A 115,343-nucleotide genomic window follows, 5' to 3' on the forward strand; every position below is an offset into this window, starting at 1 on the left:
AGCGCCGACGCCCAGGCAAACCCACCGCCAAAAGCTTCCAGTAATAATGTCTGGCCGCGTTGGATACGACCATCACGAACAGCTTCGTCAAGTGCTGTTGGCACTGTAGCAGCAGACGTATTGCCATAGCGGTCAAGGTTAATAACGACCTGATCCATTGACATGTCCAGTTTGCGGGCAACAGCTGAAATAATACGCAGGTTTGCCTGATGTGGTACCAGCCAGTCTATCTCAGACTTATCAAGATTATTTGCCGCCAGTGTCTGCTCTACAACCTCAGATAATTTGGTTACTGCAACTTTAAAGACGTCATTACCTTTCATTGAGCCCCATGACTGGTGGACAGATGCCTCGTTACCACGAATAGGATTGTCAACATAAAGTAATTCTGAGTACTTACCATCAGCCTGGATATGAGTAGATAAAATACCTGGTTGCTCAGAAGCTTCAAGCACCACAGCACCAGCCGCATCGCCAAATAAAATCACCATACTTCTGTCTTCAGGTGATACCAGGCGGGACAAGCAATCGGAGCCAATTACTAAAACGCGCTTGGCAATACCACTTTTTATATATTGATCGGCAACGCTCAGTGCGTAACAGAAGCCAGCACATGCCGCAGCGATATCAAATGCAGGAACTGCATGCATCTGGAGCTCACGCTGAATTTCACACGCCGCACTTGGCAAGGCGCGGGACGCACTGGTAGTGGCACAGATAATCATATCAATGCTATTTTTGTCGATATCTGCAGCTTCAAATGCTTTCAGAGCTGCCTGCGCTCCCATAGTCGCGACAGTTTCGTCGTCACCAATGATACGGCGCTCTCTAATGCCGGTTCGCTCGATAATCCATTCGTCGGTGGTTTCAACCATTGATTCAAGGTCTGCATTGCTGCGAACCTGAGATGGGAAATAACTCCCGGTACCTATAATGCGTGAATACATGCGGACCTACGCTTTATCAATTAATACGTGTTCCAACCGGCCTTTGATTTTAGCGGGTACCTGACGTTCTACTTCCCGTACCGCTTGCCGGATGGCACTGAGAAATGCTTCTTTAGTCGCATTTCCATGGCTTTTCACTACAATTCCGCGCAATCCTAACAGACTTGCACCATTATAGTGGTCGGGGTTCACGCCCAGATAAAGGTTTTTTATGAAAGGTTTGATTAACCAGCCGAATAATTGTGCAGTAACCTTGTCTTTAATGCTGGTTTCAAAGCGGCGCAGAATCAGCTTAGCGACACCCTCACAGGTTTTTAATGCCACGTTCCCAACAAAACCATCACAGACGATAACATCAGCTTTGCCTGTAAAAATGTCATTACCTTCGATATAGCCGATGTAGTTAATGTCGTTGCATTCTGATAGCAGCATTGATGCACGTTTAATCTGATCAGATCCTTTAATCTCTTCTTCACCCATATTCAAAAGCGCTACTTTGGGTTGACTGATACCAATCACCTCTTCAGCCATCACGGCGCCCATCACCGCAAACTGAAATAACGTATCAGCGTCGCAGTTAACTGTGGCACCTAAATCAAGCATGTAGACAGGGTTACTTTCAATCGCTGGTAATGCACTGATCAATGCCGGGCGGTCAACGCCATTGAGCATTTTCAGCACGAAATGCGCCATCGCAATTAAGGCACCGGTATTGCCAGCACTGACACAGGCCTGCACTTCGCCCTTTTCTACTAAGTCTAAAGCGACACGCATGGATGAATCGCGTTTTGAACGCAAAGCGACTGATGGCTTCTCTGCCATCGACACGACCTGGCTGCTATGACGGATACTAAGCTGAGGATGAGGAAAAACACCGTGCAGCTTCAACTGCTCGGTTAGTATGGCTTCATCGCCACACAGAATAAGATGTAAATCAGAATATTCGCACACTGCAGCAAGTGCAGCAGGAATAGTAGTATGGGGGCCGTGATCGCCCCCCATCATATCTAATGCAAGTGTCAGCTTAAGCGGCTGCACCCGATGCACTCAGACTTATTTTACTTTACGGCCTTTGTAGTAACCGTCGGCAGTAATGTGGTGACGACGGTGCGTTTCACCGGTAGTAGAATCAACTGACAGCGTTGGGCCAGTTAATGCATCGTGTGAACGACGCATATCGCGGCGTGCACGTGATTTTTTGTTTTGCTGAACAGCCATGGTATTTCTCCTAAACTCACTTTTTCTTTAATTCTGCCAGTACAGCGAAAGGATTGGGTTTTTCCGGTTCCGGACCAATATCACCAAAGCTCATCGATGATGCACTAACGGCACAAACCGCTTCGTCATGCATCGGGAACAAGGGTAAAGCCAGAATCAGCTCATCTTCCACTAACTGCCGTAAATTTATTTCGCCGTGCTCGTCTTTCTCGATCACGTCGTAACGCTCAGGAATTAACTCCAAAGCAGCGTCATCATCCGGTTTAACCGGAGTGTATGCAAAATTGCAGTCCAGCGACACTGTCATGGCTTCACCACAACGTTCGCAGGTTACACTCACTTCGCAAGAAGCGCCACCCTGTATAACAGTCAGGCCTTGCTGGTCAGTACCGCATTCAACTCGTACCGTTACCTCGCCCTGCTTATCAAGCAGACTTTCGGTTAACCGGGTTAAATTTACCAAAGGCATAATACCTTCGTAATCAGAGCGTTTTTGCGCTGCTTTAACCGGATCTATAGTAACGGGCATTTTTACTTTTTGCATAAGGCGCGCATCATATAGAAGCGCCCCCTTGCTGTCAAAGGGATCTGACAGATTTTTACCGTTTTTCTCGCGCATTTTTTTCATTCTGTTTATAGTGCTTCAGATTCTGAATACTAAGGCTATTTTTTGTCATGCGCGAAGCTTTATCACCACCTTTATACCTGGCATCCACCTCTGTCTATCGTCAACAACTGCTGAGCAAACTGACTACGGCATTTACCGCCGTAAAGCCAGAGGTCGATGAAACGCCGCTGCCGGCAGAAACCGCCAGTCAGCTGGTGCATCGGCTGGCATTAGCAAAAGCCAACAGTATTGCCAGCACTCTACAGTGCGGCCTGGTGATAGGTTCAGATCAGGTTGCTGTTTTTGCAAATGAAATTATCGGCAAACCGCACACGACAGAGAATGCCGTTAAGCAACTAACACGTTTTAGTGGCCATACCGTAACATTCCTAACAGGCTTGGCTCTGGTAAATGCTGAGACAGGCAGCGCCCAGGTTGTAGTAGAGCCTTTTGACGTCACGTTTCGCCATTTATCGGCTGCAGAGATTGACGCCTATATTGCTAAAGAGCAACCTCTCGACTGTGCCGGTAGCTTTAAAAGCGAAGGTTTAGGTATTACCTTATTTAGCAGTTTAAACGGTAATGACCCAAACAGTCTGATTGGTTTACCACTTATCCGTTTAAATGCGCTACTGCTGAACGAGGGCGTCAATGTTTTACTCTAACTCAGATTACCTGCACTTATAGTACGTGCAATAATTCCGGCATAGTGTCAATAATCGCCTTAGGTGCATACTGGCTTAATACCTCTCTGCCGTGCACACCATGTGTAACGCCAACTCTTGGCATGCTGATCGCCTGTGCCATTTTCATGTCATGGCTGGTATCCCCAACCATAACCGCCTGTTCCGGTGCCATGTCCAGTTCGCGCAGGATTTGTTGCAGCATATCAGGGTGAGGTTTAGACTGGGCTTCGTCGGCACAGCGGCTGGTATCGAAATACTTCTGCAGCCCGGTTTCAGCAAACATTCGCGCCAGACCTCTGCGCTGTTTTCCCGTCGCAACGGCCAGTTTAATGTTGCAGTCTTTTAACTGCTGCAACACCTGTTCTACGCCCATAAACAGAGGCGTTGGAGTAGTATCATGTAATACATAGTGATCGCGATAATGTGCAAACAACTGCTGACGCTTCGCCTTTTCTACACCCGGAAATAACATATCAAAAGCCGGGTCGAGACTTAAGCCAATGATCTGCTTAACGGCAAATTCAGTGGGTACCGCCAGCTCAGCTTTAAGCGCAGCTGCACGCATTGATGAGACAATGCGCCCGACCGAATCCATTACAGTGCCATCCCAATCAAATATCACTAACGACACATTGTTTTTTGCTACTGACACCATACTATTTTCTCGTTAATTTATTTAGTGCTTGCTCAAGAACGCTATCCAGCGGCGCTTCAACGCGCATAGTTGTTTCAGTATTCGGATGCATAAAACTTAAGGTTTTAGCATGCAAAAATAAGCGATTTAATCCTATTTGCTGCATCTGAGCGGTAAAGGTGTTATCACCATACTTGTCGTCGCAAGCAATTGGATGTCCTTTGCAAGCAGTATGCACGCGGATCTGATGTGTTCTGCCGGTTACAGGAAATGCTTCGACCAGCGTGCCTTGCTGATAACGCTGTAAGATCCGGAAGCGGGTTTCAGATGGCTTGCCTTCTGCTTCATCAACCCGCACCACCCTTTCACCTGATTGCAGCGTATTTTTCTTCAGCGGCTCAGTGACTTTTCGCACTTTATTATCCCAATCGCCGGCAACTAAAGCCCAATACTTTTTCTCTACGGTTTTATTACGTAGCTGCTCATGCAAATGGGTTAATACCGAGCGTTTTTTGGCAATAAGCAAACAGCCTGAGGTATCTCTGTCCAGACGATGCACCAGCTCCAGATGTTTAGCCAATGGCCGCAATGCGCGTAGCGCCTCGATTACGCCAAACTGCAAACCACTGCCGCCATGCACTGCCATACCGGATGGTTTATTCAGTACAATCAGATCGTTATCTTCAAATAAGATATGCTGTTCCAGCCCCTTTACCATCGATAGTTTAGTGGAAACCGCTTCCCCTTCAGCAGCTACGGTTAATGGCGGGATCCGTACAACGTCATCCTGTTGCAGCTTGTATTCAGGTTTGATGCGTTTTTTGTTCACTCGCACCTCACCTTTTCGTAAAACACGATAAATAACACTTTTTGGTACGCCTTTAAGCCGTGCCAACAGAAAATTATCTATACGCTGACCAATAAAATCAGGTTCTATTTCAATTATTTGCACCGGTAACTTGATTTCGTCGGTCATGGGTTTTGAATACTCTGCTAATATTAGATTTCAGTTGCTATCGGCTGCTTATTAGTGGGATAATCCCGGAGCTAATTCTGCCAAAACTGGCAATTAGGGCGCTCAAAGTGACGTAAGAGAATTTGTGCGGCAGCGTCTGGGGAACAGATCATACCGAAATCGTGGTGAAAACCAACGTTTTTATACCCCAGGCGTAAAACAAACGCCATTTGCCTGAGATAATGCTGCGTAATTTATTATCAACAGCGGCAAAACATGAATTCCGGTCAACCAGAGCAATAAAGATTATTGCTATAACGCAGCGCCGTAAGGCGGTGTGTTTCAGATCCAAAAACGAAAACAGCATACATTGGGCGGTGCCGGCAACAACGGCAAGCGCAGTGACAATTTGGTTTCTTCAGACATTTCCAGTCGTGAGACTGCACCTACTAGTGTTTGATTACGTCTGAACACGCAAGTGCCCTTTGGGCTGCGTTGTGGCTGCAAAATGCGAGTCACTAACGATGAAAAGAATGTTAATTAACGCCACGCAGGAAGAAGAAATCCGCGTTGCGCTGGTCGATGGCCAGAAATTATATGACCTGGATATTGAAAGCCCGGGTCATGAACAAAAGAAAGCCAACATCTACAAAGGTAAAATCACCCGGGTCGAGCCCAGCTTAGAAGCGGCCTTTGTCGATTATGGTGCCGAGCGCCACGGCTTTTTACCTCTGAAAGAAATTTCCCGCGAATACTTCCCTGCCGGTTACAGCTTTGACGGTCGTCCTAATATTAAAGAAGTCGTTAAAGAAGGTCAGGAAGTTATCATTCAGATTGATAAAGAAGAACGCGGCCAAAAAGGCGCAGCGTTAACCACCTTTATTAGTCTGGCTGGCTCTTATCTGGTATTAATGCCTAATAATCCGCGTGCAGGCGGTATTTCCCGTCGTATTGAAGGCGACGAGCGTCAGGAGCTGAAAGACTCACTGGGCCAGTTAGAGATGCCAGATGGTATGGGCTTAATTGTCCGTACGGCGGGTGTGGGTAAGTCATATGAAGAGCTGGATTACGATTTAAAAGCGCTGTTAAAGCATTGGTCTGCTATTACCGAAGAAGCACAGAAGCGCGCAGCCCCATTTTTAATCCATCAGGAAAGCAACGTCGTATTTCGTGCTATCCGCGACTATCTGCGCCGTGATGTCGGTGAGATCCTGATCGACAACCCACGCATCTTTGAAGAAGCCAAAGTCTATATTCAACAGTTCCGCCCGGACTTTGCGCACCGCGTTAAGTTATATCAGGGTGAAGTGCCACTGTTTATGCACTTCCAGATTGAAACCCAGATTGAATCAGCGTTTCGTCGTGAAGTGCGGCTGCCGTCAGGCGGTTCTATCGTTATCGACAGCACGGAAGCCCTGACCGCTATTGATATCAACTCATCAAAAGCGACCAAAGGCGGTGATATTGAAGAGACAGCCTTTAATACTAACCTGGAAGCTGCAGATGAAATTGCCCGTCAGTTACGTCTACGCGACCTGGGTGGCTTAATCGTTATCGACTTTATCGATATGACGCCGGTAAGGCATCAGCGCGAAGTAGAAAATCGTTTAAAAGATGCGGTAAAACACGATCGTGCCCGGGTGCAGATTGGCCGCATATCACGCTTTGGTCTGCTGGAAATGTCACGTCAGCGCCTGCGGCCGTCACTGGGTGAATCCGCAACGCATGTTTGCCCGCGCTGCCATGGCCGCGGCACTATCCGCAGCACCGAGTCATCAGCATTATCTATTCTGCGCTTGATCGAAGAAGAATCGATTAAAGATAACACCAGCCAGATCCATGCCCAGGTACCGGTATCTGTGGCAACGTATCTGATGAATGAAAAGCGTGACGCAGTGCGCCGCATTGAAACACGCCACGGTATCCGTGTGTATGTTATTCCAAACGAACACATGGAAACGCCTAACCACGAAGTTATCCGTATCCGTATCGACGAAGAAATTGACGATGTCAGTTACAACATGGTTAAGGCGCCGGAACTGACAGGCAACTTATATCAGCCGGTATCTGATGCAGTTAAAGAAAAGCCAGCCATTTCGGCAATAAACATTGCAGATGCCACCCCGCGCCCGGCAGCAAAAGCAGAAAAACCTGCAGAACAATCACCAGGGCTACTGTCAGCTATCGGCAATTGGTTTGGTAAGTTATTTGCTCCGACAGAAGAAAAGAGCGAAGTGAAGAAGCCGGCTAAAGCGCCAGAGCGCAGCCCACGCAATGGCAATCGCGAAAACAATCGTGATGCCGGTCGTGATAACAATCGTCGCCGCAACAAACAGCGCCGACGCAATGATGGCGAAGAGCGCAGTGCTCCTGTTGCCCAGGCAAAAGACGAGACAACGCATACCAAGCCAGAGCGTCCGCAAAAGCAACAGGAACAACGTGCACCACGTGTTCAGCAAGAGCAGAAAAAGCCAGCTGAAAAAGCACCTGTTGCCAAAGAGCACGATGAAAGCAGCGCACCCCAGCGTGTTGCTGAGCGCCGCCAGCGCCGTAATATGCGTAAGTCCGTGCGGATGGATAAACCTGTCGCTGCAGACAATACTGCTGCGGCCACGGTTAACAATGCCGCGCAGAAGCCTGCAGACGATGTTGCAGTAGTTGCACCAGCTGCTGCTAACCTTGTCGTAACGGATGCTGCAGCTGATGTTACGGTAACCGCAGCGCCGGTTGCAGCGACAGAAAACGTCGCTGTATCAGAAACGCTTGTCGTTACTGAGGCGACTGCAGAAACTGTGACAGAAACATCTGAGCAAGCTGCCGCTAATGCCGAACAGGAAGCCAGCGAGCCTCGCAGCCGTAATCGTCGCTCGCCACGTCACCTGCGCGCTGCCGGCCAGAAGCGTAAGAAAGATCAGGAGCAAAACGATACTGCAGAAGCAAGTGATATTGCTGCGGAAACTACCGATGCAGCTGATAATGTGCCAGCAGTCGCGCAAGAGCCTGCAACTGATGAACCTGCAGCTAACGCCGGCGAAAAAGCTGATGCACCCATTGTCGTAGCTGATGATAAAACTGCCGAAGTCGTTGAGCCGGCACAAACGAGCAGTGACGCTGAAGCAGCCGATGTCGATGCCGCGCCAGTACAGGCTGAAAGCGATAAGCCTAAACCACGTGCACGCCGTAAGCCTGCTGCGAAAAAGACACAAAGCAGCAACGCGGAAACTGGCACTGCGACTGCTGATACAGCTGCAGAAATAGCCGAAGTGCAGCCTTCTGTTGAGGTAGCTATCGCTCAACCTTCTGACGATACCGCTGATACAGTAAGAGCTGAACCTGCGCCAGTTGCAAAAACTGAAGCGCCAGCCCCGGCGGTTGCAGAAACGAAAGCTGCTGCAGCAAAACCAGCTGGCGGGCGCTATGCACAGATGGTTGTCGCGACAATGACTAAACCTGAAACAGCGGCAACAACAGTTGAAGACACACCTGCACCGGCTGCGATGCCAGCGGCAGAGCGCCCAACAGTTGCCAGCTCACAACGCCCTGCTGGTTCAGCATTCGCCCGTCAGGCAGTGTCTGCACCAATGACCAAACCTAAAGCAGATGAATAAGCTGCTTTAGGTTAAGTTGAAATAAAAAAGCCAGACAATAGTCTGGCTTTTTTATTGGTTTGGATTTATCAGAAATCGTATTTGGCACTGAACTGAATACGATTCAGATCGCCGTCAAGGCCAGACTCTACCTCGCGGTTGGCAAACTTGTATTCAATACCCACCATCAGCTTTTTAGATGCCTGGTACAACAAGTTAGCACTGTAACTCTGTGTTGTTTTCGTCACGCCTACACCGGTCAGCGCTGTATCATTATCTGCCATCAATGTTGAATACAGGAAAGTTGAGCGCCATTGATCATTCCACAAGTGGCGGTATGCAACAGAGAATGCAGTAACATCGATGGTCTCCAGGTTACCATTTGCATCCAGCACTGCACCGTTAACGGTATTTAAGCCGACATAGCGGCCAAGACCCTTACCGGTGTTAAACGTCACACGTAAATCATCTTTATTAGAGAAATCAACTTTGGTACTGACTGACAAGCCATACGACGTTACTTCATCGTCAAAGGTGCCATCATCAATCGCAATCTGGCGAACCAAACCAGCTACCTTCACAAAACCCCAATCAGTTTTCAGGCTATAGCTGGCTGTAAAGTCAGGCGTAGCGTTGTCGTCTGTGGTAATGCGGGCACCACCACCAAAAGGTGTCACCGTTGATTCGGGGTTCTCAACGGCAAACGCAAAATTGCCATGAGTGTAACGCACCTGCGCCTGACGGATAAAGATAGCTGCATCAGGGTTACCGACGAAGTCCAATGTGTCCGGTAATGAGGCGACATCCATAAAGTTTGACCAGGTCTGACCCAGAGTCCAGTTTTTGTACTTGATAAAGGCATGACGCATTACCGGGCTGTAACCATTAGTCGTGCGCTGGTCATTACCGTTGTTGCTGGTCATAAAGTCAAACTCGAGGTGGCCGGTAATTTTGCTGCCATCCTCAAGTTCAGTTGCCGTAGAAAAGAAGAAACGTGACTGGCGTGCATGCATGTCAAAACGCGTAGTACTATCGCCGCCGATCGGTGTTAACGAAGGCACGTAAAATTCCCGGCCAAGCGACGCCATATCGCCATCAGCATCGGTGACCATCGCATCGAGTTTTACGTAACCGCCGAAGGTAACATTAGTACCGCCGATATCAAACCCTGCAGCCTGCACACCGCCAGCAGCAAGTGCTATACAGGATGCCAGATAGGATACTGTTGTTATTTTTTTCATATGCCGTCTCTCCAACTTTGTTCTTTTAATGGTTATTTTGCGCATCAACTGTGGTTCACCGCTGCACTGACTGCAATTAGCCTTTAGTCGCAAATTGATTATTTATCAGCAGCATTACATTTGCTTTACCATTGCTAGCAGTACCAACCGACATTGGCTAGACTAAGGTCTAATTCCAATTGCCACGCGGCTTAGATAGAAAGACTGCAGTATAAAATCAAGCAGATCTCACAGGGGAAGTTATGTCACATCCATCAGTTTATCCGGTACCCGCCAGTGCAGCAAAACGCTCACTTCTGACTAACGAGCAGTATATGCAGATGTATCAGCAGTCTGTCAGCTCACCAGATACGTTCTGGGCGGAACATGGTAAACGTCTGCACTGGTTTACCGCTTTTAGCAAAGTTAAAAGCACCAGCTTCGAAAGCGGCAAAGTTGGTATCAACTGGTTTAGCGACGGCGTATTGAACGCCAGCTACAACTGTCTGGACCGCCACTTGCCGGAGCGGGCAGATCAGGTCGCTTACTACTGGGAAGGCGACTCTCCAGATGTGCAAAAAACTGTCACTTACGCTCAACTGCACCAGCAGGTCTGCCAGCTGGCCAATGGTATGAAGTCGCTGGGCATTAAAAAAGGTGACCGGGTAACAATATACTTGCCGATGATCCCGGAAGCGACTGTGGCACTGCTGGCGTGCGCCCGCATAGGTGCCGTGCACTCGGTCGTGTTTGCCGGCTTTTCACCGGACGCGCTTGGCAGCCGTATTGTAGATTGTGATTCAAAACTGGTGATTACAGCAGATCAGGCGCTGCGCGGTAGTCGCGTTACAAACCTAAAAGACAATACCGACATGGCGCTGGCACACCTTGGCGCTGATTCGCCGGTGCAGAACGTCATAGTTGTTAAGCATGTTGGCAAGAATGTCGACATGGATGCCGGTAAAGACGGCCGGGATGTCTGGTATCACGAATTGCTAGGTAAGCAAAGCAGCGACTGCCCGGCTGAGCCAATGAATGCAGAAGATCCATTATTTATTCTGTATACCTCTGGCTCTACCGGCAAACCTAAAGGTGTGTTGCATACCACCGGCGGTTATATGGTATGGGCTTCAATGACGCACCAATATGTATTTGATTACCATGACGGTGATATTTACTGGTGTGCAGCTGATATCGGCTGGGTTACCGGACATACCTACATTGTGTATGGTCCGCTGGCCAATGGCGCCAGCAGCGTGCTGTTCGAAGGTGTGCCAAATTATCCGAGTGTGAAGCGGATGGCTCAGATTGTTGACAAATATAAGGTCAACATTTTGTATACCGCACCTACGGCGATACGCGCATTAATGGCACACGGCGATGCACCGGTTGAAGGTTGCAATTTGTCATCACTACGCACGCTTGGTAGTGTCGGTGAGCCGATTAACCCCGAAGCATGGAACTGGTATCACGATAAATTCGGTAAAGGTAACTGCCCTATTGTTGATACCTGGTGGCAAACCGAGACCGGCGGTATTCTGATCACCCCATTACCGGGCTGCACTGAGCTAAAACCCGGTTCGGCTACACGCCCGTTCTTTGGTGTGCAACCGGCGATAGTGGATAACGAGGGCAAGGAGTTGCATGGCGAATGTGAAGGCAACCTTGTGATAAAAGATAGCTGGCCCGGCCAGATGCGCACAGTTTATGGCGACCACGAACGCTTTGAACAGACGTACTTCAGCACCTACCCTGGCCTGTACTTTACCGGCGATGGTGCCAAGCGCGATGCCGACGGGTACTACTGGCTGACAGGTCGGGTTGATGATGTGCTGAATATTTCGGGCCACCGCCTGGGTACTGCTGAAATTGAAAGCTGTCTGGTTGCACACGACGCAGTAGCCGAAGCGGCTGTCGTTGGCTACCCGCACGATATTAAAGGTCAGGGTATATATGTGTATGTCACGCCGCGCGTCGGCATAGAGCCCAGTGCCGAGCTAACCAAAGCGCTAAGGGATTGGGTGCGTGAAGAGATATCACCCATCGCAACACCGGATCTGATCCAATGGGCCCCGACTGGCTTGCCTAAAACCCGCTCTGGCAAAATTATGCGCAGGATCCTGCGTAAAATTGCGGCCAACGAGCACGATCAGTTAGGCGACATTTCGACGCTGGCCGATCCGTCAGTCGTAGAAACGCTGGTGAACAACCGGTTAAACCGGAAATAACCCCGGCCGTTCATGTTAACTTGACACACCTCTCCTGACAGCAGTATAAAGGCCGCACAAGCGGCCTTTATTATAATAATTACAACACTACCTCGCCGGAGATTAAGATGGCAAAACTGATCGTCGCAGACGACCACCCGTTGTTTCGCAATGCGCTGATAAATGCCATCAGTAGCACTTTTGCCACTAAAGCCACCATTGAAACAGACAGTTTCGACAGTACTTGTACAGCACTGGAAGAACACCCGGATACTGATCTGTTGTTGCTGGATCTGCATATGCCTGGTAACTGCGGTTTTCTCGGCCTTATTCAACTGCGTAAAAGCTTTCCTACACTACCAATAGTGGTTATTTCTGCCAGTGAAGAACTGGATGTGATCCGTCGGGTCATGGCATTTGGAGCCTCGGCCTATGTACCAAAATCCGCCAACCCCGCCGATATCAGTGCAGCGCTGAATTCGGTGATGGAAGGCGAATTATGGGTGCCGGCGGCGCTGAAAAAACTGGTGCTGGAACAGCATAGCTCAGAGTCAGAAGAAGATTTAGATCTGGCCGCCAAAGTAGCACAGCTCACGCATCAGCAATATAAGGTGCTGTACTATCTGACTGAAGGCTGGTTAAACAAGCAAATTGCCTATGATCTGCACATTTCCGAGGCCACGGTTAAAGCACACATAACGGCAATTTTTCGTAAACTGGGCGTTACCAACCGGACTCAGGTCGTCATCCAGGCCCAAAGGCTGACGCTGGAACCGCCAGTCAATAAAGCCATGGCGCAGCATTAGCAATAATACCTATCCGGCAGAGCGTTTGAGCATTTTTAAATGGTTCAGGCTTGCTCTTAACGCGGCAGGCTTTATTGGTTTAGCCAGAAACATCAAACCATACTGTTTGGCTTTCATTGCCAAACCTGCCTCTGGTGACGCTGAAACCAGAATGCCATTCACGCGGCCCCATTTAAGCTTTATTTTTTCATATAGCTGCAAGCCATTAAGATGTTGCCCAAGTTGGTAATCAATCAACAGTGCATCAGGCGCACTATGGTTAGAGGCATACTCCAACAGGCTTTCCTCATCGTAGAAACAAATAACATCTTCAATTTGCCATTGCTGTAGTAATACAGACAGTGCTGATAAATTCGCTGCATCATCATCAACACAAACAACTGAAAGCCCGAATACCGGCCGTTGCACTGTGCCACTGGGTAACGGTAGCTCCTGACGCTGCGGACGCGCAACCAGCGGCAGTTCAATACTGAACAAGCTGCCCCTGCCAGGCCAGGACGCAACGTTCAGCTTATGCCCAAGCAATTTTGCCATCCGGTTAACTACGCCCAAGCCAAGTCCTACGCCTTGCTGCCCTTTTGCAGTAGCGTCAATCCGGTAAAAGTCTTCAAATATACGTTGCAGATCAGGTTCTGCAATGCCTGGGCCACTATCCCAAACCTGGATCAATAGCTGGCTACCCCGTTTACGGGCACCAAGTAAGATACGTCCCTGTTTGGTATATTTTATGGCGTTGGATAACATATTCTGCAGTATGCGCCGCAAGTATGTCGGGTCAGTTTGCACCTGATAATCTGCTTCACGTACCACCAAACGCAGTCCCTTCTGCTTTGCCAGCAAACCAAATTCATCAGCTAACTGAGACAATAACTCTTTTAATGACACGGTCTGAACATCGGGCGACAGTTTGCCATCGTCAAGTTTTGCAATTTCCAGCAAGGTAGAAATAAGCTCTTCCGATGCTTTTAACGAGTTGTCCAATTGGCCAATAATATGCTGTTGCTGCTGGGTATCTTTACTGCCAGCCAGTGCGGCCGTGAAGAGCCGTGCAGCATTGAGTGGTTGCAAAATGTCATGGCTGGCAAGCGCCAGAAAACGGGTTTTTGACGCATTGGCCACTTCTGCTTCAGCTTTAGCCTGCAGCAGCTGCTGCTCAGTTTCACGGCGCCTTTTTACCTCTGATAACAGCTCATGGTTTATCTCAGAAATGGTTTGGGTGCGCTCGTGCACTCTGTCTTCTAAGTGCTGTTTGGCTTCAGCTAATCCCTGCACGGCACGGACATGGTCTGAAATATCAGTAAAACTGGTAACAAAGCCGCCGCCCGGGATCGGGTTGCCACGCATTTCAATAACCTTGCCATCAGGCCTTACCCGTTGAAATACATGAGCAGTACCATTTTGCATATGGCCGATACGTTTTTCGACATGCTCATCGGCGCTGCCAGGCCCGCATAAACCACGCTCAGCGTTGAAGCGGACAATATCAGCTATTGGCCGCCCTACCCGCACCATCGCTTCCGGGTAGTCAAACATCTCCAGGTAGGCGCGGTTCCAGGCAACCAGTTTTAACTCTCTGTCGACTACACTGACCCCCTGGCTTAAATGTTCAAGCGTAGAAAACAGAATTTTGCGCGAAAACTGAATGGCCTGAGTGGTATCGTCAAACAGTGTCACTACATCTTCGAAGCCAAGCTGACGCCCTTCCAGCACCGCATTGACCATGGCCGAAGCAGAAGAAGCGCCAATCACGCCAGCCAACTCACGCTCTACATGCTCCACCAAACCAATACTGGGTAAATCATCCAGCTGCAGACCAACTTGCTGCCGTTTACCATATTCCTGCAAACATTCGCTGGCGCGGTTAGCGCCGACAAAACGCTCTAACAGTATTTTCAAATCAGTATTACGGATACGAATACGCCGTGCTGGCGTGTCCTGATGATTGACAGGTAAATTAGGTTTAACAAAAGCAACGGCCTGCAGGCGGTCCTGCAAGCTGACCTGCGTCAGCAAAGAGCCAAAAATATAGAACAGCAGATTAAAACCTAACGAAAAAATCACGCCGTGGCTTAAGCTATCAAGTTCTGCACCAAATAACGCTGTTGGTACCAAAATCTGCCAGCCAAACAGCCCGGTTTGCATAATGTCACTGTTAATGGCGCCGGTGCTGACCAGCTGCGGTAACATCAGCGTATAAAACCACAGCACAAAACCAGTGCTCATCCCCAGATAAACGCCCCAGGCATTGCCACGGCGCCAGTACAAGCCACCAACTACCGCAGGTGCCAGTTGAATAATCAGCGCAAAAGCCAGCAAACCGGTTTCTGCCAGCTCATAATTGCGGGCAAAACCCCGGTAGTATAAGTAAGACAGCGCCATAACCAGAATGACCATGCTACGGCGCACCAGCAAAATAAGCAGGCTGTAATCATGTGGCAACCCCTGGCGTTTACTGCTTCTAAGCAAGCTTGGCATCACCACGTCATTACTTATCATTGTCGACAGTGCCAAAGTGGCAATAATAATCATGGACGTTGCGGCAGAGAAGCCACCAATAAACACCAGTACACTTAACGTATTCCAACCCGACTGGGCCGGGATAAGCAGGACAAAGCTATCGGCAGAGTTAAGCGCCTGTGGAAACAGCTGCATACCGCCAATGGCTATGGGGATCACCACTACCGTGACCAGAAACAAATACAGTGAAAACCAACGCCTTGCATGACGCAGATGATGGTGCGAGACATTCTCGACGAAAGCAACATGGAATTGGCGCGGCAGCAGAAATACAGCAACCATTGCCAATACGGTTTTGGTAATAAACTCCAGTATGCCAAAATCACTGTTCTGCTGCTGCGCCATGGCATGCTGGGCAAAACGCTGAAAAACGTCTGAGCTTTCGCCCAGCACAAACACATAAACTGCCAGGCCAAGTGTCATTAGCGCGAAGAGTTTAACTACCGACTCAAACGCAATAGCAACCATCACACCGCGGCTTTGCTCAGTAAGATGCAGCTTGCGCGTACCGAACAAAATTGCAAAGAATGCCATTGCCACGGCACTTAAAAAGGCGCTGTCTTGCCACCAGTTAGACGTTTCATCACTGAAGTCACCCCCTAACAACACTTGATAAGAACTGGATACCGCCTTTAACTGTAAAGCTATATAAGGCACTACCACCACCAAACATACTAAGGAAGCCAGCAACGCAATGTTTTTACGTTTGCCATAACGTGACGAGATAAAGTCAGCTACTGAGGTTACGTTTTGCTTTTTAGCGACATACAGCAATTTGAATAAAAATGGCTGGGCAAAGATAAACAGTAATGCCGGACCAAGATAGATAGGTATATAGTCCCACCCCTGGGTCACTGCAGTACCAACCGCACCGTAGTAGGTCCAGGATGTGCAGTAAACTGCCAGCGCCAGGCTGTAGATCAGCCCCCCATACTTTCGTATTAGTTTGTCATCGGCGTGCCTTTCACCCCAGTTGGCAATAAGAAACAAACCACCGACGTACAACAATGCCAATAAGGCAACTACCCAAGCGGCCACTGCGCTCTCCCGTTGTTATTATCTGGCTTACTTTTGGCCTAAGGCTAAGCGCAAGTCAATTATCCTGCCACCAGCTTCGACTAAAGTCGGGCTTTCACTTGTGTTAACTACTGCTAGATTAACTTTGCGAGATAAAAATAACAAAGGAAAGGAGTGTAATTATGACAGAGCACGATCGCAACGCGGCGGCTTACTGGTCAGCGAATCTTCGCCTGATCGTTGGCAGCCTCATCGTTTGGGCACTGGTATCTTATGGTGGGGGGATTTTACTGCGTCCTCTGCTATCGGGGATCAGTGTAGGCGGCACAGACCTTGGCTTCTGGTTCGCTCAACAGGGGTCCATTTTAACCTTTATCGCGTTAATCTTCTTCTATGCCTGGAGAATGAACAAACTCGATAAAGAATTTGACCTGCACGAGGAGTAAGCCCGTCATGAGTCAATTTGCAATTAATCTTATCTTCGTTGGCGGCTCGTTCGCGCTCTATATTGCTATTGCAATCTGGGCGCGCGCCGGGTCAACCAAAGAGTTTTATGTTGCCGGTGGTGGTGTAAACCCGGTAATGAACGGTATGGCTACCGCGGCTGACTGGATGTCTGCTGCGTCTTTTATTTCGATGGCGGGTTTAATTGCCGCCGGTGGTTATGCTAACTCAACCTACCTGATGGGCTGGACCGGCGGTTACGTGTTGCTTGCGATGTTACTGGCACCGTACCTGCGCAAATTTGGTAAATTTACGGTACCAGAGTTTATCGGAGACCGTTTTTACAGCAAAAATGCGCGCTTTGTTGCCGTTGCTTGTCTTATCATCGCCTCGGTTACTTATGTAATCGGCCAGATGACAGGTGCTGGTGTGGCTTTCTCCCGCTTTTTGGAAGTAGAAAGTGATACCGGGCTTATCATTGCAGGTGTTGTAGTCTTCCTGTATGCGGTAATGGGTGGTATGAAAGGTATTACCTATACTCAGGTCGCACAATACGTGGTACTGATTATTGCGTATACCATTCCTGCCGTATTTATTTCACTGCAGTTAACAGGTAACTTCCTGCCGCCACTGGGTCTGTTCTCAGACCACGTCGAATCCGGCATGCCGTTATTGCAGAAACTGGATATGATTGTCCGTGATCTGGGCTTTGTTGATTACACCGCCGATGTATCCAATAAACTGAATATGGTGCTGTTTACCCTGTCATTGATGATTGGTACTGCGGGTCTACCACACGTTATTATCCGCTTCTTTACCGTACCTAAGGTATCAGACGCGCGCTGGTCAGCCGGCTGGGCACTGGTCTTTATTGCGCTGTTGTATTTAACTGCACCTGCCGTTGCATCTATGGCACGGTTAAACCTGTTAACCACTATTTATCCAGCTGGCGAAACAGCCGATGCCATTGAGTATGCACAGCGCCCGGATTGGATTAAAAACTGGGAACAAACCGGCTTAATTATGTTTGAAGATAAAAACAATGATGGTCGGATTCAGCTGTATAACGACAAATCAGATAGCTTCAAACAAGTTGCACAAGAGCGTGGCTGGAATGGCAATGAGCTGACAGTAAACAACGATATTCTGGTACTGGCTAACCCTGAGATAGCTAATTTGCCAGGTTGGGTTATCGGTTTGATTGCAGCAGGTGGTTTAGCTGCCGCGTTATCAACAGCAGCAGGTTTATTGCTGGCGATATCTTCTGCGGTGAGCCATGACCTTATCAAAGGGTCAATTAATCCAGATATCAGTGAAAAAGGCGAACTGCTCGCTGCCCGTATATCTATGGCAGTTGCGATAGTCGTTGCCACCTGGCTGGGGATGAACCCACCCGGATTTGCTGCCCAGGTAGTAGCACTGGCGTTTGGTATCGCCGCAGCGTCAATTTTCCCGGCGCTGATGATGGGGATCTTCTCAAAACGGGTAAATAACAAAGGGGCTATTGCCGGTATGCTGGCAGGTTTATTATCTACTGTTATTTATATCTTCCTGTTCCTGGGCTGGTTCTTTATTCCAGGTACTAACACCTTTGAAAACGTGCAAGCAAACTGGCTATTTGGGATTTCTCCACTGTCATTTGGCGCCATAGGTGCAGTAATTAACTTTATTGTTGCCTTCGCGGTATCATCTGCCACTGAAGCCCCTCCTGCCCATATCCAGAATCTGGTTGAGAGTGTGCGTTATCCTAAAGGTGCTGGCGCTGCAACAGGCCACTAGTAACCTGAGATAAATTGCTTTATAAACAAAGCAATATGACAACAACAAAACGGGCTTTCCTGGTGAAAGCCCGTCCTTTTCAGGAAGACATTATGTTTTGGGAATTTGTAGCGACGGTATTTGCCGGACTGGGTGCCGCTGGCATCGCCCTGCTGTTACGTAAAGTCAGCCGGCAACGCGCGCCACGCTGGATCATCCCGGTATTTGCCGGTGCTGCGATGCTGGCATTTCAAGTGCATAGTGAATATAGCTGGTACCCGTATCAGGCTTCGCGACTACCTTCTGGTGTGGTGGTAGTGAAGACAGTAGAACAGCAGGCTGTATGGCGTCCCTGGAGTTATTTATACCCGCAAACATTAAGGTTTATTGCTGCAGATGTTGCTAATGCATCGGTTAATACACAAAACGCAGAACTAAAACTTGTCGATTTGTATTTCTTTGAACGCAGAGCCACTGCCAGACGCGTTCCTGTCGTGCTGCACTGCGGGCAGTTTGCCCGGGCTGACTTTAGCGAACAGCTACAGATCCCGCAAGCTGGTGCCAAACTAAGTGAGCAATGGCAGATGCTTAATAAAGATGACGCCCTGATCAGCGCAGTGTGTGCCAGTTAACACCTAAACCTGTTCGGCTTACCCGGAGCTAAGATGGAAGTCGCTGACGTTACTCAATTTCTGGCGCAGACTACACCGTTTGACCAGCTTAACAGCATGGAACTGGCGCAGCTGTCTGCTCATATCAAAGTATGTTACTGCCAGGCCCGGGAAAAAGTGTCAGTGCAGCCAGAACGTTTGATGATTATCCGTACCGGTATTTTTTCACTTTATAGCGATCAGCAACAGCTCCTGACCAAATTACAGTCAGGTGATTTTTATGGCTACCAACAGTTATTAACCGGCCTTACTGACAATGACACCCTGGTTTGTGATGAAGATGCTTTGCTGTATTACCTTAACGCTGAGGCTTTTCACCGCTGCCGCTACCAATATAAAAATATTGATATTTTCTTCCAACGTTTATTCAGCCGCCGCCTGCACCAGTATCAAGAACGCCAGCAAGGCCGTTTCACGTTAAAAATTAGTGATATAGTACAACAGCGTAAAGTTACCATCCGACCGGAACAAACAGTACAGGATGCCGCCCGGCAGATGTCAGATAGCCGCGTATCTTCATTGCTGGTAGAAGAGCAAGACAAACTGGTCGGCATTGTCACTGATAGAGATTTACGCCACCGGGTCCTTGCTCATGCCTTGACGGCCAGCACTCAAGTCGGCCAGATCATGACGCGCCAACCTCACGTAATTGATCGCCATGCCTTTTTATACGAAGCCGTACAGCAAATGAGCCAGTACAACATCCATCACTTGCCGGTAATGGAGCAAGGCGTCTGTTACGGCATGTTGAGTGCTACCGATATTATGCGGAGCCAGCAGGATCATCCGGTGTATCTGATTGGCGAAATACACCGCCAAGCGTCAATTGACGGCCTGGAGCGCTGCAGTCAGCAACTGCCGGCTTTAGCCATCACCTTGCATAAACAACAGGTACCTGCACATGAAGCCGGCCATGTCATTACCACTATTACCGATGCCCTTACGCAGCGTCTTATCTATCTGGCGCAGCAGCAACTGGGCGAAGCCCCATGTGTATTCAGCTGGCTGGCATTTGGCTCTCAGGCCCGAATGGACCAGAGCTTAAACGCTGATCAGGACAATGCTTTGCTGCTGGAGAAAGAGCCAAGCGGCGCAGTGGCAGATTACTTCTGTGCATTGGCAGATTTTGTCTGCCAGGGTTTAGCCCGCTGCGGTATCCCGCTGTGTCCGGGCAATATTATGGCAACCAACCCTGAGTTACGGCTGAGTTTGAAAGGTTGGTCCGGCCGTTTTGCACGCTGGATTGCGACCCCCACACCGGAAGCATTGCTCAAAGCCAGTATATTTTTTGATCTCAGAGTCATTGATGGCAGCAAAGGGCTTTTCAATGCCCTGCAACAGGATATCTTGCAACGTACATCAGAAGCGCCACTATTCTTGTATCATCTGGCACAGGCTGCACTGCAACGCACGGCCCCACTGGGGTTATTCAAGAATTTTATTCTGGAGCAGGACGGTAAACATAAGAAAGGTCTTGATTTGAAGAAACGTGGCATCAGTTTACTGACCGATCTTGCCAGAGTATATGCACTATCTGCAGGTATTAATGATGTTAATACCCGCAGGCGTTTACAACAGCTGGCAACACAAGGTGTCATTGACAGCAAAGACAGTCAGAATATTATCGATGCATTTGATCTGTTAGCCCAGTTGCGTTGGGAAAAACATTTGCAGGATCTGCAGCAAGGTCATGATGTGACGAACCTGCTCGACCCTATGGATGTCTCCGGCCTGGCACGGCACCAGTTAAAAGATGGCTTTGCCGTTATCAATGAAGCGCAAAGCCGTCTCAAACATCGTTTTTGCCGGGATATGTAATGATTTTCAATTGGTTATTGCGTAAACGTACGACATTAAGCGAAATTGTTACCCGGTTTAGCAGAACAGCTTTCCCCGCCTCTTCTACTCCGGTTCAACAGACAGACTTTTTAGCGCTGGATTTAGAGCTTACCGGCCTTAACCCACGCAAAGACCATATAGTCAGTATTGGTTGGGTACCGGTAAAAGCAGAAGAAATTGTGCTATCTGAGGCCCGGCACTACCTGATCTGCAGCCCCGTCAGTGTCGGACAAAGCGCGGTTTACCACGGTTTGCATGATCATCAACTGGCAAACGGTAAAGAGCTATCTCAGGTACTGACGGAGTTACTGACCGACTATGCCGGATTTGTATTTGTCGCCCATCACAGTCAGTTAGACGAGCAATTTCTTCGTATCGCTTGCGAACGTTGTTTCGGGAAAGCACCGCGTTTTAAGTTCATCGATACCATGAAAATGGAATGGCAGCGGTTGTTGCGCCAAGGAAAAGTAGTAAAACATGATGCGCTGAAATTACCCAGCTGCCTTAAACGGCATAATTTACCGGAAATGACAAATCATCATGCATTAGAAGATGCTTACAGCTGTGCATTATTGCTGTTAAGCCAATTGAAACTTGGCGGCAACAAAATGACGTTAAGTGATTTGTATTTGCTATCACGCTAAGTCATGCCTCACCCAAGTAACAACTTAATACTCACAGGCGCCATACCGCTGTAAAGTCGCCGACGCCAGCTGCCCCAATTCAGACTGCAGTGATTCAGATAAAGAGAGCGTTGGCAAATATGGTAACTCGTCGGCGTTTTCACCACTGATAATCTGGTAAAACAGCAATGCTGTCAGTAATGTTCCTGCAAGGGACGCATGGTTGCCATCGGAATACAAAGCTACTTGTGGCAAAGTCACTCGAGCATTGTCCCAGGCGGGCCCTAGCGGCGCGACACAAGCTGGCTCTTGCTCTGCAATACCAAGATGCAGTGCATATACCCGGCTTCCTTCGTCTGCATTCCCCTGTCTTGGATGTTCAGGAAACAAAATCGGTGTCGCATGGTAGGTTTTACTAAGAGCAGCCCAGTATTCAGTTGCCTCTGTCGGGTAAGAATACTGCCCTGAGGTTGAGTACTTCTGCCCTTGCAGAATAATGTAATTCCAATTTACAGACTGTATTGTGTTAACAGTCGTACTATCACTCAAACGCTCGTCAAGATAACTGCCGCCGGGCGCCACCTGCACCCTCATCGCTTTATTGCTACCTGTCTGCAGTAACATTTTCAACATCCCGGACAAGTTGTTTGCTCTGACATGACTGTTACCAACTAGCAGCACATTGTAACTGTCAGCATACCGGTTATCCGGGATCGCTAACTGAGGCTCTGCGGTTGGCAAAGAAACCACAGGTGCAGTGATGATATCCGTTTGTTTATCCGACGAATTACCGCCGCCGCAAGCCGTCATGGTAAAACATATAAACCCAAAGGTTACGCGTTTAAGATAGATGAACATAGCCAATATCTGCTAGATCCGCTCAAGCTGTTTGCTATTAATTGCAACCACCTTGCCGGCTTTGAGCGTAAGAGACACCAGGTATTCACCACCAATATCGGCTTGCAGACGATAAGACCAGGTTTCTATTGTTTCACCTTTGACCGGCTCACCAGTATCAACACCTAACGTATCTACATCTTTTGAAACAGGCTCTCCCGCCAGAGCAATGACATCAATACGTTTCATGCCACAGCGTAGTAACTTACCATCATCCAGCCGGAAACCACATGTCGTAGCCTGAATTGAAAATGTCAAAGCTGCCACTGTCATCAAAAACCATTTCATCGTAATACTTCCTGTACCTAAAGAGCACTGAGTATAATGATATGGCACTCAATAAAACAACATACACAAACTATATTTTCAATTAATTTACATTACAAGGGCGGCGTCATCTTGCCAGAGATTTCTGCATATACATTGCATTCTGGCCGCTATAACTGGCCAGTGCCTTTGCCGCTTCAGGGGAGCTGAGGTTAACGACAACAAAACCGTGCTTTTGCCAATAAGGTACCGAACCCTGCACGGCTACCAATGCCAGCCGGCTAAACCCCAACGCCACTGCATGTTGCTCAGCATAACCTAATAAACGGGAAGCCAAGCCAAGGCTTCTGGCATTCTGGCCTACGGCCATATCATGCAAATACAGCAGTTCAGCTTCTGTGTAACGCGGGAACTCGCTACCAAGCGCAGCAACCTGCTTATCGCGTGACGGGTAACTGAACAGGTATGCCAGTACCTCTTTGCTGTGATTTTCTGCCAACCAACAACTGTCAGGCTGTGACGCTAACCGTCTTTGAATAAGGCTTGCATCTTCAAACAACTCATCGTCGTAGCAGCTATCCTGAATTGCTACCACAGCGCTGAGATCCTTCTTGTTGATCAAACGAATATTTATCGACATCACTTACACTTACTTTATTTACGCTATCAAACAGCTAGCCAGATACAGGCTTAATAATCCGGCAAGGGTTGCCACCCGCCACAACACCTGCGGGTATATCTTTCGTCACCACGCTACCTGCAGCAATAACACTACCTTTGCCTATAGTGATACCTGGTAACAGTACAGCGCCACCACCTATCCAAACATCATCTGCTATTGTGATTGGCTTTGCCTGCTCAACTAAGCTATTACGCGCTTTAGCCTCTAGCGGGTGATTCACAGTGTAAATTTGCACTGCTGGCCCAAAGAACACATTGTTGCCGATGAATACCGGCGCAACATCCAATACCACGCAGTTAAAGTTAAAAAACACCTTGCTACCTGTTTTTATGTTGTAGCCATAATCGCAGTAAAATGGCGGCTCAACATAGAAATGCTTACCGGTGTTGGGTAACCATTGCTGCAACAGCGCCCTGCGCTGTGCTTCGTCATCTGGCAGGCTTTGGTTAAACTGGTGCTGCAACCTGCGCGCCGCCAGACGCTCAGCGCTGAGCTCTTGATCCAGCGGGTTATACCACTGGCCGGAGAGCATTTTTTCTTTTTCTGTTGGCATTGTAATATCTTCTGTTAGCCTGATAGCGGTATCAAAACAATATGATATCAAGAAACTTAATGCTTCGACTCTTTCTCTAACATAAGTTCCGGCTTAAAATCAGGCCAATACTGCCGCATAACATCCGCTACATCAGAAAAAGGCAGCTCCTCTGCCTTTAGTACCCGGCCATATTTACGGGCACTGGTATCAAGCTTGTTACCTTGTAAATCGGTTGAACCGTATTCCCGCCACCCCTGAGTTGTACCAGCCTGGACGGGGTTGGGTAACGGCTCATGATTAAGTGGCCCAGCCCAGCCCTGCGCGGCAATATGATTGTCAAACTGGTTATTAATCATCAATACATTGTCAATGTAGACGGGCCGGCCGGCACTTCGGGCAATAAAGGTACTGCCGGGCCGGATCCGGTTGCCCGTAGGCCCCGGGTAGCTGGTAAAACGGTTATTGATAAATATAAAGCCTGGCGCATCCTCACTAACAGTACGAGCCTGCAGGATGTAGCTGCCTTCGGCATACTCTGACTTTGGATCTTTTACTGAGTTACCCAACGAGCGGATCTCGTTCTGCTCAAACAGGCTAAGATAATTTTGTCCCCAGATAAAATCCACGTTTCCGGCAATCAGACTGCGGTAAAAGTAAGATGTGCCTTTTAGCATCAGCGTATCCTGTTCGCTGGTAAAGTGGCTATTAACCACCAGCAGTTTACCTGTACTGTTAAAATACAGGCTTTCGGCCTGGTTGCGCACGCCTTCCCGCCGTTGGTGCAAATTGGTAATGCTCAGCTTTTTCAGCACCAGCAGACCAACATCTTCAACCATAAAAAGGCTACGCCCACCACCGCTATGTCCGGCAAGTTTGCCATAGCCCAGCCCTAAACCACTGTTTAACGACTCATAATTGGTAAACGTGATTTGCGACTCATCTGCACCTTCGCCTTCGATGTTAAGCTGCTCGACACCATACAGATATAACGGCTCCTGATACACACCGGCAGCAATTTTTACACTCTGCACTTTGGTGCCAACCTGATCCATGACAAAATTCAGTGCGCCTTGAATGCTAAGGAAGTCACCACTGCCATCTTTTGCCACCCATATCTCTGGTTTTGCTTCAGGAAGCGGCTTTATCCGAAAGCGCCACCCTGCATCGTGGCCGATACCATTAAAGGTTTTTGTATCACGGGTAAACTGCAGCAAGCCGGCTGATACCTGAACCTGATAGGTTTTACCGGCTTCGAGCTTACCGCTGTGCGGTTTTATTAGCAGGGTTTTACCATCCTGCCAAATCATCGGACGACGGATAGAACGGTATTTATTGGCGCTGCTACTGCCAAACGCATCCATCTCTATACCGGCTTTGATTTCATCGACCAGTGTCTTTGTACCACCTGCTTGCAGCTGGTACAGCCGAACAGCACCATGTTCACTAAGGCTGAAATCCTGCGCGAGTGTAAGCCGAAGCAGCGTATCGGCACTTACGCTGCTCTCAGGAGTCGGCCACAGTGCAGCAATCTGGGAGCTGTCGGTTTTAGCAGGAAATGCCAACGCGGGCAGCACCTGTATATTGAGCTGCTTAAAGCGATGCGGCTGATGTTTGCTTTGTAATAACACTGCACCCTGCCCAGGCTGCAGATACTGCAGGGTAAATTGCTGCACACCTTGTTGCAGAGTAAATAACTCAGGTGTCAGATTAATTACTTCAATATCTGCAGCATCGCCAGCATCTACCTGCCAGGGAATAACGCTGCTCTCTTCGTACTGGTAGCCGGTCAACAGCTGATTCTCCAGCTGGTGCAGGTTGATATTCAGCTCAGCCGGTTTAGCGTGCCCCACCGCCAGGTAGTCCAATTCAAATGAACGGTTATAACTCCACACCCCTGCCGGTATTAACACAGTGCCGGCCGGAATAACAGCAGATGCAACTTCCTGCCCGTTCAGATAAAGTGATAATGCATCGCCGCGGCGCTGTATCCGCAGCAAATACCATTGACCATCGATATCGTCCTGCGCGCCCAGCACTAAAGGCATCGCGAGATCTGAAAGCACCTGAACTTGGCTTGCCTGCGTTTGCGAACCAGGCAAAATGGCCAGCTCAAGCTTTGATGTGAATACACTGCTGCCCACCTTAAAGCCAGCAGCAAAGTAGCGTTCTGACTGCTGATCTTTTAACGTCAGATACAGCGTTTCACGATCGGTTGTGCTGTTGGCGTATGGCCGTATAAGGGCTTCATAATAAAAATCATCCGTACTGAAGCCGTTTAACTGCTTGGAGTCTATCGTGAACAGATGACCACCGGTGCGCGCCGCTTTATAACCTAGTGTCTGGCGCTCAGGGTTCAATACTAAACGGCCATTGGCCATGCCCGGCGCAGCATTCTTTGCAGCCAGAAAATTCAGGCCCTGTGCATTGTGTTCAAATGACTGGCAAAACATCGCTTTGGGGTTGTCCGCACACTGATAGCGGGGAAAATAATGCGCTAATGCTGACGTTGCTGCAGAGGCAGGCAGCTGCGCGCCAAGTGCGCCTAATATAAGCCAGCTCAACGCGGCGCGGCCAATGATGTGTTGTAAAAAAGACTGTTGAAATACCATGAGTTCCCCAGTGTATAGCAATATTTAAAAAGCGTTGCAGGCGAAAATAAAGAGAACCACCCAGGTGTTTTTGTTATCGTTAGCGGTGTCAACAGCATCTGTTTTACAGCATATAACCCGCCATATGCTACCGGTGGCATATGGTTATAAACGATATCAATCCTATAATCAACGCTAAGTTAGGATTGCCTGGGATCTGTTGTAAATAAGTACAATAGTATCAAACGTCCCTGGCTGCTTAACTTGCGCACAGTGAACAAAGTGAAAATTACTCGCAACTAACGTAAGTGAGTCAAAACCAATAAAAAAGGCGCCTCAGCGCCTTTTCTCAATGCAACCAATATTACTTGGCGCGGCTACGGTACTCGTCGGTACGGGTATCGATTTCGATCTTGTCGCCTTCTTCAACGAAAGCTGGAACCATCAGCTCAAAACCAGTTTCGATTTTCGCTGGTTTCATCACTTTACCTGAGGTATCGCCTCGGGCAGCCGGTTCAGTATACGTTACCGTGCGAACAACGATAGTCGGCAGGTCAACAGAGATTGGACGCTCGCCGTAGAACACTACTGAACATTCCATACCGTCTACTAAGTACTTTAACGCACCTTCCATAGACTCAGCTTCGATTTCATACTGGTTATACTCCTGATCCATAAAGACATACATTGGATCAGCAAAGTAAGAATAAGTTACTTCTTTAGTTTCCAGCATTACCTGTTCGAACTTGTCGTCAGCGCGGTACACGGTTTCCATGCCCTGGCCGTTCAGCAGGTTTTTCATTTTCATTTTTACAACGGCCGCGTTACGGCCAGATTTGTTAAATTCTGCCTTCAGGATAACCATTGCGTCGTTGCCAACCATAATCACCTGGCCAGCACGCACTTCTTGAGCTGTCTTCATCATGACTGAAATATCTTCTCGTTTAGGAAAAATTGCGTCGCATTATAAATTTTTTTTCAACAAAGTGCACGAGGTTGCTGGCAAGATCTCCGTTTGCCGTCAACGCTACGCGCCAAAGGCGGTTATATTCGGCGATTTGCACCAGATTTGCACTAAATTTCTGCCAGCTTTTATCTAACAGACCATCGGTATTCCATTGTAACCAAAACTGCTGAACCGCTTCACACGTATCGACTGGCATCTGTGCGCAGTATCGCAACATAAAAGCGTTGAGCTTTTCCAGATGGGCTTGCTGCTGTTGGCGATAGATCTGCCATATAAAAGGTTTACCGGCCCAGTGAGCCCGGATAATGGAGTCTTCGCCACGAACAAAATTTATGTCACAAGCCCAGAGCAACTTGTCGTAATCGTCCTGTGGCATAAACGGTAGTATTTTTATCGTCAATGCATCAATGACCAGCTCGCGGCTGATGCTAAGCTGCGGGTAAAGCCCGCTTAGCTGGGTTGCTAATGCCCCCTCCGGCACCAGACACAATATAGTCTGCCCAGATTGCCGCCAGCAATTAACTAAGGTACTGAGTTGTGGGTGGTCATAGGCAAAAAGTGAAATTTTCTGCGCATAATAGCTGGGATCTTTGATATCAAGCTGCTGCCAGAACTGCTGTTGAGCAACAGTATCAGCAGAGAAACTTTGTGCATGCTGCTGCAGTGCAGTTTCTTGCAACAAACCGCCGGTTGCAGCGGTAAATCCCGGAAAAAAAAAGTATTTATCAAGCGGTAAGTGTGGTTGTGGCGATGGCAGACCATGACATCCCTCCACCCAGTCTTCAGCTGACAGATATTCCAGGTTCAACCATAAAGGTTTCACATCATGCTTTGCCATTTGCTGTTGGTACGGCATAGGAATACTGCAGGCCAGTGCTTCAATAACAACATCAGCAACGCTATATTCTGCCCAGCTCGTACGTGCTGACCAAAGCATAATGTTAACCCCTGCGACTGTTTGTTGCATTTCATCGACGTTGATCTGCGGGCAAATGCGCTGAAAGCTGGCTAAATCATCCACCCACAAACGCACATTTACGCCGTGCTCGCTGGCTAGCTGCCGGCTTAAACGCCAGCAAATACCAATATCACCAAAGTTATCGATAACAGCACAGAAAATATCCCAGCGGGATGACGATACAGACATAAAAGCGAGGTTCAGCCGAAAAATAAGGCGGCTATTATACCTTTTAACGCACGAAGGCCAAGATAGGCTGTCGCCAGTAGCATCAGCGTCACCAAAAGCGCCAGTAGGTAGTAAATTCCATACTGCAACCTCAGCTTCAATTTTTCGGCAAAGCCTGTTGCCACCTCTACACTTGGCAACTGCCGGCTAAACAGCGTAGCCCATAACCACAGTAGCAGGCAGGTAACGGCCAGCAACACAACACTTAGCTGCCACTGCTCTGCTACTGCCACTGGTGCAGCAAATAGCATCCAGCCGAAACTAAGTGTGGCGGCGACAAATATGATTAAAATAAGTGTTCTGAGCGGATAAAGCCGGTAAGCCCAGCGCTGATAAAACCTCAGCATTAGCCTTGCTCCAGAGCAGTCAACGCTGGCGGGTACAACGCCAGAATACCGCTGTTACCGTGCATGTCACCTATCAACCAGATTTGCTCAAACGGATGCTGTGCCGGCATATGCAGTTGCTGATAGTGGCTTAAAATATCGCGCCTGGTCCACAATGGGTTTGCATTGCGGATCACCAGCCAGACACGGTCTGTGTTATAGGTTTTCTCAGCTTTATTGCTGATAAGACGGTTTAGCGCTGTCAACAAACGGTGCTGCGGCGGTGTACGCAGTAATGACAGTAGTTCCTTATGAGTATTGTCCGTGAGCGCGCGGCCGAGAATATGCATTGCCTCTACTTCACTGCCATACAAATGTGCAATTTCGAGATCCAGCTTCTGCTCATCGTAGTAACATGACACATCAGGCCTGGCTGGCTCGTTGTGCCAGATATGCCGCATACTGATCCCGAAACGCTTTTCATACAACCGCATAAATAAACGGGCTGCTTCATGTTCCAGCGCTATTTTTTCTTCACTTGCGTTCATTATCACTGGCAAGCTGTTGTTTCAGCTGCTCATAGCCACCTTTGTTGGTAAGATTAGTGTACCCCTGCTGCTGTAATATCTCTAACGCCAAACCCGCCCGCCGGCCGCTTTTGCAGTAAAGCGCTATAGGCGCACTTTTATCCAGTTGCAGCTCGTTAATTGCCGCAGCAATTTCTGTATGCGGGATATTTATCGCGCCAGGCAAATGTCCGCTGGCAAATTCTTCCTGACTGCGTACATCCAGCCAGACGGTGTCTGAAGTTATTTCCTGTGCATTGCTATAGCAACACAACAACAATAACACACTAACAAAAAAGGCTTTCATTACTACCTCCGCTACTGACTGTCACCGCCCGCCATAAAATAAAACTGCCATACTTCCATCAGCACAGGCACTATCGACAGCACCAGTATAATGGCCATGGTGATATTAAAAATACGCTGAAACAGCGGCTGGGTCAGGATCTTACGCAGCGCCGAGCCGCATACCAGCCACAAACCGACACAGGGAAATGCCACCAGCAGAAAAGCAGCGCTAATCACACTGACTTCAATCCAGTAGATACCACCTACGCTGGTAAATGCTGCCACCGCACCGCTGGCCATTACCCAGGCTTTGCCATTTACCCACTGAAATAAAGCGGCTTGTATAAAGCTGAACGGTTTGCTTTTACCTTGAGCTATCGACTTGGGTTCAGCGACAGCAATATGCCACGCCAACCAGATAAGATAGGTAATCCCCAACACTTTGATAAGTTGATGTAAATTCGGGTAACGTTCAAATACGACGCCAAAGCCAAGTCCAACCAACAACACCATTAACGGAAAACCGAGGCAGATCCCTGCCAAATGAGGCAGGCTGGCACGAATACCGTAATTCATGCCGGAAGACATAATCATAACGTTGTTAGGACCGGGCGTAATCGTGGTCGAAAATGCAAAAAACAGTACAGCTAAAAACAAATCCATATAAGTCCCACTGCAAAGTATCCGTTGTCTACTGCTGATGATACCAAAGCTGTGGCTCATTAACAGGCGTTTCTGCGGGTAACAATGGGTTATGAAGGCGAATCATATTGCGCTCTTTTAGCCTAAGTTCACTCAGATGAGCAGAAAAAAACTGCTGGAACAGTTGCTCAAAACTACCATCTGCGATCGTTTTTCTCAGGCCAGTTTCCAGATCTTTAGCCAATTTCTTATTCGCAGGGTTAACAAAAAAGTAGCTTGCGGTTGGGTAATAAATCACCCAGTTACTCTCAATGACTATGTTTCGCGCAGCAAAAACCAGCGCTTCTTCGGCAATTTCCAGGGCATTGCGTGGTACGGCATCTACCCGCCCTTTTTCCAGCATCGAAAACAAGTTGTCGTAGTGCGTCGCCCCTATGACCGAGAAGCCATTCAGCGTCAGTATTTTGCTGTCTATCCAGTCATGCCCCTGGGCATACAGCAGTTTTTTAATCTGAGCCGCACTGACATTGCGAGCAAATTTAGTTTGCTGATCTTGTTTTATCAACATCACGCGATAGCCACTCAGGCCCTTAAAGATTGGGATCCGGATCGGCAGCAAATCCAGCTCCCGCTCTACTGACGTCATGGTCCACAATATATCCAATTCAGATTGCTCTTTCAGAAACATCATACTGCGGGATTTAGACATACGCTCAGCCGAGCTTTGCAACTGATATTCACGCCCGGAATGAGCCAACGCCAGCTCCAGCAGAGCTAACGGATAGACCGAACGATAATCCTCTACATCAGCCACCGCAGGATAACGAACTATTTCAGCGTGGCACACTATACCAAACAGACAAAAAAACAGCCAAAGCAAGGGTTTCACTTTGCATCACCCTATATCTATGCCATGTTATAACCAGCAGTATCAGCCCGTATCGCTGAAAATGGTTGTGTAAATAGTGATATTTACTTTATAAAAGAAGTACGGCAAAAATAAAAACGATACAAACCCAAGAATACGGAGAATAACATGAATAAAATTATAGGCTTGGCAGTATTGGTGGCAGGGGCAATTTTATTATATTTTGGCTATACCGAGTATAATTCAACGGCGTCTCAGGTAACCGAAATGGTTACGGGTAACCCAACTGATAATTCTATCTGGTTTCTGGTCGGTGGTGCCGTTGCTGTTATTGTCGGCCTTGGCATTTTGCTAAAGAAATAACAGAGCTAAAAAGTAAAAAGGCCGCGTAGCGGCCTTTTATCTATTCTGCAGATCAGTTTACTCTTCTTCTTTACCCCAGCTATCACGTAAGCCTACTGTGCGGTTAAACACCAGCTTAGCTGCGGTAGAATCACGATTATCCGCACAGTAATAACCCTCACGTTCAAACTGATACGCCTGCTCCGCCTTGGCATCTTTTAATGAAGGTTCAACCAGACCATGCTTAACGACCAGCGATTGCGGGTTTACTACATTTAGAAAATCTTCTTCTGCCGCAGGGTTGGCCACGCTGAATAACCGGTCATACACACGAAACTCCGCAGGCACGGCATGAGTCGCTTCTACCCAATGAATAACACCGCGCACTTTGCGGCCATCAGCCGGGTTCTCTCCAAGAGTTTCCGGTAAATATGAACATTTCAGTTCAACAATATTGCCATCAGCGTCTTTTACCATTTCATCAGCATGGATAACGTAGGCATTGCGTAAACGCACATCGCCGCCTAGCACCAAACGCTTATATTTCTTGTTCGCCTCTTCACGAAAATCAGCACGGTCAATGTACACCACAGCGCCAAACGGCAGTTTACGGCTGCCCATGGAGTCATCTTTCGGGTGATTCGGCGATTCCACCCACTCAATACCGTCTGCCGGGTAATTGGTAATGGTCACTTTAAGTGGGTCAAGCACTGCCATGGCACGCGGCGCAGCTGAATCTAAGTCTTCGCGGATACAGGCTTCCAGCGCACTCATTTCAATGACATTATCTTGCTTGGTGACACCGATGCGCTTGGCAAACTCACGGATGGCAGCCGGTGTATAGCCTCGACGGCGTAAACCAGCAATAGTTGGCATACGTGGATCATCCCAGCCTGATACCACAGTTTTCTCGACCAGGGTTTGCAGCTTACGCTTGCTCATCACGGCATATTCCAGATTTAAGCGTGAAAACTCAATCTGTTGCGGGTGACTAGCGATAGTGATGTTATCCAGGATCCAGTCATACAACCGGCGGTTATCCTGAAACTCCAGCGTACACAGCGAATGAGTAATACCCTCCAGGGCATCAGAGATACAATGCGTAAAGTCATACATCGGATAGATGCACCACTTGTCACCCGTTTGATGGTGATGGGCAAATTTTACCCGGTAAATCACCGGATCACGCATACACATAAAGCTGGACGCCATATCAATTTTGGCACGCAGCGAGCATTCGCCCTCTTTAAAACCACCGGCGCGCATTTTCTCGAACAGCGCCAGGTTTTCTGCCGGGCTGGTATCACGTGTCGGGCTGGCCTTACCCGGCTGAGTAAGGTTGCCCCGGTATTCACGCATTTGTTCGTTATTAAGAAAACAAACGTAGGCCAGTCCTTTATTTATCAGCTCAACCGCGTAACCGTAGAGCTGTTCAAAATAGTCAGACGAATAACGTACAGCACCATCCCACTGAAATCCTAACCAGTTAACATCACGCTGAATTGACTCAACAAACTCGACGTTTTCTTTTTCCGGGTTAGTATCATCAAAGCGCAGATTACATTTGCCGTGATAATCCTGCGCGATACCAAAATTAAGACAGATAGACTTGGCGTGACCGATATGCAAATAGCCGTTTGGCTCGGGCGGAAACCGGGTTTGTACCGCATTATGTTTGCCTGATGCTAAATCAGTATCTATTATTTGCCGGATAAAATTGCTGGGGCGATGTTCTGCGTCCGCCATAAAATATGTTGTCCTTCTTCTCACTGGAACTTCATTCAGATGCGGCATTATAGCAGCAGAAACAAGGCTGACTACTGCCAGTTCCTCACAATTGAAAAGATTTTACTGCGCACTTATTCAGAATTCATACTTCAGCGCAAAACGAAAGGTGCGGTCTATGGTGTCGTTGTCCAGTGCAAATACCATAGCGGCTTCCCACTTCAACTGTTGTGTGGGGCTGAACTTGTATACCCCCATAAAACCGGGCCCGGCGCCCTTGTAATTTTCACCGGAATATATCTCGACTGAAGGCTGTAATGCGGGTAGAAACCGGTAGCGGTATTGCAGACGAAACTCGGTTTCGAGCTCTGACGGCACGTTCTGCCCCCATTCGTATACCAATAACGCATTTACGGTCAGACTGGTATGTTCAAACTCTTTTTCAACTAATAAACCCGTAGTGAACTCGTTGCTATCGGTCTGCTGGTAATGCTCAACTTCAAACAATAAGCCCCAATCCCAACTGTACTGTCCCTGCTCAGTTAACATCCAGCGCAGCTCCGCTTCATAACTAGCCAGTGTATAGTCTTCCGGCATAACACGTTCAGCCAGCAAGTACAGCGAGAATGCCATATTGTTGCCCAATGAGAAGCCATAGCCGAATTTTTGCGCCAGCGCATTATTATCAGGATGGTCAGTCTGTCGCTGATATAGGGCGCGGTATTCAAATTCACGCTCAAGCGGCTGCACATAAGGGTGATACACCTTATCAACAACCCTGCCATCTGCCAGTGCAACTGAACTGAACACTAACAACAGCAGCATGACACCCAGCTGCACTTGTTTCATAGCTTGCCTCTTCGCCATTGCCACAACATTAATATCAATATAAAACTCATCAACCAGCTACCCAGTTGAACCATATCGGGGGTTGCCTCATAGCCGAACCACGCCTGAAAAAACACCCCAACCTCAGTATGCTCACTAACCAAAGCACTGCTGTCCCACAACGCCTCACCTGATGGCAGCATATCTATCTGCCCAAGCAGTGTTACCGTTTCAATGCCTTGCCTGGCACCAATCAGTGCCAGCATCATGCCTAAAATAAACTGACTAACCCGCTGCAATTCAGCCAGTAGCTGGTACCATATAACGGCAATACTGGCTCCAATACCAACACCCAGCACAGCGCCAAGCCAGAAGCTTTCAGTGCTGTTGTCAGTACCAATATTTGTCAGACCATAAAGCAACAAATTGATACCGCACAGCAGTGCCTGAGCACACAGAGCTAATACAGAAGCACTGTTCATCCTACCTGCCAACAAAATAAACAGTGCAATCAGCGTCGATAAATGCGCTGAAATAAACAGCCATTCAAGGCCTGTACCATCGGCCAGCTGTGTAATATCACCCAGCCAGGGCGGCAACACTATCAGCATGACTGCGGTTAAAAACGTACTTTGCCACAGCCAGCGGCGGCTATGATGCTGCAAACGCAACAAGGTGGCCAATAGCAGCAATACCGGCAGTAATTCTCTGATATAGACCAAAACGGTGTTAATCAACATGCTCTACCTGCCGTTGTATCCACTCGTTTTCGGGTAAGACGATTAACGTACCTTTGGCACTATCAGGGTGAAAATCGCCAAAAAAGCCATATTCCCCAGCCTGAAGCGGCCCCAGATACAGCACGGCCTCTGACTGCCCAAGCACTACTTTTTCTCTGTTCAGCGCAAAGCTCTCAAATTCTTCCGGTGTAGCGTCCTGATTCAGCAAACGTATTTTAATTTTCTGGCCTTGCGGCACATAAAGGTGACTTGGAGAAAACAGATGGTCTTTTATCACCAGAACAAACTCCTGGCGGGAAAACACATTGCATGACATTAGGGCGCAACACAGTATAAAACTGCGATAAAGTAACGTCATAAAGGCAGCTCCACCCTCACGTTTAATCCACTGTCAAACTGAGACTTAGCCAGGTTTATGGTGCCGCTGTGCAACAACACTATGTCTTTTACTATTGCCAGCCCAAGGCCAGACCCCGGCACACCAGCCTGATGCCGGTCGCCGCCAATTCGGTAGAAACGGTTAAACACCTGTTCGTATTCATCCGGGTCTATACCCGGGCCAGAGTCTGACACGTCAAGGATTGCTGTTTTATCGCCACGGCTTAGTGTCAGTTTGATCTGCCCACCGTCCGGCGTATATTTAATTGCATTACCGAGTAAGTTTGATATGACTAAGCGCAGAGCAAAAGCATCAGCACTGATCTGCAAATGCTCCTCACCTTCAATACTGATGTTTTGCTGTTTTCGTTCCAGCTGGAGGTAGCAATCGGCCACAACCTCACGGCACAGGGCGGCTAAATCAAGCGGCTGCATTTTCGCCTGAAAGTTATCCGGATTAGTGCGGTTAAGTAGCATAATCTGCTCAATAAGCTGGCGCATTCTGTCTACACCGTCTCGTAACGCCTGCATGCTTTCATCAGTCTGCGACATTCCTTGCTGCTGCCACCGCGTTAACGCGTTGTGCAGCGTAATCTCAAGTACACTTAGCGGAGTTCTGAGCTCGTGAGCCACATCTGAGGCAAAGCGTTTTTCCCGTGCAAATGCCGCAGATAACCGTTCGAACAAATGATTGGTTGACAGCAGTACCGGTGCCAGCTCTTGCGGTACCTGCTCCAACGTAACCGGGGTCAGTTCATTCGCCTTACGTGATGTCAGCTCTTTAGAAAACGTGTTCAATGGCCGCAGCGCCCGGCTGACTACAAGCCAAATCAGCAACGCCTGTAACGGCAGGCTCAACACGACCGGATAAATAGAGGCTGTAACCACCTCATCAGCCAGCTGCAAACGCTGTTGCAAAGGTTGCGCCACCATAATATGCCAGTCGTTGCTGCTATTTTGCACAAACACCCGCCAACGTTTACCGGAAAAATTCTGCTCAGAAAACCCGTCCGGCGCACCGACAGCTTGTGCAGGTGCTTGCTCACTGCGATAAAGCATCTGCTGACCCTGCATTAGCTGCACTGCCATAGATTGCTCGAAACTAACACTATCCACCTGATATTGCTGCATAATAGCAGCGGCGACAAGTTGCAAGTCCTGATCAAAAAGCTCACGCGCCCTGTCGGCACTTAAACGGTAACTTTGCAGCGCCGCCAGAAAGCTGGTTAGCACCAGTATCGCAATCAGCACTGAAATGAGGTAACGACGGACGGATGTCATGGTCTGGCGATGCTGTAGCCTACACCACGAACAGTTCGGATGAAATCGCCGGGTAATTTCTTACGCAGGTTTGATATATGCACTTCCAGGGCATTGCTGGCAACTTCCTCCCCCCAACTATACAAGCTTGCTTCCAGTTGCTCACGGGTTTTTACTCTGCCTGCCGATTCCATCAGTTCTTTTAACAGCACGTATTCCCGACGTGATAACGACACTGAAATACCACCCGATTGTAACTGCATCGCTGTGGTATCAAGCTCAACCTCGCCGCAGCGAATTAGGTGGCTTGACGCTGTGCCAAGCCTGCGCTCAATCACCCGTAAACGGGCAAACAGCTCAGGTGCAGCGAAGGGTTTAACAAGGTAATCATCTGCCCCTAAATCAAGCCCCTTTATCCGCTCATCAATGCCATCACGCGCGGTAAGAATAAGCACGGGCATACGTTGCTGTTTCTGCCGTAACTGCTTTAATACTGACAGACCGTCAATGTCAGGCAAACCCAAGTCAAGAATAACCGCATCACAGTCACCGGAGCGGACAGCCGCCAAGGCCTGCTGGCCGGTACCAACAGAATTGACAGCAAACCCTTGCACACTCAGTGCTTGTTGCAAACCGTCCCTCAGTGCCACATCGTCTTCAACCAGCAATAATCGCATCTTTACTCTCTGAGGCTATTTTAGCTTTTTCATCAGCTTTCGCTCTAGTGCTGTAATTTCCTGTTGCCTGCCACTATCAGCCAGAGGTCGTTCAGGCCTGGCCGGAGCATGCTTAGCTATTTCAAGATAGCGCATTGCGGCTTTGTAGTCGCGCTCTTCTGTCAAAAATTCTGCATAAAAATAATTAGGATCAATACCTTGAGGATTAAGCTCCAACGCCTTATTCAACAACTGCCTGGCCTTTTTGTCACTACCAAAGCCAACCGGCCAGCCGGGCACTTTGTAATACAAAACCCCCAGACTGGTGTAAGCAGAACCCTGAAGGGCTGTATCGTCCAATTCAATAGCCCGTTCTAAGTCTGCTTTGGACTTCTCTGTAAGTGATAAAGCACCCAGACCACCTTTAGCCCCCGCGTAACTGGAGGTAATAATACCGCGCCAGATATACGCTTCAGCTTTATCGGTATTTGCCGCAACCACGGCATCCGCCTGAGTTAACAAATCGGCAAATGCCTGCTCGCGTTTATCTTCATCAAGCTGATAGTTTACCTCTGCCCAACGTTGCTGCAGCGGCTTAATATCGGTGAGCACATCCGCATAAACTCCTGGTATTGTGACAAAAGCAGCCAGAATGATCCCCGTTATTGTTTTCATATTAAACCCCCACACTGTTTTTTGCTGAAGTTGGTTTGAAATACTGCTTAATTCGCTGCAGCTTACTGCCAAGAGCCTTGTCAACAAGCCCGGGAAGCAACGCGTTTAAGCGAACAAATATATTTTCGGCGCTGCCGAGATAACGCCTTTTGCGACCGCTGATAAGCTGATCTATCAGGGCTTTGGCAACTTGCTCCGGTGAATCTACTCCTTGGCCTAAAGCCCGGTTCAAAGCGTCAACCTGCGGCGTGTTAATCGCGGTCCTGGTTGCACGCGGTGCCAGATACAACACTCGCACTTTACTATCGGCCAGCTCGCGCTGTAGTGCTTCGGTGTACCCCCGAAGACCAAACTTGCTGGCACAATAACCGCTAAAGCCGGCGTATCCAATGCTGCCAAAAGTCGAGCCTATATTTATCACTGTACCGTCACGTTGTTTAAGCATTGGCATAAACAACTGGGTCAACTGCATGGGAGATAACAGATTGGTCGTAATTAATGCAGAAAAATCTTGCTCTGCATGAGCCGAAAACTGACTTATTCCGGCGTTATTGATAAGAATGTCTATCCCTCCGACTTGCAAACAGAATGCATACAGTGCCTGACGATTTTTTTCGTCATTAAGATCAGTTGCAAAAGGATATACACGCCCCGGAGCTTCGGATATCAGCTGACTGAGCACCGCCTCGTCGCGACCTGTCACGACAACCTCGGCGCCGGATACCAACAACAGTTGCAGCACAGCCTTACCGATACCACCACTGGCGCCGGTTAACAGTGCGCGCTTTCCCTGTAGGCTATTCATGCAACTTGCTCCAGTTGCTGAATACCATGCGGTTGCTCCAGCGAGCGGAAAATATCACCGTATAAGCGATAGAACCTTTTGGCCGCATGCACTATCACCGCTTGTTCTTCTGTAGCAGTGATTTTATTCATCAGGTTTTCATAAAATTTAATGTGTTCCTGATCCAGCGCACCATGTGAATTGAGATATGAAAATGCTTTTCGTGGTAAGTCCAACTTCGTGGCGATTTCTTTGGCGGCCTGTTCTGCCAGGTTGATGGACGTCCCCTCCAGCACCAGCACCATTCCAAAAAAGGCAAGTGGGCTGGTCCGACGAATAGCATCGTAGGCATAGGCCACCATCATCTCGGTCTCAAATGCAGGAGTGCTTCGCCTGACCTGCTCTTTATCGAAGCCGCAGGCTGCTATGTCATTAAGAATCCACTCCTGGTGTCCCAACTCTTCTTCAATATATTCAGCTACAGCCTCACGCAGCCATTCTTTTTTTTCAGGTAGCTCGGCGCCCACTGCCATCAATAGCGGCACGGTATGCTTAACATGATGATAGGCCTGCTGTAAAAACGCGACGTAGTGATCAAGTGTAAAATCTCCGCTGAAGCAGCGTTGGATCATAGGCGCACTTAGCAGATACGCGCGCTCCTCAGTAGTTGCATCAAGCAGAGATTGATAAAAGCTCATACTTATCTCCTGTTACGTCGGACTGGTTAGAATAAAGTTTGGAAATGATATTGCTGTATTGCTGCATAATTACATTGCGCCGTAGCCGGCCATTATCAGTGAGTGTGCCCTGATCAGTGCTAAATGGCGTAGGCAAGCGATAATAGGTCACAATTCTGGCATAGTCAGGTAATGCAGCGTTTACCTGCTTAATTGCAGCGGCAAGTTCAGTATCTGTTACCGCTGCGGCGGCATATAACAGTGCACTGCAGTATGGTTGTGCTTCACCTAACACTATAACCTGCTGCACAGCACCGCTGTCGGTTAATGCAGACTCGACCCACTCAGGAGAAATATTACGACCAAAACTGTTAATCAGCAGGTTTTTGCGCCGGCCAAGAATGCACAGCCCCCCCTGAGGTGTCCACTGAGCTAAATCTCCTGTAAACACACAGTCCGCCGCAGAGTCCGGTTCCCCCAGATAGCCTAGAAATGGCGTATTGACGACCAGTTCACCATCAATTATCTGAACATCGCGGCAAGCCAATGGCAAACCAACACTGTCACCGGCTTCAGATGGTACGACATCTGATAACGCAACGACCGAACCACACTCACTTAAACCATATCCTTGATAGACCGGCAGCCCGATTGCAGAGGCCTGCTGCAGAACCTGCGGTGAGACATAGGCTCCACCTACAGCAACAAACTCGAGGCTTGAAGGTACCGGCCAGCCCTTTAGGGCCGCGGCTACCAACATTTTCAGTAGTTCAGGTACCACAATCAGGCTTTTAGGCTGAACGTTGCTGATCAGTGACAACATAGCTTGTGGCTGGGCCAGACGGCTGCCGACAAAACCTCGCTGCGCATCCGACGCAACAATGACTTCGCCGCCTGCCAGTAAAGGGGCATATACACCAGCAATGTTTTCAAGTAGCGTCGGCAGGGGGAGCAGGCAAAGATGACGCGGGGAACCATTGCAAATATGCTCTACTCTGGCTTTTAACGCCAAGGCGACATCAAGCTGGCTGCGGTCTGACAGACACACACCTTTAGGCGAGCCTGTTGAGCCAGAGGTAAACGTTATTTTCTGGGTACCAGCAGGCACGGTAACATTTTGCTTAACAGCGCACTGGTACAACAAAATGCCATCAAACTCCTCCAGCAAACTGCTGTCAGCATCGTTAATTTCATAATCGCTTAACCATAGATCAGGTTGTAACGCTTGCAGCACTGCTGCCTTTTGCGATTCGCTAAGATAAGTCGGTAATGGTGTCAGCAGAATGTTGGCGCTTAAACATGCCAGATCGATAAGTACCCAGTTTATCGAGCTATCTGCTGTCAGGACAACCCGCTTACCACCATAACCAGACAGCAACGTTTGCCACTGGACGATTTTGCTATTTATAGCTTTGTGATCCAGTTCAGTACCGGTTTGAGCGTCGATTAGCCGGGCGCCATCAGCTACAGAAAACTTCATAGTTTGGCCTCCATCAAGGTATCAACCAGAGCATGCAGTTGTGGCCAGTGCCGAAAAATAAGTTGCTGCAAGCGAGGATCAGCCTGGATCCGCTGCGCAGCCTGAGTAACAGACAATACACAAACATCTGGCTGACTTTGATAGTAACTGCCCCAGTCTTTTGCTTTATCGCCAAGGCACTCTGGATTAGCACTTGCCAACTCGAGTAAGCTAATACCATGCCTGCGTAATAGACGTTTAAGATCAGAGGTCGCAGAAAATAGTAGCTGTTTTACATCAAGCTGATGTAACGCCTGAACCATCAATACAAATAGCTGCATCAGTGCTGACCGGCTCTGTGCATACAAATGACCGATTTCTGCGATGTCAGCGCGCTGACACTCGATATGCTGCTGTTGCAGCGCCTGCTCTGCATTAAGTGTTAGATATTGTTCGGTAAACAGCGGCCCCTCAGTTGCAAACCGGATACCGAGTACCGCTTGCCACTGCTCAGACAACAATACTCCAAGCAAATGAGGCATAAAGTGCTGTACATTTGCCTGATAATGTCTGCTAAAACCTTCTGCGATAAAATGTTCCAGCGTATGCCGTGCTGTATGTTGCGGCTCAATGAGGTGCAATACGCCATGGGTAGCAGCCTGTTCTGATGGCTGATAAGCAAATAGCGATGCCTCAGCACAGGAGGCGACTCCGCAACTTAAATATGACTCGACACTGCGCATTAAACTGGTCATAACGGACTCCTGTTTTACCGTTACGACCAGTGTGCAACACTAAACTTAAAGTAGTCTTAAGGATTAAGAATATGTAAATTGACGTTCTTTCAGCGCTGACACAACAGCTGGTCAACGCTATTAATACAACTTTCCAGCCGCTGATAATAATCTGGCGCATCTATCACGACAAAAGTATTGATGTCGAAACCATACTGCTGATAAAGCGCCATCAGCTGGTCAAAACTGAGTGTACGCGTAGCCGGGTCGCCCAACTCGCGCATGCCGTCGGCCACCCAGGGTACAGTGGGTTTAAGCGCTATCACCAGATCGTACTTTCCGGCGTCAATAAAGCTTTCTACCCTGTCAGCCACTTCACCTAAAAAAACGTGGCTGAAAAACGCTGTTACCACCGCATCGGTATCAAAAAAACACACTTTGTTGGCTGTCCTTAATGCCTTCAAATCCTGTTCGTATTGTAAGTGCGCTATGCGGTTAAAATCTTCGAGATCAAACAAGTCGCCGTTGCCGCCAACAACCTCGTGCTGATAATCACGCCCCAGCTCTTCAGACCACGACGAGCAATACACTTTCGCCAGCTTGCGTGTCAACGTGGTTTTGCCGCAGGATTCAGGGCCAGTTATCAACACTTTGCGGGCAAAAAACGGTCGCGCAGCACCGGCAATATAATCCCAGTGTTTATAAGGATGTTCACGGATCTCGGTGCCACTAATCGGCCACTGGGTACGTTGGGGGTCCAGCACCTGATACCCGATATCTGGAAAATGCTGTTGATGACCACTACGATAGCTCTCTTCGCCACCAAAAATAACATTGAAAGCTGCAGGCACTGTCTGTTTAAGCTTCTTCGCATAGTCACCCCAGCCAGCCGGAAAAGGTGCGCTCGTGCTATCATCCTGCAGCAGTACTTCGATGCCAAGCCCCAGTAGTTCCTGAGATAACCAGCGCTGGCGTAACACTCCGCTGATATAAGCTAAGCCGGCATCGCTACATAATTCACCGTCTTCCTGCAAGCGTTCACTAACGACAACGTACAATTTATCGCACAACGCATGAGCACGCAGTATCGCTGTAATATGCCCGCGGTGAGGTGGTAAAAATTTACCCGGAAAAACACCCACTTTCATGCTTAACCCCCTGCTGCTACAAAGTAATAGCGGCACCCTACACTGAAATATCAGAAAACACTATGCTGTTTGGCCAGCTATCAGCCTTCCCAACCGGTTGCAAATGGAAAACGCTTAGCCCAGAAAGCCTGTAACTGTGGCAAAGTATCAATTAGCCTGACAACGCCGGCCATAGCAGGCGCAACCTGGTAAAACCGCTGTCGCCTTGGCGTCCAGCGGCTGGCAACCGTGACATAAATATCCAGTACTGACATTTGCTGACCAAGCAAGAACGGCTGCGGTGTCAGCTGTGAGTCCATCACATGCCAGCAATGGGCGATACGGTCTGCAGTACGCTGCAGAAGTTCCGGGTAAAGTACTTTATTGTCACCGGCTAAACGTTCAGGCTCATCTCTTACCCAATACATGGAATAAATTGCTGCAGGTATAAAACTCATCCAGCGTAAAAACTGCGCCCGCTTGGCACTACCGGGCTTAGGAGCCAAATTAGCCTCAGGATGTTGCTCAGCTAGCCACAACAAAATCGCCGCACTCTCGGTTATCACCTCGCCTTGCTCAGTAACTAATACCGGCAATTGCGCCATCGGATTGACCGGGATCACTTTCGCCCGCTCTGTCTCGCCTTCCCAGACTGGCGCTTCAACCAGCACCTGATACGGTGCGCCTATCAATTCAAGCACTGCTTCTACAGCAACAGAACCTGAACCGGCTGCACCATAAATGTTGTACATACAGCCTCCTTAGCATCAATTTTAAGCGAAAAAAAACCCGCTAATTCAGCGGGCTTTTACAAGATAGCTCAGTAAACGATTACCAGCCAGTGATTTCTTTCAGCGCTTTACCGATGTCCGCTAAGCTCTTAACTGTCTTAACGCCGGCATCTTCCAGTGCAGCGAATTTCTCATCAGCAGTACCTTTACCGCCAGAGATAATCGCACCAGCGTGGCCCATGCGCTTACCAGCAGGTGCAGTTACACCAGCAATGTAAGATACAACAGGCTTAGTCACGTTAGCTTTGATGAATGCAGCCGCTTCTTCTTCAGCAGAACCACCGATTTCGCCGATCATAACGATGGCTTCAGTTTGTGGATCTTCCTGGAATAACTTCAGGATATCAATGAAGTTAGAACCTGGGATTGGATCACCACCGATACCAACACAGGTAGACTGGCCGAAACCGTAATCAGTAGTTTGTTTTACCGCTTCATACGTCAGAGTACCTGAACGTGACACGATACCTACTTTACCTGGCTTGTGAATGTGACCTGGCATGATACCAATTTTGCATTCGCCCGGCGTGATAACGCCCGGGCAGTTAGGGCCGATTAAGCGTACGCCTAATTCGTCACACTTAACTTTGGCATCCAGCATATCCAGAGTTGGAATACCTTCAGTGATACAAACGATCAGTTTGATACCGCCGTTAGCAGCTTCCAGGATAGAATCTTTACAGAAAGCAGCTGGTACGTAGATTACTGATGCTTCAGCACCAGTAGCTTCTACCGCTTCTTTAACCGTGTTGAACACTGGCAGACCTAAATGCGTTTGACCGCCTTTACCTGGTGTTACACCGCCAACCATCTTAGTACCGTAAGCAATGGCTTGCTCAGAGTGGAAAGTACCCTGTGCACCAGTGAAACCCTGACAAATTACTTTGGTATCTTTATTAATTAAAACGCTCATTGCTTACCCCTTATGCCTTAGCCGCTGCAGCTACAACTTTCTGTGCAGCGCCAGTCAGGTCTGTATCAGCGATAATGTTCAGGCCGCTTTCAGACAGCACTTTTGCACCCAGTTCTGCGTTGTTACCTTGCAGGCGAACAACTACCGGTACTTTAACGCCAACTTCTTTCACTGCACCGATTACACCTTCAGCGATCATGTCACAACGTACGATACCACCGAAGATGTTGATGAATACGGCTTTAACAGCGTCATCAGACAGGATAATTTTGAATGCTTCAACTACGCGCTCTTTAGTCGCGCCGCCGCCTACGTCCAGGAAGTTAGCGGGTTGGCCACCGTGCAGTTTAACGATGTCCATAGTACCCATTGCCAGGCCAGCACCGTTAACCATACAACCGATGTCACCACCTAAAGCAACATAGTTCAGTTCCCATGAAGCTGCGTGCGCTTCACGTGGATCTTCCTGTGATGGATCCTGCATTTCTTTTAGCTCTGGGTGACGGTATAAAGCGTTACCATCGATAACCAGTTTCGCATCTAAACAGTGCAGGTCGCCAGCTGGCGTGATAACCAGTGGGTTAACTTCTAACAGCGCCAGATCTTTTTCCTGGAACAATTTAGCCAGACCCATGAAAATCTTCACGAATTGGTTAACTTGCTTGCCTTCTAAGCCCAGTTTGAACGCTAATTCACGGCCCTGGAATGGTTGAGCGCCAACCAACGGGTCGATAGTGGCTTTTAAAATTTTCTCTGGTGTTTCGTGGGCAACTTTTTCAATTTCCACACCACCTTCAGTAGAAGCCATAAACACGATACGACGTGAAGAACGGTCTACAACAGCACCTAAGTACAGCTCTTTCGCGATATCTGTACAGGTTTCAACCAGGATACGGCTTACCGGCTGACCTTTTTCGTCTGTTTGGTAAGTTACCAGGTTTTTACCCAGCCATTTTTCTGCGAACGCGCGGATTTCATCTTTGCTCTTAACCAGCTTTACACCGCCCGCTTTACCACGGCCACCGGCGTGAACCTGAGCTTTGACAACAAACATGTCGCCGCCGATTTTATCTGCAGCTGCTACCGCTTCTTCAACTGTAGCTGCGGCAATGCCTTTAGATACAGGCAAACCATATTGGGCAAACAGTTGCTTACCCTGATACTCGTGCAAATTCATGGCTATTTTCCGTTCATTTGAATATGGAGGCTGCCCTTTTGGTACAGCCTGACTTTTGATCGGCGCATATTATAGTGCCAACCGGTTCGATAAAAAATGCTGTTGTCGTAAAACAACAGCATTTTTAGCTACTTTTTATGGATATTTAGATATCCAGCAGGATACGTGTCGGATCTTCCAGTAATTCTTTGATGGTTACCAGGAAGCCTACTGACTCTTTACCGTCGATAATACGGTGATCGTATGACAGTGCCAGGTACATCATTGGCAGAATTTCCATCTTGCCATCAACTACCATGACACGGTCCTGAATTTTGTGCATACCCAAAATGGCAGACTGTGGTGGGTTGATAATTGGCGTAGACATCAGTGAGCCGAACACACCGCCGTTAGTGATGGTGAAGTTGCCACCGGTTAAATCATCCATCGCCAGCTTGCCGTCGCGGCCTTTAAGCGCTAAGTCTTTAATCGCTTTTTCGATTTCAGCAAGGTTCATCTTGTCGCAATCACGCAGTACCGGTGTTACCAGACCACGAGGAGTAGATACGGCAATGCTTACGTCGAAGTAGTTGTGATATACGATATCGTCACCGTCGATAGCAGCATTCACTTCCGGGAAACGCTTCAGCGCTTCCGTTACCGCTTTAACGTAGAACGACATAAAACCTAAACGGATACCGTGACGCTTTTCAAACACGTCCTGATACTGCTTACGCAGATCCATAATTGGCTTCATGTTAACTTCGTTGAACGTCGTTAACATCGCAGTAGAGTTTTTCGCTTCCAGCAAACGGTTGGCGATAGTTTTACGCAGACGCGTCATAGGTACACGTTTCTGGCTACGATCGCCAGCTACAGCTGTAGCAGCTGCCGGGGAAGCAGATTTAGCTGGCGCACCAGCTACAAACTTTTCAACGTCTTCTTTGGTTACACGGCCATTTTTGCCGGTGCCTTTAATTTTGCTGGCATCTAAACCCTTTTCCGCAATCATACGACGCACTGATGGGCTTAAGGCGTCATCGTTGCTATCGTCTGACTTAGCATCTGAAGCGGCAGCTTCTGGTTTGCTGTCTTCTTTTTTCGCCGGAGCATCGTCTTTCTTAGCAGCAGGTGCACCACCGGCTTCCATTTTACCGATAACTTCTTCGGCTGTTACAGTAGCACCGGTATCGTGAATGATTTCACCCATAACGCCATCGGCCTGGGCAACCACTTCAAGTACCACTTTGTCGGTTTCAATATCAACTAATACCTGATCGCGTGTTACGGCTTCGCCTGTTTTAACGTGCCAGGTGGCGATGGTTGCATCTGCAACAGATTCTGGAAGTACGGGTACTTTAATTTCCACTTTTTCACCTTTACCGGTTGGTCTTATTTAGTTATGCCGGTATATCTCACACCGGCCAATAATTTACTTAATAGTCAGCGCGTCGTTAACCAGCGCCTGCTGTTGTTTGTTGTGTACAGACAAGTAACCGACAGCAGGTGATGATGACGCATCACGGCCCGCATAGCTCAGATAACCAGCCTTTGGAATTGCAGCTCGGAAATGATGCTGGCTGCAGTACCAGGCGCCCTGGTTCTGCGGCTCTTCCTGACACCAGACAAAATCAGTCACATGCTGATACTGGCTTAAAACTTCAGCCATTTCTTCATGCGGGAACGGATACAGCTGTTCGACACGCACAATCGCCACGTCTTTCTGTTCACGCTTACGGCGCTCTTCCAGCAGTTCGTAATATACTTTTCCGCTACAGAACACCACACGCTTAACATCGCTTGGTTTAATATCGTCTATCTCACCAATTACGTTTTGGAACTTACCTGATGCCAGCTCTTCCAGTGAAGAGGTCGCTAGCGGATGACGTAACAGAGACTTAGGCGACATCACAATCAGAGGCCGGCGCATTGGGCGAACCATCTGACGACGTAACATGTTGTAAACCTGAGCTGGTGTAGTGGGTACACAAACCTGCATATTGTGATCGGCACATAACTGCAGGAAACGCTCTAAACGTGCAGATGAGTGTTCCGGCCCCTGACCTTCGTAGCCGTGAGGCAACAACAAGGTTAAACCACACAGACGGCCCCACTTCTGCTCACCTGAGCTTAAAAACTGGTCGATCACAACCTGAGCACCGTTGGCAAAATCACCAAACTGGCCTTCCCAGATAACCATTGCGCGCGGTTCTGCCGTAGCGTAACCATATTCGAACGCCAGTACAGCTTCTTCTGACAATGCAGAGTCGTACACCTGGAATGGCCCTTGCTCGTCGCTGATATGCTCAAGCGGCGTATAGGTACTACCGTCTGTTTGATTGTGCAATACCGCATGGCGATGGAAGAATGTGCCGCGGCCTGAATCCTGACCAACAATACGAATGCGGTTCCCTTCGGCAACGGTGGATGCATACGCCAGAATTTCGGCAAAGCCCCAGTCAATTTTCTTCTCGCCAGCCAGCATCAAAGCGCGATCTTCGTATACACGACCGACTTGGCGCTGCAAAGTATGGCTTGAAGGTATGCTCGTTGCCTTCTTACCCAGCTCAACCAGTTTATCTACCGATACGCTGGCATCGTAAGTTGCATCCCAGTCATGGCCCAAGAACGGCGTCCAGTCTACTGAAGACTCTGACATTGCCCGCCACTCTTCGACAACGCAATCACCTTTATCCAGTGCATCACGGTAGTTTTCGATCATTTCGCTGATCTGCTCATTACTGAACAAACCTTCGGCAACCAACTTCTTCGCGTATATTTCACGCGGCGTCGGATGCTTTTTAATTTTCTGATACATCAGCGGCTGTGTTGCATTTGGCTCATCCGCTTCGTTATGGCCATTACGGCGGTAACATACCAGATCAATAACAACATCGCGCTTAAAGGTATTGCGATAATCAACTGCCAATTGCGCAACAAAGACAACGGCTTCCGGGTCGTCACCGTTAACATGGAAAATAGGTGCCTGCACCATTTTCGCGATATCTGTACAGTATTCCGTGGAGCGCGTGTCTTCTGGATTAGAGGTGGTGAAACCAACCTGGTTATTAATAACCACGCGGATAGAACCGCCGACTTTAAAAGCCCGGGTTTGTGAAATATTAAACGTCTCGGCGACAACACCCTGACCAGCAAACGCTGAATCACCGTGAATGGTAATAGGCAGTGCTAAAGAGCCATCGGTACAACCACGACGGTCCAGGCGCGCGCGCACAGAGCCAATCACCACCGGGTTTACGATTTCCAGATGTGACGGGTTAAATGCCAGTGCTAAGTGTACATTGCCACCAGAGGTTTCAAAATCTGAAGAGAAACCCATGTGGTATTTCACGTCACCGGCGCCCACAACTTCGTACTTGCCAGCAAACTCATCAAACAGTTTTGATGGGTTTTTGCCCAACACGTTAATCAGCGTATTTAAGCGGCCACGGTGCGCCATGCCGATAACACAGTCTTTCGCACCCTGCTCACCGGCGCGATGTATCATTGCCTTAAGCATAGGGATCATCGCGTCGCCACCTTCCAGACCGAAGCGTTTTGCGCCTGGGAATTTAGATGACAGATACTTTTCTAACCCATCAGCTGCGACCAAACCATTCAGAATGCGACTCTTCTCAGCTTGATCGTAAGAAGGAGTAGATTGGTTTGCTTCTAAACGCTGCTGGATCCAGCGCTTCTCATCGGTAGACACGATGTGCATATACTCGGCGCCGATAGAGCCGCAATAGGTTTTTTCCAGCGCTTTGTGTAAATCACCCAGTTTCATGGTGTCTTTGCCTATAGCAAAAGAACCCACATTAAACTCGGTATCATAATCGCTTTCAGATAGGTCGTGATGAGACAACTCTAAATCACGCACCCGGGACTGCTTCCACAACCCCAGCGGATCAAGGTTAGCTTGCTGATGACCACGGAAACGGTAAGAGTTAATCAGCTGCAACACTTTCACCTGACGACTGTCAGCAGCTGTCGCAGAATTCACCACTACCACTTCGCGGTGCTTATTGCGGGCCAGCTCAGCAAACTGTTGTCTGACATCTGAGTGACGGGTTTCTAAATCAACTCCGTCAAGTTTTGGCAGCTTGGCAAAAAACTCACGCCATTCGTCGCCAACGCTGGTAGGTTCAGCTAAGTAGGATTCATACAACTCATCGACATAGGCCATGTTGCCGCCGCCAAGATGAGAAGACTCTAACCATGCCTTCATTACACCTTCGTGCATTTAGTTTCCCTTAATTTCCGCGCACCTGGAAAAAGTAGCAAAAAAACAGCCTGTTCGCAGGTTACCAGGCCGTTTTTTATTAACATACCAAAAAAGGGCGCATTACAGCGCCCGGTTTAACAACATCGATTTAATTTCACCAATGGCTTTGGTGGGGTTCAAACCTTTAGGACATACATTAACGCAGTTCATGATACCGTGGCAGCGGAATACGCTGAATGCATCATCCAGATCGTTTAACCGTTGTTCTGTCGCTGTATCACGGCTATCCGCCAGGAAGCGGTAAGCATGCAGCAACCCTGCCGGACCGATGAACTTATCAGGATTCCACCAGAACGATGGACAAGACGTAGAGCAACAGGCACACAAGATACATTCGTACAGGCCGTCCAGCTTAGCACGTTCTTCCGGCGACTGCAGATACTCACCCGCTGGCGTAATCTTACTGTCGTTAATTAAGTACGGCTTCACTTTCTCATACTGGGTGTAGAACTGGCTCATATCAACTACCAGGTCACGCACTACAGGTAACCCCGGTAATGGGCGCAGCACGATCTTACCACCTTTTAAACCGACAGCAGACAATGGCGTAATACAAGCCAGACCGTTTTTACCGTTCATGTTCAGACCGTCTGAACCACAGACACCTTCGCGGCAGCTGCGACGGAACGATAATGTCGGATCCTGCTCTTTTAACTTAATCAGCGCATCCAGCACCATCATATCCCGGCCTTCCGGGTTGTCCAGCGTGTAATCCTGCATACGCGGCGCTTTGTCAACGTCAGGGTTATAACGATAGACGGAGATAACTAACTTCTTCATCGCTGTGCCCTCTTAGTAATTACGTGCTTTAGGTGGGAACGCATCACGGAACTTAGGTTCCATATTTACTTTACGTTTGGTCATCGCTTCAGTTTCCGGCGAATAGACACTGTGGCATAACCAGTTCTCGTCATCACGATCCGGATAGTCAAACCGCGCATGTGCGCCACGGCTCTCAGTACGGAAATTTGCAGCGACAGCAGTAGAGAATGCGGTTTCCATCAGGTTGTCCAGCTCCAGACACTCAATACGCTGAGTATTGAAATCTGAACTCTTATCATCCAGACGGGCGAACTTCAGACGCTCGCGAATTTCTTTTAACTGCTCTAAACCTTCGGCCATCGCTTTACCTTCACGGAATACCGAGAAGTTAAGCTGCATACACTGCTGCAGATCTTTCTTGATCTGCGCCGGGTCTTCACCCTGACCTGGTTTAGAATCTTCCCAACGACGGGTACGGGCAAGCGCAGCATCAATGTCTGACTGGCTAGCTGCGCGGCCTTCAGAGGTAGCAGCTAAAGCTTCACCTAAGTGCAGGCCAGTTGCACGGCCAAACACGACTAAGTCTAATAACGAGTTACCGCCTAAACGGTTAGCACCGTGTACAGACACACAAGCAATTTCACCACAAGCAAACAAACCTGGCACTATTGGCTCTGAACCATCCGCTTTTGGCGAAATAACCTGGCCGTGTACGTTTGTTGGAATACCACCCATCATATAGTGACAAGTTGGAATTACCGGAATAGGCTCTTTAACCGGGTCAACGTGCGCGAAAGTACGTGACAGCTCACAAATACCTGGTAAACGGCTTTCTAAAACCTCTTCACCTAAGTGGTCCAGTTTCAGCTTAATGTGTACGCCCCAAGGACCATCACAACCACGGCCTTCACGAATTTCAGTCATCATTGAACGGGCCACAACGTCACGACCGGCAAGGTCTTTCGCGTTTGGCGCATAACGTTCCATGAAACGCTCGCCGTCTTTGTTTAACAGGTAACCACCTTCACCACGACAACCTTCGGTAACCAGTACACCGGCACCAGCAATACCAGTTGGGTGGAATTGCCACATTTCCATGTCCTGCAGCGGCACACCTGCGCGCAGAGCCATACCTACACCGTCACCGGTGTTAATGTGAGCATTCGTAGTAGAAGCGAAAATACGGCCTGCACCGCCGGTTGCCAGCACAGTTGCGCGGGCTTTGAAATAGACGATTTCACCGGTTTCGATGTCGATAGCAGTACAACCTACTACTGCGCCATCCTGGTTCTTAACCAAATCCAGGGCATACCACTCAGAAAATACCTGAGTTTTATTTTTAACGTTTTGCTGATACAGCAAGTGTAATAACGCATGGCCGGTACGGTCAGCAGCAGCGGCAGTACGAGCTGCCTGCTCGCCACCGAAATTCTTTGACTGACCACCGAAAGGACGCTGATAAACACGGCCGTTCTCAAAACGAGAAAATGGTAACCCCATGTTCTCTAATTCAGTAATCGCTTCAGGGCCGGTTTTACACATATATTCGATAGCGTCCTGGTCACCGATATAGTCGGAACCTTTAACGGTATCAAACATGTGCCATTCCCAGTTATCTTCATGGCTGTTACCCAGTGCAACGGTAATACCGCCTTGCGCTGACACCGTGTGAGAACGGGTTGGAAATACTTTTGATAATAATGCACAGGTTAAACCTGATTCGGTAATTTGCAGTGCAGCACGCATACCTGCACCACCGGCGCCAATTACGATGGCATCAAACTCTCTTACTGGAATAGTCACTTAAGCACCCCACAAAACAAACAGGCCGACCGCTACATATGCGAAAGCCAGGGCATAAAGGAAAAATTGTAGTACTGCACGCAGCGCAGCAGACTTAACGTAGTCAGTCAGCACTTGCCACAAACCAATGCGGGTATGCACAGCAATAGAGACTAAAGCTAACAAGGTAAACACTTTTACCAGTGTATTGGCAAACAGGTTCTGCCATACTTCAAACGTCACTTCCGGGGTACAGATGAAGAAACCCAGAATAAATACGCTATACAGAGCCAGCACGATGGCTGTTGCCCGCAGTGACACATAATCCTGTACGCCATCGCGTTTCAGGCTTGCCTGATTCAGAACCATAACCATACTCCTGCTAATACTGCTAATACGATCCAGATAGCGATCGCAACTTTCGCGCTTAAATTGCCGGATTTCAGCTCTTCCCAGTGTCCCATATCCATAATCAGGTGACGAATACCGCCAACCAGATGATAAATAAGTACTGTGATAGTGCCCCAGGCAATGAATTTTGCCAGGTGAGACGTCATCAGCTCTTTAACAAAGTCAAAGCTCTGCTGATCCTGCAGCGAATACGCCCAGGCCCAGATAACGAATACCAATGCAAAAAACAATGCTACACCAGTAACACGGTGCAGAATTGACGCTATGGCAGGTGCCGGAAACGATATGGTAGAGAGGTCGAGATTTACTGGTCTTTGTTTTTTCACAGTGCTTGCCCATCGATGCCCATTATCGAGCTCTTGTTGTCATTGTCGTTGTCATTGCTGTATAAACAGTCAACACTCAAAACCAATACACCTTTTTGCTCAAGCTGGATCAGTACTGCCAGACAGCAAAAGTGCTTGCTGAGTGAACTGTTTAAAAACCGCAATAGTATATATTTCACAGTTCGCTATTACAATTTTTGTTTGGTTTTACTCGAAAAAATCCGTATTTGGAACATTACACATTTTACTCTTTAGAGCAATAATACTAGAGTCGAATACTTATTGAGCGAAAACGCATTAAAATTGACTTTAAGGGGTCGTTTGCAGGTAGAATAGCGACCAATTTGCTAAATTCCTTTAACCCGATACTACAACTACAGGAGAAATCCAATGGCAGATAAAAAGGCCGTCGTGCAGGTCGATGGGAAATCGTTTGAGTTGCCAATATACTCTGGCACCGCCGGCACTGACGTAATTGATGTTCGCGCCTTGGGTCAGCATGGTTACTTCACCTTCGATCCGGGTTTTATGTCTACCGGGTCATGCGAATCAAAAATCACTTACATTGATGGCGACAACGGCGTGTTGTTGCACCGCGGTTACCCGATAGAGCAACTGGCTGAACATTCAGACTACCTTGAGCTGTGCTATCTATTGCTGGAAGGCGAGTTACCAAGCGCAGAGAAATACAACCAATTCAAACACACTATCACCCGCCACACTATGGTGCATGAAAAAATCGCCGCATTCTTTCAGGGCTTCCGCGTAGATGCGCACCCAATGGCGATGTTATGTGGCGTTGTTGGCGCTATGTCGTCTTTCTACCATTCAGATTTAGACATTAACGACCCGGCGCAACGTAAACGTAGCGCGCACCGGTTAATTGCCAAATTGCCTACCCTGTCAGCAATGGCATATAAGTACACGGTTGGCCAGCCATTCGTATACCCGCGCAACGATTTAAGCTATTCAGAAAACTTCCTGCATATGATGTTTTCTGTACCTGCAGAAGATTACGTTGTCAGCCCGGTACTGGCAAAAGCCATGGACCGCATTTTTATGCTGCATGCAGACCACGAGCAAAACGCATCAACCTCTACTGTGCGTTTAGCGGGCTCGTCAGGAGCGAATCCTTATGCCTGTATCGCTGCAGGTGTCGCATCATTATGGGGCCCGGCACATGGTGGTGCTAACGAAGCTTGCCTTAAGATGTTACAGCAAATTGGTTCAGTGGATCGTATTCCTGAATTTGTTGCCCGGGCGAAAGATAAGAACGACTCTTTCCGCCTGATGGGCTTTGGTCACAGGGTTTATAAGAACTTCGACCCCCGCGCGAAAGTAATGCGTGAAACCTGTCACGAAGTGCTGAAAGAGCTGAACATAAAAGACCCTCTGCTGGATGTAGCAATGGAGCTGGAGCGCATTGCGCTGGAAGACCCGTACTTTATCGAGAAGAAACTGTACCCGAACGTAGATTTCTACTCAGGCATCATCTTAAAAGCCATCGGTATTCCAACCAGTATGTTCACCGTGATCTTCGCGATGTCGCGTACTGTAGGCTGGATCTCGCACTGGGACGAAATGCTGGGCGAAAAAGGCCACAAAATCGGCCGCCCACGCCAGCTGTACACCGGTTACACAGCGCGTGATTTCAAACCTCTGAATAAACGTTAATTACGTTTTACTTAAAAAAGCGGCTACGGCCGCTTTTTTATTTCTAATAACAGTAAATAACCTGCCAGCAATAGCGCCCTGCAGATTTGCACCGTCACGTAAAAACGGGCAAAATCGCGCCTTTCAATTGATGAGTCCCGTTGCTATGAGTGGTTTTGACGTTCAGCAGTTTCGCAGCCAATTCACATTTTTTCAGCTGCAACCTGATTGGGTGTATCTGGACAATGCGGCCACCATGCACAAACCCAAGGCGGTCACCGATGCTGTACAGCGCTTTTATCAGCAGCAAAACAGTAACGTGCATCGCGGAGCACACCAGTTAAGCCAGCGGGCAACCACTGAGTTTGAACAAGCCCGTGATATCGTAGCCAGCTTTATTAATGCAAAACACCGGCACGAAATCATCTTTACCAGTGGCGCCACAGCAGCGCTGAACCAGATTGCCTTTGGTCTGATGCACACTGTACTGCAGCCTGGTGACCGTATTCTACTCACTCAGCTTGAACATCACGCTAATATCGTTCCGTGGCAACTACACTGTCAGCGTCATGGTATTCATATCGATGTGGTGCCACTTAATAGCAGCCTGCAGCTTGATCTCGCGGCTTATCAGCAATTGCTGTTACAAAAGCCCAAAGTTGTCAGCTTCAGTCACGTATCTAACGTGCTGGGTCATATTCAACCGGTGCAACAGATGGTCGCTATGGCAAAAGCCGCTGGTGCCATAACAGTGATAGATGGCGCGCAGGGCGTGGTTTACCAGCAACCCGACATGCAACAGCTTGATTGTGATTTTTATGTATTTTCAGGTCACAAAATCTATGGCCCCACCGGCACGGGTGTACTGTACGGTAAAACGGCTTTGCTGGAGCAGCTTACCCCGCTGTTGGCAGGCGGTGAAATGATAGAACAGGTCAGCTTTGTTAACACAACCTTTAACAAACTTCCCTTTCGTCTGGAGGCCGGAACGCCCAATATTGCTGGTGTGATTGGCCTTGGTGCAGCACTGCAATGGATACAACAATATAACAATAATGACCTTATTCAGCATAAATCCCTGTTACTAAAAGCATTCTTTAGCGGATTGGCACAAATAAAAGGCGTAGATATTTTATCCATGCCTGTGCATAATGCAGGCATAGTGGCATTAAATGTTGACAGTGAACACCCTTCAGACGTTGCAGCTATGCTGGATCAACAGCAGGTAGCAGTACGCTCAGGCCAGCACTGTGCTATGCCACTATTCAGTTATTTAGCAAGACCCGGTGCTGTGAGATGTGCTTTTGCCGCATATAACACACTGGATGATGTAAACCGGTGCCTGCTCGCATTGGAGCAAGCCGTGGAGATACTGACTGCATGACATTAGAACAATTACTGGCAGATACCAAACCTGCGCTGCAGGAGATCCAAACAAGAGATTTAGCGGATATTCAGCAAGCCTCGGACTGGCAAGCCAAATACCGTATCCTGATGCAACTTGGCAAAAAGTTACCACCGATGCCTGAAAAAATGAAACAACAGGAATGGTTGGTAAAAGGCTGCGAAAGCCGTGCCTGGCTGATGCACTACCACGATAAAAGCACTGACAAACATTACTTTATCCTGGACAGTGAAGCCAGGATAGTAAAAGGTCTGATGGCTATTATGCTATGTCTGGTTAATGGCATGAGCAGTGCGGAGCTGGCTAAGTTTGACTTGTGCCATAAGTTTGACCAATTAAATTTGAAGCCCTATTTAAGCCAGTCCCGCGGCAATGGCCTGACAGCTATGGCTGAAAAAATAAAAGCCTGCTGCCCCGCCGCCTGATTGATAAGCGTAACTACGCTGCCTGCGCCAGTTTTTTCAATACTCTGGATACGGCTGCTAAACCGAAGCTGGCCGTAACTACTGTTACGGCACCAAAGCCACCACTGCAATCCAGCCGCATGCTGCTAACCTCACCGCTGTCAGTCACCTGGGCTGTTTTTTGTTGACACACACTGCCATCAGGCTGCGGATACACCAATTGTTCCGTCGAATAAACACAATCAATGCCAAAGCGCCGCTTAGGATTACGGCTGTAGTTATAGTCCCGCCGCAAGCTATTACGCACCTTGGCCAGTAAGGGGTCATTTATCGTCTGGGTTAAGTCGGCTATCTGAATTTGGGTCGGATCAGTCTGGCCGCCAGCTCCACCTGTGCTAATCACTTTAATTTTATTGCGTTTGCAATGAGCCAACAGTGCCACTTTGGCCTTAATAGAGTCGATGGCATCAATGACATAATCCAGATCAGGGCTGATTAATTGCGCCAGATTATCTGTAGCGACAAAATCTTCGACCTGAATCACATTACACTCTGGATTAATCGCTTTTATCCGCTGTGCCATAACCGCCACTTTGTCCTGGCCTACCGTATCGGTCAGCGCATGTAGTTGCCGGTTAATATTGCTGATACAGACATCATCTAGATCAATCAGCGTAATAGTACCTATTCCAGAGCGAGCCAAAGCCTCTGCAGCCCAGCTGCCAACGCCACCAATGCCGACGACACACACATGTGCCTGGCGAAATTTCTCCAGCGCACTGATACCATATAACCGGCCTATACCGGCAAAGCGTAACTGATAATCTGACATCTTTAATTTCTAACCTGTTTAGGTTGCCTATACTGCGGCCAATTCAACTGCCACGGCAGCAGCCATTCTGACAATCCGTTATGCTGGATTAACTGTTGGAACTTGTCACCATACTGTGGTGCTGCGACATAGCGGTATTGCTGGCCTGAGACCGTAAATTGTAAGGCATACGCATGTAGGTATACCCTGTCAGCCATCTCGGCCTGATATAACACATCACCGCTTATTGGTGCCCCCAGGCTTTTCATCGCGACACGGATCTGGTGTGTTTTTCCGCTAAAGGGTTTAAGTAAATAGGCCCGGAATGGCAGTTCGTCGTAGCCTTGGCTGACAAAATACGTTACCGCCGGGTTATGCAGGCTGGTTAACAACTTCCAGGCACTGCGCCGAGCCGGTGCCATATCACCTTTTACCCAGCCTTGTTTTTTGGCTGCGCGGCCGGTTGATAACGCCAGATAATATTTTTCCACCTGATGTAAGGTAAATAACGCCGTCAGTTCTGCAGCCGCACTGCTACTGCGAGCCAGAATAATAAGGCCTGAAGTGACCTTATCCAGCCGGTGCACCGGGAACAGTTCATACCCTAACGTTTTCGCTGCAATTGCGGCCAAGCCAGGGCCGTCATCACTGTGAAAGCTGATACCCGGCGCTTTATCCAGCACAACAAAATCGTGCTGCTCATCAACAACGGAGAAACTGCGCGTCATTAGTTAAGGCTGGCGGCATACCGGCGGGCATGCTCTAGATCTGCTGGCGTATCCACCCCCACTGCAGGTGTTTCCAGTGCGGTATCAACATGAATGGCTTCGCCCTGCCATAACACGCGCAGTTGCTCCAGCGATTCAATCTGTTCTAAGGCTGAGGCTGGCCAATCAACATAGCGCTGTATAAAGCCAGCACGATAAGCGTAAATACCAATATGACGCCGGTAATGACGGGCCAATTCTGCCTGAAAATTACCATCTCGGTCATACGGGATGACGCTGCGGCTGAAATACAATGCGTAGCCATCTTTGTCACTGACAACTTTAACAATGTTTGAGTTGCTGATTTCGTCAGCGTGACTAAGTGGCACCGCCAATGTCGCCATCTGCGCTTTTTGTTGGGTCGCCAGATTCTGCGCCACCTGCCGAATAATGATTGGCGGAATAAAGGGTTCATCGCCCTGCACGTTAACTACCACTGTATCGGCTGAAAGCTGTAGCTTGCTAACTACTTCAGCCAAACGCTCGGTACCCGAATTATGCTCAGCTTTGGTCATACAGACTTCACCGCCAAATAAATCGACTACATCGGCGACTCGTCTGTCATCTGTGGCCACCACTACCCTGCTGGCACCGCTTTGCAATGCCTGCTGGTAGACCCGTTCAATCATGGTTTTACCAGCAATGTCAGCCAACGGCTTGCCTGGCAACCTACTGCTGGCAAAACGGGCTGGTATAACGACTACGAACGCCATTGTTCAGTCTCTTCCAGTGTCAGTTCCCGGGCTTCATCAGCCAACAGAACCGGAATATTATCGCGGATTGGGTACGCCAGACGATCAAAAGTGCAAACAAGCTGTTGCCCTGCCTGATCATATTTCAATTTACCCTTACATAGCGGACACGCCAGGATCTCGGTCAGTGCTGCTTTAAGTGCCATATTTGCTCCGCAGTTCAGTCAATAAAAGAGTGAGTTTTGTGTGTAATTGTGCATCCAGTTCAGCATCAACGCCAAGGCTGAACCAGTCTGCTTTCGCAAACTGTTGGCATTTTACGGCATCTTTCTCTGTCATCAGAACCGGGCCATCAATAGCAGTAAAATCTGCGGCAGTAAACTTATGATGATCAGCAAAATAATGCCTTGCCGTAATATTAAAACCCGCCGCAACAGCAGTGCGCTCGAACCGTTGCGGGTTGCCTATACCGGCAACCAGTGTTACATCACGGCTATCGAGCTCAGAATCCGATATCAGCGAGCGCGCGGGCGCGGCTTTTAATTGCATAACACCGTCAGCACCGGCTACAGCTTGACTGTTGGCGACCACGATATCAGCCTGCTTTAACCGCCAGGCACCCTCGCGTAGCGGCCCTGCGGGTAATAACCGGGCATTGCCTAAACCGCGGCTACCATCAATCAGAATAACTTCTGCGTCACGGGCTAAGCGGTAATGCTGCAAACCATCATCGCTTATGATGATGTCACACCGGTTATGCTGCAATAAATATTGTGCCGCTGCGACTCTGTCCGGGCAAACCACAACCGGACAGCCGCTGCGTCTGGCAAGTAGCAATGGCTCGTCGCCCACCTGCCCTGCATTTGCATCAGGTGAAACCTGCAGTGGCTGACGGATATCAGCGCCATAGCCGCGGCTGACAATACCCGGTTGCCAGCCCATTTGCCGCAACAGGCTACACAGCATAAGCGTAAAAGGCGTTTTGCCTGTACCGCCGATGCTGATATTTCCCACTACAATGACAGGCGCCTTGATGCGGTGTTGTTTAAGTACACCCAACCGGAACAACCGGCGGCGCAGCGCCGTCACCGCGCCATACAGCCAGGCCAGTGGCAGCAAGAACCAGTAAGGTTTGCCCTGATACCAGCTCTGTTGCAAGCGTTGGCTCAGCCGGCTCATCAGGCCTCGCCAAACTGCAGTTTATATAACTGAGCATAGGCGCCGTCTTTCGCCAGTAACGTCGCGTGATCGCCCTGCTCTACAATGCGTCCCTGCTCCATTACGATGATACTGTCTGCATTTTCGATAGTAGATAAACGGTGCGCGATGACGATGCTGGTGCGGCCTTTTAACAGCTCATTCAGCGCAGCCTGAATTTTCCGCTCTGACTCAGTATCCAGTGCAGACGTCGCTTCATCCAGAATTAAAATGGGCGCCTCACGCAGCAGTGCGCGGGCAATAGCAATACGCTGACGCTGGCCGCCGGATAAACTAACGCCATTCTCGCCAATGACAGTATTCAGCCCATCTTTTAACTGAGCGGCAAACTCCAGCACATGCGCTTTCTCTGCAACCGCCTGCAGCTGCTGCTCGGAAACCGGTTCAGTACAGCCGTAGGTGATGTTATTTGCAATGGTATCGTTAAACAGCGTGACGTGCTGCGACACCAACGCCATTTGCTTGCGAAGCGAAGCCAGTGTGCAACTGCGGATATTATGCTGGTCGATAAAAATATCACCGCTACTTAGCTCATAAAAACGCGGCAACAAGCTTGAAATAGTGGTTTTACCGCTACCTGAGCGCCCCACCAGTGCTACTGTCTTGCCAGCAGGTACAGTAAAACTGATATCAGACAATACCTGCTTGTCATGCCCGGGATAACTAAAATTCACTTGCTCAAAGCGGATATCACCGTTTACCCCGGTCAGTTCAGTGGTACCGGTATCCTGCTCAACCGGATGGTCGAGGATCTCAAACACACTGGCTGCCGCAGTAAGCCCACGCTGAAACTCACTGTTAACAGTGGTCAGCTGTTTTAACGGCCGCAGCAGCATCATCATGGAACCAACAATGGTGGTAAAAACACCTGCAGACAAGCTATCTAACATGTCAGGATAACTGGCCATATACACTACAAAAGCCAAAGCAAAGGATGCTATTACCTGTATCAAGGATACACTGATGGCGCGGGTGGCTTCCATTTTTACATCCTGACGTCTGGTCAGATTATTGATACCGGCAAACCTTTTGCTCTCTATCTGCTGACCACCAAAAGACAGGATAACTTTGTGGCCGTTAAGCATTTGCTCAGAGCTGGTGGTGACATCCCCCATAGCAGTCTGAATATTGCGGCTTAACATCCGAAAGCGCTTTGAAACAAACCGGACCACCACTGCAATAACCGGGGCTATCAGTAAAAAGATTGCCGACAATTGCCAGCTGTAATAAAACATCATCACGACCAAACCGGTAACAAAAACGCCTTCACGTACCAGCACTGCCAGTGCTTTTGACGTGGCTTGTTTAATTTGTTCGGTATTGTAGGTAACCTTTGAAATCAGCTCACCGGTAGAGTGTCTATCATGAAAACTTACCGGTAAGCGCATATAGTGCTCGAACAACTGTTGGCGCATATTCTGCACTATATGGGTACCAACCCAGTTCAGGCAGTAACTGGCTACAAAGTTACATACACCACGTAGCAGAAAAATAAGTACCACAAAAAGCGGGGCATAACGCAGATACTCAGTATTTTTGTCGTTAATACCTTTATCAATAAAATCAGGTAAGTTAGAAATAAAATACACATCAACCAAAGCATACCCCAGCATGCCAAGCGCTGCGGCAACAAAGCCCATACGGTACGGTTTTACATAGCTGAGTAAACGGCGTGCGGTTGAAGATCTGATGATGTCCGGCTGCGGCAAAATAGAACCCTGGAGAAAAAATTTTGCTTATTCTAGCGTGTTGTAACTAAGGTTTCAGCATTTGTGCTCGGCTTTTGCTGCCAAAAGGGAATTCTTTGTGTGCGGTACTCTGTCAAATCAAGCCTTGCGGGGCTGATATTAAGTGTCAACGCACCACTGTTTGCCGTATTAAACAGCGGCACTCCAAGCATCGAAAGCCGCTGCTGCACTTGCTCTGCCGGGTGATTATGCCGGTTATATAAGCTGGCGCTGTTAAGCGCAAGTTGCGGCGATAACTGATGTATAAACCGGTAATGGCTTGAACTATGGCTGCCATGATGGGCCAATACCAGCACATTGGCGTTAAGCGCCGGATATTTTTTAAGTAGGTCTAATTCAATGCTTTGGCTGATATCACCCGGCAGCAAGATGTTCCAGCCATGCACACTTAGCATCACCACACAGGAGCTGTTATTTTTACTGCCGCTGCCACCACTGTGTAGTACCCGAAGCTGAGCCTGAAAAAAATATGCCGGCAACTGTTTGCATGGCTGCGCCGGGCTGACATCTGGGATATCAGAATATATTTTAACGTCCGGGAACGCCTGCTTTAGCAGTAACCAGTTGCCGGTGTGGTCACTGTCATCATGGCTTAATATCAGATAATCGAGCTTTCGGATCCCGCGCTGACGCAGGTATGGCAGCACCTGCGCCGATGTTGCACTGTACTCGCCATAACGCGGCCCGGCATCGTACAGCAAACCATGCTCACCATGTTGCAGCAGTACGGCTAAGCCCTGACCAACATCAATCATATGCAACTGCCAGCTGGCAGCTCTGGTAACCTGATGCAGCACAGGTAGCAGTAAAATCAATGCCAGATAACTGAGCACAGGCGTCTTTATCAGTAGCTTAAGCACGCACAGTAATGTCACGGCTAGCACCAGCAGCAACGGCAGATCAGGCAGCACCCACCAGCGACCATGCGCTGCACACCAGTGTAACCACCACATCAGTGGTTGAAATAACATATCGCACAGTTGCCACAACAGTTCACTGCCGGGAAGACCCGACAACTCAGCCAGCAAACATAGCAGCAATACAGGAATAGCCAGCAGGCTACACCAGGGGACGAACAGCAGATTGGACAGTAGCGACAAAGCTGTACTGCCATCAAACATTAGTACACTTAGCAGTGACATAAACAAAGTCAGCACCAGATGAAAAACGAACAGCATCTTTACTCTGCCTAACCAGGTAGTCGCAGGTAAAGGCCAGCGCCACAGCACAAAAAAGATCACGGCTACTGCCAGCATCGATAGCCAGAAACTTTTACTTAGTACAAACAGCGGTTGTGCGAGTAACAATACGGCGGCGAGCAACAACCAGAAGCTTAGGTAGTTCAGTGATTTACGCTGTAACAAAGCAGCGGATAGCAGTAACAGCGCGACGGCAGCCCTGATAGTGGGGATGGCAAAACCGGCGAGCCAGGCATAGCTCAAAGCCAGAATCAAACCACAAATAATGCCTGCGGGTCTGCGCCAGTGCAAATAAAGTATCGGCCATGGCAGTAAACGAACGAGCAGCATTCCCCAGCCAAACACCAAGCCAACATGCAATCCGGATATCGCCACCAGATGCGCCAGACCGGATAGCTGCAATCCCAGCCAGAGCGGCGCAGAGAACTGCCGCTCGCCCATCGTCAGGGCCAGTAGCAATGGCGCCGTCTGCAGTGGCTGCACAGCAGCCGTAACATCCGATAACCAGCGGGAACGGATATTTTGCTGCTGCGACAACAACTGAGGCGCCGGTGAGGTGACCACACTGCCCTGCGCTACTACCTGCTCCAGCAAAGCGGCGGTTTCCTTGTTTACCCCTGCCGGGTTGGCCACACCGGCCACAGGCTTTAACCTGGCGTGCAATTGCCAGCGCTGACCTTGGTGCAAAGCGTCAGGCGCATGACTCCAGTTCAGCGTAACGTAATACCCCGCAGCTGCACCGTCATCCAGTTTCAGCTTAAATTGACTATACTCTGCGTAATGCTTGGGAGTATCAGTTATTACACCGGTCAGACTGTGTGCAGAGACCAGCAGATCATGCCGTGCATTCTGATAGGCAGTAAATTGCCAGATAAAGCTGATAAAAAACGCAACGATCCCAGCGTAAAACAGTCCACTGTATTGCAGTAAGATTAAAATTACCGGTATCAGCAAAAATACTGAGAAAAAAGGTGGCACTATTGGCAAAAATAATGACAATAGGCTGCCAGCGAGCACACCGATACAAAAAGATTTCATGTTTGTTTTTTGTGAACAGGTTGTATGCCAAAGAACTTTATTAAGAAATATTTACCATCTCCGGAGAAAATCAAGCAGCAGAAACTTCTGAAGCTGTTTGGATCCCTGCTGCATGATGGCAATTTGTGGCATCTGAACCGGCGCTCTGCTCGCGGTGCTTTCGCTGTCGGACTATTTTTTGCCTGGATGCCAATCCCGTTTCAAATGGTCGCCTCAGCCGCGGTCGCTATTCCAATGCGCGTCAATCTGCCGTTATCGGTATCACTGGTTTGGCTAACCAACCCACTGACGATGCCGGTGCTGTTCTATTTAAGTTATCTGGTAGGTTGTGTAGTGCTGCGCACACCAATAGAACATTTTGCCTTTGAAGCCAGCTGGGCCTGGTTGCAGCACAGCATAGCGTCAATAGGCAAGCCGTTCTTAACCGGCTGCCTGTTGATGGGTATATGCTCTGCGGTAGCCGGTTATTTTGTTATTGACTGGCTGTGGCGGGTGTCAATACGAAAAGCGCAGTTACTGCGAAAACTAAAACGCAGCAAACCGGCAAATTAACGTTGGCCTAGCACCTGCGCCGGTTGCACCTTACTGGCACGCCAGGCCGGGTACAAGGTTGCCAACAGGCTCATCAGCAAGGCGACGCCCAGCGTCAGTGCAACATCCTGCCACTGCAGAAAAGATGGAATGAAATCAATAAAATAAATGCTGGGGTCCAGCAGTGAATGCCCTAAGATCCTTGTCACCAAGGCAAATATGGGTTCTATGTAGCTCGCCAGCAGCAAACCCACAGTGGCCCCCACGACACTGCCCACTAAACCGTTGAGCCACCCCAGCCACATAAAGGTAAAAATGACTGTCGCAGGCGAAGTTCCCATGGTCAGTAATATCGCGATATCACTTTCTTTCTCTCTGACCGCCATGATCAGCGTAGCCACAATATTAAAGCAGGCCACGGCTATCACCAGCGCTAACACCAGATACAAAATACTGCGCACCATCTGAATATCCTGGTATACATGGCCCTGAGTGCGAAACCAGTCCAGCAGATAGACATAATCCTCAGACAGCCGGCCGAGCTCCCGCGCCCTTTGCGGCGCCTGAAAGATATCACTCAGGCGAAATGCAAACCCCTGCACAGTGCCACTTTCAACCGCCAGCAGCTCTGCCAATACATCCATATCCAGCCAGACATGGCTGTAATCGAGCTGGCCGCCGATAGCAACAATGGCGCTAACGGTAAAAACAGCAGTGCTATGGCTGGCAAGACGGCCGTCTTCCGTCAGTTTAGGCAGTAACAGTTGCACCTGGCTGCCAACAGTAACCGCTAATGCATCAGCAATACCCTGCCCCAGTACGATGTCATCAGCCGCTAAACTGTCCAGCTGGCCTGCGCTAACGTAAGAGGCAAAATCACTGATTTGGCGCTCTGCGTCCAGCTTTATGCCGCGCACTTCAGCCGCTTTAACAGCCGCGCCAAAGCGCAACATGCCATTGGATTTAATGTAAGGAGCCGCACCTTTAACGCCTTCAGCCTGCGCTAACCGTTTGAGCTTATTCTGCCAGTCGGCAATAGGCTCAGCTGCAGCTTCCAGCTCGACATGCGGGATCACTGATAACAGGCGTTGTTCCAGTGCCTGTTCAAAACCGTTCATCACCGACAAAGCCAGGATCAAAATGGCGACCCCCAGTGCGATGCCTGAGGTTGAGCTGGCGGAGATAAAGCGGATAAAGCCACTGCTGTGGCGGGTATTACGGTAACGTTTCGCCAACTGCCAGGAAAGATTAGCCATGAGCCGTCTCCAGATGGCCATCGCGCATTAACAGGTGACGATCCAAACGCGATGCCAGCTGCAAGTCATGCGTCACCACGATAAAACTGGTGCCCAGCTCACGGTTCAAACTTCGTAGCAACTGATATACCGATTCGGCCGTGTGCTGATCAAGGTTTCCTGTTGGCTCGTCCGCCAGTATCAATGCAGGCTCAGCAACTAACGCACGGGCGATAGCTACCCGCTGACGCTCGCCACCACTTAACTCAGCCGGGCGATGGCTAAGACGGTGTGACAAGCCTACCCGCTGCAACATCGCCGCTGCACGCTGCTTTGCAGCTGAGGCAGATAATCCACGGATCAAAAGTGGCATTGCCACATTTTCCTGTGCAGTAAAATCCATCAGCAGATGATGAAACTGATAAATAAATCCTAGCTGTTCATTACGAAGCGCGGCTTTTTGCGTCGATGACAAGCTTGCGACATCTTTGCCAAGCAGTGTTAGCTTGCCGCTATCAGGCTTATCCAGCGTACCCAGAATATGCAGCAAGGTACTTTTGCCAGAACCTGAGCTGCCCACTATAGCCAGCATGTCACCGCGGTTAATACTAATATCAACACCGTGTAATACATCCGTGACCTGCTGGCCATCGCGATAACTTTTGCAGATCTGCTCTGCTGTTAGTACATTACTCATCACGTAATATTTCCGCTGGATTAATACTTACTGCGCGTTTTGCCGGATACCATACCGCCAGCAACGTCAGAAATACGGCACTTAGCAGTATCAGGCAAAGCTGGTCAAGCCGGATATCTACCGGTAGCGCTATCCCCGGCGCCAGTTGCAGCCCCAGCAATGCCAGCAGCGGATTTAGCTGCCAACATAACAACACACCTGCCACAGCACCGCTAAAGGCACCGGTTAAACCGTTACTGAGCCCCTGCACAGCAAACACAGCAAACAGTTTGCGATCGCTCATGCCCAGGGTTTTTAAAATCGCAATTTCTGCCTGTTTGTCTGTCACCATCATCACCAGCGCTGATACTATATTAAACGCTGCTACCGCTACGATCAGCAGTAACATCAGCCACATCATGGCTTTTTCCATCGCAACGGCAGCAAACAACTTACCCTGAGTTTGCCGCCAGTCCTGCACCTTTAGCTTTTCATCGGCTGCGAGCTGTTGTGCCAGGTGCGGAGCAGCAAAAGGCTCTGTCAGGGTGATACGCCACTGCGTTGCCGTATTCGTATTACCGCTTAGCCGGCTTAAATCTGCCAGATTAGTGACTGCCAGCAACTTGTCGACGTCAGAGCCGGTGTCAAGAATGCCGGCGACAGTAAACAGTCTCTGCCGTGGTACCCAGCCCATAGGGGTGTAACTGCCAGCCTGAGGCAACATAAAACGCAGCTGGTCACCCACCGACACCTGCAGCTGCTCTGCTAGCATTCGGCCCAGCATGACAACATAGCGCTCGGCCGCAAACTGTTGCCAGTCACCTGCCAACAACGCCTGCTGCATAAAATCCGGAATGGCATCGGCGGTAACGCCTTGAAGCAAAACACCGGTTAGCTGGCGCGGTGACTGCACCAAAGCTTCCGTTTGCAAAAAAGGGGTTATTTGCTGCACCAGCGGCTGTGCCAGTAAAGCCGGCTGCCAGCGTTCGGTATCATCATCTGCCGCAGTTACAACCACATGGGGTATCACACCCAAAATACGTTTTTTCAGCTCACCTTCAAAACCGTTCATGACAGAGCTGACTACTGTCAGTGCCATAACGCCCAGAAAAATACCGGCCACTGAGAACAGTGAAATAAAAGAAATAAAGGCATTACCTTTACGGCTTCGGCTGTAACGTAAGCCGATGAACAAACTGACTGGTAACTGCATTCTAATCTTCAGGACAAGACCTGCGTTAGATGGTAAAGTGGCGACGATCATAGAGATTATTGTCAGTGGTGACAAGCAGCTTGCAAAGGTAGGCCCATGAGTGAGTTAACATTACAGCAGCTGGCTGAGACTTATCAGGATTATTTCAGCGTAGAGCACGGCATCAGCCTGAATGTCAGGCCGCTGGACCGCCCGCTGCCTTCGACAGATGAGTTGGCTGCCGCTATCCCGGCACCTTTTCTGATGGCATCCGACGTCAACAGTCTGAACAGTTCTGCCCTACGCTCACTCAATCGGCTGGGCGAGCTGGCAGAAGAGCTGGCAAATTACCTGCAACAACAGGCCCGTAAAGTAGATTTGTTATTGCATTATGTCCTCAGACAACAGGACGACGAAAGCACACGTTACATCACCCAAAGTTACAGTGGCAGCGGCTGTTGCTACCTGGCCGACAGCGCACTGTCACCGCTGCAGGTAGTTGAAGTTAAACTGTTTCTGGACAATAACGATGGCGCGGTATTTTGTTATGGCCAGGTACTAAGCTGTGAGCAAGTGGCTGAAAAATGGCAGATAAAAGTTGTATTTTCCTGTATCAGAGAGGAAGATCGTGAGCTGATTGTGCGTGCCAGCCTGCATCAGCAATCAAAACTTTTAAAACAGAAAGCCGAGCAGCGTCAGCAGCACACATCTTCTTAGTATTGGCTTTAGCGCATTATAGGTTAGTTGTTTTACATGGATCTTATCTCTTCATTACCCCAGATTAAGCACGCCTCAGACCATTTACACTGGGGCAATTTACCAGGTGCAGCTTTACCGCTGGCAATCAGCCAGTTGTTGCGCCAGCACAGCGGCACTTATCTATTGCTGGTACCAGACACACCAACAGCACTGCGACTGGAGCAGGAGCTGGCGGTGTTTTTATCGCCAACAGACTGCCCGCTGCTAACACTGCCAGACTGGGAAACACTGCCTTATGATGTATTTTCACCGCACCAGGACATTGTTTCCCAGCGGTTAAAAACCCTGTATCAGCTGGCAAGGTTAAACCGGGGTGTGGTTATCGTACCGGTCAGCACCTTATTGCTGCGCATTTGTCATCGCGATTATCTCGAGCAAAACAGTTTCCTGATCAAAAAAGGCCAGCAAGCCGATTTAGCCGCGCTAAAACGCCAGCTGGCTGCTGTTGGCTACCGCAGCGTAGAGCAAGTGATGGAGCACGGTGAGTTTTCTGCCCGCGGCTCTATTCTGGATCTGTACCCGATGGGCGCCGCTACGCCCTACCGTATCGACTTTTTTGACAATGACGTCGACGGTATACGCACTTTCGACCCGGACAACCAGCGTAGCCAGGCGCAGGTTGATCAGATTGAGCTGCTGCCAGCTCATGAGTTTCCGACAGATCAGGCGGCAATCGAGCGCTTTCGTATCGCCTATCGCGAACGCTTTGCCGCCCGTAATGAAAAGGAATCGCTGTATCAGCAAGTCAGTCAGGGTATGTTACCCGCAGGCATTGAATACTATTTACCGCTGTTTACCGAAAAAACAGCCACCTTATTCGATTACCTGCCAGCAGACAGCCGGTTTTTGTTGCTGGGTGATATCGAGCACGCGGCTGAAAAGTTCTGGCTGGAATTAAAACGGCGCTATGACGACCGAGCCATTGACCTGCTGCGGCCAATACTGAAGCCCAACGAGCTTTACCTTTCAGTCGATCAGCTGTTTGCCGCACTGAAACAGCACGGCCGTATCCGGCTTAGTCAGGCCACGCTACCTGCCCGCTCAGGCCAGGCGAATGCCACCGTGTCCGCACTGGCAGATCTGAGCGTCAACCATCAGCTGAAGAACCCGTTGCAGGCGTTGCAGCAGTTTATGCTTGAACTCAAGCAAAAAAGTGGTCGGGCACTGTTTTTTGTAGAAAGCGAAGGCCGACGCGAGAGCTTACTGCAACTGTTGCAAAAAGCCGGCATCCGCATTGCTCAGTACGACAACCTGGCGGCATTTGAACAAAGCAAAGACGATTTGGGCATTATTGTCGGTGCTTTGGAACAAGGTGTGCTGATTGAAAAACCCGGCCTGCTGGCTCTCATCAGCGAAAACGAGCTGTTCGGGCAAAAAATCAGTCAGCGCAGACGGCGTAAACGCAGCCAGCAGGTGTCCAGTGATACGGTGATCCGCAATCTGGCTGAGCTGAATCTTGGCCAGCCGGTAGTGCATTTACAACATGGTATCGGCCGTTACCAGGGCTTGCAGTTACTCGATGCCGGCGGCATCAGCGCTGAGTTTGTCACCATTGAATACGCTGGCGGCAGCAAGTTATATGTGCCGGTCACCTCTTTGCATCTGCTTAGCCGCTACAGTGGTAATGATGCAGAACAAGCGCCACTGCATAAACTCGGCAACGACAGCTGGGAAAAATCACGGCGTAAAGCCGCAGAAAAAGTGCGGGATGTCGCGGCAGAGCTGCTGGATGTGTACGCCCAGCGCGCAGCACACCAGGGTTATGCCTTTGCCATAGATGATGGCCAGTATATGGCCTTTGCCGATAGCTTCCCGTATGAGGAAACGGCAGACCAACAGGACGCCATCGATGCAGTGCTACGCGATATGCAAAGCCCGCAGCCAATGGACAGGTTAGTCTGCGGCGATGTCGGTTTTGGTAAAACGGAAGTGGCGATGCGGGCAGCCTTTGTTGCGGTAAATGACGGCAAACAGGTGGCGCTGCTGGTACCCACGACACTTTTGGCACAACAGCATTTTGAAAACTTTAAAGACCGCTTTGCCAACTGGCCGGTGCGGGTAGAAGTGTTATCGCGTTTTGTCAGTAGCAAAGCACAAAAAGCCATTCTTGAAGATGTCGCCAGCGGTAAAGTGGATATTTTAATCGGTACTCATAAGCTACTGCAGGATGATATCAAACTGCAGGATCTTGGTCTGTTGATTGTCGATGAAGAACACCGCTTTGGCGTGCGGCAAAAAGAGAAAATCAAAGCGCTGCGTGCCGATATCGATATCTTGACATTAACCGCCACCCCCATTCCACGTACGCTGAACATGTCGATGTCCGGCATGCGGGATCTGTCGATTATAGCCACCCCACCGGCAAGACGCCTCGCTGTGAAAACCTTTGTCCGCGAGTACGAAAACGGCCTGATCCGCGAAGCGGTGATGCGCGAAATTCTGCGTGGTGGCCAGGTGTACTTTTTGCACAACGATGTTGCCACTATCGAGAAAGCCGCCGCTGATTTAGCCCAGCTGCTGCCAGAAGCCATCATTGGTATTGCACATGGTCAGATGCGCGAGCGCGAGCTGGAGCAAATCATGGCGGACTTTTACCATCAACGCTTTAATGTGCTGTTGTGCTCAACCATCATTGAAACCGGTATCGATGTGCCAACCGCAAATACCATTATTATCAACCGTGCCGATAATTTTGGCCTGGCACAACTGCACCAGCTGCGTGGGCGTGTCGGCCGTTCGCACCACCAGGCTTATGCCTATTTGCTGACACCGCCACCCAAGCGTCTGACCAAAGATGCCGAAAAGCGGCTGGAAGCCATAGCAAGTCTGGAAGACTTAGGCGCGGGCTTTGCGCTGGCGACACATGATTTAGAGATCCGCGGCGCTGGCGAGTTACTGGGCGATGAACAAAGTGGCCAGATAGAATCCGTTGGTTTTAGTTTATACATGGATATGTTGGAACAGGCCGTCAAAGCCTTAAAAGAAGGCCGCGAGCCAAGCCTTGATGCAATGCTAAGCCAACAAACTGAAATGGAGCTGCGCATACCTGCGCTGCTACCTGAAAGTTATATTCCGGATGTAAACTTACGCTTATCCTGCTATAAAAAGCTGGCGTCGGCGACCAGTGTGGAAGAGCTGGATGAAGTTCAGGTAGAACTGATAGACCGGTTTGGCTTATTGCCAGATGCCGCTAAAAATCTGGTGGCAATATCCGAGTTTAAAATCCAGGCGCAGCAGCTGGGGATCCGGCGTATCGAGGCGAACAGTAAAGGCGGCCTGGTCGAATTCAGTGAAAAAACGGCTGTATCACCAGCCTATATTATTGAGCTTATTCAAAAGCAATCACGGGTATTTAAACTCGAGGGTGGGCAGAAGTTACGTTTTAATATTGCCTCTGATGATGGCGCAGCACGTCTGAGCCTTATCGCAAACATGTTGCAGGATTTTGCCAGACATAAGGTACAAAAATGAGTAAAGCTGTCAGTTGCAGTTTCATCGGCGCCGCGCTGTTTAGTACGGTATTACATGCTCAGGAACAACGCTGGTTTGAAGTTGAAATGCTGATTTTCAGTCAAACACCACCGGCATCATTGCAGGAAAGTTTCGGTGATGCTGTAACGCCGATAAAGCCAGGCAGAGCCTACGACTTAGTGACGCCGCTGCTGCAACCGGATTTGTCCAGCCTGCTGGCCGAATTACCTCTGTGTCATAACTCGCTGCAGCCAGAAGATGAATATCAGTTTACTCAGTCACTATCGGCGCAGCTTTGCATAGTTGAACGCCAGCAACATAGCTGGCAGCTTACTAATCTGTTTGAGCCCCGCCGCAGTTACGATAAAGTACCGTACCCCGCTGCACTGCCTGCTGTTGTAACGGGCTCAGGAGTGCACACGAACAAACCTTATCTGGCAGAGCGCGCATCGCTGCAGCTAACAGATATTGCCAGCAAAATTACCCGCTCTGCGGGCACTCAGCTTTTACTGCACACCAGTTGGCGCCAGGCGCCGGTGACCGAACGCCGCGCTATCGCCAGCCGTTGGTTCAGCGGAAAAAACTACAGTGCGCAGTTCGACTACTGGGGTCAGCCGGTTGCTGACGTTACGGCAGATGCAGGCACCCACACGACTGACAGCATAGATCTTATCAGCGATGATTTAGTTGCGGCTAATGACGCCGGCACTCATCAGGTAATGTCTAATATTGACATGTTGTTACAGCAGTTAAATGCGAACAGCCAATTACCCGATACTGCAGAGTCAGCAATCGATACTCCGATACATTCAGACAGCCTGACCAGCCGTAACCTGCCGGATCAGGTATGGCAGCTGGATGGTTTGTTTAAACTGCATCTGGATCATTATTTATTTGTAAACACCGAATTTAACCTGCGCTTACCGGCACAGGATAACAGCTTGCAGACGATTTATGTACGCCAGAGCCGCAGAGTAATCAGTGGCGAAATTCATTACCTTGATCACCCTCATCTGGGCATAATATTGCAGATACGCCGCTATGAGCCGCCAGCCGAGGAAGAGCCTGAGCTAAATGACGCCACAAATACGTCGCAATAATGATACTTTTTTAACAAAAACCATTGCCAAAGTGGAAACTAATGCCTAAGCTTCGGCGGTATTACACTTTTACACAAAACATCGCGGGTAAATGGGATGTTGTTTTTTTATATTAAATTATCTGGTTTATCTGATCGTAGAGCATTATGGACAATTTGACCCCAATGCCGGAGCTCTCTCCGAAACACTACCTGTTGTTGCTAACCCTGTTTGTATTAGTCAGTAGTTGCGAACCCATTATCAGCTGGTTTTTCCCGATACTTACCGGCAATATCTGGCTTACTGTGTTGCCGCCTGTCGCCGGGCTGTACCAGTTGATGCTGCTGTTTCGCAGTCTGGGGGTAATTCAGCTGCCTAATGCGGCTTATTACTCTGCAGTGCTGGCACCACTTTCTGTACTGAGTTTTTATCAGTTCGTTTTGCAGTGACATACCTTTGAACATTTTTGCGGTATCATAGCGCTCATTATTATGATGAGCGTTACTGGTTGGCTGATAGTCAGTCAGTTAAATTTAAGGTACCCCTAGATGTCAATAAACTGGTTTCCGGGCCATATGCACAAGGCCCGAAAAGAAATAGCCGAAGTCATGCCGCAGGTCGATATAATTATCGAAATGCTCGACGCACGCATTCCCTTCTCCAGTGAAAACCCCCTGGTACCGCAGCTTCGCGGCAACACCCCGTGTATCAAGGTGCTGAACAAAGCTGATTTAGCCGACCCGGCATTAACCCAGCGCTGGGTTGAGCACTTTGACAATCAGGCAGGTATAAAAGCCATTCCTATCAGCCAGCAAAACCCAGAACAAATTCGGGCGCTGTTGAAGCTGTGTAACGACATGCTGCCAGAGCGCAATCTCGACATCCGCGGTGCCCGCGCGATGATCATGGGTATTCCAAACGTTGGTAAGTCTACGCTGATTAATACCTTGGCTGGCAGAACCATCGCCAAAACCGGTAATGAAGCCGGTGTAACCAAGATGCAGCAGCGCATTAAACTGGACAACAACGTGATTTTAACCGACACGCCTGGGTTTTTATGGCCCAAGCTCAGCCCGCCAACCTGTGGCTATCGTCTGGCGGTAACCGGTGCAATTAAAGACACCGTGTTTGACTACGCCGATATCGCTATGTTTGCCGCCGATTATTTGCTGCAAGCTTATCCGCAAGCGGTGATGCAACGCTTTGGCTTAACAGAATTGCCCGAAAATGATATCGCGCTGATGGACGCCATTGGTATAAAACGCGGCGCTATGCGTAAAGGCGGTATTGTCGATTTGGAAAAGGTCGGCTCAATTTTGATCACCGAGCTACGAGCCGGCAATATTGGCGGCATTACGCTGGAAACCCCAGAGATGGTCAGCCAGGAGCTAATTGAAGCCAAAGCTGAAGAAGCCGCCAAAGTGAAAGACAAAGCCGAGCGCGAAGCCGAGCGTAAGCGTAAAGCACAGAGAAAATACCGCTAATCAGCCTGAATACAGCTAATTTGCGCTAGCTCATAGCTGACTTACAGTTTTATATTCCAACTGATAGTCAGCTATAAAGGAAAGTGGGCATTAACGCTGCCATTTGCGGCGAGCTTGGGCTGATTTTTTGTGCTGAAATGGCGAAGCCATACACAAACGAAACGGCGGAAAGACTGTTCAGCACGCGACGTGTGCGTTGCAACATGGCGTTGTTATGCATTACTACCGGCTCTGATTAAAAGCCAATTGTGAAAATTTTGCAGCCATATTTTCGAGTTACAAGCACTTTCGTGACGGTTATTCTCAGCAAAACATTGCACAAAATCGTGAATATCGTCCTCCGCTCTTTTTAGCATTGACGAGGTTTCTTCAATCGCCGCCTCTATTCCTCTCGGTTGCGCTGATTCAAATGCTGCTTCCCATATTTCAAAATCAGTTTTGAATTCAAGCCAAGTATCTCGGTCGTACCAACTCTCAAGTAGGTATACCAGTATTGGAAATTCTTCTCTAAATTTTAATTTTCTGTTCATGGTGTTGCTCTTACCAATAAAAGTAGACACTCCGTTATGCGCATTTGCGCTCAAACTCAGCCGCCATGTTTGTGCCTCTGCAAGTGCAGCGAGTGGTCAATGCGTTTGTTATGAGCGCTTTTCAACGAAGTGCATACCCCAACGATTTGATGCAGAAAGCATGAACCCGAAATAGACTATTGAAAATACGCTACTTAGAAATGCTTCACTGCCACTTTGAAATAAAATGGATTTAGAGAAGTTTATAACGAGGCAGAACAAAGAGATAAACCAAATGGCTTTCATTACGTTGTCGTAAACATGATTTTTTAGAATGCCGCTATGCTCATGGAAACTGAAGAAGAAGCTGGCAATTTTACAAGTGAGCCAAGTCACAAGAAACGATGCAAGGGAAATGAAAATTGCTGTGGTTATATCCTGAGTTAAAAAGCCAAGAATGAGTGTTACAACACACCAAACTAACGGAAATTTAAGTCCTAACTTTTGAGTTGCGAGAAGATATTTGGGTTTTTCAGACAGCATTTCTTTCCTTAATGCTTATAGCGTATAACGCCCGCAACAGCCGAGAGCGTAGCGAGTCGAGGGCGATAGCCCGCTTTGGTTGCGTTTATTAGAGAATGACACTACTTAGTCCTTGAACCAATGTTCTGGATAGTTTTTATATTTAATAAAATAATCAATTGCTTGGTTCCATTGCCAACCCTTGAACTTACATATAATCCAAGTAATAACCAGCCAACCCACACCAACGCAAGTAAAAAAACCTGTTAGGTACAAAAAGTCAAACCAACCATTTCTCTCTGAAATCGGAAATAAACTTTCGAGCCACTGCACATATTGTAAGGCCGGATACAAACCTACAACTATTCCACCCCAGCAAATGAATACAAAGTAAGCTTTGTAGCGAAATTTTAGTTTCTGATAATTCTCGAGACTCAAAATGTTCTCTAACGCCCAAAGCAGCGGCGCGCGTTAGTGCGTCCAGCCCACAGGGCGATGCTGCCTTTGCTTGTTATATTTTTAATACTCTTCACCTTCGTCACCAACAACCTTAGCATTTAATATTTTGGCGATCTTTTTAGCTTTTTTAAGCTGCGTTTTATCAGTACCAAGAGTTATTGAGCCATTTGAATAAGTAAAAGAGTACTTTTTCTTGAGGATTGAACTGGTCCAAATACAGCTGCTCGGAGTTGAAACTTCAATTGCTTCGCCTGTCTGAGGATTTACGGCCAACGCCGTATTTTGAACCGACAATGATTTGTCTTGCTCACACACAGCTAACCATTCTTCTACAGAGATTTGATTCTCACGTTCTATGTGCAAATTGTATCCGGCCATAGATTTTCCTGATATCAATAAAAGCAGTGAGACTAAGAGTATTCGTATGCTCATAAGGAAATATAACGCTTATTCGGCGGAAAAGTCCGTATTTAAATACGGACTTTTCCGCCTTTGTAAATTTAATGTTTAAGACATTACATCGGTTTTTTATACCTTACAACACGTTATAGATACACCCGGTGTTTGCGTTTGCTACAAAGGCGGATTAATCCGTCTAATATGCGTTGGTAATACCCAAATGCCGACAGGATCGTTTTACCGTGCTGACAGCTCAGATTAAAACTCATTCAGCTGAGTTAAATACCCGTATCATCTTCACTGCTTACCCCGTTGTAGTAATAACGGGGTAAATCTGGCGCTACGTCGTCTTTAAATTCTTCAATCGAAATCAGGCTGCCGTCTTCATTAAAGCGGTAGCTTTTACCTTGCTTAAGGCCATTGTCGTCGTACTTCGTTGATGCAAGTAAATGCCCGGCGTCAGACAATGCCTGCCACAGGCCAATCATTTTGCCCTGCCGGTAATTGCCCTGCCACAGCAGTGGCGCACCGTATGAATACAGGTCACGCTGCTGCCAGTCGCCGTGCTTTTCGCCATCAACATAACGGCCTTTAGCTTGTAGCTGCCCGCTGGCATCACGTTTTATATAATCACCATCAAGCTTGCCATTGCGGTAGAACGCCTGTAGCAATACAACGCCTTGCGGGTCTACTTCTGTTTGCTCGCCGTCCGGCTCGCCCCTATCGTTATATTGCTCGGTCAGCGTACTAAACTCAGTTTGCTGTACCCACTTGCCTACTTTCTTGCCCTTGTGGTACTTGCCCCGGTTAAACTCGCTGCCATCCGGCGTTTGCTCCAGGTAGTCACCGTGAAATTCACCGTCATAGTAGTGCGCCCGTGTTTGATTGCCTTGCCAGTCAGAGCCAAGGTAAAGCCCGGTATAGTTACCGTTTAGCCGCTCTTCACGCGCAATCAGCTTGCCGTTATCATCAAAGCGCTGCAGCAAGCGCCAATCGCGGCCGTTATCGATTTCATTTTTATATATCAGCTGGCCTTGCTCGTTGTAATGCTGCTCTGTCGAGACATTGCCTTTCTCGGGGTAGCGAATATCCGTTTGGCGGGTTTTGTTACCCGCGCTGTTAAAAGAAACAGACTGAACTTCGCGGCCCTTTTCATCGAAGTATTGTTCAGTAACAACTTTGCCAGCATCGTCATACGTAAGCTGCTTACCAACCTGAATACCATGCTGATACTGCTTAACTGCATACAAAACACCGCCGTAACGGTAGCTGCGCTCTTCGCCGTGTAGCTTGCCGGCCAGATAGTGCTGCTGGTAAACCGGTGAGCCGTCTTCACTCCAATACAAACGCTCGCCTTCGCGCTCACCATTTTTTATCATGGTTCGCTGCTCAGGCTGGCCATTGTCATAAAAGCTTTCATAAAGCCCCTGCTCGCCGTGTTCGTCATAATGACGGCGTGACGCCAGCGCACCATTGCTGTGGTAACTCTGGGCTATGCCAAAAGGCTTGCCGTTTTTATGCTGCTCACGGCGGTGTAACTTACCATTCTCGTGAAAGGTAAGTTGCTCTCCGACTAATTCGCCGTTGTGGTACTGGTATTGCCCACGCATATTGCCATCTGGCCAGTAACTTATTACCTCACCATGATACTGCCCCAGCGCATTGCTCTGGCCTTTTGTCATGGGGTTGCCGTTACTATGGTAGTAAACAAAGTCACCGATAATGGGGCTGTTTATCAAATCTGTACCATTTAAGGTACCGCTGAAATACACTTGCTGATTACTGATATAAAACAGCTTTACAGGCCACGGCTGCTGCGCGTCTGTTGCCGGCGCTTCGGCATAATAACTGGCGTCGGCTTCGCTTTGGGCCAACTGCCAATCTTCTGTTAACAGTACTTTTTCAGCAGAGGCTGTCCAGGCCAACAGGCTAAATAACAGATATAAATACTTCATAGTTATTCCTTATGGCAATGCAGGAAAACGGTATGACCAGTCGTCTGTAACCGGTTCACCTTGCTGTGTAAGGTGCTGAATTTGTGTTACACGCCCCTGAATTCTCAGATAGTGTTCGTTATGCAGCTGCGTTGACAGCAGTTGTTCTGATAAATCATAAGACCAGCCGGATTGTACCGGAGACAGTGCCAGCCCTTCATGGTTTAAAAACCGGTAACGCTGTAATAACGTCGCCATTGTCCAGCCTGGGTCCCACTCTGGTAGTTTATTTAAATCTACCAGCCATGAAACCTCCGGTGTGTAATCAAGCCGCTGCCAGATAGGCGTACCTTTGCAAGACAATGTGGTTGTTACGTCAATTTCATAAAAGTAACGCCGGATGCCATCAGTAGTGCTAAGTTGATACTTTACCTGTTTCGGCAACACCTGACGGGGAGATTGCGGCACTAGCTGCCACACCAGAGCCTGGCCGGATACTTCTGGCGCTTCTACGACAGTTAACGTACAAAGCTGCGCCAATTCGGCACTTAAGTGCACTGCCAATCCAAAGTTATTTACTGGTTCAGGCTTAACGTCTGCCGGGTTTTGCGGTACCGGCGGTGGCGATAATTCATCATCCGCAGCGTACTGGCCAAAGCGATCTTCATCAAACAGCAAATACTGGTTAGTTGGTGGCAGCGTATCAGCCTGAGGATATTTATCATGTGGCAGAAATTGTATATTTTGCCGGTAAAGCGGCTTGTCGGCATAAACACTGGCATACAACGTCAGCTCTGCCGGCAACTGCTTAAACTGAAGAATAGTGACGTTTTGTGCATCGTTGTAATACGGCGCCATCACCAGATCCAACGCATTCCGTTCATCTTCTGTCAGCCAGTCCGGGCCTGAAAACTGCGCGCCGGGGTAAGAAATCATCGCGCCTTCTGCACCATCGTAACGCTGTAACAATTGATAACGCTCGTTACCCGACGCCGTCAGCTTATAGGTCTGCGGTTCATCTGGCACAGGCGACAATGTAACCGTTAACTCTCCTTCGCTTACCGTAACGGTATTTGCCGGATCTGGTTTTATACGCAGTGTTATTAACTCTGCCGGGTAAAACTCGGCATCCGCACTAAGCTGTGCCACATCATTCATCAATTCGTCCGGCTCGTTCCAGCCCACGAGTAAATTTTGCTGGCTGGATTTAACAAACCTATCGTCATTGGCATAGGTATATAACCTTTGAGATCTGAGTTGTAGCGGAATTGGCTCGCCAGCACTGTTCTGGGCGCTAATCGCCGTTAATTTTAGCCGCCCTTGCTGGCCGGCAGAAAAATCGTGCTGATAATTAACACCTAACAGATCATCGTTCAGAACAAAGTACCCCTGCGGCCAGGGAAAGACCTGCTGCCTCGTTAACGGTTGCATCGTTGTCACTGACGCTAATTCAGGCGGCGTGGTATATTCATAAACCGGTCGCTGATAGTTGTACTCAAGTTGCTGAAACAGGCTGCCGTACATTTCTGAGTCCGGCACCATCACCACCTGATATCGTACACGTCCGGCATAACCATATTGCTCAAACGGCAGATCAGCAACCATCAGCATTTTTTCCAGCCAGCCGCTTTGCCGCGACAACACCAGTTGCCCGTACAGTTTGCCATCATCAAGCTCTGCTGCCAGCTGCGCTGTCAATTGCTCGTCGGTTACGGCCAATACTGTCAGGGTAACATCTGTCAGATCCTGATAGCCCGGCAATGTAACGGTCGCCCCTACTTTGGCCGGTACTGTCGTAATAAAGGTGGCCGCACTGAACATTTTTTTCAGCTCAGCTTCAAGCTCTGTGCCCCTGTTTTTTAGCAGTGCCTGCCAGACTTCGTCATTTAAGGCGGCAAAATGTGTCAGCTTACCGGCCTCCAGATCAGCTGTTAAGCTAAAACCTTTAGAGAACAAGGCATGTAATTCCGGATTGGCACTGGCGCGACGGGAACTTCGCAACCCGCTCTGGCCATCGCGCATGTTAAGATAATCGATATAGAGTTCGAGCTTTGTTTCTTTACCGGTCTGCACCACTTTGTAGCGGGCTAATTGCTGCGACGTAGAGCTCATTTGCTGTTTGCCACGGCCGGTATCAATAGAAATATGCGTGCGACTTACTGCCTGATAACCGCGCTCTTCGCCTTGTACCGGTGAAAATTCGACGTCTTTATTTGGGTTAGAGCATGCAGCAAGCATTACACACAGCGAAAAGCCCAAGAACGATCTCATCAGCGTTTTGTTCCCTTTTTCAAAAAAGGCGTATTCTATCGTTATAACGACGTAAACAAAATGCTTAATACAGCACTACAAGCTGTAAAGGCACAACAACTGTGCCTTTACTTTTACGTTTTAATTCAGGTTATTGGCTTTTTTATTGTGTAACCAATGATAAATCGCCGGTAGCACAACTAAAGTCAGCAAGGTAGCTGAAATAATGCCGCCAATCACCACAGTTGCCAGCGGGCGCTGTACTTCTGCACCGGTGCCCGTGTTTAGTGCCATCGGCACAAACCCCAGGCTGGCAACCAGTGCGGTCATTAATACCGGCCGCAAGCGGATTAACGCACCTTCAACCACCGCGTACAGTAAATCGCCTTTCTCTTGCCACAACTGGCGGATAAACGACACCATGACCAGGCCGTTTAGCACCGCCACGCCAGATAGCGCAATAAAACCCACCCCTGCCGAAATAGATAGCGGCATACCGCGCAGCCACAGTGCCAATACGCCGCCGGTTAAGGCCAAAGGCACGCCGGTAAAAATAATCAGCGCATCTTTTAACGAGTTAAACGCCATTACCAGTAAACCGATAATCAGCAGCAATGTAATTGGCACTACCAGGCTAAGCCGGTTACTGGCAGACTCCAGTTGCTCAAAAGTGCCGCCATAATCCAGCCAGTAACCGGCTGGCAGGCTCACTTGCGAGTTAACCCGCTGTTTCAGCTCAGCGACAAAGCTACCTAAATCACGCTCACGCACATTCACTGACACCACAATGCGGCGCTTGCCGTTTTCGCGGCTAATTTGCGCCGGCGCGGTCTGAATATCCAGCGTAGCAATTTCTGTCAGTGGTACATAACCGCCATCAGGCAAGGGAATTGGTAACCAGGCCAGGTTATCAATATCGCTACGGATTTGCTCTGGCAAGCGTACCACCAGCTGAAACCGGCGATCGCCTTCGTAGATCAAACCAGCGTGTTCGCCACCAATTGACATGGCGATAACGTCCTGAAACTGGCTGACTGTCAGCCCGTAGCGGGATAATGCGGTAAGTTTTGGCGTAATAGCCAGTACTGGCAAACCCGATATCTGCTCGGTGCGTACATCGGCCGCACCACTGATGCTACCGGCAACCTGCTCAATGCTTTGGGCAACCTTTAGCAACATATCCAGATCATCACCAAATACCTTAATGCCTACATCTGCTCGTACGCCGGAAATCAGCTCGTTAAAGCGCATCTGAATAGGCTGGGTAAACTCGTAATTATTCCCTGGCAACTGCTCCAACGCGGCTTCCATTTCAGTAACCAGCTGCGCTTTGGTTTTCGCAGGGTTGGGCCATTCGCTACGTGGCTTTAAAATCACAAAGTTGTCGGCCACATTCGGCGGCATCGGGTCGGTTGCCACCTCTGGTGTACCAATTTTAGCAAACACCTTATCAACCTCGGGGAATTGCTTGATACGCTGCTCCAGCACTTCCTGCATCTGCACAGATTGCTCAAGGCCGGTGCCGGTTACCCGCATCGCATGCAAGGCAATATCGCCCTCATCCAGCTGTGGAATAAACTCTGAGCCAAGCGTAGTGGCTAGCCAGATGCAGCCAACAACCAACGCGCTGGCTAGCCCCACCACTAGCAGCCGGAATTTAAGCACGGCGTACAGTATCGGCCGGTAGGCAGATTTAGCAGCTACTATTAGCGGGTTTTCCTGCTCTTTGATTTTGCCAGCCATAAATACCGCGACCGCTGCGGGTACTATCGTTAATGACAATACCATCGCCGCCAGCAGCGCCATCACTACCGTTGCCGCCATAGGGTGAAACATTTTGCCTTCAACCCCGGTTAACGCGAACACCGGAATATACACTACGGTAATAATGGCCACGCCGAATAAGCTGGGTTTAATCACCTCGGTGGTGGCTTTAAACACTACTTTTAAACGTTCGCGCAGTAGCAGCAAACCGCCGGTTTGATGTTGCGCCAGGCCTAAACGGCGAATGCAGTTTTCGACAATAATCACCGCACCATCGACAATCAGGCCAAAGTCGAGCGCCCCTAAGCTCATCAGGTTAGCCGATACGCCTTGTTGTACCATACCGCTAATTGTCGTCAGCATCGCCAGCGGAATAACAGCGGCGGTAATAAGCGCCGCACGGATATTGCCCAGCAGCACAAACAGCACCACTATGACCAGCAAAGCGCCTTCCAGCAGGTTTTTTTGCACGGTAACAATGGTTTTATCAACCAGCGTTGTGCGATCGTATACCGCTTCAACCACTACGCCCGGCGGTAATGAGCTTTTTATTGCTTCGAGCCTGGCGGCAGCATCACGTGCGACGGTGCGCGAGTTCTCGCCCAGCAACATCATTACGGTGCCCATTACGGTTTCATGGCCATCACGGGTGGCAGCACCGGTGCGTAACTCTTTGCCCAGGCCAACCTCTGCCACATCCTTTACCCGGATAGGCACCGAGCCATTAAGCGCAACAACCACATTTTCAATACTGCTAATGGTATTAAGCTGGCTCGGCGAGCGCACCAACAACTGCTGGCCGTTACGTTCAATGTAACCTGCGCCACGGTTAGCATTGTTATCCTGCAAGGCGGCGCTTAACTGTGGCAAAGTAACGCCCATTGCCAGCATTTTTGCCGGATCTGGCATGACGTGGTATTGCTTGTCATAACCACCGATGGTGTTTACTTCAACCACACCGCTTACCTGTGCCAGTTGCGGTTTTATGATCCAGTCCTGCACTTCACGCAAATACATGGCATCCAGCGGCTTGCCGTTAGCATCTGTGGCACCGGGTTTCGCATCGACGGTATAAACAAATATTTCGCCAAGGCCGGTGGCAATGGGCCCCATTTGTGGATCTAACCCCGGTGGTAGCGCATTTTTAATACTGCCAAGACGCTCGTTAATCAGGTTACGGGCAAAATAAATATCCGTGCCCTCGTCAAATACCACTGTTACCTGTGACAGGCCATAACGTGATAAAGAGCGGGTATAGTTAAGCCTGGGTAAACCATACAGTGCGGTTTCCACCACAAAGGTAATACGCTGCTCTGCTTCCAGTGGCGAATAGCCAGACGCTTCGGTATTAATTTGCACCTGTACGTTGGTAATATCCGGTACTGCATCTATCGGTAAACGCTGGTAACTCCAAAGCCCGCCTGCTATCAGCAGCAAAATCAGGCTCAGCATCAAATACCGGCGCTCAATCGAGAAACGGACGATAGCTTCTATCATGTTTATCTCCTGATATTAATGCTCGTGAGCTGCGCCGGCCTTTTCAATCTCAGCCTTTATCAGATAACTGTTCACCACCACATAGTCTTCTGCAGCATGTAAACCCGACAGCACTTCGCTAAAGCGCCCATCGGTACGGCCCAACTGCACAGGGCGTGGCTCATAGCGCGTACCTTCACGTACAAATACCACTTGTTTACCATCAAGCTGCTGCAAAGCACGGTTATCAACCACCAAAGACACATTTATAATTTCGGCGTCAACCAGCGCCCTCACCCGCTCACCAGCGGCAAATCGGTTTTGCGAGTTATCCAGCACTACCCGGGCCAGCACATAAGGCTGCCCCGTTACCGGCAAAATGTGGCTGATATGACTGTCAACGCGGCCACCGCGGGCTTCTATATGCACCGGTAGCCCGGTTTTAATCTCATCTAATGAGGCAGGAAACATTTTCAGCTCTACCCACAGCACGCTGCTATCGGCCAGCGAAAACAACGATTCACCCGCAGTGTATTCGCCCTGACTGGCATATTGCTGAATGACGACACCACTGATTGGCGCCGTTAGTGGGTAGGTGCGTAAGCTGTCATTTGATTCAACCAGCGCCAGCACATCAGCTTTACTCACCTTGTCGCCCACGCTGGCTTTTATTTGCGCAATAACGCCGGGGAAACGCGCCCTAACCTGCGCCTGCCGGTTTGGCGGAATAACCAATTCGCCATAAAGCGGCAAATGTCGCTCAATAGTGCCTGGACCTGCTGAGCTAACCTCTATGCCCACCCGCTTTGCCATGTCGGCATTAATAATAGCGGCCTCCCCCAGGCCTTCGACGTGATCCGGTTCATCTGCAACAGCAGCACGTGTCTGTTTGTCTTTAGTGTTTTCATCACTGACATGGCTTTGTGCAGGGCTTGCCAGCACGTTTATAAGTAAAACAATTAAGAATGCTGAGTATTTCATTTTGAAGATCCTGAGCCGGTAGCGATAAGCTGTGTGGAAGTCGTTTTCATCATTGCAGCTGTGCCAAGTGCAACGCCGCTAAGTTGCTCTATTAATGCCTGGTTACTCAAGGCGGTACTGGCAGCATTAACCAGCTCAAGCTGAGCATCCTGTAATGCCTGGCGGGCAGACAGCCACTCGGCATAGCCATAACGGCCACGCGAATACGCCTGTTCGGTTTGCTGTAACGCTTGTTCAAGCGCAGGTAGAATATCGCGCTGCATATCTTTTACCGCCATGGCGCTGTAGCGGTGGGCTTGCCAGGCCTGGTATAAGCGCGCCCGTAAACGCAGTAACTCAGCATCTTTCTCATATTGCACAACTTTTAGCTCTGCCTGAGCGGCAGTAACTGCGCCTTGATTACGCTGATTACCAAACAGCGGCACAGACACGCCGGCAACAACGCCAAAGTCCCGGCTTTCTTGCGAGCGCATCGCCCCCACCTGCCAGCGTACATCACTGGCAGACTGGCTTTGTGTCAGTGCAAGCTGTGCATCGTTCACGCGCTGCTGTGCGGCATAAACTTCAACTGCCGGTGTGCTTAAAACCTGCTGATACAGGATTTGAAATGACGGGCTGTCAGCGAGCAAAAATAAATCGCCGCTAACCTGATTAAAATCTACCTGGCTGGCGCCCCACAAACTGGCCAGCAACTGTTTACTGCTTTGCAGCTCTACCTGCAGCAGACCTTGCTGCAACTGAGCTTGCCTGAGTGCGACCTGAGCCCTTAATTGCTCAGCTTGCGGCGCGGCTCCATGCTGCACCCGCTGCCTGACCAGGGTAAATGCCTGCTCTGCCATATTTACGGTTTGCACAGCTAAAGCAACCTTGTGCTGCAATGTCAGCACTGCAATATAACGCTGGGTCAGTTCGCCGAGTAAATCCAGACTACTGGCTTGTTGCTGCGCCAGTATTAACGCTTGATTAGCGTTGGCTACTGCCGCCCTTGCCTGACGTTTACCGCCAAGCTCGATAACCGAAGACAGTGATACGGTGACCTCAAGGCTTTTAACACCCGACATATCACCAGTGCCAAAGGCATTATCAGCCTGTAAGCCAAGCTCATAGCCGGGTTTAAGTTCAGCCAATTGCTGCTGGCCTGCTGCCGCTTTTAAACGCCAGTCAAATATTTGTAATTGTGGGTGTTGTTGTAATACCCGTTTTGCCGCTTGTTGCAGCGACAAGTCCGCGTCTGCAGCCTGGGCTGTTGCTGGCGTATGCAGTAGTACAATACCGGCAGCAAACAAGCCAAACGCCGCATAGCGCTTGCAACTTATTTTCAAGAACATAATAAAATCCTGTTAGTGATGAATTAAAACCAGAAAAAAACAGGATCAGGCGATTGGTGGGCGGTATATATTGCGTTTGGGAGAGCTTGGAATACGGTTTATATAAAACGTTGGTTTCTCGTTTTGTAAAGCAGGTAAGGCTGTTGCTGGTTTAAACAGGCCAATATGTGCGGCATGGCAATGGCTGCAATGATCGCAGCTGGTGTGCTTACCATGCTCAGCTGTCTCAACTAAGGTCATGACAAGCTGATATTGGTCTGGCTCAGACTGATAAGTATGGTGAACATCATCAGCCGCCTCAACCGAAAAAGTACCCGACATGACGCACAGCAATTGCACAACCAGCATCAATGCCATCAGCATTCTGCTTAGTGGTGTATTGGCTAGTGCATCATTACTTATCAAGGCTATTATCGCTTTATCAGTTCAATTAACGTTTTAGCTATTAGACAGAACAGGGCCGCTGTCCAACTAGCCCATTATACTAAGTTGATTATTAAAGCTGCACAAGAGCCGGGTCGGAAAAAGCCTTAGCCGGACTGAACAAAACTTCACAAATAAAACCCAGCTGTGATTATTGGTAACCAACTGTAAAAGCGTTACTTTTCTTGCTTTGCCCGCTGATAAACTGGCCGCCTGGTTCTAAGTTAGCAGTGGTTAAAGATGTCGTCTGAGGTTTTATTATCTCTTGTCGTGCCGTTTTATAATGCGGCAGACTATTTGGACCAATTGTTGATGTCGGTTGAGACACAGCTTACCGCTAAGGTACAACTGGTGTTAGTCTGTGACGGCGCAACGGATAACAGTTTGGCAGTAGCGCAACGCCATATTGCCAAATCTATATGGCCAGAATGTTATTTGCTGTTGAGTCAGCTAAACAGCGGCGTAAGTGTGGCCAGAAATCTGGGTATCGCACGCAGTACAGGCCGGTATGTTGGCTTTGTCGATGCTGACGACGTGCTGTTACCGGGTTATATCCCGCAGTTACTCAGCGTTATTACCGCACATCAGCCTGATCTTATCGAAATAGGCTTTAAACGCTTTTCAGATATTGCCCGGCTGCCAATGTCTAAACCCAGATATTTAAAACACAACGCGGGCTATCATCAGGTAAAACGCGTTGCGCCAGCGGTATTTCAGTCAAACCGCTGGTTTCCGTGGCTAAGAATATACCGCAAAAACATTGCGCCGGATTTTCGCTTCGAGCCAGGTGTCGCATATTGTGAAGATGTCATGGCAATCCCCAAACTGTATCAGCAGGCCGCTACCCTATACCATTTGCGCCAGCCGCTTTACGGCTACCGCGACCATGCCGCCAGCGCTTCCTATAACGTCACACCGGGGCAACTACAACAGCTGCAACAGTTCTATACCAGCTTGCGTCAGGCGCAGTGTTATACGGCGCTGCCAACCCAATGTCGTAACTTATTGCTGTTAAACCTGGTTTATCTTTTTTACAGTCTGCAATTAAACAATACGCTGCAAATAAGCCTGACACCTTCGCTGCAGCAGGATGTCAGGTCATTGCTGCTGCAACAGTGCTTTACTGCAGGGTTTTCCGCGCGTAAGAAGTGGCAACTGGCGCGGTATTTTTTCCGGCACCGGGCGCAACCGGCTGTGGTAGCGTAGCCCTGCCAACATCTGTCTATTTTTTATCCAGTCAGCTCTGTATCTTTATACGTATTCAGGTATAATCCGCCGACTTTTTTCAGGCTCAGCCCATTTCAAGAGACACTATGACAGTACAAACCTTTGACCCGACACAAACCACCACGCTGGATACGCCAGCCAAAAGCCTTGCTGCAGAGGCTAAAACCGGTAGTGGCAAAGGCAATACTATCGGCTTTGTCAGCCTTGGTTGTCCGAAGAACCTGGTCGACTCTGAACGTATTCTGACCCAGCTAAAAAGCGAAGGTTACAACATAGTGCCAACCTACGATGATGCTGAGCTGGTCATTGTTAATACCTGCGGTTTTATTGACAGTGCGGTACAGGAATCGCTGGAAACCATCGGTGAAGCCTTAGCGGAGAACGGTAAGGTGATTGTCACCGGCTGTTTAGGTGCGCGCGAAGATGAAATACGCGAAGTGCACCCGAACGTGCTCGGGATCACCGGCCCGCACTCTTACGAGAACGTGTTAAAGCAGGTGCATGAGTTTGTACCTAAGCCTAAGTACGACCCGTTCACTATGCTGGTGCCGGATCACGGCGTTAAATTAACGCCTAAGCACTATGCTTACTTAAAAATATCTGAAGGCTGTAATCACCGTTGTACGTTCTGCATTATTCCATCAATGCGTGGCGATTTAGTCAGCCGCCCGGTCGGTGAGGTGCTGGACGAAGCACAACGGCTTAAAAACGCCGGCGTAAAAGAGCTGTTGATTATCTCCCAGGACACCAGTGCTTATGGCGTTGATGTAAAACACCGCACCGGTTTCTGGAATGGCTCACCGGTAAAAACCTCAATGCAATCGCTGTGTGAAGCACTCGGTGATATGGGCATTTGGGTGCGTTTGCACTATGTTTACCCCTACCCGCATGTGGATGACATTATCCCACTGATGGCACAAGGCAAAGTGTTACCTTACCTGGATATTCCGTTCCAGCATGCCAGCCCGCGTATTTTAAAGCTGATGAAACGGCCAGGCCAAGCTGACCGTGTATTAGAACGCATTAAAAAATGGCGCGAAATCTGCCCTGAATTAACTATTCGCTCAACCTTTATCGTTGGCTTCCCGGGTGAAACCGAAGAAGACTTCCAGATGCTGCTGGACTGGTTACAGGAAGCCCAGCTTGACCGCGTCGGTTGCTTTAAATACAGCCCGGTCGAAGGCGCCAAAGCGAATGACCTGCCCGATCCGGTAGCAGATGAGGTAATGGAGGAGCGTTATCACCGCTTTATGCAAACCCAGCAGGCGATAAGCACTGCAAGGCTGCAGGCAAAAATTGGCAAAACCATTAAAGTGCTGATAGATGAAGTAGACGAAGAAGGCGCTATCGGCCGAAGCTTTGCTGATGCCCCGGAAATTGACGGTGCAGTGTACCTGAACGGTTTAACCAGCGTTAAACCTGGCGATATTATCGATGCGGTAATTGAAGAAGCTGACGAGTACGATTTATGGGCGTCACTCGCTGAGTAAATAACCACTCATTAAAAAGCCGCAGTAACTACTGCGGCTTTTTTAATTCCATCAATAAATCAGCTTCGTTTCCAATAACGTAAAGCACGCAAGGTCTTCAGAAAACCATCTGCAGATACTTTTTCAAGGTTTATCCAGCCATCATCTTTACTGCCCGTTAAACCTGCCGCATCTATAAGTGCCTCAGCCTCTGCTGTGTAACCGATGAATTTCATATGGGCGTGGGCATCTGTGACGAAATCTTTCGCTTCTGCCAATTTTGCCAGCGACTGAGCACCTTCTGCACTGAGTAGCAACAGCACGGCATCGTACAGCACTGACGGCCCGCCTTGGACCAGCTGATCGCCAGCTTGATGCTTGCCATCATCTGCACATACACCGCCGACTTTCGGTGCGATTATTTCATAGCTGGCGCCCTCTTTTTTCAGCGCCTCTGTTACCTGACGCAACAAGGCCGCATTGAAGTTTTCCGACACTAAAATGCCCAGTTTTCGACCGCTGAAGGTATTGGGACTATTCTTTAAAATACTCAGCGCATCAGACACCGGCAAATCCTGGCGCGGTGGCATCGCTGCCTCAGCAGCATCAGGCATAGACCTGAATCCGAGGCCATTTGCAACCTGCTCTGCCAGGGTTTTATCTATATTCAGTAAATGCGATACAAGCCGCTGCCTGATCGGCAGATTTTCTACTTTGGACAGCTCAAAGATCAGCGCATTTTGCATATGTTCCTGCTCCACAGCAGTCTGACTGATGTAGAACTGCCTGGCCTGGCTGTAATGATCAGCAAAAGTTGGCGAGCGATAGCGCAGCTTGCTGTCACCCATCGCTTGGCTTGAGCTGACAAACCCATGTGCCGGGCAAGCCCTGGGATTATGCTCACCGCCGTCCCAGGAGTTCGGTTCGTAATTTACCCGGCCTTTAGGGTTACGCATCGCCATATGACCGTCCTGCTGAAAATGCCGCACCGGGCATTTGGGCGCATTAACCGGGATATGGGTAAAGTTAGGCCCCCCGAGGCGTTTTAACTGGGTATCAAGATAAGAAAAATTGCGCCCTTGTAGTAAAGGATCCGGCGTAAAATCCAGGCCGGGAACGATATTCTGAGTACAGAACGCCACCTGTTCGGTTTCTGCAAAAAAGTTATCGACCACCCGGTCAAGCACCATCCGGCCAATGATTTTAACGGGTATCTGCTCTTCCGGAATAAGCTTGGTCGGATCAAATACGTCGAAATTAAAACGCTCGGCAAAACTCTGATCGAAAATCTGTACCCCCAGCTCCCACTCCGGATAATCCCCCCGCTCTATCGCCTGCCACAAATCACGCCGGTGAAAATCCGGATCAGCACCATTTAATTTCAGCGCTTCATTCCAGACTACTGATTGCATTCCGCCTTTGGGCTTCCAGTGAAATTTAACAAAGTGTTGCTTACCGTCGGCGTTAACAAGCTTAAAAGTATGCACACCAAAGCCCTGCATAAAACGCAGCGACCGCGGAATAGCCCGGTCAGACATTGTCCACATCACCATGTGCATCGACTCAGGCGTTAAGCTGATAAAATCCCAGAAATTGTCATGCGCAGTTTGCGCCTGAGGAAAACCGCGGTCTGGCTCTGCTTTGGCGGCATGGATTAAATCCGGGAACTTCATCGCATCCTGAATAAAGAATACCGGAATATTGTTTCCCACTAAGTCCCAATTACCCTCTTTGGTATAGAACTTTACCGCGAAACCTCTGACATCTCTGGCCAGATCTGCGGAACCTTTATTGCCAGCGACAGTAGAAAAACGGGCAAACACCGGTGTTTTCTCGCCTTTACGTTGAAACAGATCGGCGCTGGTCAACTCAGATAAAGACTCATAGGTCTCAAAATAGCCGTGGGCGCCGTAGCCCCTGGCATGCACAACCCGCTCCGGAATACGTTCATGGTCAAAATGAAACAATTTCTCCCTCAGAACATGGTCCTCCATCAGTGTCGGATCTCTTTCACCGGCTTTTAACGAATTTTGATCATCGCTTACCGGGCAGCCCTGAGCAGTGGTCATGGTAGGATACTTATCTGAAGCGGGCTGATGTAACTCGCCACCTTTACCTTTGTTGTCTGAGTAGCTGAATGAGTCGGCCATGAATAACCTCCTTAGCAATGGGAAAATACAGTGTCCGTTTTAACGAACACTGCTGGGTTAAAAGTCCGCTTCAAGGTGCAAAAAGAAGGCCAGTCAGGCGAAGTATGACTGGCAGCTGTTGTGGGGCTGCAAAGAGGTGAAGGCATCCAGATGACTGGTAAACATTTACCCGCCAAATGTAATTTTTTTACGCTAAATGTCAGCCGGGGCTGGTTGTACAACGCATAACTCGGCTAAAGCAAACAACCTGGGGTTGGTTGAAGTTGGCCATTCTCGTTGCCATAGTCGCCGCAATTGCTGGCTGAACAAATTTAAATCACCGCTGCTGCAGAATTGCTCTGTAGCGGCCCGCGTTTCGTCAGTTGACAGCTGACACTCTGCCAGCTTGCGGCTTACTTGTTCTGCTACCGCGTGTTCAGTGCGTATAACCGTGACATCCGGCCCGGCAATATCAGCGACAATATCAGCGATAAAATTATAATGTGTGCAGCCCAGTACCAGGGTATCGGCCCCTTGTATCAGCAACGGCTGAATGGCGCTTTGTATTGCTAGCCGCATTTGTGCCGTATCAAATTGCAGGGACTCAATCAGAGGTACGAACGCAGGACAAGGTTGCAGCAAGATTGTCGCGGTATCAGCATAACGCTGCGTTAAGTTGGCAAAAGCCGGTGTAAGTAAAGTACGGGGGGTGGCCAGAATACCCACCACTTTGCTTTTGCTGGCCAGCACAGCAGGTTTAACGCCAGGTTCAACTCCAATTATGGGCAAGGCGAAGTTTTCCCGCAGTTTACTTATTGCCGCGGTAGTGGCAGTGTTGCAGGCCACCACCACCGCTTTCACACCAGCGTGTATTAATTGCTGCGTAATCAGCGCCATACGCTGATAGATAAAATCGTCGGTTTTATCTCCATAGGGCGCATATGCTGTGTCGGCCACATAAATCAGATGTTCCGCCGGCATTACCTTGCGTACCGCCAGCGCCACCGACAAGCCACCAATGCCAGAGTCAAAAATACCGATAGCCCCCGGCAAATTGCCTGCCCCACCACTCATATTATTTTCCTGTTATTGGCGTTTCACCAACTGTATAAAAACGACTGCAAGCATAACCATTAATGACCAGACAGTTGCTGAACAAGGCTATTTGTATTACTAAAATCCGTGATCCGCTGCTGCACTTTACCGTCTTTTATAACCAGTAACGTTGGTATAGTACGGATATTAAAATGATTAAACAGCACACCGGCTTCGTCGATGCTAAACGGCACAGTGATGTTATATAGCAAGTTGAATTCCGCTAACGCCTGCTCATCTGTCCACAGATGGTTTACCACGCCCCGCCACTGTCTGTCAGGGAGTTGCTGTTGCAAACTGTTAAGCTGAGTTTGCGCTTGTTTACAGGCATTTGCCATTTCAGGGCGGGTATCGAGCAAGTACCAGTCACACCAGGTTGCGGTGAAAAACACCAGTTGCTCACCCTGCTGCCAGTTTTGCAATATAGTGTGTTTTTGTTCAGCAGTTAGTGCATCTGTTGCCGCGCTCTTTAGCGCCTGGCCTTTTGCCAGCATACTGATAAAACGATCCAGATTGCTGTCAGATTCGTGCGTGGTATACACCACATCATTTTTGCTGTTAATGAGTACACTATAGGGTGTTCCGGTTAAGCCAAGTGCGACACCGAGCTGGCCTTCATTGTCGAGCCAAACCGGCATGGTTAGGTTAAACCGCTTTATTACCTGAGCGATTTTATCGTTGTTTTCATTGATATTGATATTAACGGCAACGAAATTTACTTTATCGCCGTACTGCTGCTGTAATGCTTCAAAATGCGGCATTTGTTCCATACAAGGCTTACACCAGGTTGCCCACATCTTCACGTACACAGGTTTATCTGCGGATAAGCTCGCGAGAGTTACGCTATTGCCGCTACCAAATTGTTGCAAAGTGATCTGTCTGAAATCATCAGCCAACACTGCCGATGAAACAAACAGCATCGTTATTACCCCTGCCAACCACAAGCTCAATCGCATAGAAACACCCAGTTAATTATCGGTTATGTCGTTATTGTACCGCGCAATCTATGTGAGGAAAGACACAAAAACCATAAAAAGAGGTAGGACATAAAGCTTATCTGTGCAGCTAAGTGCCCAGCGCCAAACGCTGCCAGCCTGCAGTGGTACAGTGTTAGCACACCTGTCTCGCGGCCAAAACACGGTAGATTGTGCAAACAATTCGCTACAGAGACAAAAAATTCATCTGCCGCTGCTATTTTTTTTCGGGCAAATTGATTTTAAATCCTGTATATTATCGCACTATTTTCAAACCCCCAGCTTATAGAGATGACTATGGCAGCAGATTTATCGTTATACAGAAACATTGGTATCTTCGCTCACGTTGATGCCGGTAAAACAACTACAACCGAACGTATTCTTAAACTGACCGGTAAAATCCATAAGTTAGGTGAAGTTCACGAAGGTGAATCAACAACTGACTTCATGGAACAGGAAGCAGAGCGTGGTATTACTATCCAGTCAGCTGCTGTAAGCTGTTTCTGGAAAGGTCACCGTTTCAACGTAATCGATACACCGGGCCACGTTGACTTCACTGTTGAAGTATACCGTTCACTGAAAGTTCTGGACGGCGGTATCGGCGTATTCTGTGGCTCTGGCGGTGTGGAACCTCAGTCAGAAACTAACTGGCGCTATGCTAACGACGCAGAAGTATCACGTCTGATCTTCGTTAACAAACTGGACCGTATCGGTGCAGACTTTATCCGCGTTACTGAGCAGGTGAAAAAAGTTCTGGGTGCAAACCCATTGATCATGACACTACCTATCGGCCGTGAAGACACGTTCAAAGGTGTTGTTGACCTGTTAAGCAAGCAAGCTTACGTGTGGGATGATTCTGGCCAGCCAGAAAACTACACTGTAACTGATATTCCAGCTGACATGGCTGATGACGTTGAAATGTACCGTCAACAACTGATCGAAACTGCTGTTGAGCAGGATGATGACCTGTTAATGGCGTACATGGAAGGTGAAGAGCCTTCAATCGAAGATATCAAGCGTTGTATCCGTAAAGGTTGCCGCGACCTGGCCTTCTTCCCTACTTACTGTGGTTCTGCCTTCAAAAACAAAGGTATGCAATTACTGTTAGACGCTGTTGTTGATTACCTGCCGTCACCAACTGAAGTTATTCCTCAGCCTCTGACTGACGAAGAAGGTAACGAAACCGGCGAATCAGCTATTGTTTCTCCAGATGAGCCGTTCCGCGCCTTAGCGTTCAAAATCATGGATGACCGTTTCGGCGCCCTGACGTTCGTACGTATCTACTCAGGTGTGCTGAACAAGGGTGATACCATCCTGAACTCTTACACCGGTAAAACTGAACGTGTTGGCCGTATGGTTGAAATGCACGCGAACGACCGTACTGACCTGACTACTGCTCAGGCCGGTGACATCATCGCTATCGTCGGTATGAAGAACAACACCCAGACTGGTCACACGCTGTGTGATCCTAAGCACCCATGTACTCTGGAACCAATGGTATTCCCAGAGCCGGTAATCTCTATCTCTGTAACACCAAAAGATAAAGGTTCAGTGGAAAAAATGGGTATCGCTATCGGTAAGATGGTTGCTGAAGATCCAACGTTCCGCGTTGAAACTGATATCGACTCAGGCGAAACCATTCTGAAAGGTATGGGTGAATTACACCTGGATATCAAAGTCGACATCCTGAAACGTACTTACGGCGTTGAGCTGATTGTAGGTCAACCTCAGGTTGCTTACCGCGAAACCATTACCCGTGAAATCGAAGACAGCTACACGCACAAGAAGCAGTCTGGTGGTTCTGGTCAGTACGGTAAAATCGACTACCGCATTCGTCCGGGCGAGCCAAACTCAGGCTTCAAGTTCGTGTCTACCGTTGTTGGTGGTAGCGTTCCAAAAGAATTCTTCCCGGCGATCGAGAAAGGCTTCGAGTCTATGATGTCTACTGGTCCTCTGGCTGGCTTCCCGGTACTGGACGTTGAAGTTGAACTGTTCGACGGTGGTTTCCATGCCGTTGACTCATCAGCTATCGCGTTCGAAATCGCCGCTAAAGGTGCGTTCCGTCAATCTATGCCAAAAGCTGGCGCGCAGATGCTGGAACCAATCATGAAAGTTGACGTGTTCACCCCAGAAGACCACGTTGGTGATGTTATCGGTGACTTAAATCGTCGTCGCGGCATGATCTCTGGTCAGGAAGCTGGCGTAACAGGCGTACGTATCAAAGCAGACGTACCACTGTCAGAAATGTTCGGTTACATCTCTACCCTGCGTACTATGACGTCAGGCCGTGGTCAGTTCTCTATGGAGTTCTCTCACTACGCGCCGTGCCCTACTAACGTAGCGGACGCTGTAATCGCGAAAGAGAAAGAAAAGAAAGCCGCAGCTGCTAAAAACTAAGCTGTAGCTGTTGATAAAAGCCCCGCTGGTTCACTCCGCGGGGCTTTTTTATATCTGCGTAACCATCATTCTCATAGCCGTTATTCAAGCTCATCCCGCATATTAATTCCATTTAGCCAGCAGTAGCCTAACCAGGCCGCCGCTAATAAATACGGCATACCACCCGGTACCCACATTAACAGTCCCGCAAGTTGCTGATCGGCCAGCTCATGGGTCGGGTAGTACAGCAAGCTGCTTGCAAAGGTCAGAATAGCGCCGAGAAAGCCAGTATTCACCAGCGTAAACAGTAATGCCAGCAATGCCCATGGCCTGCTGCGTTCATTACAATGCAGTACAGCCCACCATAACAGTGCAGCAGTAAGCAAAAAGCAGCTGTGTTCAACCAGATGCCACCAGGGATTTTCCAGTGCCAGCACATAAAACGTCGGAATATGCCAGAACCAGATAACCAACACATGCAGGTAAGCCAGCCGCATTGGGAAACGGACCATTTTAAGCAGCGGCTGCCAGTAACGTTTGCCTCTGCTGCGCCAAAGTGCAGCAAACTGTGGCAACGGCATGCAAATGGCCCACATGGGTGCTATTACCACGATAAACAGCATGTGTTGTACCATGTGTGCACTGGCGCTGACTTCTGCTTTTATATTAAGCGGCCCCAATACAGCATAAACCGTTAGCAGACAGGCACTGTGAAACATCAGCGCCTGCATAGGTGCAGGACGACGCCTTACACTGCCCCACAGATAGCACAACCAGAGCACCGCCAGTAGAGACGCCGCCAGCAGCTCAGCAACGAGGGTTTGCCCGCTAAGCGATAAAATGCTGTCAGCCCGCAACTCCATACTAACGCCTGCCAAAATCAGAGTTAGTGCGCCGGCGCACACCCATATCATACGCAAGGGCTTAGCACCAACACCGGCAAAGCGCCGGCCAGTGTTGCCAGCGCCGCTAACAAATGCAATGCTAACCCGACACGGACAGTAAAGCGTTGCATGTGACTAAGGTTTTGGGCATGCCGGCTATACCGCCAGCTTCGTAGGGCTAAAACTGTAAACAGCAACATTATCAGCAGTGTAAATAGCAGCAAAGTTGGTGTTATCAGGTTAAACACTGTTTCAGTAACAGGCGGGAAAAACCCGCAGCCTACTGACAAAGCGGCATACATCACCACAAACCATAAACTCCAGATTGCTAACCCCAGTACAAACTGCACCGGATGATCCGGCCTGAAGAAGCGTTTTATCCCCTGCTCTGCAGCCTGCCCGGTCATGTTGCAGACCATCCGAGCGGCAACAAAAAGAATAAGGCCGTGCTCAGCCAGTAAACGGCCAGATAGTATAGCCAGAGCGGTTTGATGACTTGTGGCTCATAGGGTGCCGAGCGCCCGACGTAGCCAAGCCTGACTCTGATAGCTTGCAACAGTGTAAGTAGCACCGCCAGACAAGCGTGCCCCAGCAGGTACAGCAGCACCACAGTGATAACAGCATCATGCGCGCTGCCGGTGTACTGCAACGGCGTAACGACAAACACGCCGCCAAGCAGCGCGATATGAGTGATACCTGTTGCGGCGCAGTAGCAAAGCCGGCGTAGTAAAGCGGTATCATCCCCGTTCGCCAACTGCCGGCAAACACGGTTAAACTGCCAGGCTGTAACAGTCAGTATCACGCCCCCAGCAACAAGTGCTGACACCGGCACAGGCCCCTGTTGTACCGACGACCACAGCGGCGCCGCAGTCCAAAGATAAAACCAGCCAAATAACAAAGACATATAAAGTACAGCATTTGCCAGCAAACTGACGATCATGCCGATACGCCCGGGGCCGTCAGTTGTCTGGTAGTCAAAACGCAGCTCTGTATTTTGCGTTATCACCGGCTTGTCACTGAGTAAACGGGCACCATTTTGCCAGCTCCAGCAAAGCAGTAAACCGACAGCAATAACTGCTGCCAGTGCCGCCAGCCCATATTGACGGCACAACAGACTGATGCAAACCACTGCCAACACCAGAGCGCAGCGCAGCGGCCACCACGAATTGCCTGGCAGACACAGTATTTTTGCCAGTCTGGCATTCAGCGGCGTGGTTCCCCAGTTTTCTCGAAGCCCTGAATAGCTGTGGCTGAACTCAGCTGCTGCCGCTGCAGCTTCGGCTACATCGGCCTGCTGCCATAATGGCTGGCGGCTATTTACTGTGGGCAGGCTGGCAAAATTATACTGTGGTGGCGGCAATGGCATGGCCCATTCCAACGTATCGGCTTGCCAGGGGTTAGCGGCAGAGTGTTTGCCAAATCGAAAATGCAGTAATAAATCCAGTAAGGTTATCGCAACGCCGGTAGCCATAATGAAGCCACCTATCGACGATATAAAGTTTAGCCAGTCCCAGCCTAGCCCTGCTTCATAAGTGTAAATACGCCGCGGCATGCCCAGCAAACCGGTCAGATGCATCAGCAAAAACGTCAGATTAAAACCAATGAAAGTCAGCCAGAATCCCCAGCGACCAATGCTGTCTGACGGCATACGGCCGGACACCAGCGGCAGCCAGTAGTACAGGCCCGCCATCAACGGAAAAAACATGCCACCAACCAGCACATAGTGCATATGGGCCACCACAAAGTGAGTATCATGCACTTGCCAGTTAAAAGGTACTAACGCCAGCATCACGCCTGTCAACCCGCCACAGACAAACACGACTAAAAAGCCGCATAACCAGAGCATCGGCAGGCGAAACACTACGTTACCCCGCCACAACGTCGCCAGCCAGGCGAATACCTGAATGGCGGTTGGCACTGCAACCAGCATACTGGCAACCGAAAAGAATGCCTGTGCCAGCTGTGGGATCCCCACTGTAAACATATGGTGTACCCATAAACCAAAGCTGATAAAACCGGTTAGAATTACGCCGATAACAATCCAGCGATATCCGACAATAGGACGGCCAGAGAATACCGGGATCAGCGTAGAGACAATGCCCGCTGCCGGCAAAAAGATGATGTAGACCTCAGGATGGCCAAACAGCCAGAATAAATGTTGCCACAGCAAAGGATCACCGCCCCCCGCCACCGCGAAAAAGGGCATACCGGCAGCGCGTTCCAGCTCAAGCAGAATACTGGCCAGGATCAGAGGCGGAAAACCAAACACTATCATCATTGCCATCACCAGAATATACCAACAAAAAAGTGGCATCCGGCTTAGTGTCATGCCTCTGGCACGACTGCTTAGTATTGATACCGTAAGCTCGACACCTGCCGCCAGTGCTGAAATTTCGACAAAGGTAATGCCAAGCAACCAGAAATCTGAGCCGGGTCCGGGTGAAAATTCACTGCTGCTAAGCGGCGTATACATAAACCAGCCTGACGCCGGCGCTATACCCAATACCAGGCTGAATAAAATGATCAGCCCGCCAAATAGGTAACAAAAATAGCCAAAAGCACTCAAACGCGGAAATAACAAATCGCGGCTGCCAATCATTTTAGGGATCAGGTAGATAGCGATACCCTCCAGCACGGGTATCGCAAACAAAAACATCATTACACTGCCATGCATGCTAAACAGCTGGGCATACACCTCGGCACTGACAATAGTTTGCTCAGCCAACGCCAGCTGGGTTCTGATCAGCATGGCCAGCACGCCACCAATCAGGAAAAACAGCATACCAGTGACAATAAACCGCAATCCTATGGTACCGTGATTCACTGCGGCCAGGCTGCGCCAGCCGGGTAAATTAGCCCAGATCTGAGTCAGGTGTTGCTGATGCGCCGGTGCACTGTTGTGGTGTTCAGTCATCTGCCCGCCGCTCCTCCCGCTGCTGCGCATTGAGCCACTGCAAAAACGCCTCTTTGTCGTAAGCCTTAACAGTAAACTGCATATGTGCATGCCCCAATCCGCAATACTCCGCACACTGGCCGCGATATACGCCGGCTTCTGACGCTTCAAGCTTTAACAGATTGGTGCGCCCCGGCAACATGTCCAGTTTTACACCCAGCCGGGGAACCCAGAATGAGTGAATGACATCGGCGCTGCGCAAATTCAGGTAAACGGCTGTTGCAACCGGAATGTGTAGCTCGTTGGTCATCTCTATGGCGTAGCCGCGATACTTAACCTGCCAGTACCACTGATGGCCGGTGACATCAATTTGCAACGCATTACTGTCTGCAAAGGCTGCCATACGCTGGCCGGCAGGTATACCAAAAGCCAGCAATACCGTTATACATGCCAGCGGTAATGCTAAAGCGCCCCGCCACAACCAGCTATAAGATTCTGATAATGCGTCGTTTTCTCGTGGGCGGCGTTTTATCGCATATAACCACAGCGCCACAACGCCCAGCAATACAAGTGTTGCTACTGCAAGCATCCCCCACCATAGCAACGCGACGTCTGCCGCCGCTGGACCTTTCGGGTCAAGAGTAGAAAATGGACCAGAGCAGCCGCTGAGTCCCAGCAAAACCACGCCGCAGCCAACAGCTGCTAAACTAGGGCGTAAATGCAGTGCCTTATCTTTCTTTGAATAGTTCCGGAGCCCGCTATGTCGATGCAGCCTATCACCAGTCAGATCATTGTTTTTGGCCATCCGCTGCACCCGGGGCTGATACATTTTCCCGTCGCAGCATTGGTTGGGCTTATCGCCACCGACGTCGCTTTTTTGTACAGCGACGATCCGTTCTGGGCCAGAGCCAGCCTGTGGCTTGCTGGCGTGGGTGCGATAGGTGGATGGGTCGCAGGATTGGCGGGCTTGTTCGATTTGCTGTTGGTAAGCCAGATCCGCCGGCTGATCACTGCCTGGTGTCATGCCATCCTGGCAGTCATGCTGTTGTCGCTGGCTACCCTTAACTGGCTGCAAAGGCTGCCTGATCCCGCCTTGGCTGTATTGCCACAAGGCATTTATTTGTCGGTGCTCAGTGGCCTGCTTATCACTGTTACCGGCTATCTCGGAGGCAGGCTGGTGTACGAGTATGCGGTTGGCGTCAATATCGACGACATGCTGCAACAAGATGCTAAATCGTGAAGCTCGTGCAGTAAACGTCAGAGAAACCATAGCAGTTGCTCCTCTGATGGTTTAAACAACACTAATGCAATGATGCTGCACTCCAAGCTTAGGATGGTGCAAAGCAGTAGCCGGCACTTAACCACAACTCCTGTGGCATGCTCGCGTTTACTATACAAAATCAGTAAACCGCCCAGTACATGGCATACAACCAACACCGTCACCAGCGTCAGCTTTACCAAAAGCCAGGCATCAATCTGCCGGCTGACAATAAAGATAACGGTACCTGAACCTATTGCTAATAAGGCCACGGGGCTCGCAAGGTGCGTGAACCATAAACGGGCAATATCAGTACCATCCGGGCCACAGCTTGCCAGTTCACTTACAGAGCGCGGAATAAGTACAGGAAGGATCAACAGTGCAGCCGACCAGGTTATCAAAGCGCACAGGTGCAGAAATAATAACCAGATCATCTGCACCCATCATTTGTTGCGGGTAAGACAGACATAATCATAAGCAAATTGTTAACTAAGTAATTTATTAAAAAACAAAGTTAACAGTAGCAGACTATTACAGATCTGCAGGATGGAATGGCGTTATTTACACAGATCTGCACCGACATCAGTACGATGCAGAAATTTAGGTAACATCAGGCTTTACGCGATCAGGGTTCTATTAATACCGGATATTTCAGATAGGCCTGATCATAGTAAGGCATTTTCTGATAAAACCAGTTATAGCGCTCCCGCGCGTTGTTGCGCAGCTTTTCATCCTGTGCCAGTGCCTGTTCAAACTGCACTTTAAGCTCGGGCTGCTGTGCCACCATACGCTGTATTAGCGGCTCTATAGCATAGGGTTCAAAATACTCGGTGCGCTCAAACATGCCAGGGAAGAAGCCCCAGCTGAAAAAGGAGTCTGGTGCAGTTGGCTCCAGTAACGCCACAGCCAAACGGCCCAGAGCCTGATCGGTGCTGACTTTTACCCAGCCCGGCGTCAGCGTGCGACTGATGCTCTGTTTAGTAAACCGGGCATCCTGCAGCATAAAATGTCCCTCAAACGGCTTTTCGGCAAAACGATGGCTCGCAACACTTAACTGCTGCAGCGAGACTTTTACCGGCTTATCCAGCGTTGTCATTTCAATACCATGCAACTTTAGCCGCCCGATAACGGTGTGTTGCTCTGGCGGTAACCAGTAGGCGGTGGGCACAGCGATTTCCTTATCTGCTACCTTGTCCCAGTACACCGGCAGCTTTTCGTACAATTTGGGCTCACCAGTCCAGTAAACATAGCTGTCGCCGCTGATGTCGGATGCCTTAAGCTGAAATGCCATACCTTTAAAGTCGGTAAACTCCGGCTGTTCACTGGCTTTATAGCTTAGCACCATGCGTTTAGGTCTGGCCTGCATATCGGCCTGACGCGCCAGTATCAGCGCCTTGCCCTGCTCGTTAAGCAGTTTCAGGCTTTGCTCCAGCAAAACATAAGTACCCAGCACACGCTGGCGGTATGGTTTTAAGCTATGGTTCTCGACCAGCACCGTCGGTAAATGCCGCACATCGCCATAACCATTGGAGTAGCGCGGGCTGGCGGTCCAGCCACTAATCCCCTTACTGAAATCTTTACTGTCCACACCAAACACCAGCGGGCCTGGTATATGGCCGGCTTGTTCCAGAGCCCTGTTTACTGCCGGGCGATATAATTTTGCCAGCCAACTGGCTGCATTGGGGCTGACTGCAGCGAAAGGCTCATTAAAACCGTAGGTAATGTCATATTGATAATCCTCGCCATCTGTTACATGCACATCAATGTAAAGATCAGGCTGATATTTGTTCAGTACCCCCAGTAAAGCCTGCATCTCCGGTGCATCAGCTTTGCTGTAATCGCGGTTCAGATTAAGGTTCTGTGCTGTTGCGCGCCAGCCCTGCATTAGCGGGCCGCGCTGGTTCATCCGGTTAGTGGCAGAGCGTCTTTCATGACCATCGGCTGAAAATACCGGAATAAACAGTAAATCGGCATTGGCCAACAGCCTGGCTTTGTCGCCATGAGCGATATCACGCAGCAGCATAAGGCCAGCGTCTTTGCCGTCAATTTCACCGCTGTGAATACCGGCCTGTACCAGCAGTAAGGGGCGTTGTGGGTTCTGTGCAATTTTATGCAATGCCGCACTGGCTTTGACCAAATAAAGTGGCCGCCCCTGCGCGCTGCTGCCGAATTGCTCCATTTCCAGTAAATCAGAACTGTCTACGAGCCGGCGCAGATAGCTAATGGTGCTGTTGTAATCCGGGCTTTCTGTTAATCCGCTAAGCTCTGCCGGGCTAATCCAGGGGTGAGTTTTAGCCTTAATCAAGGCCTCGCTGCTGCCCTGCCAGGCCGGTAAAGGTGGCAGCCAGTCTTCAGTCTGGGCAGCGTTTAGTGTCAGACACAGGCTACAGGTCAGTACCGAAATCAGATGCATTTTCATATCAGGCGTCACTCGTTTTTATTTTAAACACACTACAATACAGCACCGGCAGGAATATCAGCGTTAGCACTGTCGCAAAGCCTAAGCCAAACATGATAACTACCGCCATACTGGCGAAGAAATCGTCTGCCAGTAGCGGGATCATGCCAAGAATAGTGGTAATAGCGGCCATCGCTACCGGCCGAACCCGGCTTACAGCGCTGTGAAACACGGCGTGATAAGCCTGTTTGCCTTCTTCCAGTTCCAGCTTAATTTGCTCAACCAGTACAATACCATTCTTAATCAGCATGCCTGATAAGCTGAGGAAACCCAACAGCGCCATAAAACCAAAAGGTGCCCCCATCAGTTTTAAACCAAAACTGACACCGATGATGGCCAGCGGCACACAGGCCCAAATAACCAATGCAGAACGCATCGAGTTAAATAGCAGTACCGTGATAATAAACATGACCAGATACCCCATAGGTAAAGAACCAAACAGGGCTTTCTGTGCTTTTTGCTGCGCTTCAAACTCGCCGCCCCAGTTCAGGAAATAACCGGTCGGTAACGGTATTGCCTCTATCTGCGGTTTAACACGCTTGAGTAAATTAGCGGCGGTGTCATCACCGAGAATATCGTGATCAGCCATCACGGTAATAGTACGTTTACGGTCACGACGCTGAATTTGAGGGTCTTCCCATTGTAGCTCAAAGCCGTTAACTACCTGGGTTATCGGGATATAACGCCCGAGTTTGCTGCTAAATACCTGTAAATCATACAACGCGTCTATATTGTCACGCTCACTCAGCGGCGAGCGCACTACTATCGGCAGTAAATGCGTGCCATCCCGATACACGCCCAGTGTCTTACCCGATAAGCTGGTCAGCAATACATCATCAATGTCTTGTTTACTGATCCCGGCGCGGCGTCCCATGGCTTCATTAAACAGTGGCCGGATAACCTTTTGTCTGCCCCGCCAGTTATCGCGAATATTGCGTGCGCCGGGGTCGGCTTTTAATATCTGCTGTGCCTGGGCAGAAAGCTGACGCAGTACATCAGGATCCGCGCCACTAAAACGCGCTTCAATTTTGGCCGGTGTTGACGGCCCGACCTCCAGCCGCATCAGCTTAGCGTCTATAGCGGGATAATGGCTGTAAATATGCTCCCTTACCTGCTTCATCAACGCCGGTAATTGCGCTTTGTCTTCCATCCGCACAATCAGCTGGCTGTAACTGCTATATATTTTCTCCGGCTGGTACGTCAGCATAAAGCGCTCAGCCCCTCGTCCTGAGGTAGCTGTCACATTTGTAACACCATCCTGCTGTAGCAAATAAGTCATGATCTGCTTAGCCTGATCGGCAGAATAATGTATATCACTGCCAGCTGGCTGCCACAGATCCAGCAGAAATATCGGCGTGTTTGAAGGTGGGAAAAACACCTGCTTTACTTTGCCAAACACCAGCACACTGCTAACTAATAACAGTATCGTCAGGGCATAAGTAATAAAGCGGTGCCGCATTGCAGCTGTTAATACTGTGCGGTAAACATCAAATATTGCCCCGCGGTAAAGTGCCTCGTCATCTGCTGCTTGCTGGCTCTGTTGCAACTGCGATTTAAACAATAAACTGGCAAAGAACGGGGTTAATGTAATAGCCGTTACCCAGCTTAGCAACAAGGACACCAGCAGCACCCAAAACAGGCTGCCGGCAAACTCACCGGTCGCATCGCTCGATAGCCCTATCGGCGCAAAAGCCGTAATTGCTATCACAGTGGCACCAAGTAACGGCCATTGTGTTTGTTTTACAATCAAAGCTGCCGCATCAGCGAGCTTTAACCGCCGTTGTATACCAATGAGGATACCTTCGGTAATCACGATGGCGTTATCCACCAACATACCCAAAGCAATAATCAAGGCGCCAAGCGATACCCGCTGCAATTCAATTTGCATCTGCTGCATAAAAATAAAAGTGCCCAGCACGGTCAGGAGCAGGATCAAGCCGATTAAGATACCGCTACGCAGCCCCATAAATACCAGCAGCACAATAATAACGATAGCCACTGCCTCAGCCAGATTGACAATAAAGCCGCTGACCGAATTGGCAACCTCGTCAGGCTGGTTATAGATAGTGTGTAACTCAATACCAACGGGGCGGTTATAGTTAAGCTGCTGCAAACGCTGCGCTATCTGCTCCCCTGCATCCACTACATTGACACCGGCACTAAAAGAAATACCCAACGTCAGCGCATTTTCACCGCCATGGCGAATAATCTGGCTTGGCATTTCCGTTGGCGCGCGGTACACCCTGGCGATATCCCCCAGATAGATAAGCTCACTGGCTGCCGGATTACTGATAATCAGGCTTTCCAACTCTGATACCTGCTGAAATTCGCCGGTAGGATGAATTCGTAATCTGTCGGCATCCACTCTGATAGAGCCCGCATTAGACACAACATTCTGACTTTGCAGCAAACTGGCCAACTGCGACGGTGAAATACCCAGTGCAGCCAGTCTGGAACGGGACATCTCGACAATAACCTGTTCCTGTTGTTCGCCCCCAACCGCTACTTTGCCAACTGCGGGCACTGTTACCAGTTCGCGGCGCAGAAAATCAACGTAATCACGCAGTTCGTCATCGCTGAAACCTTCGCCGGTTACCGCATACAAAATACCGTACACATCTCCAAAGTCATCTTTAACCAGTGGTGTACCCACCCCAGGCGGCAACTTCCCCTGTAGGTCTGTAACTTTATGCCGTAGCTCATCCCAGATTTGTTTCAATTCACGGGCGCGGTAAATGTCTTTCATCTCTACCATGATCTGAGATAAACCCGCAGTAGATACTGACGTGACATGATAGACATAAGGTAATTGCTGAATCGCATTTTCCAGCGGGTAACTAACTTCTTCTTCTACCTGTTCCGGCGAGGCACCGGGATACTGTGTCACTATCATCGCTTGTTTCAGCGTAAACTGTGGGTCTTCCAATCTGCCAAGGCCGGTATAAGCGATAATACCGCCTATCAGTAAAATGGCTGCGAAGAGCCAGGATGAAGTACGGTTTGTGATGAAATAACTGGCTACACTCATGCTTACAGCCCCCGCTCCCGTTGCCAGGGCCTTACCTGCTGTCCTTCGCTAAGTTGCTGCACACCGGCGCTGACAACCTGTTCTCCGGCACTCAGACCTGACGTTACCGCAAGGCCGGCACTGCTTAACTCAGCGACCTGGATCTGGCGCTGGCTAACGGTACCCGTGTCGGGGTTGTACACCCAGACAAATTTGTCTTTACTGCTGACACTTTGCCCTGACGGGCTAAAAATGGCGCTGGGCGGAATATAACTGACGTTATTTTCGTACCGGCTTATCTTATCCATTTCCGCAACAACGTTGGCTGTCATGCCCGACAGTAAATTAAAGTCCTGTGGTGTAGGCATGGTAAATACAACCTTATAACTGTTTGTCGCCGGATCAGGCCGTGCATCCCACTCTTTAACTTTGGCGCGGTAGCGAAACTCTGGGTGCGAGTCAAAGATCACTTCTGGCTGGTAGTCGAGATCTTTCTTAACGTTAGAAATTACATCTTCAGGCACCTGAATAACGATATCAACATTATCGCGCAGCTGCAGTTCAAGCACAGGCTGCTGCGCTGCAACATTTTCATGGTTATCAACCAGTTGTCTGGAAATGATACCTGCAAAAGGCGCATGTAGTTCGGTATAACTTAATGACGCTTTACTGGTTTTTAAATCGGCGGCTGCTACCTGAAACTGTGCTTTTGCTTCATCAAATACTGACTGCGACACCAGCTTCTGATTAATCAGCTGCTCAGAGCGCTCAAACTGGGTTTTTGCCAGCTCATAGCGCGCGCTCGCCTGCTCTACAATCAGGGCAAAATCGGTTTCATCCAACTTAGCCAGTAGCTGGCCATCAGTAACGGTTTGTCCGGGCCGCACCAGAATTCGGGTCAGTTTGCCGCTTACCCGAAATCCCAGCCTGACATTTTCACTGGGCTCAACCACGGCCGGAAACTGCCTTATCACGCCAGCGCCGCCATTACCGACGGTATATAACTTAACCGGCCGTACTTCTTCAGCTGTGGCTTGCTCTGGCGCTGGTTCGCAGGCGTTTAACAATAATACTGACGACATTAAAAAACAGGGTAACAAAATCGTAGAGGTATATTTGGCTGGCATAATTAAATTCCCGCGAGGCAGCACGATAAATGTCGCATTTACAGCAACATATGAAGTAACAGTTTGAAAAGTATAAACCTGTTACCGGCTTTCAGAAAGCAAAAACCCGCCATAAACGGCGGGTAAATTGAGGTAACTTGCGGCTAACTCCTCAGAAGCGGTACGTTACACCCAGCTGGTATAATTCTTCACTGGTATCCAGGTAGTCAAACACAACCGCCGCACTCAGTGCCAGCGTAGGTTGCAGATACCAGCTGCCACGCACCGTCACGCTGTCTTCGTCAGCATTAACCACATCATCTGATGTCCAGTCATACGCAACACCTAAAGCAATATTGCGGCCGAAGTAATAATCTGCCGCTACGCCGAATTCAGATTCATCATCGCCTTTTACATCCATGTAATGCGCTTCAATGTTGATAAAGTTACCATTTTCCAGCGCAAGTAACTTCTTGGTGCTGATGCCATATTCAGTTTCGCTGCCCGCACCATCCTCCCGGTAATGGCGGGCATCGAGTTTAACCAACCAGTCGCTCTGAATAAAATAGCCACCGCTTAGCAGCACAACCCGATCGTCAGTCCCATTTAATTCAATTAACTGCGCTGAAGCATAAAAGTTATGGCTGTTATCTTTATATTCGCCACCGATGTTCCAGCCACTGATGCTGCCCTCAACCAAGCCGGTATCGATATTTAAATAGTTATAGCCAGCGTTAACACTGCTGCTACGGCTTAAAAAGCCCGCCTCGGCATAGGGAGCTTGGTTGCCTGTACTGACCGGCGCCAGATAAAAACGGTGTGACAACGTCCATTGTTGTAAATCACCATCAGAGGTATCAAGCCAGCCAAAGCTGGCATCGCTCTGATGCTGAAAAGTATTAGCGAAAGCGGAAACTGAGAAAGCTGCGATAAGTGTTGCCAGAAAAGTCTGCTTCATAACTGTCCTTAAAAATACCAATGCTAAGGGCCTTTGCACCTTGCAAGGCCGCGCGCATCCTAGCAGTTATGTCTGAACAAACAATTAATTGATTGTACAAAAACAGCTTAATTTGCAAGCAAATGCATCATTGTTACAAAGCGTGATAAAAAATCATCTGGCCTTGGCTAAATTTCAAGCAATGCCTGTTTCAGCAAGTGCACCTGATCACGCAATTTAGCAGCCTGTTCAAACTCAAGGTCTTTCGCATGTTGCAGCATTTTCTGCTCCAGTTGCTTAATATCGGCCTCAACCTGATAAGGTGTTTTGCCTTTAATCAGTCGCGCTTTCTCGGCAACCATAGGTAAGGCCGGTGCAGCATCCTGTCCCAGGTCCATCACATCAGCTACTTTCTTTTTGATGGCAGTAGGCGATATGCCATGTTCAAGGTTGAACTGTTGCTGCTTAGCACGACGGCGCTCCGTTTCATCTATCGCTTTCTTCATCGAGCCGGTAATACGATCTGCATACAGGATAGCCCTGCCCTGCAAGTTACGCGCAGCACGGCCAATAGTCTGGATCAGTGAACGTTCAGAGCGTAAAAAGCCTTCTTTGTCGGCATCCAGAATCGCGACCAGCGACACTTCTGGTATATCCAGGCCTTCCCGGAGCAGGTTAATACCGACCAAAACGTCGAATACGCCAAGGCGCAGATCGCGGATAATTTCCATCCGCTCAACGGTATCAATATCCGAATGCAAATAGCGCACTTTTACGCCATGTTCATTCAGATACTCGGTTAAATCTTCCGCCATTTTTTTCGTCAGCGTGGTGACCAGCACCCGCTCCTGGCGCTGGGCGCGGATAAAAGCTTCTGATAACAAATCATCCACCTGAGTAGCAACAGGCCGGATCTCTATTTCCGGATCCACTAAGCCGGTAGGTCGCACCACCTGCTCAACGACTTCGCCTGCAGAATGCTCCAGTTCATAAGCCGCCGGCGTGGCAGAAACGTAAATCCGCTGCGGTGCTATTGCTTCAAACTCATCAAATTTCAGCGGCCTGTTATCCAGCGCCGACGGCAAACGGAAGCCATAGTTAACCAGATTCTCTTTACGTGAACGGTCTCCTTTATACATTGCACCTATCTGGGAAATAGTAACGTGAGACTCATCAATAAACATCAGGCCATCTGACGGGAAATAATCCAGCAACGTTGGCGGCGGCTCACCATTAGCGCGGCCGGATAAATAACGTGAGTAGTTTTCAATGCCAGAACAATATCCCAGCTCAACCATCATTTCGATATCAAACAAGGTTCGCTGGCTTAGTCGCTGCTCTTCCACCAGTTTGTTATTTTGCAATAACTCATCTCGGCGCTGTTTTAACTCAAGCTTGATTTCATCGACAGCGGCCAGAATTTTTTCCCGCGGCGTAACATAGTGTGTTTTGGGGTATACCGTATAGCGGGTAACAACCTTCTCCACGGCACCGGTTAGCGGGTCAAAAATGCTTATCCGCTCAATCTCTTCATCAAATAATTCGACCCTGACCGCAACATCATCTGATTCGGCAGGAAAGATATCTATCACATCACCACGCACCCTGTAGGTTGCACGCTGAAAATCAATGTCATTACGGCTGTATTGCAACTCGGCCAGGCGGCGCAGAATAAAACGCTGATCGACAATGTCTCCCACTTTCAGATGCAGCAGCATTTTCATATAGGACTCAGGATCACCCAGACCATAAATCGCCGACACCGAGGCAATAATGACCACGTCACGCCGCTCCATCAGTGCCTTAGTCGCCGATAACCTCATCTGCTCGATGTGTTCATTTATCGATGCATCTTTTTCAATAAAAGTATCGGTTGAGGGCACATAAGCTTCTGGCTGATAATAATCGTAATACGACACAAAGTACTCTACGGCGTTGTGGGGGAAAAACTCTTTCATTTCACCATACAGCTGCGCCGCCAGCGTTTTGTTGTGCGCCATAATCAGCGTTGGTCTGTCAACGCTTGCGATGACATTGGCCATCGTGAATGTCTTTCCTGAGCCGGTTACGCCCAGCAGTGTCTGATGAGCAAGCCCCGCTTCCAGGCCCTCTACCAGCTTGCTGATCGCCTGCGGCTGATCTCCGGCAGGCTTATATTGTGAAACCAGTTCAAATGCGCGTGTCATGCAGTAACCTCCTGTAAATTGCGTACTACAGCGCGGTTAAACCAGCGCCAGGCCAGCGTTGCGGTAAATGCATTCGCCAGCACACAGCCGATAAATAAACCGGTTATGCCATAAAGCTTGCCCCCAAGCCAGGCAAAAGGCACATAAAACACGAACAACCTGATCAGGCTTAATACCAGAGCACTGCCGGGCAAATGCAACGCATTGAAAGAAGAATTCGTTAAAATAGTAATGCCCTGCAAGCCATAGGCCAGCGGTACTATCCAAATAAACTGGCATAAAATCCTAATCACTTCAGGCTCATCACTAAACAGTGTGGCAACCGGATAGGCCAGCACGGCCAGCAGCAAATAGATACCAAACTGCCATAGCATGACAAACCGGGCACATAACCGGTATGCCTGCTGTACCCGTGACATTAAACCCGCACCGTAATTCTGACTGACAAAAGGCGGTAATGTCATTGAAAGAGCCAGCACCACCAGGCAGGCAATGCTCTCCAGCCTGGCACCTACACCAAATGCCGCTACCGCAGCCGCGCCATAACTGGCCATGATGGCTGTTAGTATGCCCATCGCCAGTGGTGTCAGCATATTTGCCCCGGCCGCAGGCAAACCAATACGCAAAATTTTGCGGCAAATACTCAATAGCAATATCGGTTTAATCCAATTGGTTGTTATTAACCCGCGTTTCACCAGTAAATACAGTATGAGTGCAGAACCAAATACCCAGGAGATAACAGTCGCAATGGCAGCACCGTGCATTCCCATTGCGGGGAGTGGCCCCAAACCGAAGATCAATATCGGGTCAAGTACAGCATTCACCAGGCCGGAGCATGCCATAATAATACTCGGCGTTTTCGTATCGCCCGAGGCCCGCAGTACAGCATTGCCCACCATAGGCAGCACCAGCAATACCGCACCGCAAAACCAGATATCCATATATTGGCGGATGTAACTTAGCGTGTCGGTATCAGCACCTAATGCGGTAAACAACGGCACGGTAAAAACATAACCCAGCACTGCCAGCACGGCAACAAGCAGCGCCGACAAACACAAAGCGACCTGACCATCAGTTCTTGCCTCTGTCAGACTACCCGCCCCCAATGCTTTTGCAATAACGGCTGAGGTACCGATACTTAAACCAATCGATAAACTGATCAGCGTAAAAGACACCGGAAAGGTAAAACTGATTGCCGCAAGCTGCACAGTTCCGAGCATACTGATAAAAAAAGTGTCAACCAGATTGAATGTCATTAAGGTGATCATACCAACCAGCATGGGCAGTGTCATCGCGACCAATGTTGGCTGAATGTCATCTTTTGTCAGTGAATATGAGGTTTTTTTAGTGGTCATAAATTCAGGCTGGAGTATTGGTAGTGCTATTGTAGAGAAAAGCGCCATGGCAAACCATGCTGTTTTGTCCTGATTTTCCGCCTTCCGGCAGTATTTAGCTTAATTAGCAAGTTGGAAAATAGTTCACAATTCCGCCGCCACTGACTTTTATCTGTCATAAGCCGTAGGAACGACAAACAATAAAAACATAAGCCTTTGTTTTAAAATACAATTAATTTTCATCGCAACTTGCTTGACGACCAGCAAAGCCAGCAGAATCAAGACATGCAAACGCTACCTCGCATATCATTCACAGAGTTATCCACAGAAACTGTGGGTAACTCGCTATAGTCCTTATAATCTGTGGTAAATTCTGAAGCAACTAGTATCCGCCAGCTAGCCGTTTTAACAGCAAAGTTAAAAGCGCTAATCAGGGGCTTTGTTCAAACATTACGCAAGTAATCCAAGTTCGTGAAAATCAGTGATTCAAAGTGTTGACAGGGGGTATAGCTGGCATTAGTATTGCGCCCCGTTGAATGCTGTTCCCTAGTAGCTCAGTTGGTTAGAGCGGCGGACTGTTAATCCGTAGGTCACTGGTTCGAGTCCAGTCTGGGGAGCCAACAGCATAATAACAAAGAGTAGTTTTACCCTTCCCTAGTAGCTCAGTTGGTTAGAGCGGCGGACTGTTAATCCGTAGGTCACTGGTTCGAGTCCAGTCTGGGGAGCCATCTAAATATGTAATCTTCAATTCCCTAGTAGCTCAGTTGGTTAGAGCGGCGGACTGTTAATCCGTAGGTCACTGGTTCGAGTCCAGTCTGGGGAGCCATTTATACCGTCTGTATTTTCCCCCTGCTTGTCGTAATTTGTATATTTATCACTATTTTTTTGATTTAATTAGCTTTCTATTGCAGCTGCCTAAAACTATATTATGCATTAGGACAAGGAAGCTGGTTATATCTGGTGGTCAATGCTTATGAGAATATTGCGAACTTTACTTATCAGTCAATTACTGTCAGCGCTTGTGCTTGCCGGTGCGGCGATGGTTGTTTTGGTCAAATACACCCAACAGCAGCTAAACAGTTCTGAGGATAATATCCGAATCGCGATTGAGCAAATTCTGAATCATCATATTACCGGTGACGGTAAGGTACTGAGCCGTCAGTTAGATCGCAGTTTTAATCTTAAGAAACTGCGCATCAGTCAACTGGATGACACTGTTTTGCATGAGCAGAATAGCAATACAGATGGGGCGCCAGTTGCCACACTGCTGCTGCAACTTTTTGGCACTGAGTTTAAACAACAGACGCTGCGCAATCAGGAGCAGAATATTCAGCTCAGTTACCAGTTGGATTTCACGGCACGCCTGCAACAATTTCAAATTATGCTGTTAATACTGGTACTCCTGCCATTTTTGTTAGGCTGGATACCTGTGCTGTTAAGCAAAAGCAGTATTAGCCGCAGTTACCGGCGTACTACATCGGCAGTTAATGAGTTAATCGACCGCTTTATTAAGGATCCACAAAAAGCTGAGCCAGATTGGCAAAAGATCCCCGCCGAATTTTCAGATATCAATACCGCATTGCAAAAATTGGCACACTATACCCGTAGCCAGTTTAACGAAATGACCGCCAATGCACAGCATATTGCGGAAGAAGCCTACAAAGATCCGGTAACCGGTTTGCCGAACCGTAATCGTTTTGTGCAATATTACGAAGAAAACATCCGCCAGAACGAAAACAACGATTTCGGCATTTTTGGCATTACACGGTGTACCGAATTACAGACGCTGAATCAAACCCGTGGCTTTCAGGAAGGTGACACTTATGTACGCGAAGTGGCCGAGCTGATTAAAAAGCTGTGCGGCTCTTACAAAGATCACCGGGTCTATCGCCTCAACAGTTCAGATTTCGGCATTTTGTTACCACGGGTAACGCCAAAAGAAGCTGAGAACTTTGCACTGCAGCTGCAAAGCAGGCTAAATGAGTACCAAAAAAACGCAGAGCTTGATTCAGTTGCCTATACCGGCCTGGTCAGCTATGAAGCCGGTAAGGCTTTAGGTGAATTACTGGCCATTGCCGATACGTCAATCAGTTTGGCTCAGACGAAACAACCTAACGCCTGGCACTTGCAAAAAGAATCTGCCGCGATGGAAATGTCCAGTGGCGGCTACGGTAACCAAAACTGGCGCAATGTAATTGACGATGTGCTGACTAACCATCGCATCAGCTTACTGACGCAATTAATACAGCCATCCAACCGCTCTGCCAAGGCCTATTCTGAAATTCTGGTAAGGTTCAAAACGCAGGAAGGTCAGATATTACCTACAGCATCATTCTTGGCGATGGCTGAAAAACTTGATCGGATAGTGGCTGTTGACCGGCTGATCATTGAAACCGCCCTCACGACGATTAAAAATAAAAATCTGCAGGATCAGTATTTTGGTTTGAACCTATCTGCCCGTTGTCTGCATGATGATCAGTTTATTATCTGGCTGGAACGCCGTTTGTTAAAAGATGCACATATTGCTGCCAAGCTGGTTTTCGAAGTAACTGAATTTGGCATGCAGCAAAACCTGAAAACCAGTAAACGCTTTATCGATATGGCTCACCGTGCCGGTTCCCGGGTCACGGTAGAGAAATTTGGCGTTGGTATTACATCATTCAAGTTTTTCCGCGATTTAAAACCCGACTACGTGAAAATGGACGGCAGTTACACCCGCCATATTAATGAAGACAAGAACAATCAGTACTTTATGCGCCTGATGATAGACCTCGCTCACCGTATCGGTGTGGGTGTTTTTGCCGAGAGTGTAGAAACACAGGAAGAAAAGCATATGCTGGAGTCTTTGTTTATTGATGGCAATCAGGGCTATTACGTCGGGAAGCCGGCTGCGCTGTAGCGAAAAAATGCAGCTGTCATTCCGCTACAGCTGCAACAACCCTACGATTTATCAGGTTGTGTCGCTGTTAGCTTAATAGCATAATATGGCCCTCATTTTTCCCGAGCGATACGATGACTGAATTTCTGTTGTTGTTAATCAGTACCGTACTGGTGAACAATTTTGTGCTGGTAAAATTCCTCGGCCTCTGCCCTTTTATGGGCGTGTCAGGCAAGCTGGAAACGGCTATCGGCATGTCACTGGCTACTACCTTCGTTTTGACACTGGCGTCTCTGTGCAGTTATTTGGTGGATTATTACCTGCTGGCACCACTGGACCTGCTTTACCTGCGTACGCTGGCGTTTA

98 protein-coding genes and 3 tRNA genes (2 of these 101 only partly in view) are annotated in these 115,343 nt (G+C 49.0%); 28 read left to right on the forward strand and 73 right to left on the reverse strand.

Annotation, left to right across the window (positions count from 1 at the left end; translation table 11 throughout):
* The 4 genes in view from LHL18_RS01835 to yceD are tightly spaced (at most 16 nt apart) and all read right to left on the reverse strand, a layout consistent with a single transcriptional unit that may run on beyond the window.
* A protein-coding gene (locus LHL18_RS01835) for a beta-ketoacyl-ACP synthase III (RefSeq protein ID WP_134054560.1) crosses the window boundary here: on the reverse strand, positions 1 to 947 show its 5' portion. 13 nt of this gene lie to the left of the window's left edge; 947 of the gene's 960 nt are visible here — the first part of the coding sequence; it begins with the start codon at positions 945 to 947; the stop codon falls past the left edge of the window.
* A 6-nt stretch (positions 948 to 953) separates the two neighbouring features.
* Positions 954 to 1,994 carry a phosphate acyltransferase PlsX gene (gene plsX, locus LHL18_RS01840; protein ID WP_206109512.1) on the reverse strand — a complete coding sequence of 347 codons (1,041 nt, stop codon included), beginning with the start codon at positions 1,992 to 1,994 and terminating at the stop codon, positions 954 to 956.
* 6 nt (positions 1,995 to 2,000) lie between these two features.
* Entirely contained in the window at positions 2,001 to 2,165 is a 165-nt protein-coding gene (rpmF, locus tag LHL18_RS01845) for a 50S ribosomal protein L32 (protein WP_008223049.1), read from the reverse strand.
* A gap of 16 nt (positions 2,166 to 2,181) precedes the next feature.
* Entirely contained in the window at positions 2,182 to 2,709 is a 528-nt protein-coding gene (gene yceD / locus LHL18_RS01850; RefSeq protein WP_226765532.1) for a 23S rRNA accumulation protein YceD, read from the reverse strand.
* Between the two features lie 131 nt (positions 2,710 to 2,840).
* Between yceD and LHL18_RS01855 the strand changes: the two genes are divergently transcribed.
* The gene (locus LHL18_RS01855) at positions 2,841 to 3,437 is read left to right on the forward strand and encodes a Maf family protein (RefSeq protein WP_226765533.1); all 597 of its coding nucleotides are present in this window, start codon (positions 2,841 to 2,843) and stop codon (positions 3,435 to 3,437) included.
* Positions 3,438 to 3,453: 16 nt separating this feature from the next.
* On the opposite strand, the gene LHL18_RS01860 is transcribed toward LHL18_RS01855, so the two are convergent.
* Together LHL18_RS01860 and rluC are read right to left on the reverse strand one after the other, a co-directional pair.
* Positions 3,454 to 4,113: an HAD family hydrolase gene (locus tag LHL18_RS01860; RefSeq protein ID WP_226765534.1), complete on the reverse strand. Its 660-nt coding sequence runs from the start codon at positions 4,111 to 4,113 to the stop codon at positions 3,454 to 3,456.
* A 1-nt stretch (position 4,114) separates the two neighbouring features.
* Positions 4,115 to 5,068, reverse strand: a complete 954-nt coding sequence (gene rluC / locus LHL18_RS01865; protein ID WP_226765535.1) for a 23S rRNA pseudouridine(955/2504/2580) synthase RluC — start codon at positions 5,066 to 5,068, stop codon at positions 4,115 to 4,117.
* A gap of 503 nt (positions 5,069 to 5,571) precedes the next feature.
* Here rluC and rne point away from each other — a divergent pair.
* A complete protein-coding gene (gene rne, locus LHL18_RS01870) occupies positions 5,572 to 8,655 on the forward strand; it encodes a ribonuclease E (RefSeq protein WP_226765536.1) in 3,084 nt (1,027 codons plus the stop codon).
* A gap of 68 nt (positions 8,656 to 8,723) precedes the next feature.
* Here rne and LHL18_RS01875 read toward each other — a convergent pair whose 3' ends face one another.
* Positions 8,724 to 9,875 carry a DcaP family trimeric outer membrane transporter gene (locus LHL18_RS01875; RefSeq protein ID WP_226765537.1) on the reverse strand — a complete coding sequence of 384 codons (1,152 nt, stop codon included), beginning with the start codon at positions 9,873 to 9,875 and terminating at the stop codon, positions 8,724 to 8,726.
* A gap of 242 nt (positions 9,876 to 10,117) precedes the next feature.
* Here LHL18_RS01875 and acs point away from each other — a divergent pair, with 242 nt between their 5' ends.
* Together acs and LHL18_RS01885 are read left to right on the forward strand one after the other, a co-directional pair.
* Positions 10,118 to 12,082 carry an acetate--CoA ligase gene (gene acs, locus LHL18_RS01880; RefSeq protein ID WP_134054546.1) on the forward strand — a complete coding sequence of 655 codons (1,965 nt, stop codon included), beginning with the start codon at positions 10,118 to 10,120 and terminating at the stop codon, positions 12,080 to 12,082.
* A 107-nt stretch (positions 12,083 to 12,189) separates the two neighbouring features.
* Positions 12,190 to 12,867, forward strand: coding sequence for a LuxR C-terminal-related transcriptional regulator (locus tag LHL18_RS01885; RefSeq protein ID WP_134054544.1), 678 nt, complete (start codon positions 12,190 to 12,192; stop codon positions 12,865 to 12,867).
* A gap of 9 nt (positions 12,868 to 12,876) precedes the next feature.
* Here the strand turns inward: LHL18_RS01885 and LHL18_RS01890 are convergent, their stop codons facing one another.
* Positions 12,877 to 16,422 (reverse strand): PAS domain-containing hybrid sensor histidine kinase/response regulator, encoded by a 3,546-nt coding sequence (locus LHL18_RS01890; protein WP_226765538.1) that lies wholly within the window; start codon positions 16,420 to 16,422, stop codon positions 12,877 to 12,879.
* A gap of 161 nt (positions 16,423 to 16,583) precedes the next feature.
* Between LHL18_RS01890 and LHL18_RS01895 the strand changes: the two genes are divergently transcribed.
* From LHL18_RS01895 to LHL18_RS01915, 5 genes are read left to right on the forward strand one after another with little or no spacing between them, the layout of a single operon-like run.
* Positions 16,584 to 16,847, forward strand: a complete 264-nt coding sequence (locus LHL18_RS01895) for a DUF4212 domain-containing protein (RefSeq protein ID WP_134054540.1) — start codon at positions 16,584 to 16,586, stop codon at positions 16,845 to 16,847.
* Between the two features lie 7 nt (positions 16,848 to 16,854).
* Positions 16,855 to 18,624, forward strand: coding sequence for a sodium:solute symporter family protein (locus tag LHL18_RS01900; protein WP_226765539.1), 1,770 nt, complete (start codon positions 16,855 to 16,857; stop codon positions 18,622 to 18,624).
* 35 nt (positions 18,625 to 18,659) lie between these two features.
* Entirely contained in the window at positions 18,660 to 19,235 is a 576-nt protein-coding gene (locus tag LHL18_RS01905; RefSeq protein WP_226765540.1) for a hypothetical protein, read from the forward strand.
* A gap of 33 nt (positions 19,236 to 19,268) precedes the next feature.
* Positions 19,269 to 21,092 (forward strand): DUF294 nucleotidyltransferase-like domain-containing protein, encoded by a 1,824-nt coding sequence (locus LHL18_RS01910; RefSeq protein WP_226765541.1) that lies wholly within the window; start codon positions 19,269 to 19,271, stop codon positions 21,090 to 21,092.
* Positions 21,092 to 21,757: an exonuclease domain-containing protein gene (locus LHL18_RS01915; protein ID WP_226765542.1), complete on the forward strand. Its 666-nt coding sequence runs from the start codon at positions 21,092 to 21,094 to the stop codon at positions 21,755 to 21,757. Before LHL18_RS01910 ends, LHL18_RS01915 begins: the two co-directional genes overlap by 1 nt.
* A gap of 24 nt (positions 21,758 to 21,781) precedes the next feature.
* On the opposite strand, the gene LHL18_RS01920 is transcribed toward LHL18_RS01915, so the two are convergent.
* The 12 genes from LHL18_RS01920 to LHL18_RS01975 form a co-directional block, all read right to left on the reverse strand.
* Positions 21,782 to 22,594 carry a hypothetical protein gene (locus LHL18_RS01920; protein WP_226765543.1) on the reverse strand — a complete coding sequence of 271 codons (813 nt, stop codon included), beginning with the start codon at positions 22,592 to 22,594 and terminating at the stop codon, positions 21,782 to 21,784.
* A 12-nt stretch (positions 22,595 to 22,606) separates the two neighbouring features.
* Positions 22,607 to 22,921 (reverse strand): DUF2845 domain-containing protein, encoded by a 315-nt coding sequence (locus tag LHL18_RS01925; RefSeq protein WP_226765544.1) that lies wholly within the window; start codon positions 22,919 to 22,921, stop codon positions 22,607 to 22,609.
* A gap of 106 nt (positions 22,922 to 23,027) precedes the next feature.
* Entirely contained in the window at positions 23,028 to 23,540 is a 513-nt protein-coding gene (locus tag LHL18_RS01930) for a GNAT family N-acetyltransferase (protein ID WP_226765545.1), read from the reverse strand.
* Positions 23,541 to 23,574: 34 nt separating this feature from the next.
* Entirely contained in the window at positions 23,575 to 24,135 is a 561-nt protein-coding gene (locus tag LHL18_RS01935) for a sugar O-acetyltransferase (protein ID WP_226765546.1), read from the reverse strand.
* Positions 24,136 to 24,191: 56 nt separating this feature from the next.
* The gene (locus LHL18_RS01940; protein ID WP_226765547.1) at positions 24,192 to 26,726 is read right to left on the reverse strand and encodes a pectinesterase family protein; all 2,535 of its coding nucleotides are present in this window, start codon (positions 26,724 to 26,726) and stop codon (positions 24,192 to 24,194) included.
* A gap of 343 nt (positions 26,727 to 27,069) precedes the next feature.
* Complete coding sequence (efp, locus tag LHL18_RS01945) at positions 27,070 to 27,630, reverse strand: elongation factor P (protein WP_425542609.1); 561 nt, start codon at positions 27,628 to 27,630, stop codon at positions 27,070 to 27,072.
* A 19-nt stretch (positions 27,631 to 27,649) separates the two neighbouring features.
* Complete coding sequence (earP, locus tag LHL18_RS01950) at positions 27,650 to 28,819, reverse strand: elongation factor P maturation arginine rhamnosyltransferase EarP (RefSeq protein ID WP_226765548.1); 1,170 nt, start codon at positions 28,817 to 28,819, stop codon at positions 27,650 to 27,652.
* Positions 28,820 to 28,830: 11 nt separating this feature from the next.
* Positions 28,831 to 29,205, reverse strand: a complete 375-nt coding sequence (locus tag LHL18_RS01955) for a hypothetical protein (protein WP_226765549.1) — start codon at positions 29,203 to 29,205, stop codon at positions 28,831 to 28,833.
* Complete coding sequence (locus LHL18_RS01960) at positions 29,205 to 29,732, reverse strand: hypothetical protein (protein WP_134054518.1); 528 nt, start codon at positions 29,730 to 29,732, stop codon at positions 29,205 to 29,207. Before LHL18_RS01960 ends, LHL18_RS01955 begins: the two co-directional genes overlap by 1 nt.
* Positions 29,719 to 30,057, reverse strand: coding sequence for a rhodanese-like domain-containing protein (locus LHL18_RS01965; protein WP_134054516.1), 339 nt, complete (start codon positions 30,055 to 30,057; stop codon positions 29,719 to 29,721). The genes LHL18_RS01960 and LHL18_RS01965 overlap by 14 nt, the downstream gene beginning before the upstream one ends.
* A gap of 11 nt (positions 30,058 to 30,068) precedes the next feature.
* A complete protein-coding gene (locus tag LHL18_RS01970; protein WP_226765550.1) occupies positions 30,069 to 30,701 on the reverse strand; it encodes a LysE family translocator in 633 nt (210 codons plus the stop codon).
* Between the two features lie 28 nt (positions 30,702 to 30,729).
* Positions 30,730 to 31,569, reverse strand: a complete 840-nt coding sequence (locus LHL18_RS01975; RefSeq protein WP_226765551.1) for a transporter substrate-binding domain-containing protein — start codon at positions 31,567 to 31,569, stop codon at positions 30,730 to 30,732.
* Positions 31,570 to 31,716: 147 nt separating this feature from the next.
* Here LHL18_RS01975 and LHL18_RS01980 point away from each other — a divergent pair, with 147 nt between their 5' ends.
* Complete coding sequence (locus tag LHL18_RS01980) at positions 31,717 to 31,911, forward strand: DUF3185 family protein (protein ID WP_134054509.1); 195 nt, start codon at positions 31,717 to 31,719, stop codon at positions 31,909 to 31,911.
* A 57-nt stretch (positions 31,912 to 31,968) separates the two neighbouring features.
* Here LHL18_RS01980 and glnS read toward each other — a convergent pair whose 3' ends face one another.
* The 21 genes from glnS to sdhC form a co-directional block, all read right to left on the reverse strand.
* Entirely contained in the window at positions 31,969 to 33,636 is a 1,668-nt protein-coding gene (gene glnS, locus LHL18_RS01985) for a glutamine--tRNA ligase (RefSeq protein ID WP_226765552.1), read from the reverse strand.
* Between the two features lie 117 nt (positions 33,637 to 33,753).
* Complete coding sequence (locus LHL18_RS01990; protein WP_226765553.1) at positions 33,754 to 34,464, reverse strand: hypothetical protein; 711 nt, start codon at positions 34,462 to 34,464, stop codon at positions 33,754 to 33,756.
* Positions 34,461 to 35,183, reverse strand: a complete 723-nt coding sequence (locus tag LHL18_RS01995) for an FTR1 family protein (protein ID WP_226765554.1) — start codon at positions 35,181 to 35,183, stop codon at positions 34,461 to 34,463. Before LHL18_RS01995 ends, LHL18_RS01990 begins: the two co-directional genes overlap by 4 nt.
* Positions 35,173 to 35,541 carry a cupredoxin domain-containing protein gene (locus LHL18_RS02000; RefSeq protein ID WP_134054501.1) on the reverse strand — a complete coding sequence of 123 codons (369 nt, stop codon included), beginning with the start codon at positions 35,539 to 35,541 and terminating at the stop codon, positions 35,173 to 35,175. The genes LHL18_RS01995 and LHL18_RS02000 overlap by 11 nt, the downstream gene beginning before the upstream one ends.
* Positions 35,538 to 36,842, reverse strand: a complete 1,305-nt coding sequence (locus LHL18_RS02005; protein ID WP_226765555.1) for a sensor histidine kinase — start codon at positions 36,840 to 36,842, stop codon at positions 35,538 to 35,540. Before LHL18_RS02005 ends, LHL18_RS02000 begins: the two co-directional genes overlap by 4 nt.
* Positions 36,839 to 37,498: a response regulator gene (locus LHL18_RS02010; protein ID WP_134054497.1), complete on the reverse strand. Its 660-nt coding sequence runs from the start codon at positions 37,496 to 37,498 to the stop codon at positions 36,839 to 36,841. The genes LHL18_RS02005 and LHL18_RS02010 overlap by 4 nt, the downstream gene beginning before the upstream one ends.
* A gap of 15 nt (positions 37,499 to 37,513) precedes the next feature.
* On the reverse strand, positions 37,514 to 38,152 hold the full coding sequence (locus LHL18_RS02015; RefSeq protein ID WP_226765556.1) for a tetratricopeptide repeat protein: 639 nt from the start codon (positions 38,150 to 38,152) through the stop codon (positions 37,514 to 37,516).
* A gap of 1 nt (position 38,153) precedes the next feature.
* Entirely contained in the window at positions 38,154 to 38,957 is an 804-nt protein-coding gene (locus tag LHL18_RS02020; RefSeq protein WP_226765557.1) for an SDR family oxidoreductase, read from the reverse strand.
* The gene (locus tag LHL18_RS02025; protein ID WP_226765558.1) at positions 38,954 to 39,634 is read right to left on the reverse strand and encodes a TenA family transcriptional regulator; all 681 of its coding nucleotides are present in this window, start codon (positions 39,632 to 39,634) and stop codon (positions 38,954 to 38,956) included. Before LHL18_RS02025 ends, LHL18_RS02020 begins: the two co-directional genes overlap by 4 nt.
* Complete coding sequence (locus LHL18_RS02030) at positions 39,609 to 41,093, reverse strand: AMP-binding protein (protein ID WP_134054484.1); 1,485 nt, start codon at positions 41,091 to 41,093, stop codon at positions 39,609 to 39,611. Before LHL18_RS02030 ends, LHL18_RS02025 begins: the two co-directional genes overlap by 26 nt.
* Entirely contained in the window at positions 41,090 to 41,827 is a 738-nt protein-coding gene (locus tag LHL18_RS02035; protein WP_226765559.1) for a thermostable hemolysin, read from the reverse strand. Before LHL18_RS02035 ends, LHL18_RS02030 begins: the two co-directional genes overlap by 4 nt.
* 89 nt (positions 41,828 to 41,916) lie before the next feature.
* Positions 41,917 to 42,954 (reverse strand): multifunctional transcriptional regulator/nicotinamide-nucleotide adenylyltransferase/ribosylnicotinamide kinase NadR, encoded by a 1,038-nt coding sequence (nadR, locus tag LHL18_RS02040; RefSeq protein WP_226765560.1) that lies wholly within the window; start codon positions 42,952 to 42,954, stop codon positions 41,917 to 41,919.
* A gap of 80 nt (positions 42,955 to 43,034) precedes the next feature.
* Positions 43,035 to 43,685: a glutathione S-transferase family protein gene (locus LHL18_RS02045; RefSeq protein WP_226765561.1), complete on the reverse strand. Its 651-nt coding sequence runs from the start codon at positions 43,683 to 43,685 to the stop codon at positions 43,035 to 43,037.
* A 79-nt stretch (positions 43,686 to 43,764) separates the two neighbouring features.
* Positions 43,765 to 44,637, reverse strand: a complete 873-nt coding sequence (gene sucD, locus LHL18_RS02050; RefSeq protein WP_134054476.1) for a succinate--CoA ligase subunit alpha — start codon at positions 44,635 to 44,637, stop codon at positions 43,765 to 43,767.
* A gap of 10 nt (positions 44,638 to 44,647) precedes the next feature.
* Positions 44,648 to 45,814: an ADP-forming succinate--CoA ligase subunit beta gene (gene sucC, locus LHL18_RS02055; RefSeq protein ID WP_134054474.1), complete on the reverse strand. Its 1,167-nt coding sequence runs from the start codon at positions 45,812 to 45,814 to the stop codon at positions 44,648 to 44,650.
* Positions 45,815 to 45,959: 145 nt separating this feature from the next.
* Positions 45,960 to 47,162, reverse strand: coding sequence for a 2-oxoglutarate dehydrogenase complex dihydrolipoyllysine-residue succinyltransferase (gene odhB / locus LHL18_RS02060; RefSeq protein ID WP_226765562.1), 1,203 nt, complete (start codon positions 47,160 to 47,162; stop codon positions 45,960 to 45,962).
* Positions 47,163 to 47,225: 63 nt separating this feature from the next.
* The gene (gene sucA, locus LHL18_RS02065) at positions 47,226 to 50,036 is read right to left on the reverse strand and encodes a 2-oxoglutarate dehydrogenase E1 component (RefSeq protein ID WP_226765563.1); all 2,811 of its coding nucleotides are present in this window, start codon (positions 50,034 to 50,036) and stop codon (positions 47,226 to 47,228) included.
* Positions 50,037 to 50,138: 102 nt separating this feature from the next.
* Positions 50,139 to 50,858: a succinate dehydrogenase iron-sulfur subunit gene (locus LHL18_RS02070; protein ID WP_134054468.1), complete on the reverse strand. Its 720-nt coding sequence runs from the start codon at positions 50,856 to 50,858 to the stop codon at positions 50,139 to 50,141.
* Positions 50,859 to 50,870: 12 nt separating this feature from the next.
* Entirely contained in the window at positions 50,871 to 52,643 is a 1,773-nt protein-coding gene (gene sdhA, locus LHL18_RS02075; RefSeq protein WP_134054466.1) for a succinate dehydrogenase flavoprotein subunit, read from the reverse strand.
* Positions 52,644 to 52,991, reverse strand: coding sequence for a succinate dehydrogenase, hydrophobic membrane anchor protein (sdhD, locus tag LHL18_RS02080; RefSeq protein WP_134054464.1), 348 nt, complete (start codon positions 52,989 to 52,991; stop codon positions 52,644 to 52,646). It abuts the gene before it with no gap.
* Positions 52,982 to 53,359 carry a succinate dehydrogenase, cytochrome b556 subunit gene (sdhC, locus tag LHL18_RS02085; RefSeq protein WP_134054462.1) on the reverse strand — a complete coding sequence of 126 codons (378 nt, stop codon included), beginning with the start codon at positions 53,357 to 53,359 and terminating at the stop codon, positions 52,982 to 52,984. Before sdhC ends, sdhD begins: the two co-directional genes overlap by 10 nt.
* A gap of 390 nt (positions 53,360 to 53,749) precedes the next feature.
* Here sdhC and LHL18_RS02090 point away from each other — a divergent pair, with 390 nt between their 5' ends.
* The 3 genes from LHL18_RS02090 (at position 53,750) to LHL18_RS02100 (ending at position 56,842) form a co-directional block, all read left to right on the forward strand.
* On the forward strand, positions 53,750 to 55,033 hold the full coding sequence (locus tag LHL18_RS02090) for a citrate synthase (protein WP_134054460.1): 1,284 nt from the start codon (positions 53,750 to 53,752) through the stop codon (positions 55,031 to 55,033).
* Positions 55,034 to 55,178: 145 nt separating this feature from the next.
* On the forward strand, positions 55,179 to 56,396 hold the full coding sequence (locus LHL18_RS02095; protein ID WP_226765564.1) for an aminotransferase class V-fold PLP-dependent enzyme: 1,218 nt from the start codon (positions 55,179 to 55,181) through the stop codon (positions 56,394 to 56,396).
* Positions 56,393 to 56,842, forward strand: a complete 450-nt coding sequence (locus tag LHL18_RS02100; RefSeq protein ID WP_134054456.1) for a SufE family protein — start codon at positions 56,393 to 56,395, stop codon at positions 56,840 to 56,842. Before LHL18_RS02095 ends, LHL18_RS02100 begins: the two co-directional genes overlap by 4 nt.
* Before the next feature lie 13 nt (positions 56,843 to 56,855).
* Here the strand turns inward: LHL18_RS02100 and tcdA are convergent, their stop codons facing one another.
* From tcdA to LHL18_RS02135, 7 genes are read right to left on the reverse strand one after another with little or no spacing between them, the layout of a single operon-like run.
* Positions 56,856 to 57,653, reverse strand: a complete 798-nt coding sequence (tcdA, locus tag LHL18_RS02105; protein ID WP_226765565.1) for a tRNA cyclic N6-threonylcarbamoyladenosine(37) synthase TcdA — start codon at positions 57,651 to 57,653, stop codon at positions 56,856 to 56,858.
* 2 nt (positions 57,654 to 57,655) lie between these two features.
* A complete protein-coding gene (locus LHL18_RS02110; RefSeq protein WP_226765566.1) occupies positions 57,656 to 58,360 on the reverse strand; it encodes a pseudouridine synthase in 705 nt (234 codons plus the stop codon).
* Positions 58,360 to 59,112 (reverse strand): 3-deoxy-manno-octulosonate cytidylyltransferase, encoded by a 753-nt coding sequence (gene kdsB, locus LHL18_RS02115; RefSeq protein ID WP_226765567.1) that lies wholly within the window; start codon positions 59,110 to 59,112, stop codon positions 58,360 to 58,362. Before kdsB ends, LHL18_RS02110 begins: the two co-directional genes overlap by 1 nt.
* The gene (locus tag LHL18_RS02120; RefSeq protein WP_226765568.1) at positions 59,100 to 59,297 is read right to left on the reverse strand and encodes a Trm112 family protein; all 198 of its coding nucleotides are present in this window, start codon (positions 59,295 to 59,297) and stop codon (positions 59,100 to 59,102) included. The genes kdsB and LHL18_RS02120 overlap by 13 nt, the downstream gene beginning before the upstream one ends.
* Positions 59,287 to 60,270 (reverse strand): tetraacyldisaccharide 4'-kinase, encoded by a 984-nt coding sequence (gene lpxK / locus LHL18_RS02125; RefSeq protein ID WP_226765569.1) that lies wholly within the window; start codon positions 60,268 to 60,270, stop codon positions 59,287 to 59,289. The genes LHL18_RS02120 and lpxK overlap by 11 nt, the downstream gene beginning before the upstream one ends.
* Positions 60,270 to 62,018: a lipid A export permease/ATP-binding protein MsbA gene (msbA, locus tag LHL18_RS02130; RefSeq protein ID WP_226765570.1), complete on the reverse strand. Its 1,749-nt coding sequence runs from the start codon at positions 62,016 to 62,018 to the stop codon at positions 60,270 to 60,272. Before msbA ends, lpxK begins: the two co-directional genes overlap by 1 nt.
* Positions 62,019 to 62,050: 32 nt before the next feature.
* Positions 62,051 to 64,294, reverse strand: a complete 2,244-nt coding sequence (locus tag LHL18_RS02135; protein ID WP_226765571.1) for a DNA internalization-related competence protein ComEC/Rec2 — start codon at positions 64,292 to 64,294, stop codon at positions 62,051 to 62,053.
* Between the two features lie 24 nt (positions 64,295 to 64,318).
* Here LHL18_RS02135 and LHL18_RS02140 point away from each other — a divergent pair, with 24 nt between their 5' ends.
* A complete protein-coding gene (locus tag LHL18_RS02140) occupies positions 64,319 to 64,846 on the forward strand; it encodes a DUF2062 domain-containing protein (protein ID WP_134054442.1) in 528 nt (175 codons plus the stop codon).
* Here the strand turns inward: LHL18_RS02140 and LHL18_RS02145 are convergent.
* From LHL18_RS02145 to LHL18_RS02155, 3 genes are read right to left on the reverse strand one after another with little or no spacing between them, the layout of a single operon-like run.
* Positions 64,843 to 66,081 (reverse strand): lipoprotein-releasing ABC transporter permease subunit, encoded by a 1,239-nt coding sequence (locus LHL18_RS02145; protein ID WP_226765572.1) that lies wholly within the window; start codon positions 66,079 to 66,081, stop codon positions 64,843 to 64,845. The genes LHL18_RS02140 and LHL18_RS02145 overlap by 4 nt on opposite strands.
* Entirely contained in the window at positions 66,074 to 66,757 is a 684-nt protein-coding gene (gene lolD, locus LHL18_RS02150; protein ID WP_226765573.1) for a lipoprotein-releasing ABC transporter ATP-binding protein LolD, read from the reverse strand. Before lolD ends, LHL18_RS02145 begins: the two co-directional genes overlap by 8 nt.
* Entirely contained in the window at positions 66,750 to 67,949 is a 1,200-nt protein-coding gene (locus LHL18_RS02155) for a lipoprotein-releasing ABC transporter permease subunit (protein ID WP_226765574.1), read from the reverse strand. The genes lolD and LHL18_RS02155 overlap by 8 nt, the downstream gene beginning before the upstream one ends.
* A gap of 96 nt (positions 67,950 to 68,045) precedes the next feature.
* Here LHL18_RS02155 and LHL18_RS02160 point away from each other — a divergent pair, with 96 nt between their 5' ends.
* The 5 genes from LHL18_RS02160 (at position 68,046) to ylqF (ending at position 74,721) form a co-directional block, all read left to right on the forward strand.
* A complete protein-coding gene (locus tag LHL18_RS02160; RefSeq protein ID WP_226765575.1) occupies positions 68,046 to 68,645 on the forward strand; it encodes a PilZ domain-containing protein in 600 nt (199 codons plus the stop codon).
* Positions 68,646 to 68,681: 36 nt separating this feature from the next.
* Positions 68,682 to 72,158: a transcription-repair coupling factor gene (gene mfd / locus LHL18_RS02165; protein WP_226765576.1), complete on the forward strand. Its 3,477-nt coding sequence runs from the start codon at positions 68,682 to 68,684 to the stop codon at positions 72,156 to 72,158.
* Positions 72,155 to 73,258, forward strand: a complete 1,104-nt coding sequence (locus LHL18_RS02170) for a CsiV family protein (protein WP_226765577.1) — start codon at positions 72,155 to 72,157, stop codon at positions 73,256 to 73,258. Before mfd ends, LHL18_RS02170 begins: the two co-directional genes overlap by 4 nt.
* Positions 73,259 to 73,404: 146 nt before the next feature.
* On the forward strand, positions 73,405 to 73,686 hold the full coding sequence (locus LHL18_RS02175) for a hypothetical protein (protein ID WP_226765578.1): 282 nt from the start codon (positions 73,405 to 73,407) through the stop codon (positions 73,684 to 73,686).
* A gap of 99 nt (positions 73,687 to 73,785) precedes the next feature.
* Positions 73,786 to 74,721, forward strand: a complete 936-nt coding sequence (gene ylqF / locus LHL18_RS02180) for a ribosome biogenesis GTPase YlqF (protein ID WP_226765579.1) — start codon at positions 73,786 to 73,788, stop codon at positions 74,719 to 74,721.
* A gap of 212 nt (positions 74,722 to 74,933) precedes the next feature.
* On the opposite strand, the gene LHL18_RS02185 is transcribed toward ylqF, so the two are convergent.
* The 8 genes from LHL18_RS02185 to LHL18_RS02220 form a co-directional block, all read right to left on the reverse strand.
* Complete coding sequence (locus LHL18_RS02185) at positions 74,934 to 75,251, reverse strand: hypothetical protein (RefSeq protein WP_226765580.1); 318 nt, start codon at positions 75,249 to 75,251, stop codon at positions 74,934 to 74,936.
* A 1,020-nt stretch (positions 75,252 to 76,271) separates the two neighbouring features.
* Positions 76,272 to 76,589 carry a hypothetical protein gene (locus LHL18_RS02190; RefSeq protein WP_226765581.1) on the reverse strand — a complete coding sequence of 106 codons (318 nt, stop codon included), beginning with the start codon at positions 76,587 to 76,589 and terminating at the stop codon, positions 76,272 to 76,274.
* A 299-nt stretch (positions 76,590 to 76,888) separates the two neighbouring features.
* Positions 76,889 to 78,565 carry a toxin-antitoxin system YwqK family antitoxin gene (locus LHL18_RS02195; RefSeq protein ID WP_226765582.1) on the reverse strand — a complete coding sequence of 559 codons (1,677 nt, stop codon included), beginning with the start codon at positions 78,563 to 78,565 and terminating at the stop codon, positions 76,889 to 76,891.
* A gap of 9 nt (positions 78,566 to 78,574) precedes the next feature.
* Entirely contained in the window at positions 78,575 to 80,815 is a 2,241-nt protein-coding gene (locus LHL18_RS02200) for a hypothetical protein (protein WP_226765583.1), read from the reverse strand.
* Between the two features lie 120 nt (positions 80,816 to 80,935).
* Positions 80,936 to 84,055 (reverse strand): efflux RND transporter permease subunit, encoded by a 3,120-nt coding sequence (locus LHL18_RS02205; RefSeq protein WP_226765584.1) that lies wholly within the window; start codon positions 84,053 to 84,055, stop codon positions 80,936 to 80,938.
* A gap of 15 nt (positions 84,056 to 84,070) precedes the next feature.
* Positions 84,071 to 85,015, reverse strand: coding sequence for an efflux RND transporter periplasmic adaptor subunit (locus LHL18_RS02210; protein ID WP_226765585.1), 945 nt, complete (start codon positions 85,013 to 85,015; stop codon positions 84,071 to 84,073).
* Positions 85,012 to 86,343, reverse strand: coding sequence for a TolC family protein (locus LHL18_RS02215; protein ID WP_226765586.1), 1,332 nt, complete (start codon positions 86,341 to 86,343; stop codon positions 85,012 to 85,014). Before LHL18_RS02215 ends, LHL18_RS02210 begins: the two co-directional genes overlap by 4 nt.
* 45 nt (positions 86,344 to 86,388) lie before the next feature.
* Positions 86,389 to 86,700 carry a hypothetical protein gene (locus tag LHL18_RS02220; RefSeq protein ID WP_226765587.1) on the reverse strand — a complete coding sequence of 104 codons (312 nt, stop codon included), beginning with the start codon at positions 86,698 to 86,700 and terminating at the stop codon, positions 86,389 to 86,391.
* Between the two features lie 306 nt (positions 86,701 to 87,006).
* Between LHL18_RS02220 and LHL18_RS02225 the strand changes: the two genes are divergently transcribed.
* Positions 87,007 to 87,972, forward strand: a complete 966-nt coding sequence (locus LHL18_RS02225; protein WP_226765588.1) for a glycosyltransferase family 2 protein — start codon at positions 87,007 to 87,009, stop codon at positions 87,970 to 87,972.
* Positions 87,973 to 88,079: 107 nt separating this feature from the next.
* A complete protein-coding gene (gene rimO, locus LHL18_RS02230; RefSeq protein ID WP_226765589.1) occupies positions 88,080 to 89,483 on the forward strand; it encodes a 30S ribosomal protein S12 methylthiotransferase RimO in 1,404 nt (467 codons plus the stop codon).
* A 59-nt stretch (positions 89,484 to 89,542) separates the two neighbouring features.
* Here rimO and LHL18_RS02235 read toward each other — a convergent pair whose 3' ends face one another.
* The 3 genes from LHL18_RS02235 to LHL18_RS02245 form a co-directional block, all read right to left on the reverse strand.
* Complete coding sequence (locus LHL18_RS02235; protein WP_226765590.1) at positions 89,543 to 91,612, reverse strand: catalase; 2,070 nt, start codon at positions 91,610 to 91,612, stop codon at positions 89,543 to 89,545.
* Between the two features lie 192 nt (positions 91,613 to 91,804).
* The gene (gene murI / locus LHL18_RS02240; protein ID WP_226765591.1) at positions 91,805 to 92,665 is read right to left on the reverse strand and encodes a glutamate racemase; all 861 of its coding nucleotides are present in this window, start codon (positions 92,663 to 92,665) and stop codon (positions 91,805 to 91,807) included.
* Positions 92,666 to 92,724: 59 nt separating this feature from the next.
* Positions 92,725 to 93,642, reverse strand: a complete 918-nt coding sequence (locus LHL18_RS02245; RefSeq protein WP_226765592.1) for a TlpA family protein disulfide reductase — start codon at positions 93,640 to 93,642, stop codon at positions 92,725 to 92,727.
* A gap of 309 nt (positions 93,643 to 93,951) precedes the next feature.
* Here LHL18_RS02245 and fusA point away from each other — a divergent pair, with 309 nt between their 5' ends.
* Positions 93,952 to 96,057, forward strand: a complete 2,106-nt coding sequence (fusA, locus tag LHL18_RS02250) for an elongation factor G (RefSeq protein WP_397472591.1) — start codon at positions 93,952 to 93,954, stop codon at positions 96,055 to 96,057.
* 80 nt (positions 96,058 to 96,137) lie between these two features.
* On the opposite strand, the gene LHL18_RS02255 is transcribed toward fusA, so the two are convergent.
* The 4 genes from LHL18_RS02255 to coxB are packed head-to-tail and all read right to left on the reverse strand — an operon-like array spanning position 96,138 to position 100,492.
* Positions 96,138 to 96,899, reverse strand: coding sequence for a cytochrome c oxidase assembly protein (locus LHL18_RS02255; RefSeq protein WP_226765593.1), 762 nt, complete (start codon positions 96,897 to 96,899; stop codon positions 96,138 to 96,140).
* A 47-nt stretch (positions 96,900 to 96,946) separates the two neighbouring features.
* On the reverse strand, positions 96,947 to 97,327 hold the full coding sequence (locus LHL18_RS02260; RefSeq protein WP_226765594.1) for a hypothetical protein: 381 nt from the start codon (positions 97,325 to 97,327) through the stop codon (positions 96,947 to 96,949).
* Positions 97,324 to 99,834: a cytochrome c oxidase subunit I gene (gene ctaD / locus LHL18_RS02265; RefSeq protein WP_226765595.1), complete on the reverse strand. Its 2,511-nt coding sequence runs from the start codon at positions 99,832 to 99,834 to the stop codon at positions 97,324 to 97,326. Before ctaD ends, LHL18_RS02260 begins: the two co-directional genes overlap by 4 nt.
* On the reverse strand, positions 99,827 to 100,492 hold the full coding sequence (gene coxB, locus LHL18_RS02270; RefSeq protein ID WP_226765596.1) for a cytochrome c oxidase subunit II: 666 nt from the start codon (positions 100,490 to 100,492) through the stop codon (positions 99,827 to 99,829). Before coxB ends, ctaD begins: the two co-directional genes overlap by 8 nt.
* Positions 100,493 to 100,573: 81 nt before the next feature.
* On the opposite strand from coxB, the gene LHL18_RS02275 reads away from it, so the two are divergent.
* Complete coding sequence (locus tag LHL18_RS02275; protein ID WP_226765597.1) at positions 100,574 to 101,053, forward strand: DUF2231 domain-containing protein; 480 nt, start codon at positions 100,574 to 100,576, stop codon at positions 101,051 to 101,053.
* 17 nt (positions 101,054 to 101,070) lie between these two features.
* Here the strand turns inward: LHL18_RS02275 and LHL18_RS02280 are convergent, their stop codons facing one another.
* From LHL18_RS02280 to LHL18_RS02310, 7 genes are all read right to left on the reverse strand, one after another.
* Positions 101,071 to 101,505 (reverse strand): hypothetical protein, encoded by a 435-nt coding sequence (locus LHL18_RS02280; protein WP_226765598.1) that lies wholly within the window; start codon positions 101,503 to 101,505, stop codon positions 101,071 to 101,073.
* A 191-nt stretch (positions 101,506 to 101,696) separates the two neighbouring features.
* Positions 101,697 to 103,490: a M14 family metallopeptidase gene (locus LHL18_RS02285; protein WP_226765599.1), complete on the reverse strand. Its 1,794-nt coding sequence runs from the start codon at positions 103,488 to 103,490 to the stop codon at positions 101,697 to 101,699.
* Between the two features lies 1 nt (position 103,491).
* Positions 103,492 to 106,557: an efflux RND transporter permease subunit gene (locus LHL18_RS02290; RefSeq protein WP_226765600.1), complete on the reverse strand. Its 3,066-nt coding sequence runs from the start codon at positions 106,555 to 106,557 to the stop codon at positions 103,492 to 103,494.
* A gap of 2 nt (positions 106,558 to 106,559) precedes the next feature.
* Positions 106,560 to 107,618, reverse strand: a complete 1,059-nt coding sequence (locus LHL18_RS02295) for an efflux RND transporter periplasmic adaptor subunit (RefSeq protein WP_226765601.1) — start codon at positions 107,616 to 107,618, stop codon at positions 106,560 to 106,562.
* Positions 107,619 to 107,814: 196 nt separating this feature from the next.
* A complete protein-coding gene (locus tag LHL18_RS02300; RefSeq protein WP_226765602.1) occupies positions 107,815 to 108,600 on the reverse strand; it encodes a putative porin in 786 nt (261 codons plus the stop codon).
* 167 nt (positions 108,601 to 108,767) lie between these two features.
* Positions 108,768 to 110,765 (reverse strand): excinuclease ABC subunit UvrB, encoded by a 1,998-nt coding sequence (gene uvrB, locus LHL18_RS02305; protein WP_226765603.1) that lies wholly within the window; start codon positions 110,763 to 110,765, stop codon positions 108,768 to 108,770.
* On the reverse strand, positions 110,762 to 112,120 hold the full coding sequence (locus LHL18_RS02310; RefSeq protein WP_226765604.1) for an MATE family efflux transporter: 1,359 nt from the start codon (positions 112,118 to 112,120) through the stop codon (positions 110,762 to 110,764). The genes uvrB and LHL18_RS02310 overlap by 4 nt, the downstream gene beginning before the upstream one ends.
* Positions 112,121 to 112,642: 522 nt before the next feature.
* Here LHL18_RS02310 and LHL18_RS02315 point away from each other — a divergent pair.
* The 5 genes from LHL18_RS02315 to rsxA all read left to right on the forward strand — a co-directional run.
* Positions 112,643 to 112,719: transfer RNA gene (locus LHL18_RS02315), tRNA-Asn, on the forward strand.
* A 31-nt stretch (positions 112,720 to 112,750) separates the two neighbouring features.
* Positions 112,751 to 112,827 (forward strand) — tRNA-Asn (locus tag LHL18_RS02320).
* 21 nt (positions 112,828 to 112,848) lie between these two features.
* Positions 112,849 to 112,925, forward strand: a tRNA-Asn gene (locus LHL18_RS02325).
* Positions 112,926 to 113,072: 147 nt separating this feature from the next.
* Complete coding sequence (locus LHL18_RS02330; RefSeq protein ID WP_226765605.1) at positions 113,073 to 114,998, forward strand: EAL domain-containing protein; 1,926 nt, start codon at positions 113,073 to 113,075, stop codon at positions 114,996 to 114,998.
* A 113-nt stretch (positions 114,999 to 115,111) separates the two neighbouring features.
* On the forward strand, positions 115,112 to 115,343 hold the 5' portion of the coding sequence (rsxA, locus tag LHL18_RS02335; RefSeq protein WP_134054377.1) for an electron transport complex subunit RsxA. Its footprint extends 350 nt past the window's final position; the window shows 232 of its 582 coding nt (coding positions 1–232); the start codon lies at positions 115,112 to 115,114; the stop codon falls past the right edge of the window.

This window comes from Rheinheimera aquimaris (assembly GCF_020531985.1).
Taxonomy (GTDB): domain Bacteria; phylum Pseudomonadota; class Gammaproteobacteria; order Enterobacterales; family Alteromonadaceae; genus Alishewanella; species Alishewanella aquimaris.

Bases quoted from the DNA above. Each gene is read 5' to 3' on its own strand.
- rpmF (WP_008223049.1), bottom strand. From the start codon at position 2,165: ATGGCTGTTCAGCAAAACAAAAAATCACGTGCACGCCGCGATATGCGT.
- yceD (WP_226765532.1), bottom strand. From the start codon at position 2,709: ATGCAAAAAGTAAAAATGCCCGTTACTATAGATCCGGTTAAAGCAGCG.
- LHL18_RS01855 (WP_226765533.1), top strand. From the start codon at position 2,841: ATGCGCGAAGCTTTATCACCACCTTTATACCTGGCATCCACCTCTGTC.
- LHL18_RS01860 (WP_226765534.1), bottom strand. From the start codon at position 4,113: ATGGTGTCAGTAGCAAAAAACAATGTGTCGTTAGTGATATTTGATTGG.
- rluC (WP_226765535.1), bottom strand. From the start codon at position 5,068: ATGACCGACGAAATCAAGTTACCGGTGCAAATAATTGAAATAGAACCT.
- rne (WP_226765536.1), top strand. From the start codon at position 5,572: ATGAAAAGAATGTTAATTAACGCCACGCAGGAAGAAGAAATCCGCGTT.
- LHL18_RS01875 (WP_226765537.1), bottom strand. From the start codon at position 9,875: ATGAAAAAAATAACAACAGTATCCTATCTGGCATCCTGTATAGCACTT.
- acs (WP_134054546.1), top strand. From the start codon at position 10,118: ATGTCACATCCATCAGTTTATCCGGTACCCGCCAGTGCAGCAAAACGC.
- LHL18_RS01885 (WP_134054544.1), top strand. From the start codon at position 12,190: ATGGCAAAACTGATCGTCGCAGACGACCACCCGTTGTTTCGCAATGCG.
- LHL18_RS01895 (WP_134054540.1), top strand. From the start codon at position 16,584: ATGACAGAGCACGATCGCAACGCGGCGGCTTACTGGTCAGCGAATCTT.
- LHL18_RS01900 (WP_226765539.1), top strand. From the start codon at position 16,855: ATGAGTCAATTTGCAATTAATCTTATCTTCGTTGGCGGCTCGTTCGCG.
- LHL18_RS01905 (WP_226765540.1), top strand. From the start codon at position 18,660: ATGACAACAACAAAACGGGCTTTCCTGGTGAAAGCCCGTCCTTTTCAG.
- LHL18_RS01910 (WP_226765541.1), top strand. From the start codon at position 19,269: ATGGAAGTCGCTGACGTTACTCAATTTCTGGCGCAGACTACACCGTTT.
- LHL18_RS01915 (WP_226765542.1), top strand. From the start codon at position 21,092: ATGATTTTCAATTGGTTATTGCGTAAACGTACGACATTAAGCGAAATT.
- LHL18_RS01920 (WP_226765543.1), bottom strand. From the start codon at position 22,594: ATGTTCATCTATCTTAAACGCGTAACCTTTGGGTTTATATGTTTTACC.
- LHL18_RS01925 (WP_226765544.1), bottom strand. From the start codon at position 22,921: ATGAAATGGTTTTTGATGACAGTGGCAGCTTTGACATTTTCAATTCAG.
- LHL18_RS01930 (WP_226765545.1), bottom strand. From the start codon at position 23,540: ATGTCGATAAATATTCGTTTGATCAACAAGAAGGATCTCAGCGCTGTG.
- LHL18_RS01935 (WP_226765546.1), bottom strand. From the start codon at position 24,135: ATGCCAACAGAAAAAGAAAAAATGCTCTCCGGCCAGTGGTATAACCCG.
- LHL18_RS01940 (WP_226765547.1), bottom strand. From the start codon at position 26,726: ATGGTATTTCAACAGTCTTTTTTACAACACATCATTGGCCGCGCCGCG.
- efp (WP_425542609.1), bottom strand. From the start codon at position 27,630: ATGATGAAGACAGCTCAAGAAGTGCGTGCTGGCCAGGTGATTATGGTT.
- earP (WP_226765548.1), bottom strand. From the start codon at position 28,819: ATGTCTGTATCGTCATCCCGCTGGGATATTTTCTGTGCTGTTATCGAT.
- LHL18_RS01955 (WP_226765549.1), bottom strand. From the start codon at position 29,205: ATGCTGAGGTTTTATCAGCGCTGGGCTTACCGGCTTTATCCGCTCAGA.
- LHL18_RS01960 (WP_134054518.1), bottom strand. From the start codon at position 29,732: ATGAACGCAAGTGAAGAAAAAATAGCGCTGGAACATGAAGCAGCCCGT.
- LHL18_RS01965 (WP_134054516.1), bottom strand. From the start codon at position 30,057: ATGAAAGCCTTTTTTGTTAGTGTGTTATTGTTGTTGTGTTGCTATAGC.
- LHL18_RS01970 (WP_226765550.1), bottom strand. From the start codon at position 30,701: ATGGATTTGTTTTTAGCTGTACTGTTTTTTGCATTTTCGACCACGATT.
- LHL18_RS01980 (WP_134054509.1), top strand. From the start codon at position 31,717: ATGAATAAAATTATAGGCTTGGCAGTATTGGTGGCAGGGGCAATTTTA.
- glnS (WP_226765552.1), bottom strand. From the start codon at position 33,636: ATGGCGGACGCAGAACATCGCCCCAGCAATTTTATCCGGCAAATAATA.
- LHL18_RS01990 (WP_226765553.1), bottom strand. From the start codon at position 34,464: ATGAAACAAGTGCAGCTGGGTGTCATGCTGCTGTTGTTAGTGTTCAGT.
- LHL18_RS01995 (WP_226765554.1), bottom strand. From the start codon at position 35,183: ATGTTGATTAACACCGTTTTGGTCTATATCAGAGAATTACTGCCGGTA.
- LHL18_RS02000 (WP_134054501.1), bottom strand. From the start codon at position 35,541: ATGACGTTACTTTATCGCAGTTTTATACTGTGTTGCGCCCTAATGTCA.
- LHL18_RS02005 (WP_226765555.1), bottom strand. From the start codon at position 36,842: ATGACATCCGTCCGTCGTTACCTCATTTCAGTGCTGATTGCGATACTG.
- LHL18_RS02010 (WP_134054497.1), bottom strand. From the start codon at position 37,498: ATGCGATTATTGCTGGTTGAAGACGATGTGGCACTGAGGGACGGTTTG.
- LHL18_RS02015 (WP_226765556.1), bottom strand. From the start codon at position 38,152: ATGAAAACAATAACGGGGATCATTCTGGCTGCTTTTGTCACAATACCA.
- LHL18_RS02020 (WP_226765557.1), bottom strand. From the start codon at position 38,957: ATGAATAGCCTACAGGGAAAGCGCGCACTGTTAACCGGCGCCAGTGGT.
- LHL18_RS02025 (WP_226765558.1), bottom strand. From the start codon at position 39,634: ATGAGCTTTTATCAATCTCTGCTTGATGCAACTACTGAGGAGCGCGCG.
- LHL18_RS02030 (WP_134054484.1), bottom strand. From the start codon at position 41,093: ATGAAGTTTTCTGTAGCTGATGGCGCCCGGCTAATCGACGCTCAAACC.
- LHL18_RS02035 (WP_226765559.1), bottom strand. From the start codon at position 41,827: ATGACCAGTTTAATGCGCAGTGTCGAGTCATATTTAAGTTGCGGAGTC.
- nadR (WP_226765560.1), bottom strand. From the start codon at position 42,954: ATGAAAGTGGGTGTTTTTCCGGGTAAATTTTTACCACCTCACCGCGGG.
- LHL18_RS02045 (WP_226765561.1), bottom strand. From the start codon at position 43,685: ATGTACAACATTTATGGTGCAGCCGGTTCAGGTTCTGTTGCTGTAGAA.
- sucD (WP_134054476.1), bottom strand. From the start codon at position 44,637: ATGAGCGTTTTAATTAATAAAGATACCAAAGTAATTTGTCAGGGTTTC.
- sucC (WP_134054474.1), bottom strand. From the start codon at position 45,814: ATGAATTTGCACGAGTATCAGGGTAAGCAACTGTTTGCCCAATATGGT.
- sucA (WP_226765563.1), bottom strand. From the start codon at position 50,036: ATGCACGAAGGTGTAATGAAGGCATGGTTAGAGTCTTCTCATCTTGGC.
- LHL18_RS02070 (WP_134054468.1), bottom strand. From the start codon at position 50,858: ATGAAGAAGTTAGTTATCTCCGTCTATCGTTATAACCCTGACGTTGAC.
- sdhD (WP_134054464.1), bottom strand. From the start codon at position 52,991: ATGGTTCTGAATCAGGCAAGCCTGAAACGCGATGGCGTACAGGATTAT.
- LHL18_RS02090 (WP_134054460.1), top strand. From the start codon at position 53,750: ATGGCAGATAAAAAGGCCGTCGTGCAGGTCGATGGGAAATCGTTTGAG.
- LHL18_RS02095 (WP_226765564.1), top strand. From the start codon at position 55,179: ATGAGTGGTTTTGACGTTCAGCAGTTTCGCAGCCAATTCACATTTTTT.
- LHL18_RS02100 (WP_134054456.1), top strand. From the start codon at position 56,393: ATGACATTAGAACAATTACTGGCAGATACCAAACCTGCGCTGCAGGAG.
- tcdA (WP_226765565.1), bottom strand. From the start codon at position 57,653: ATGTCAGATTATCAGTTACGCTTTGCCGGTATAGGCCGGTTATATGGT.
- LHL18_RS02110 (WP_226765566.1), bottom strand. From the start codon at position 58,360: ATGACGCGCAGTTTCTCCGTTGTTGATGAGCAGCACGATTTTGTTGTG.
- kdsB (WP_226765567.1), bottom strand. From the start codon at position 59,112: ATGGCGTTCGTAGTCGTTATACCAGCCCGTTTTGCCAGCAGTAGGTTG.
- LHL18_RS02120 (WP_226765568.1), bottom strand. From the start codon at position 59,297: ATGGCACTTAAAGCAGCACTGACCGAGATCCTGGCGTGTCCGCTATGT.
- lpxK (WP_226765569.1), bottom strand. From the start codon at position 60,270: ATGAGCCGGCTGAGCCAACGCTTGCAACAGAGCTGGTATCAGGGCAAA.
- LHL18_RS02135 (WP_226765571.1), bottom strand. From the start codon at position 64,294: ATGAAATCTTTTTGTATCGGTGTGCTCGCTGGCAGCCTATTGTCATTA.
- LHL18_RS02140 (WP_134054442.1), top strand. From the start codon at position 64,319: ATGCCAAAGAACTTTATTAAGAAATATTTACCATCTCCGGAGAAAATC.
- LHL18_RS02145 (WP_226765572.1), bottom strand. From the start codon at position 66,081: ATGGCTAATCTTTCCTGGCAGTTGGCGAAACGTTACCGTAATACCCGC.
- lolD (WP_226765573.1), bottom strand. From the start codon at position 66,757: ATGAGTAATGTACTAACAGCAGAGCAGATCTGCAAAAGTTATCGCGAT.
- LHL18_RS02155 (WP_226765574.1), bottom strand. From the start codon at position 67,949: ATGCAGTTACCAGTCAGTTTGTTCATCGGCTTACGTTACAGCCGAAGC.
- LHL18_RS02160 (WP_226765575.1), top strand. From the start codon at position 68,046: ATGAGTGAGTTAACATTACAGCAGCTGGCTGAGACTTATCAGGATTAT.
- mfd (WP_226765576.1), top strand. From the start codon at position 68,682: ATGGATCTTATCTCTTCATTACCCCAGATTAAGCACGCCTCAGACCAT.
- LHL18_RS02170 (WP_226765577.1), top strand. From the start codon at position 72,155: ATGAGTAAAGCTGTCAGTTGCAGTTTCATCGGCGCCGCGCTGTTTAGT.
- LHL18_RS02175 (WP_226765578.1), top strand. From the start codon at position 73,405: ATGGACAATTTGACCCCAATGCCGGAGCTCTCTCCGAAACACTACCTG.
- ylqF (WP_226765579.1), top strand. From the start codon at position 73,786: ATGTCAATAAACTGGTTTCCGGGCCATATGCACAAGGCCCGAAAAGAA.
- LHL18_RS02185 (WP_226765580.1), bottom strand. From the start codon at position 75,251: ATGAACAGAAAATTAAAATTTAGAGAAGAATTTCCAATACTGGTATAC.
- LHL18_RS02190 (WP_226765581.1), bottom strand. From the start codon at position 76,589: ATGGCCGGATACAATTTGCACATAGAACGTGAGAATCAAATCTCTGTA.
- LHL18_RS02195 (WP_226765582.1), bottom strand. From the start codon at position 78,565: ATGAAGTATTTATATCTGTTATTTAGCCTGTTGGCCTGGACAGCCTCT.
- LHL18_RS02200 (WP_226765583.1), bottom strand. From the start codon at position 80,815: ATGAGATCGTTCTTGGGCTTTTCGCTGTGTGTAATGCTTGCTGCATGC.
- LHL18_RS02205 (WP_226765584.1), bottom strand. From the start codon at position 84,055: ATGATAGAAGCTATCGTCCGTTTCTCGATTGAGCGCCGGTATTTGATG.
- LHL18_RS02210 (WP_226765585.1), bottom strand. From the start codon at position 85,015: ATGAAATACTCAGCATTCTTAATTGTTTTACTTATAAACGTGCTGGCA.
- LHL18_RS02215 (WP_226765586.1), bottom strand. From the start codon at position 86,343: ATGTTCTTGAAAATAAGTTGCAAGCGCTATGCGGCGTTTGGCTTGTTT.
- LHL18_RS02220 (WP_226765587.1), bottom strand. From the start codon at position 86,700: ATGGCATTGATGCTGGTTGTGCAATTGCTGTGCGTCATGTCGGGTACT.
- LHL18_RS02225 (WP_226765588.1), top strand. From the start codon at position 87,007: ATGTCGTCTGAGGTTTTATTATCTCTTGTCGTGCCGTTTTATAATGCG.
- rimO (WP_226765589.1), top strand. From the start codon at position 88,080: ATGACAGTACAAACCTTTGACCCGACACAAACCACCACGCTGGATACG.
- LHL18_RS02235 (WP_226765590.1), bottom strand. From the start codon at position 91,612: ATGGCCGACTCATTCAGCTACTCAGACAACAAAGGTAAAGGTGGCGAG.
- murI (WP_226765591.1), bottom strand. From the start codon at position 92,665: ATGAGTGGTGGGGCAGGCAATTTGCCGGGGGCTATCGGTATTTTTGAC.
- LHL18_RS02245 (WP_226765592.1), bottom strand. From the start codon at position 93,642: ATGCGATTGAGCTTGTGGTTGGCAGGGGTAATAACGATGCTGTTTGTT.
- fusA (WP_397472591.1), top strand. From the start codon at position 93,952: ATGACTATGGCAGCAGATTTATCGTTATACAGAAACATTGGTATCTTC.
- LHL18_RS02255 (WP_226765593.1), bottom strand. From the start codon at position 96,899: ATGGAGTTGCGGGCTGACAGCATTTTATCGCTTAGCGGGCAAACCCTC.
- LHL18_RS02260 (WP_226765594.1), bottom strand. From the start codon at position 97,327: ATGACCGGGCAGGCTGCAGAGCAGGGGATAAAACGCTTCTTCAGGCCG.
- ctaD (WP_226765595.1), bottom strand. From the start codon at position 99,834: ATGACTGAACACCACAACAGTGCACCGGCGCATCAGCAACACCTGACT.
- LHL18_RS02275 (WP_226765597.1), top strand. From the start codon at position 100,574: ATGTCGATGCAGCCTATCACCAGTCAGATCATTGTTTTTGGCCATCCG.
- LHL18_RS02280 (WP_226765598.1), bottom strand. From the start codon at position 101,505: ATGATCTGGTTATTATTTCTGCACCTGTGCGCTTTGATAACCTGGTCG.
- LHL18_RS02285 (WP_226765599.1), bottom strand. From the start codon at position 103,490: ATGAAAATGCATCTGATTTCGGTACTGACCTGTAGCCTGTGTCTGACA.
- LHL18_RS02290 (WP_226765600.1), bottom strand. From the start codon at position 106,557: ATGAGTGTAGCCAGTTATTTCATCACAAACCGTACTTCATCCTGGCTC.
- LHL18_RS02295 (WP_226765601.1), bottom strand. From the start codon at position 107,618: ATGTCGTCAGTATTATTGTTAAACGCCTGCGAACCAGCGCCAGAGCAA.
- LHL18_RS02300 (WP_226765602.1), bottom strand. From the start codon at position 108,600: ATGAAGCAGACTTTTCTGGCAACACTTATCGCAGCTTTCTCAGTTTCC.
- uvrB (WP_226765603.1), bottom strand. From the start codon at position 110,765: ATGACACGCGCATTTGAACTGGTTTCACAATATAAGCCTGCCGGAGAT.
- LHL18_RS02310 (WP_226765604.1), bottom strand. From the start codon at position 112,120: ATGACCACTAAAAAAACCTCATATTCACTGACAAAAGATGACATTCAG.
- LHL18_RS02330 (WP_226765605.1), top strand. From the start codon at position 113,073: ATGAGAATATTGCGAACTTTACTTATCAGTCAATTACTGTCAGCGCTT.